Genomic DNA, 111445 nt, shown 5'->3' on the forward strand with positions numbered 1-111445 from the left:
GGTGAAGCTGAAGGTGGGCGCCGACCTCGGCGATGACGTCCGGCGCCTGCGCGTGGCCCGGGAGGCCTGCGGCCCTGGAGTGAAGATCGCGGTCGATGCCAACCAGCGCTGGGACACCGCCGAGGCGATCGACTGGATCCGGGGCCTGGGCGACGCCGGGCTTGCCTGGGTCGAGGAGCCGACGAGCCCCGATGACATCCTGGCCCACGCCGCTATCGCCCGCGCCATCGCGCCGATTCCGGTCGCGACCGGTGAGCACGTCCAAAACCGGGTTGTCTTCAAGCAGATGCTGCAGGCTGGTTCCCTGGAGGTGCTGCAGCTCGATGCCGCCCGGGTGGCCGGCGTGAACGAAAACATCGCCATCCTGCTCCTGGCCGCGAAGTTCGGCGTCCGGGTCTGTCCGCACGCCGGCGGCGTGGGGTTGTGCGAGGCAGTCCAGCACCTCTCGATGTTCGACTACGTGGCCGTTTCCGGCCAGCTGGAGGGCAGGATGATCGAATTCGTCGACCACCTGCACGAGCACTTCGTCGTCCCCGTGGAGGTCCGCGGCGGCCGCTACTGGCCGCCCGCGGCCCCGGGCGGCGGCAGCGAGATGATCGCGGCCTCACTCGCGGAGTTCGCCTTCCCCTCCGGCCCGGCGTGGGCACGACCGGCCCAGGCTGTGGCAGGCTGAACCGATGGGCACAGCACCGGAACGCATCGCGCTGCACACCCGGCTCAAGGCCGGCCGCGAGGCCGACTATGACCGGATCCACACACGAATTCCCGCGGACCTCGCGGCCGCCATGCGCGGCATCGGGGTCCACAGCTGGCGCATCTGGCGCAGCGGACGCGAGCTGTTCCACGTGGTGGAAGTCGACGACTACGCGAAAATGCGCAAATTCCTCGCCGACCATCCGGCCAACATTCCGTGGCAGGCCGAGATGGCCGAGCTCCTGGAGGTCGAGGACGACTACTCGGGCGAGGACCGCGGCATCCCCCTGGTGTGGGAGCTCGCCCAGCAATGACTGAGCTGTCGCTCGGCCGGCTGGGGTACGGAGCCGCCGCGCTCGGGAATCTCTATTCGCACCTGGGCGACGAGGCGGCGCTGCGGACCCTGGAAGCCGCGTGGCAGGGCGGGGTCCGCTACTTCGACACCGCCCCGCACTACGGGCTTGGCCTCTCTGAGCGCCGCCTCGGCGCCTTCCTCCGGACCCGGCCCCGGGAGGACTACGTCATCTCCACCAAGGTCGGCCGCATGCTGGAACCCAACCCGGGGTACCGGCCCGGAGACCGGGACACCGAAGGCTTCGATGTGCCCGCCCGGAGCATCCGGCGCTGGGACTTCACCGAACGCGGCATCCGGCAGAGCCTCGAGGACTCCCTGGAACGGCTCGGCATCCCCAGCGTCGACATCCTCTTCCTGCACGACCCTGACGCCTACGACATGGACGCCGCCCTGCGGCATGCCCTGCCCGCACTGGAGCGGCTGAAATCCGAGGGCCTGGTCCGGGCCATCGGCGTGGGCTCCAACTCTGCCGGCGCCCTGGACACGCTCGTCGAGCGCGCCGACCTTGATCTGGTGATGCTCGCCGGGCGCTACACCCTGCTGGAGCAGCACGCGGCGGCAGGACTGCTGCCCCGGTGCCTGGAGCGCGGGGTGGGGGTGGTGGCCGCCGGCGTCTTCAACTCCGGCATCCTGGCCCGGCCCCGCGTCCCGGCGACGGCCCACTACAACTACCTTCCGGCGCCTCCGGAACTGCTGTCGCGGGCCCGGCAGCTCGCCGCCGTGTGCGAGGATTTCGGCGTGGAGCTGCCGGACGCGGCAATCCAGTTTCCGCTGCGTCATCCTGCCGTCCGCAACGTCGTCATCGGGGCCCGGGGGGCCCGGCAGATCGATGCGAACATCGCTGCCATGAACCGGCCCCTGCCCCCGGAACTCTGGGAAAAGTTCGAAGCGGAGGGGCTGATTGCACGATGACGGGTTTCGGCATCGTGGACTCGCACCTGCACCTGTGGAGCCTGGGACGCAGCCGCTACGGCTGGCTCGATTCGGTCCCGGCCCTCAAGCGGGATTTCACCGCCGCCGCCGCCCGGGCGGAACTGGACGCGGCCGGCGTCGCGGAGGCCGTCCTGGTCCAGGCCGATGACACAGTCGAGGACACGGAGTTCCTGCTGGAAACCGCAGCCGCGGAACCCTGGGTACTCGGCGTCGTCGGCTGGATCCAGCTCGACCAGCCTGCCCGCGCGGGCGCTCAGCTGGAGCGGTGGCAACAGGCGGAGAAATTCTGCGGTGTCCGGCACCTCGTCCACGACGATCCGCGGGATGATTTCCTCGCCCTGGGGCCGGTGCGCGAATCGCTGCGCCTGCTTGCCGACGCCAGGCTGCCCTTCGACGTCCCGGACGCCTTCCCCCGCCATTTGGGCGCGGCGGCGGACCTTGCCGGGGCGCTCCCCGGGCTCACCGTGGTCATTGACCATCTGGGCAAGCCGCCGCTCGGGCAGCCGGAGGCCATGGGCCGCTGGCGGCGCGAGCTGAGGGCCTGCGCTGCCCGCCCCAACACCGTTGCCAAGCTTTCAGGCCTTCGTATTCCGGGATCGGAATATACAGCCGCTGCCCTGGAACCGGTGTTCAACGACGCCCTGGAGCTGTTCGGTCCCGGGCGCCTCATGTTCGGCGGCGATTGGCCGGTTTCCGTTCCGGGCGGGGGCTACCAGCCGACCTGGCTTACGCTGCAGGAACTGATCGGGACGCTCAGTCCGGCCGAGCAGGACGCGGTACTAGGCGCCACGGCTCGCCGGGTATATACCCCGGACGCAGGGTAGCCTGAACGTTCCCGCCCGGACCCCGGCCGCCCCGGTCTAAAATGACCGTCAGGCGTGTGGATGCCCGACGCACAGAATGGCGCACTTTGATGACAAACCCCCCAGCCGCAGCCGCCGTGGCGGCGAGCGAGGCCTCTCCTGCCAAAATGGTCAAGGACGCGTCGCTGCCCATGTACAAACAGCTTTGCGACCAGCTGATCCGGGAGATCGCGACCCGCAAACTGCCTCCCGGCCACCGCCTCCCCGGCGAGCACGGCATGTGCGAGCTGTACGGCGTGTCCCGGACGGTCGTCCGGCAGGCGCTCGGCCAGTTGGAGCACGACGGCGTCATCGAACGGGTCAAGGGCAAGGGAACGTTCGTCGCGCCACGCAAGGTCTCGGAGAGCCTGGTCCATACCCTCCGCGGCCTCTACGCGGACGTTGAGGCCCGCGGCGGAAGCGTCTACAGCGACGTGCGCCGCCAGGAGCTGGTCCCGGCCGATGAGGCGGTGGCCGAGGCGTTGCGGGTCCCGCCGGGCGAACAGGTCGTGGTGCTGGAGCGGCTCCGCTATGTGGAGGACTCCCCCTGGTCCCTGACCACCACCTACCTCCCCGGGGACATGGCTGACATCGTGCTCGGCGCCGACTTCCGCAACCAGTCCCTCTACGCCCTGCTGGCCAGCAACGGCATCCGGGCCCACCACGGCATCCGCTCCGTCGAGGCGACGGTGGCAACCAAGAGCCAGGCCGAGGCGCTCCGGATCGTCAAGGGTGCCCCGCTCATGCAGCTCAGGAGTATCGTCTACGACGCAGCGGACCACCCGCTGGAGTTCTTCGTGGCGCACCACCGCGGCGACCAGAGCCGCTTCGAGGTCGTCATTGACGCCACGTCGGAGGCCTCGGGCACCGCCGGATTCCACCGCGTCACCACGGGGTAGCGCCCCGGACCGGACCGGTCCCCGTTTCGCAAACGATTCCCTTGGACCCTCCCGGCATGTAACCTGTAATTACAGGTTGCCCGGGAGGGCAACATTCCCAGTTGATTACCAGGAGACATCTGCCGTGAGCGACTTCATCACCCCGCCGGTTCCGCCCATGACCATCCATTTCGATGCCCAGGCGGGAACCCTGACGCCCGAGGGGCCCGTACTTGAGCGGCGGATGTCCGATCTTGAGGGGCTGTTCGCGGACAAGGGAGCCTGGGACGAAGCCGTCGCCAACGGCAATCCGGTCGTGTACTCCGTGGTCTCCACCCCCGTCCCCGAGGTGGACCGGGAGCTGCCGCAGTCGATCACCACGATCGAGCCCGGCACCACCGCCGGTGAATTCTGGATGACCAAGGGCCACCAGCACCCGAACCACCAGGGTGAGATCTACCTGGGCATCTCGGGGCAGGGCGGCCTGCTGATGTTCGACGGCGAGAACACCTCCTGGGTGGACATGGCCCCCGGGGTCATCGGCTACATCCCGCCGGGCTGGGCGCACCGCAGCGTCAACGTGGGCTCCGAACCCTACAAGTTCCTTGCCGTCTACCCCGGAGGTGCGGGCCACGACTACGGCTGGGTCCTGGAGAACGGCATGGGCCAGCGCGTCTACTCCTCGGACGCGGGCCACGAATTCGCGCCCTTCTTCGCGGCGCAGGCCTAGGACGGAAGGACCGGTCCCATGATCATCGCCCACGATCTCGGCACGACGGGAAACAAGGCCTCCCTGCACGAGGCCGACGGCACCTTGCTGAAGGCTGTCACTATCGGTTACGAACCGCATTTTGCCGCCGGCGGCCGCGCCGAGCAGGATCCCGACGTCTGGTGGAATGCGGTGGTCCAGGCGACCCGAAAACTCCTGGCCGAATCCGGCGCGGACCCGGCAGCGGTGCAGGGCCTGGTCGTGGGCGGGCAGATGATGGGCGCCGTCCTCCTCGACGGCGACTACGCTCCGGTCCGGCCTGCCCTGATCTGGGCCGACCACCGCAGCGTCGCCCAGTCCGACGAACTCGCGGCGGCCTTTGACGAGCAGGAGGCCTACGCCATGCTGGGCCACCGCATCAATCCCACGTATTCGCTGAGCAAGGTCATGTGGGTGCGGGACAACGAACCCGAGGTTTTCGGCCGCGTCCGCCACATCTGCCTGGCCAAGGACTACGTCGTGCACCGGCTGACCGGCCGGCTGGCGACCGACCATTCGGATGCCTCGGCGACGAACGCCTACGACCAGGGCACCGGCACGTGGTCGGAGCGGATGCTGGCCGCGGCCCGGATCGACCCGGGGCTGTTTCCGGAAATCCTCAAGTCGACCGACGTCGTCGGCCCCCTCACCCCCGCCGCGGCGGCTGCCACGGGGCTGGGCACGGGGACCTCGGTGGTGATGGGCGGCGGTGACGGCCCCGTTGCAGCCGTGGGCGCCGGCGTCGTCTCCGAGGACGACCAGGCCTACGTGTACCTCGGCTCCTCCTCCTGGGTGCAGATCGTCACCCCGGCCCCGCTGATCGACCCGCTCCGGCGGACCATGACGTTCGACCACGTCATCGACGGGAAATATGTCCCCACCGCGACCATGCAGGCCGGCGGGGCCTCGCTGCAATGGGCCGCCGGGCTGTTCTCCGACCCCGGCGAGAAGGGCCGCTTCGACCGGCTCATCGCCGAAGCATCAACAGCCACCGCCAGCGAGTCCGGCCTGTTCTTCCTCCCGCACCTGCTCGGCGAGCGCTCACCCTACTGGAATCCGCAGGCCGCCGGCGCCTTCGTCGGCCTGGAGATGCACCACGGACGCGCGAGCATGATCCGCTCGGTCCTCGAAGGGGTGGCTTTCAACCTGGGGACCTGCATCAACGCCTTCAACGAGTCCGGGGCGGCGATCAGCCGGATCGACGCGATCGGCGGCGGCGCGGCCAGCGACACCTGGCTGCAGATCATGGCCGACGTCTGGGGCCTGCCGGTCCGGCGCAGGAGCATCGTCGAAGAGGCCAACAGCCTCGGCGCCGCGGTCACCGCAAGCGTGGGGCTCGGCCTCGTGCCCGATTTCGGCACCGCACGGGACCTGTCCCGGGTGACTGCAGAGTTCCAGCCGGACCGTGAAGCCCATGAGCGTTACCGTTCGGCGCACCAGACCTTCCTCGATGCCTACGGGCGGCTGGAACCGTGGTTCCCCGGCCGACGGGGGAACCACTGATGCCGGTCGTCCTCGTCACCTCGCGGTCCTTTTCCTCCGGCGAGCAGGACCTGGTGTCCCGGCTGGAGCGCGGCGGCTATACGATCCGCCGGGGCCCCGCCGACCACTCCCTGGCCGCCATCGGCGCCGACCTTGCCGTGGCGGAAGGCTGGATCGCCGGAACCGGCGAAGTCACCGCCCGCCACCTGGACGCCGCCCCGCGGCTGAAGGTCCTCGCCCGCTACGGCGTCGGCTTCGAGGCCGTGGACGTCCGCGCGGCAGCGGAGCGCGGCGTCGTGGTCACCAACACCCCCGGCGCCAATTCACACGCCGTCGCCGAACATTCGCTGGCCCTCATGCTGGCCGCCCTGCGGACGGTCACGGAAGGCGACCGCCGCGTACGGGCCCGCGACTGGTCCGTCATCCGGGGAAGGGAGCTGGGTTCGCTCGCAGTGGGACTGGTCGGCTTCGGCCGGATCGGGCAGATCGTCGCCCGCCTGCTGGGCGGATTCGGTTCCGCCGTGTACGCCTCCGACCCGTTCCTGAGCCCGGAACAAGTCCGCGCCCTCGGCGCCGAACCGCTGGACCTGGCCGGGATGGCGGCCACGTGCGACGTGATCTCGCTGCACGCCCCGGGCGGCCAGCAACTTATCGACGCCGCCTGGCTCGCCGCTACGGCGAAACCCGTCGTCCTGGTCAACACCGCGCGTCCGGAACTGGTCGATGAGGCCGCCGTCGCCGCTGCCCTGCACACGGGAGACCTCGCGGCCTTCGCGGCGGACACCCTGCGCGGGGACACCAGCGGGCAGGACTCCCCCGTCCTGGACCCGCAGCTCGCGTCCCGGGTGGTCATCACCCCGCACTTCGGCGCGCAGACCGTCCAGGCCGTCGACGGCATGGGCTCCATCGCCGTCGACAACCTGCTCGCCGTCCTGGAAGGGCGGACACCGCCCAACCCCGTCAGCCCGACTCCCCTGAAAGTGAACTAATGGCCGATCTTTCCAAACTCAGGCAAACCCGGGTCCTCGCCGTCGTGCGTGCCCCCGACACTGAAAGCGCCCTGCGCGGTGCCGCGGCACTGCTCGAGGGCGGCGTGAACGGGCTGGAGATCACCTACTCCACCCCGGACGCCCCCGCTGTGATCCGTGCGCTGCGCGCCGAGTACGGCGACGCCGTCTACCTTGGGGCCGGCACGGTCCTCACCCAGCGCCAGGCGGAGGACGCGGTCGATGCCGGTGCGGAGTTCCTGGTCAGCCCGGGTACGGTCGCGGAGACCGTCGCCGCCATGAAGGCGACCGGCTCGCTCGTCATGGCCGGAGCTTTGACGCCGACGGAGGTCCTCACGGCCGTAGGCCTCGGTGCCGATGTGGTGAAGATCTTCCCGGCCTCCCTCGGCGGCCCGTCGTACTTCCGGGCCCTTCGCGGCCCGCTGCCCGACGTGCCCCTCATGCCGACCGGCGGGGTCACCCCCGGCAACATCGCGGACTGGTTCGCGGCGGGCGCAGTCGCCGTCGGCGCCGGCGGCGACCTCTGCTCCACCGCCGATCTGGCGGCCGGGCGCTACGACGTCGTGCGTGAGAACGCCCGCACCTTCAGCGCCGCACTCGAAAGGACCTTTGCATGAGCAGCTACATGGGATTTGTCGGCGTGACCACCTCGGGTTCGTCGATCATGAAGATCTTCCCCGAGTGGGCCCGCATCCTCCACCTGCCCACCGACCGCCTCACCGGCCACGACCTGCCCCTCGGGGCCGGGCGGGACCAATACCGGGAACTGGTCACCCGGATCCGCGACGACGCGAGCCACCGCGGCGCCCTGGTCACCACGCACAAGATGGACCTGTACCAGGCCGCGCACGACCTCTTCGACGAGATTGACGAATTCGGCACGCTCTGCGGGGAAATTTCCAGCATCTCCAAGCGGGACGGCCGGTTGATCGGCCACGCGAAGGACCCCATCACGGCGGGCCTTGCCCTCGAGGAATTCCTGCCGCCGGGACACTTCAAGGAGACCGGCGCGCACGTCGTCTGCCTGGGTGCCGGCGGTGCCGGCACCGCACTGACCTGGTACCTGGCCGGCCATGCCGACGCGCCGGAGAAAATCATCTGCACGGACACCAGCCCTGTCCGGCTCCAGCACCTCGCCGATGTCCATGCCCGGGGCCAGCTGCCCGCCGCGCTCTTTGAGTACCGCCTGATCGAACGCCCGGAGGATACGGCCCGGGTACTGGCCGAGACTCCCGCCGGGAGCCTGGTGGTCAACGCCAGCGGCCTCGGCAAGGACCGGCCCGGTTCCCCCGTCCCCGACGGCGTCGATTTTCCGCGGGAAGCAATCGTCTGGGAGTTCAACTACCGCGGTTCCCTGGAGTTCCTCGCCCAGGCCCGCGCGCAGGAGGCACAGCGCCAGCTCACCGTCGTGGACGGCTGGCGCTACTTCATCCACGGCTGGAGCCAGGTCATCGCCGAGGTGTTCGACGTCGAACTCACCGGCGAGGTGCTGGACCGGCTCGCCGACGCCGCGGCAGGGGCCAGATGAGCTTCGTCCGCACGGTCCTTGGCGACATCGCGCCGGACCGGCTGGGGCCGACCAACTACCACGAGCACCTGTTCCAGGCCTCACCCCTGCTGCCCGGGGACGAGCTGGACAACGAGCTGCTTTCCGGCCGTGAGGCGGCCTTGCTGCGGGGCGCCGGCACCACCGCGATGGTGGAGGCGACCCCGCTCGGCCTCGGCCGGAACCCGGCGGCGACGGCACGCATAGCCGCCGCCGCCGGGCTGCACATCGTTGCCACCACCGGCGCCCACCGCGAAGCGCACTACCCGGAGGGGCACTGGCTCCGCAGCGAACCGGAGGAGCGCCTCGCCCGGCGCTTTACCGCCGAACTCACGGCTGGCTGCGGCGTGCCCGAAGAATCGCCCGCGGCCGCCGGGGAGGCGCCGGTTCGCGCCGGGCTGCTGAAGGCCGGTGTGGGCTACTGGTCCATCACCGCCTTTGAACGCCGGGTGCTCGCCGCCGCGGCGGTCGCCCACTCGGTGACGGGGGCTCCGGTGATGGTGCACCTGGAATTCTGCACGGCGGCCCACGAAGTCCTGGACCTGCTGTCCGCAGGGGGTGTCCGGGAGTCCCGGGTGATCCTGGCCCACGCCGACCGCAATCCCGACGCCGGACTGCACCTGGAGCTGGCCTCCCGGGGCGCCTACCTCGGCTACGACGGCATGGCCCGCCCCAAGGGCCGCTCCGACGCCGAACTCATCGATCTCACCGAGCAGGTCCTTGCCGGGGGCGGCGGCCACAGGCTGCTCCTCGGCGGCGACGTCGCGCGCCGCACCCGGTACATCTCCTACGGCGGCATGCCCGGCCTGGCGTACCTGGCCGAACGCTTCCTGCCGCGCCTCGAGGCCCGCGTCGGCGCCGACGCCGTCGACCGCATCCTGCGCGGGAACGCCGCGGCGGTGCTGCAGTGGACCGGGAGCGAGCAACCCCGGTAAGAGCCCGCCTGCCGTGCTCCCTGGGCCGGCGCATCCGCCACCGGACGCGGAAATGCCCCGGACGCGGAGAGGCCCCGGACCGCTGAATTGCGGTCCGGGGCCTCTTTGCGTGCTGGCAGTGGCGCCCTTTACTGGTAGAGCACCGCGGCGATCTTGGCGTCGTCCATGTTGTTCTTGTCGTACCAGTAGAACGGGGTGTCGGTGACCTTCTCCAGGGGCTTGCCCTTGGAAGCGTCGATCGCCGCCTGGACGGTGGCCGCGCCCATGCCGATCGGGTCCTGCGTGATGGCGCCGGCCATCAGGCCGCTGCGGATCGCATCGAGCTGGGCCTTGCCGGAGTCGAAGCCGATGACGGTGAGCTTGCCGGGCTTAAGGCCAAGCTCGGTGACGGCATTGACGATGCCGACGGCCGAGCCTTCGTTGGTGCCATAGAGGCCCTTGAGGTTCGGGTGCCCCTGGATCATGGCCTTGGCGATGTCGGCGGACTTCAGGTGGTCGCCGTCGCCGTACTGGACGTCAACGACCTTGATGTCCGGGTACTTGGCCTTGATCTCGTTGAGGAATCCATCGCGGCGCTCCACGCCGGTGCTGTTGATCTGGCTGTGGCCGACGACGGCGATTTCCCCGCTCTTGCCGATCAGCTCGGCCATGTGGTCGGCCGCCATGGCGCCGGCATCCATGCTGTTCGTCTTGGACAGGTTGACCGGGTAGTCGCTCTTGCAGCCGGCGTCGAACTGGACCACGGGGATGTTGGCGGCCTTGGCCTGCTCAAGGGCCGGAACACAGGCCTCCGGGTCCAGGGCGGCGTAGGCGATGGCCGTCGGCTTCTTGTCGATGGCCGCCTGGAGCATCTGCAGCTGCGAGTCGATCTCGGTTTCTGCGGCCGGGCCCTCGAAGGTGATCTTGACCCCGAGCTCCTTGGCCTTGTCCTCGGCGCCCTTCTTCACGGCCTGCCAGAACTGGTGCTGGAAGCCCTTGGAAATCATGGCCACGTACGGCGTGCCGCCGTCGCTGCCGCCGCTGGGAGCTGCCGAGCCGGAGCCGCCGCAGGCGGTCAAGGAAAGAGCTGCAGCGAGAGCACCCGCCGCGAGGGCCTTTTTACCGAGTTTCATGTAAATCTCCATCCAGTGAGCGGGCCGGCAACATTGCGGGCCCTAGATCATTGTTGTTGCTTTACTGCGTTAAGTACAGGTAGATACAAGTTATTTTTTGAGCAATCTTTTTCCGCCCGCCCGGCGCCGCGGGGCGCCGGGCGGGCGGGGCTGCCTACGCCTCCCGGCGGCGGCGCAGCGAGTCGGTGAAGACGGCGACCAGGATCACGATGCCGACCACGACGGTCTGCCATTCGGTCTGCACCGACATGATGCGCAGGCCGTTGATCAGCACGCTCATAATGAGGGCGCCGATCAGGGTGCCGAGGACCGATCCCCGGCCTCCCAGCAGGGACGTGCCGCCGATGATGACGGCGGCAATCGCCTGCAGCTCGTAGCCGGATCCCAGCTGTGGCTGCGCGGAGTCGAGCCGGGCGGCAATGACGACGCCCGCGACGCCGGTGAAGATGCCTGCGACCGTGTAGACAAGAATCTTCCACTTGCCGGTGTTGACGCCGGAGATCTTGGTGGCTTCCTCGTTGCTGCCGATCGCAAAGATGTAGCGGCCCAGCAGGGTCTTGCCGAGCACCAGGTACGCCGCGACGCCGGTCAGGAGCAGAATCAGCACGGCGTTGGGCAGCCCGGGGATGAGCTGGCCCAGGGCAATGTCCTTGAAGCCCTTGACCTTGCTGAAGTAGATGGGACGCACGCCGGAGAGGACAAGGGCCAGCCCCTGCGCGATCAGCATCATGGCGAGGGTGGCGATGAACGGCGGGAGCTTCAGGACGGAGACGTTCAGTCCGTTGATCAGCCCCATCAGCGCCCCGGTGGCGATGCCGCCCAGCACACCGATGTACAACGGCAACTGGAAGTTCACCAGCAGCAGGCCCGTCACCACCGCACACAGGGTCATGCCGGTGCCAATGGACAGGTCGATTCCGGAGGTGATGATGACCAGCGTGGTGCCGAATGCCAGGATGCCGATCACGGCGGTGGAGAGCAGGATCCCGGAGATGTTCGTCCAGGTAAAGAAGTTAGTGCTGGCGAGGGAGAAGAACACCAGCAGGACGATCAAGGTTCCGAAGGCCAACGACTGCTGCAGCCGCTGGCGCAAGAATGATCCCCTGGGCGCCTCGCGCGTCGCGGCACCCGCCGGCGCCTGCGTGCGCGGTTCAGACTTTACTTCGCTCATTTTTCCGCTCCCTGCTGCTCCACCCGTGTGGCGTAGTCCATGATTGTTGCTTGATCAGCACCGTCGCTGTCGATTTCCCCGGTGATACGGCCTCCGGCCATCACCATGATCCGGTGGGACAACCGGAGGACCTCCGGCAGTTCCGAGGAGATCATGATGATCGACTTGCCCCGCGCCACCAGGTCGTTGAGCAAGCGGTAAATTTCTTCCTTGGCTCCGATGTCGATGCCGCGGGTCGGCTCGTCGAAGATGAGAATGTCGCAGTCGCGGGCCAGCCATTTGGCAATGACGACTTTTTGCTGGTTGCCGCCCGACAGGTTTTTCGTCGTCGCGTACATCGACGGGGTCTTGATACGCAGCGAGTCAATGTATTTCTGCGACGTTCCCTTGCCCGGCGCTGACTTCATGAAGCCGACCGGGTTGGTGTAGTTGGCCAGTGAGGACAGCAGGATGTTCGTGTTCACGTCCCGGTCCAGCAGCAGCCCCAGGGCCTTGCGGTCCTCGGAGAGGTAACCGATCCCGTGCTTGACGGCGTCCGCCGGCTGCCCGATCCGGACCTCCTTGCCGTTGACGAAGATCTGGCCCGCGGACATCCGGTCCGCGCCGATGATGGCCCGCGCAAGCTCCGTCCGCCCCGCGCCCATCAGGCCGGAGAACCCGAGAATCTCCCCGCGCCGCAATTCGAAACTGACGTCCTTGAGCAGTTTGCGCGTGCTCAGGTTCTGCACCCGCAGGACCACATCGTCGACGTTGTCCCGGCGCACATTCTCCGGCCGGGCATTTTCGTCGATTTCCCGACCGACCATCAGCTTGATCACCTCGTGCTGGCTCGCCGTGTCGGTGTCCATCGTGGCGATGTACTTCCCGTCGCGGAGGATGGTGATGCGGTCGGTGATCCGCCGCAACTCCTCCATGCGGTGCGAAATGTAGATCACCCCGACGCCGCGGTCGCGCAGGTCGTTGATCAGGCGGAACAGGGTCTCCGTTTCCGAAGTCGTCAGCGCCGACGTCGGCTCATCCATGATGACGACCTTGGCGTCAAAGGACAGCGCCTTGGCGATCTCCACCATCTGCTGCTTCGCGACCGTCAGGTTCTCGATCAGGTCCGTCGGCGCGAACTCCTTGATTCCAAGCCGGTCGAGCAGTTCGGCGGTTTGCCGGTTCAGCTTTTTTTCGTCCAGCAGGAGTCCACCCAGGCGCCGCGGCTCCCGGCCGATGTAGATGTTCTGGGCGACCGTAAGGTGCGGCATCAGGTTCATCTCCTGATGGACGATGATGATGCCCAGCTCCTGTGCATGCCGCGGACCGTCGATCTGCACGGGCACACCCTCAAGGTAGATCGTGCCCGCATCCTTCTCGTAGATGCCGGACAGGATCTTCATCAGGCTGGACTTGCCCGCCCCGTTTTCGCCCACCAGCGCGATAACCTCGCCCTTGTGGACGTCAAAGTGGACGTCGCTCAGGGCCTGGACGCCGGGAAAGCTCTTGCTGATCCCTTCGACCTTCAGTAGTGGTTCACCCACTGTCTCACCTACTTCTTCGGAGATAACGCTGATGCCTCGCGGCCGGTACTCGTTGGGCGGCGGCACTGCCCGGAGCCAACTTGTATCTTGATGTATCTATCCTTGGCCCATAACTAGAGTAAGGTCAAATATGACCTAAAACACACCCTTTGGTCGGATGTTTAGAAATCGTTACGGGAGAAACATATGATGATTGGCTGCCACAGCCTGGTCTGGAACGGCTCGCTGGACCCGGTTTCCTTCGCCGCCTCGGCCCGCGCGACGTCCGAGGCCGGGTTCGATTTGCTCGAAATCCCGCTCATGGATCCCTGGTCCTTCGATCCTGGACAGGCGTCCCGGGCCCTGCGGGAGCACGGCCTGGCCGCGACCGCATCCCTCGGCCTGACCGCCGGGACTGACCTCAGCAGCGAGGACGCCTCCGTGGTGGCCAGGGGCGAGGAGACCCTCAACAAGTGCCTCGAACTCGTCCACGACCTGGAGGCCGACTACCTGTGCGGCGTGCTCTACAGCGCCATGCAGAAGTACGACCGGCCACCCACCGCGGCCGGCCGCCGCAACAGCGCCGCCGCCCTGCACCGACTCGCGGACCGCGCCGCGACGCTTGGTATCAAGCTGGGCCTGGAGGTGGTGAACCGCTACGAGAGCAACCTGCTGAACACCGGCAGGCAGGCCCTTGCCTTCATGGACGAAATCGACCATGACAACGTCTTCCTGCATCTCGACACCTACCACATGAACATCGAGGAACCGGACCTGTTGAGCCCGGTGCTCGCGGCGGGAGCCAGGCTGGGTTACGTCCACATCGGCGAAAGCCACCGCGGCTATCTCGGCTCCGGAAGCGTGGATTTCGGCGCCTTTTTCCGCGGCCTGGCGCTGGTCGGCTACGACGGGCCGGTGGTCTTTGAGTCGTTCTCCTCCGCCGTTGTGGATGACAACCTGAGCAACACCCTGGGCGTATGGCGCAACCTCTGGGAGGACTCGGCGGACCTGGGCGCCCATGCCAACGCTTTCATCCGCGGCCAGCTGGCGGCGGTTTCCTCCATCGCCAAGCACTAAACATCCGATCTATAGGGGCTAACATATGACTACCACCAGCGAAAACGGGCGCGAGGGCGTCGTTATCGTAGGAAGTATCACTGCCGACGTCACAACTTTTTCAAAACGACTGCCCCAGAGAGGCGAAACGATCCTCGGGGAGGAGTTCACCCTGCTGCTCGGAGGCAAGGGAGCGAACCAGGCCGTCGCCAGCGGGCTGGCGGGCGCTCCGTCCTTCATGGTGGGGTGCGTCGGCAATGACCTGTTCAGGCCTCTGGTCACCGACGGGCTGGAGGCGCACGGAGTGGACACCAGCGAACTGCGGGTGGTCGAGGCCCCCACCGGGATCGCCCACATCCGGGTGGACGATTCCGGGGAAAACGACATTGTGATGGTGCCGCTCGCCAACGACCACCTGACTCCCGGCCAGATTTCCGACGCGGTCTCCCGCCTCGCGCCGCGGGCGTCGGTCCTGCTCACCCAGCTGGAAATCCCCCGCGAGGCCGCCGCCCACGCGGTCCGGGCCGCCCGGACCGCCGGGTTGACGGTTATCCTCGACCCCGCGCCGGCTGCCGCCCTCGACCGGGAGACCTGGGCCAGCGTGGATTTTGTCACGCCCAACGAGACCGAAGCGAGCCTGATTACCGGCATTCCGGTCACGGACGCGGCGAGCGCGGTCCGCGCCGGGGAATGGTTCCTGGCGCAGGGTACCGGGGGCGCCATCATCACCCTCGCCTCAGCCGGGGCGGTCCTGGTCACGGCCGACCGGCAGACGGTCTTCGATTCCTACCCCGTGACCGCCGTCGACACCACCGCCGCCGGCGACGCCTTTTCCGGTTACCTGGGCGCCTCGCTCGCCGCAGGCTTGTCCATTGACGAGGCCATCCGGCGCGCGATGGCCGCGGGAGCTCTGGCCGTCACCAAGAAGGGCGCTTCCCCCAGCCTGCCCGCCGCCGACGATGTCGATCTTTTCCTTTCCGCCCATGTCCCAAGCCGCTAGGAGCGCAGCATGAGAAAAACCCACGGAATCCTCAACCCCCAGCTCTCGCGGGTGGTGTCCGAAACCGGCCACACGGACACGCTCGTGGTGACCGACGCCGGCCTGCCGATCCCGCCGGCGGTCGAACGCGTCGACCTTGCCTACTTCCCGTCCGAACCGCCGTTCCTGGCGGTCCTGGACGCGGTCCTCGCCGAAGTGGTGATCGAAGGCGCCACCCTGGCTGAGGAGATCCGCGAGGCCAGCCCCGCGATGCTCAGCCGCATCCTCGAGCGGCTCAATGCGGCCGGGGTGGTTCCGGACTTCGTCCCGCACACCGAGTTCAAGGCCCGCACGGCCTCGGCCCGCGCCGCCGTTCGGTCCGGCGAGTTCACTCCCTACGCCAACATCATCCTTCATGCCGGCGTCGCCTACGGCCCGGACGAGACCTAGGAGCTTTCGTGCATTTTTATCTGGACACGGCGGACCGGGCTCAAGCCGAGCCGCTGCTGCGCAGCGGGCTTTTCGCGGGCCTGACCACCAACCCGAGCATCCTCGCTGGCGCCGGGGTGCTGAACCGCAGCATCCCGGAGCTGGTCGACTGGGCGTCCGCGGCCGGCGCGGGCACGGTCTTCGTCCAGTCGTGGGGCTCAAGCAAGGCCGAACTGGAGGACCGGGGGGCGTGGATCCAGTCCCTGGGCAGCAATGTCGTGGTGAAGGTCCCCGCCACGGCGGCGGGCATCGCCGCCAGCCGGACCCTCACCTCGGGGGGCGCCCGGGTCCTGGTCACGGCGGTCTATGCACGGGAACAGGCGCTGCCGGCGATGGCCGCGGGTGCCGAGTTCCTGGCCCCGTACCTGGGTCGGATGCACGACGCCGGCCGCGACGGAACCGCCGAAATCGCGGCCATCCAGCAGTTCATCACTGCCGGCGGCTCGCCGCTTAAGCTCCTTGTCGCCAGCCTCCGGGAGACAGCCCAGATAGCCTCCCTGGCCGGGCTGGGCGTCTCTCATTTCACCCTGGCTCCGGGGACGTGGCAGAAGTTCTTCGCCGATCCGCTCACCGCTGCCGCCGTCGAGGTCTTCGAAGCCGAATCCGCGCGGATGGAGGGCGCCGCCTAGCGGGCGGCGCGGTTCTCCTTACCCGGCAGGGACCGCTTGAGCCAGTGTTCGACGCCGCTGACATGGACGATGGTCAGGGCCCGGGCCAATTCCGCGTCGCCGTTCGCCAGCGCGTCCGCGATCGCCCGGTGCTCCGCGAGCGTGCGGGCCACGGCGTCTTCCTGGGTCAGGGCCCGCCAGACCCGGGCCCGCACCGTGCGGCTGTTCAGGCCGGACAGCAGACTGGCCAGATACGAGTTGCCCGAGGCCTCGGCGATCAGTGCATGGAAGTTCAGGTCGTGTTCCACCAGGTTTTCCGCGGAGTCGACGTCGACATCGTCGATTTCCTTGTGCAGCAGCGCCAACTGCTCCGGGGAGATCGCCTGGGCCGCGAGCGAGGCCGCCGAGGCCTCCAGGATCCGCCGCACCGCCAGCAGTTCGAGGACCGATGAGTCACGGCTCAGGTCCACCATGAAGGCCACGGATTCCTTCAGCAGCGCCGGCTCCAGGCTCGTGACGTATGTGCCGTCGCCCCGCCTGACGTCGAGCACCCTGATGGTCTCAAGGGCCTTCACAGCCTCCCGCAGCGAACTGCGGGAGAGCCCGAGCTTCTCGCTCAGTTCGTTTTCCGGGGGGAGTTTGTCTCCAGGCGACAATTCGCCGGTAAGGATCATGTCCTTGATCCTGGCAATCGCATCATCCGTTAGGGCCATTGGCCCAGCATAGTTCACCGCCGGGACGGCCCGGCGGCCGCGGGCGCACCGCGGCAGGGAGGAGCGGCGTGACCACCATCCACCGCCGGCAGACCCGGCTCGAGGCAGTCCTGTGGGACCTGGACGGCACTTTGGTGGACACCGAACACCATTGGCGGGCCGTGCAGGCCGGCCTGGTCGGGAGCTTCGGGGGCAGCTGGACCGAAAGCCAGGCCCAGTCGATCATGGGCCGGTCCCAGGCGGACTCCGTCCGGGTCCTGCAGCGCGCCGGGGTCCGGCTCCCGGTCGAGGAGATAGCGCAGCGTGTCACGGCCGGCGTACGGGACCGGCTCCGCGGCGGGGTGCTGTGGCGGCCTGGAGCCGCGGAGCTGCTGGCGGACCTCCGGGCGCACGGCATCCCCTGCGTCCTTGTCACCATGTCGCACCGGCACATCGTCGATGACATCCTGAGGCATTTTCCGGCCGGCAGCTTCGAGCAGACCGTCACCGGGGACATGGTCAGCAACGGCAAGCCGCATCCGGAGGCGTACGAGATGGCGTTCGCGCTGCTCGCCGGGACCCGCCCCGGGCTGTCCCGCCGGAACGTACTGGCCATTGAGGATTCGCTGCCGGGAACGACGGCGGCCCGGTCTGCCGGGCTGCCGACCCTGGGAGTTCCCCATCTGGAGCCGCTGGCCGCTGCAGACGGCCTGACAATCTGGCCCACCCTGGCCGGGCGCAGCGTCCGGGATCTTCAGGCCGCCGCGGCCGCGGCCCGGACGGCGACGGCGGCTGGCGGGAAGGCGCCCGGGACACCGCGCCCTAGGTGCACTAGGCCGGGGAGTGCTGCGGCGCAGTCCCGGCCGCGGGGGCCAGCCAGCTGAGCTGTGAGCCGTCTTCCTCGATGAGCCCGCCCAGCTCGGCGTTGAACGCCTTGCTGTGCTCAGCCGTGATGTGGGCCTGGAACGCCGCCTCATCCCGGTAAATCTCGTACACGAAGTACGCCCTGGGGTTGTCCCTGCGGGTATGTGGGTCAAACACCACGTTCCCGGGCTCCGCGCGGACCCGCTCGGTCAGTTCCGCCATCATGTCGGCTACCCGGTCCTCCGTCCCGGGCTTCGCGGTGAATTCGGCGTACAAGGCAAGAGGCACGGTCTCTCCTTCGGTCGGTGGACCCGACTCTAGCGTCCGCCGGGTCCGGACCGGAAGCGCCGCGGAGCGCTAGTTCACGGCGCGCACCACCGGGATCGACGCCGTCGGCGGTCCGTCGGGGAACACCGTCGGCTCCGGGCTCATCACGGCGTGCAGCGGCAGGGCCAGCGTTTCGGCGCCGACCGTGGCGCGGTGGCCGCGGACGTCGACCTCGAGCGGGGCCCCTTCCCGGACCGTCAGCCGCAGCGTAGTGTGGTCCAGCTCCACGTGCAGCAGCCCGCCGCGGAGCTTCAGGTGGAAGGACAGCGAGTCCCACTCGGTGGGCAGCCGCGGGTCGAAGTACGGTACCTCGCCCTGGTCGCGCAGGCCGGCGAAGCCGCTGACCAGCGAGCTCCACACCCCGCCGGTGGAGGCGATGTGGACGCCGTCGATCGTGTTGCCGTGCGTGTCGTCGAGGTCGATGTAGAGCGCGTGGATGAAGTGGTCCAGCGCGGCTTTGCCGTAGCCGACCTCGGCCGCCATGATCCCCTGCACGCAGGCGGACAGGGTGGAGTCGCCGGTGGTGATCGGGTCGTAGAAGTCGAACGCCCGGCGCTTCTCCTCCGGCGTGAAGTCCTGCCACTGCAGGAACATCGCCAGGACCGTGTCGGCCTGCTTGAGCACCTGGTGCCGGTAGATCACCAGGGGGTGGAAATTGAGCAGCAGCGGATATTTGGACCGCGGCGTGCTCCAGTCCCAGGGCTCCAGGGTCATGAAGTCGTTGTCCTGCGAGTAGACCTGGAGGTCCTCGTCGAAGGGCAGCTGCATCCGGTTGGCGGCCTGCTCCCAGAGCTCCCGCTCGGCGTCGTCGATGCCCGGGTGGTCCAGGGCCGCGGCCGCCCTGAGGTTAAAGCGGGCCATGACGTTGGTGTAGAGGTTGTCATTGACGACGGCGGTGTACTCGTCGGGCCCGGTGACGCCGTGGATGTGGAATAGCCCGTCCTTGCCGAAGAAGCCCAGCGAGGCCCACATCCGCGCCGTCTCGATCAGCAGGTCGGCGCCCAGGGTCTGCTTGAACTCCGTGTCGCCGCTGGCCCAGGCGTAGCGGTTCGTGGCGAAGGCGACGGCGGCCGCGATGTGGAACTGCGCGGTGCCGGCGGCGTAGTAGGCGCTGGCTTCGAGGCCGTTGATGGTCCGCCACGGGAACAGCGCCCCCTCGACGCTGAGCTCCTTGGCGCGCACCCTGGCCTCGGGCAGCAGGTCATGGCGGAACTCAAGCACCTGCCGGGCGTTGCCCGGGCTGGTGTACGTCAGGTACGGCAGCAGGTACACCTCCTGGTCCCAGAAGTAGTGCCCGTCGTAGCCGGAACCGGAGACGCCCTTGGCCGGGATGCCGGCCACGTCGGCGCAGGCGGTGGCCTGGGCCAACTGGAAGAGGTTCCAGCGGATGGCCTGCTGCAGTTCGGGCTGGCCGCCCACCACGATGTCGCTGGTGGTCCAGTAGTCGCGGTAGTGCGCCTCGCTCTGGGCGAAGATCTCGCCCACCGGCAGCAGCCCGCGCTCGGCGGTGTCGACCGGGTCCTCGTCCGCGCTGCGGGCCACGGCGTAGCTGACGCTCTTCTCCAGCACGAACGGCGTGTCAGCGCCCACGGCAAGGACATAGCGGACGCTGCTGTCGTCCTGGTCCACCTGGGTGTCGAATGGCTGCACCCCGGCGGAGGTCCAGTGGTCCACGGCCATGCCCAGCAGCTGCCGGGATTCGGCGGCCGCCCAGGACAGGCGGAGCGAGCCGTCACCGCCGTCGAGCCGGACCGGCAGCAGCACGCGGCCGGCGTGGCGGCCGGCGCGGCGCGGGTCATGGGACGAGTGGTCCTCCACCGGCTGGTCCTGCCGGTTCACCACGGCCGAGGTCACGTCCGCCGAGATGTCCCGGTCCGCGGAGACCTCCAGCGAAATGCCGAGTGTTCCACGGGCCTGGTAGCCCACGGCGCGGCGCTCAGTGGTGGTCACGGTGGCACCGGAACGGCACTGCCAGACGATCCGGCATTCGTAGATGCCGGTGGCGAAATCAACGCTCCGCCGGTAATCCAGGACGGTGGACTCCTCCAGCGTCAGCATCTCGCCGTCAATGATCACGACGAAGTTGTTGGCATCCGGGATGTAGAGGATGCGCTGGCCGGTGCGGGCGAAGCCGTAGGCGTTCTCCGCGTGCTTGATGTCCCACGTCTCGTGGAAGCCGTTGATGAAACTGCCCGGAAGCTCGGCGTCGGCGGCGGCCCAGTGGGCGCCCCGGATGCCGAGGTGGCCGTTGCCGACGCTGAAGAGCGTCTCCAGCGTTCCGGCGTTGCCGGGCAGGTGGACGGTTTCCACGAGCTTCCAGGGGTCGTTGGGAAACCTGGCGCGGTCCGAGGTGATGAGGGCCATGGGTGCGTTCCTTCAGGCGGTGTGGGGTGGGAGGGCGGTGGCGGTGGCTAGAGCAGCTCGGCGAGGTCGTTGACCACGATCGTGGCCCCGGCGTCGAGCAGGGTTTTCCGGCCCGCGCCGCGGTCGACGCCGATGACCGAGTGGAAGTTCCCCGCACTTCCTGCCTGGACACCGGAGACGGCGTCCTCGACGACGACGCACTGCACGCTGGGCCACCCCAGCAGCCGCGCGGCGTACTCGTAGGTGGCCGGGCTGGGCTTGCCCGGCAGTCCCTCGGAGAGGGCCACGACGCCGTCCACCACCACCGGGAAGTAGTCCGACAGTCCCGCGGCCTTGAGCACCGGAACGGCGTTGCGGGAGGAAGAGACGACGGCGAGTTTGAGTCCGCGCTGCAGTGCGGCTTCGATGAAGCGGACCGACCCCTCGAACGGCTCGACCCCGCCGGCGGCGACGATGTCGTTGAAGACCTTGTTCTTGCGGTTGCCCAGGCCGTGCACGGTGTCGTGCGACGGGTCGTCGTCCGCCGGCCCCTCGGGCAGCACGATGTTCCGCGAGGCGAGGAAGTCGCGGACGCCGTCGAACCGGGGCTTGCCGTCAATGTGGTCGAAGTAGTCGCTTTCGCGGTACGCCGCGGCCTCCGGGACGCTTTGGAGGAAACCGTCGAAGAGCTCCTGCCAGGCACGCTCGTGCACCACCGCGGTGGGCGTCAGCACGCCGTCGAGGTCGAAGAGGATGGCGGAGGCGCCGGCGAGCACGTCGGCCGGGACCGGGGTGCCGGTGGAGGTCTCGGTCATGGGGAAAGTCCTTTCAAACGGGGACGGGGGACGTCGTTCAGGTGGGGATCCCGCGGGCGGCGCGGCGGCAGCCGGGCGGTGCGGGATGGAACCGGCATCAGCGCCGGCGGCCGGTACTCCTGCGCTCCACCAGCTTGGTTTCCAGCAGGTGGGCGGCGGGTGGATGGGCAGATCCCGGGCGGTGCAGCCGTTCGGCCAGCAGGGTGGCGGCGAAGGCGCCCTGGTCTGCGACGGGCTGGGCAATCGTGGTCAGCCCGAGGAACCAGCTCATTTGGTGGTCGTCTATTCCAATGATGGAGACGTTCCCGGGCGCTGACAAACCGAGGTCCCGCAGTGCCATCAACGCTCCGAAGGCCGTCTCGTCGCATCCGGCGAAAACCGCCGACGGCATCCGGCGGTTCTCGACCAGTTCCGTCATGGCCCGGCGGCCACCCTCGATGCTGGAACCTGCCTTGACCACCAAATCCGGGTCGACGGTCAGGTCGTGGTCGGCCAGGGCCTGTTCGAAGCCGCGGCGCCGGGCGTCCGCTGTGACCACGGTGCGTCCGGGCGGCTCCGTTCCGGCCAGCATGGCCAGGTCCCAGTGGCCCAGCCCGAGCAGGTGTCCGGTGGCCTGCCGGGCCGCCTCCTCGTCGTCGATGCCGACGTTGTCCCAGGGGACGCCGTGCATTCCGACGCTCGCGACGGCTAGGCCGGACGCTTCGAGGGCGGCCGTTTCCGCGCCGTCGAGCGCGACGTTCAACAGCAGCACCCCGTCCACGCGCTGGGCCAGGCCGGCGAGGTCGGCGAAGAGTTTGCGCTGCACCCCGGGCCGGTTCCGCAGGCTGATCAGGACGGTGTCGAAGCCGCTGTCCGCGAAGATTTCCTCGGCGGCCTCGACGGCCTGGGCGAAGAACCACGCGGTCGCGGTGGGGACGATGATGGCCACGGCGCCGGTGGTTCCGCCGGCCAGCCGGGCGGCGGCGGAGGAGGCTTTGTAGCCGAGCTTGGCGGCGGCGTCGCTGACTTTGGCCTGGGCCTTCGCGGAAACGTTGGGGAGGTGCCGTAACGCCCGGGAAACGGTGCAAATGGAGAGCCCGGAAAGGGCTGCGACGTCCTGGATGGTCACGCGTGGAGCCTTAGCCATGCGACACGGGCCTGGACCTTTCTTCCCCCTGCAGTAGTGGGCCGATCAAGTTGGCCAACGTCGAGTGTAAACGCTTATAAATTCGGCACGCAAGTGGCCCCGGCGTTCCAGCGAATGGACTTTCGTCCCTGCGGGCCGGAACGGTTCAGCGCAGCACGTAGTGGCGCAGGAAGGCGCCGACGTCCACGAGCTCGGCCGGGGAGATCGCATGGCCCATGCCGGGGTAGCTGCGGGCGGTGAGCTGGGTGTGCCGGTGCAGCCATTCCTCGGTGTGCGCGGTGGCGGCCTCGTTGATCACGGGATCCTCCTTGTCCCGGCCCCAAAAGAACGGCGGCCGCTCGCTGAACGACTCGCTCATGGCCAGCAGTTCGTTGTCCAGAACAAATCCGGACAGCCCGACGACGGCGCGGAACGCTTCGGGCCGCAGCCGCAGCAGGGTGCTCGCCATGGCCATGCCCTGCGAGTAGCCGAGCAGGCTGACGCTGCTGTGGTTGTCCCTGACGGCGTCGATCCAGCCGAAGACCGAGTTGGCGGCGGTGACCACGTCGGCGAAATCGTGGGTGAGGAAGTAGTCCAGCAGGAACCAGCCGTAGTCGTCGCCGATCACCTTCGGACCGCGCGGGGCGGCGCAGGTGAACTCGGGCGGGAGGCGCGCGAAGAGGTCCGCCATCCGGGTCTCATCGGTGCCGTAGCCGTGCAGCATCACCAGCAGCGGCGTGCCGGCGCGCTCATGCTCCGGCCTGGACCATACGACAGTGTTCATGGGCACAGCCTAGCCAGCCACCGGCGGCGGGGCGGTCCGGGGGTGGGCCTGGCGGGCGGAGCGGGCCGGACCGGCCGGCTGGGCGTCGGGCGCAGCGAAAGGCATCGACGCTCGGCGGGCGGGCGGTGGGCGCTAGGCCGGGGCGCGCGACCCACGGCTGGGCGGCACCTCGGTGGGCACGACGCCGGGCGGCACCTCGGTTCTCGATTTCCGCTGCGGTACCGGACAGCCGCGCCCCGGATGGACTGGCGCTGTCCAACCGGACGGCCGCGCCCCGGGCCCGCGGCGCCCTGGACCGGGAAGCCCGCCCCCGTCCGGAACCGCCGCGAAAAAGGCCTCCGTCCCTCCCCCGCGAGGCCATCTGCGGCAATAATTCCCGGCGGGGCGGGCAGCCTGATCGTTGAAAGGACACCTACCGGGCTGTAGCGTGACGCTGGACAGCATGCTTAGCACTACCTATCGGTCCCACCGGACAACAAGGAGCAAGTCATGAGAATCGGTTCCTCCATCTTCCTTATCGCCATCGGCGCCATCCTGGCCTGGGCCATCGCACCGGGCCTGATCCCCAACGTGGACCAGACCATGATCGGCTACATCCTCATGGTGGTCGGCGTCATCGGGCTCATCGCTTCCCTGATCCTGGCCTCCCCCGGTCGCGGCCGCACGCGCCGGGTGAGCGAGACGCGCTCCGTCGTCGACCCCAACACCGGCGAAACCATCACCCGCAACGAGAGCCGCGACGCCGGCATCTGAGCCCCGGGCGGATCACCGCCTCAGTAGCACCCGCGACGCCGGGCCCGACCAGCAAGGTCAGGCCCGGCGTCCGCTCTTTAACAGCCGTCCGCCGACGCCGCCGACGCCGCCACGACTGGACACGCCCGTCCGCGCGACGAACCCGGGACCGAGCATGCCCATCCGAAGACTCGGACGCTGGGCATAACCCATCCTGCTCAGCCCTTGGCCCGAAAATTGGGCATGTCCGTCCGCCACGGGAGAACCTGCACAACGGGCATGCCCGTTGCCGGAGCCGGCCAGTGGACATAACCTAGCCTGCCCAGTCCCGGGCGCTATGGATGGGCATGTCCGTCACCGCGGGACGCCCTCCCCCACACCCGGACCTCATCCCGGCGCTTCGCCACACTATTCCCGGCCGCCCCGGGCCGGGCACAACCACAGACCCAGTTCTGCGTTCGTGTGGTTTTTCATTGACAAAGCCACATGAACGCAGATAAAGTCAACTAATTCCACTTCATGTGATGGGGGTCACCGGAGCCGCTGGAAGCCGCAACACCAAACGCAGCAACACCGAATCAACCGTCGCGATGGAGGGCACGTGTTCGCCGAGGAACGTCAACAACTGATCGTCGAACTGGTCGCTGCCAGCGGGCGGGCCAGCGTCACCGACCTTGCCGAGCGGTTCAGTATCACGACGGAAACGGTCCGCCGCGACCTCGCCGCCCTCGAACTCGCCGGCACCGTCCGCCGGGTCCACGGCGGCGCCGTCTCGCCCGAGCGGGTCAGCACCACCGAGGAGAGCATCCTTGAGCGCACCGTGCAGCGGAAGTCCGAAAAGGTCAGGATCGCCGAGGCCGCACTCACCCTCATCCCGCAGGACCGCTCCGGCAGCATCCTGATCGACGCCGGATCCACCACCGAGGCCCTCGCGGAACTGCTCGCCGCCCGGCCGGCCGGCCCGGCGGCAGCCGCCGACGCGGAACTCGTCGTCATCACGCACGCGCTGCCCATCGCGGCCAGGCTCTCCGGCGAACCCGCCATCGCCCTGCACCTGCTCGGCGGCAGGGTCCGCGGCCTCACCCAGGCCGCCGTCGGCCAGTCCACCGTGGAAGCCGCCCGGCGGATCCGGCCGGACATCGCCTTCATCGGCACGAACGGCATCTCCGCCACGTTCGGCCTCAGCACCCCCGACCCCGAGGAGGCCGCCGTCAAGGCAGCCTTCGTCCAGTCGGCCCGCCGCATCGTGGTGCTGGCCGACTCCGCCAAGCTGGACGCGGAAACGCTGGTCCAGTTCGCCTCCCTGAAAGATCTGGACACCGTGATCACTGACAAGCAACCCGGCCCGGCCCTCGCCGAGGCCCTCGCGGACGCCGGCGTGGAGGTGGTGGTGGCATGATCGTCACCCTCACCGCCAACCCCAGCCTGGACCGCACCGTGGCACTGCCCGGCCCGCTGCTCCGCGGCGAGGTCCAGCGCGCCGTGTCCGTCCGGCAGGAGTCCGGCGGCAAGGGCGTCAACGTCTCCCGCGCCCTCGTGGCCTCCGGCCTCAAAACCGTCGCGGTGCTCCCCGGCGCCGAAGCGGACCCGGTGCTCGCCGGGCTCCGGGAGAACGAGGTGCCGTTCGCGGCGCTGCCCATCGGCGAACCGCTGCGCAGCAACGTGGCGCTCACCGAACCGGGCGGCATCACCACCAAGATCAACGAACCCGGCCCGGCGCTGAGCGGCGAGCAGCAGGAGGCCCTGATCGGCCTGCTGCTGGACTCCGCCCGCGGCGCCGGCTGGGTCGTGCTGGCCGGCTCCCTGCCGCCCGGGGTCCCGGCCGACTTCTATGCCACCGTCACCCGGCGGCTGCGTTCGGCGCACGACGGCGCCGAGGCACCCCTCATTGCCGTCGACTCTTCCGGCGAACCGCTCGCCGCTGCGATCTCCGGCGATGCACTGGGGAAACCGGACCTGATCAAGCCCAACGCCGAGGAACTGGCGGAACTGGCGGCCGCGGCGGGATTCCCCACCGACCGCTCCGCCGAGGAACTGGAGGCCGACCCGGCCGCCGCCGCGGCGGCAGCGGCCGCCGTCGTCCGGTCCGGGGTGGGCGCCGTCCTCGCCACCCTCGGCTCCAAGGGCGCGGTCCTCGTCACGGCCGACGGCGCGTGGCTGGCCACGCACCCGCCGGTCAAAGCCGTCAGCACGGTCGGCGCCGGGGATTCCTCGCTCGCCGGCTACCTGCTCGCTTCAAGCCAGGGCGCCGCCCCGGTCGATTGTCTGCGCCAGGCGGTGGCCCACGGGGCCGCCGCTGCCTCCCTGCCCGGCTCCACCGTCCCGGCAGTGCACCAAACAACCCCCGCAGCCGTAACCATCACGGCCCTGAAGAAGGATTGACAGTGACCCAGCTCATTACCACCGAACTGGTCGAGCTCGACCAGAATCTGGGCAATACGCCCGAGGACGTGATCCGGCACCTCGCGGGCCGGGTTGCCGCCAACGGACGCGCCACCGAAGTCGAAGGGCTCTTCACCGACGCCTTCGCCCGGGAATCCAAAACCGCCACCGGCGTCCCCGGCGGCATCGCGATCCCGCACTGCCGTTCGACCGCGGTGACCGAAGCAACGCTGGCGATGGCGCGGCTGTCCCAGCCCGTGGACTTCGGCGCCAAGGACGGCCCGGCAGACCTGATCTTCTTCATCGCCGCCCCGGAAGGCGCGGACCAGGATCACCTCAAGCTGCTGTCCAAGCTGGCCCGGTCCCTGATCAAGAAGGACTTCACCGGCGCGCTGCGTTCCGCCGGCACGCAGGCAGAGGTTGTGGAACTGGTCGAGGGCGCCCTCGCGGACAAGCCGGCCAGCCACGCCGCCGCCCCCGCCGCGACGGCGGGAGCACCGACGGCGGATGCCACGGCGGCGGGAACCGCCTCCGCCGGCGCCGCTCCGGCCGCCGAGGCACCGCGTGCGAAGCGGCTTGTCGCCGTCACGGCCTGCCCCACCGGCATCGCCCACACCTACATGGCCGCGGACTCGCTCGTCGCGGCCGCCAAGGACGTGGGCGTGGACCTCCAGGTCGAAACCCAGGGCTCCTCCGGAGCCAAGGCCCTGGATCCGGCCGTGATCGCCGCCGCCGACGCCGTGATCTTCGCCGTCGACGTCGACGTCCGCGGCAAGGAGCGCTTCGCCGGCAAGCCCGTCATCAACGCCCCGGTCAAGCGCGGCATCGACGAGCCGGACAAGATGGTCCAGGAAGCCCTGGCCGCGGCGGACAATCCCAACGCCCGGCGAGTGCCGCACTTCGGCGCCGAGGAGCAGGCCCAGCAGGAGGCCGAGGAAAAGGGCGAGCACATCGGCCAGAAGCTGAAGAAGGCCCTGCTGACCGGCGTCAGCTACATGATCCCGTTCGTCGCGGGCGGCGGCCTGCTGATCGCCCTGGGCTTCCTCATGGGCGGCTACCTGATCACGAATTTCGCCGACGACATCGTGGTCAAGAACAGCCTCTTCAACCTCCCCACCGAGTACCCGGACAACGCATGGGGACCGCTGGGCGCCTACCTCGGGGCAGTGCTGTTCAAGATCGGCGCGCTCTCGCTGGGCTTCCTGGTCCCGGCCCTGGCCGGCTACATCGCCTACGCCATCGCCGACCGGCCCGGCATCGCCCCGGGCTTCGTCGCCGGTGCGGTGGCAGGGTTCATGGGCGCCGGGTTCCTCGGCGGCATCGTCGGCGGCCTGCTCGCCGGGTACATCGCCCTCGTGATCGGTCGCCTGCAGGTGGCCCGCTGGCTGCGCGGCCTGATGCCCGTCGTGATCATTCCGCTGCTGGCCTCCATCGTCGCCTCCGGCCTGATGTTCCTGATCCTGGGCGGTCCGATCGTGGCCATCACCAACGGCCTGAACACCTGGCTGTCCGGCCTGACCGGCGCGGGCGCCATCGCCCTCGGCGTCATCCTGGGCCTCATGATGTGCTTCGACCTCGGCGGACCCGTGAACAAGGTCGCCTACTCGTTCGCCGTCGCCGGCCTCGGCGCCGCCTCGCTCGACAACCAGGCGCCGTGGCAGATCATGGCCGCGGTAATGGCGTCCGGCATGGTGCCTCCGCTGGCAATGGCCCTCGCCTCCACCGTGCTGAACAAGAAGCTCTTCAGCCTCGCCGAGCAGGAAAACGGCAAGGCGGCCTGGCTGCTCGGGGCTTCCTTCATCTCAGAAGGCGCCATTCCGTTCGCCGCTGCCGACCCGCTGCGCGTCATCCCCGCCAGCATGGTGGGCGGCGCTGTCACCGGCGCCATCTCGATGGCCGCGGGCGTCGGTTCCAAGGCCCCGCACGGCGGGATCTTCGTCTTCTTCGCGATCGACAACTTCCTGATGTTCGTCGTCTCCATCGCCGTCGGCACCGTCGTCACCGCCCTTTCCGTGATCGCCCTCAAGCGCTGGGCAGTCAAGAAGAGCGTTGATACGGTGGAACCGGTTCCCGCCACCGTCTGAGCCGGTCCGCAACAGACCACCCAAGCTGAACACCCACGCAGAACCCAAGGAGTAAAAATGACCGAACGCAACGCCACCATTGCCAGCCGTGTAGGGCTGCATGCCCGCCCGGCAGCCATCTTCGCCGAGGCAGCTGGCGAGTTCGATCTGGAGATCACCATCGCCCGGCTCGGCGAACCGGAAGACGAGGCCATGGACGCTGCCAGCATCCTTTCGCTGATGAGCCTGGGGGCTTCGCACGGCGAGGTTGTGGTGCTGCGCGCCGAGGGCGACGGCGCCGACGCTGCGCTCGAGCGCCTGGTCCAGATTCTCGAGACGGACCACGACGCCGAATAACGGCTTTACGCACGACGGCCCGGCGCCCCCACGGGGGTGCCGGGCCCTCGTCGTTCTGCGGGTGCCGGGCCGCTTTACTTGGCGGGCAGCGCCGAGGGGCTGCCCGGCTCAGGCGGAGACCGTGTGGGCGTCCCGGACGGCGGGTGGCGTCTGGCCCTGCAGCACCCAGCGGTTCCCGTCCGGGTCGCTGAAGTGGGCGAACTGCACGCCGCCGAGGTCCTGGATCTCGCTGATGTCTGCCCCGCGCCCCAGCAGGTCGCGGCGGAGCGCCGCCAGGTCCGGAACGACCAGTTGCAGCCCCTCCAGGCTGCCCGGCCGCATCCCGGTCATGCCGGTGCCGATCACAATCGAGGCGGCGGATCCCGGCGGCGTCAACTGAACGACGCGCATCCCGGGGATGTGTTCGACGTCGTGGTCCAGGACGAAGCCCAGCGTCCGGGTGTAGAAAACCTTGGATTGGTCCACGTCGGATACCGGGACTTGGACAACTTCGAGCCGCATCTCCATGCCCCCAGACTAGCCGGGAGGGTGCTTGTCTTGGCCTCGGGGCATGGATAGTTTGGGAACCGTGGCTGCCGAACCGGCTGGCCGCGCCCACCGACGAAGGGAACCGGGAACCATGCCCACGAAAAAAGGTGCGCCACAGGGTTCCGAGAACCCCAGCATCAAGGACCCGGAACTGTACGAGTCGCTGCTCGAAGACGGCGCCTCCAAGCAGAAGGCTGCCCGGATCTCCAACGCCGCGGCCAGTAGGGGCCGTTCGGCGGTGGGTCGAAAGGGCGGAAAGTCCGGCGACTACGAGGACTGGACGGTGCCCCAGCTCAGGGAGCGCGCCAAGGAGATCGGCCTTACCGGCTACTCGAAGCAGAAGAAAAGCGAACTGATCTCCGCGCTCCGGAACTCGTAGCCGATGCCGACGGTGGCGCGGGCTTGCGCCGCGGCCTCAGGCGCCCTTGCGCGCCGCCGCCCTGCCGCCCCCGGCCGCAGCAGTCTTGGCGCCGGCGCTCTTGGCCGCAGCAGTCTTGGCGGCGGTGGTCTTGGCCCCTGCAGTTTTGGCGGCGGTCGTCTTGGCCGCGGGCTTGGAGGCCTCCTTGGACGCGGCACTCTTGGCCGTCGTGCTCTTCCTGGCGCCGCTGGTCTTGGCGGCGGACTTCCCGGAGCCGGCGGAGGACGCCTTGGCTGCGGACCCGGCCTCGGCCTTCGGAGCCGCCTTGGCCCGGCTGGTGGTGGACTTCGCCGGAGCCGCCTTGCCGGTTTCGCCGGTCTCCCCGTTACCGTCCGCGCCGCCGGCCGCCCCCCGCTTGCGCTCGATGCTGCGCTTGAGGGCATCCATCAGGTCGATCACCTCGCCGCTTCCGGCCTCGGCCGCCGGTGCACCGAACGTCTCTTCGGTGTCCAGCGCCTCGCCCTGTTCGATCTTGGCGTCGATCAGCTGCCGCAGCTGGACCTGGTAGTCATCGGTGAACTGGTCCGGTTCGAAGTCGGCCGCCATCGAATCCACCAGGGCCGCGGACATCTCCCGTTCCTGGGCCGAGATCCGCACGCTGGTCTCGAGCGCCGGGAAGGCCGCCTCGCGCACCTCGTCGGCCCACAGCAGGCCCTGCAGCACCAGGACGTCGCCGCGGACCCGCAGCGCCCCCAGCCGGCTCTTTTCCCGCAGCGCGAATTGCACGACGGCGACCCGGTCGGTGTCCTCCAGCGCCCGGCGCAGCAGCACGTAGGCCTTCGGGGACTTGGCGTCGGGTTCGAGGTAGTAGCTCTTCTCGAACATCATCGGGTCCAGCTGTTCGGCGGGAACAAACTGCACGACTTCGATCTCGTGGCTGTTCTCCGCGGGAATCGACTTCAGTTCCTCCCGGCTGAGCACCACCGTGCGGCCGTCCTCCTCGAAGGCCTTGTCGATGTCCTCATAGTCGATGATCTTGCTGCAGACCTCGCACCGGCGCTGGTAGCGGATCCTGCCGCCGTCGGCGTTATGGACCTGATGCAGGCTGATGTCGTGGTCCTCGGTCGCGCTGTAGACCTTGACCGGAACGTTGACCAGGCCGAACGCGATCGCGCCTTTCCAGATGGCTCTCATGGCTCAAGTGAACACCAGAGCCGAACGGAGGTGAAGTCTTTTGGCTGACAGCAAGGAACGCGTCCGCGTCGACGGCCGGGAACTGGTGCTGACCAACCTGGACAAGGTCATGTACCCGGAGACCGGGACCACCAAGGCCGACGTCCTGGCCTACTACGCCGCCGTGGCGCCCGTGCTGATCGCGGCGGCAGCCAACCGGCCGGCCACCCGCAAACGCTGGGTCCACGGCGTCGGGACGGCCGGGGCGCCAGGTGAGATGTTCTTCCAGAAGAACCTGGACCACTCGACGCCGGGCTGGGTGCCCCGTGCCGCCATCACGCACAAACAGCGCACCATCCAGTACCCGCTGGTCAACGACGCCGCCACCCTCACCTGGCTGGCCCAGATCGCCGCGCTGGAGATCCATGTGCCGCAGTGGCGCGTGGACCCGCACGGCAACGCGCTGCCGCCGGACCGCCTGGTGCTCGACCTCGACCCCGGCGAGGGCGCCGGCCTGGCCGAATGCGTGGAAGTCGCCAAGCTGGCCCGCGGCATCCTGCAGGACGTCGGCCTGGAGCCCGTGCCGGTCACCAGCGGCAGCAAAGGCATCCACCTCTACGCCGCGCTGGATGGGACGCAGAGCTCGGACCAGGTCTCGGAGTTCGCGCACGAACTGGCCCGGGCCCTGGAGGCCGACCACCCGGAGCTAGCGGTCAGCGACATGAAGAAGACCCTGCGCACGGGCAAGGTGCTGGTGGACTGGAGCCAGAACAACGCGGCAAAGACCACCATCGTGCCCTATTCGCTGCGCGGCAGGCTCCGGCCCACCGTCGCGGCGCCGCGCACCTGGCGTGAACTCGGCTCCGCCTCCCTGCACCAGCTCGATTACCGGGAGGTGATGAAGCGGGTGAAAGCCGGCAAGGATCCGTTTGCGGCCATTTCCGGCGGCGCTGACGGCGCGGCGCCGGCCGGCCGGGGTTCCGGTTCCGGTGGGTCGGCCGGGGGCTCCGGCGACGGCGGCCACGGCGACCCGCGGCTGGAGAAGTACCGCACCATGCGGGACCAGGGCGCCACACCGGAACCCTTCACGGCGGAGCAGCACCAAAGCCGGAACGACGCCGGCACGCTGCAGGAAAGCTTCGTGATCCAGGAACACCACGCCAGCCGGTTGCATTACGACTTCCGGCTCGAACGCGACGGCGTGCTCGTGTCCTGGGCCCTGCCCAAGGGGGTTCCCACCAGCAAAGCCAAGAACCACCTCGCCGTCCAGACTGAAGACCACCCGATGGACTATGCCGACTTCGAGGGCACGATCCCCAAGGGGCAGTATGGCGCGGGCACCGTCAGCATCTGGGACCGCGGGCACTACGAGTGCGAAAAGTGGATCGCCGGCAAGGAGGTCATTGCTACCCTCACCGGCGGCAAGGACGGCGGGCTGGGCGGCACCCGCCGGTTTGCCCTGATCCACACCGGGCGCGCCGATGACCAGTGGCTGATCCACCTCATGGACCCGCCCGCCGGTCAGGCGGCGGCGGAGCCCGCGGCGTCCTCCGCGGCGCGCACCGGTCCGTCGCCGCGCGGGAAGGCTTCCCGGTCCGGCGCGGCATCCTCCCCCGCGCCGGCCCCCGACCCGGCGGACCTGTCGCCGATGCTGGCCAGTGCCGGCACCCGGGCGGACCTGGCGGACAAGGACTGGCAGTTCGAACTCAAATGGGACGGAGTCCGCGCCCTGGTCCTCGGTGACGAAAAGCGGATCCGGCTGATCAGCCGCAACAGCAACGATATGTCCGCCAGCTACCCCGAGCTCACGGACCGGGCCTGCTGGCCGCCGCAGGACTTCGCCGCCGACGGCGAGATCATCGCCACCGGCCCCTCCGGGCGCCCCGATTTCGGCCTGCTGCAGGGACGCATGAAACTCAGCAAGGCCGCCGACGTCGCCAAGGCGCAGGCAGCCACCCCGGTGCGCCTGATGCTCTTCGACCTGCTCACCGAGGGCGGCGAGGACCTCCGCCGCCGCCCGCTCAGTGAACGGCGGACGCGCCTGGAGGGTTTCCTCGCCGGGCTGCCCGCCGGCCCGTGCCCGCTGGGACTCTCCGAGGTGATCGACGCCGACGTCGGCCACCTGCTGGAAAGCGCGGAGGAACTGGGCCTGGAGGGGATCATGGCCAAGCGCAGCGACGGGCGCTACGTCGGGCAACGGAGCAGGTCGTGGCTGAAGCTGAAGTTCGAGAAGACCCAGGAAGTCGTGGTCGGCGGCTGGCGGCCCGGCAACGGCGGACGGCGGGATTCGGTCGGTTCGCTGTTGCTGGGCATACCGGACGGGGCCAAGCTGCGCTACGTGGGCCGGGTGGGCAGCGGTTTCAGCAGCCGGGAACTCCAGGAACTGAGGCAGCGGCTGGACGCACTGCCGCGCAAGACGTCCCCGTTCACCGACGTCCCGGCCGAGGACGCCGCCGACGCACGGTGGGTCTCGGCCCGGCTGGTGGGCGAGGTGACGTTCGGGGAATGGACCGGCAGCGGCAAGCTCCGCCACCCGGTCTGGCGCGGCTGGCGCCTGGACAAGGCGCCAGCCGACGTCGTCGTCGAATAACCCGGGCTCCCGGTGCACGGGGCACCGCGCCGGAGATCCTAGTCGTGGTGCGGGATCTGGGGGCGGCTTTGCCGGTGCGTCGCCGCGTCCGCCACCTGCTGCGCCTGCTGCCCGCGGACCACATCGCGGTCCTTCGGATGGCGGTGTTTCCCGCTGCCGTCCGGCCACTCATGGCCGTCGGCGGGCGACGGGGGCGGAGGGCGCTTGCCCTCGGGGCCGGGGACCTCGTCCATGGACGCCGCGAGGTGGCTGGCGACCTCCGGGGCGATGTCGTCCTTGGAATGATGATCGGCCATGACTCTTCCTTTCTGCGATGAACCAAATCTGCGATGAAATGAAGCGTCCCCCCATGGTAGGTCCGACCCGGTGAGATGTCTCTAGGCTGGGGGGCATGGACTACACCCTCCGCCGGGCGACCGCCGACGACGCCGCCGCCCTGGTCCGCATGCACACCGCGGTCCATGAGGAGTGCTACGCCGGGCTCCTCTCGCCGTCGTTCTTTGCCGCCCGGCGCGCCAGCCTCGCCGAGCGGACCGAGCGGCGCCGCCCCTACCTCCGGGAGGCCACCGACCCCCGGATCATCGCCGTGGACGAGGGCGGGGAGATCGTGGGATTCGCCGACGCCGGCCCCGGGCGGGATGCGGACCGGCCGCAGGAGCGGGAGTTGTTCTCGCTGTACACCCTGCGCCGCACGTACGGCAGCGGGCTCGGCGCCGCGCTGCTCGAGGCGGCCCTCGGCGACTCGCCCGCCTACCTGTGGGTGCTCGAAGACAACCCGCGGGCCAGGGCGTTCTACGCCAGACACGGGTTCGTACCCGACGGGGTCCGGAAACTGCTGCCGGCCGAGTGGGAGGAACTGCCCGAAATCCGCCTGGTCCGGACTGCCGCCGAGGGCCTCCGGGAGGGCCTCCGGCAGGGCTAAACCGGGCCTGAAACGGGGGCACAAAGGCTCCAAACGGGCCGACGGCGAAAAAAGTTTCCAAAAAGATAAGCGAACTGCCTACTTTCCAAGAACCACGCGGATATATCGCGGGTGCCCGCGGCCCGATCCAGGCCCTTCGGACGCCGAAATCGGCTGATCATACGGCACCGGAATCGGAAAAGCCATGGAAGTCGCGTAAAATTGAAGGCCTGCCCGGAGCGGGGCAGCTACAAGTCGCAAGCAAATGACCTCCCCAGGAGTGCACCAAATGCCCAATGACCGAAGCACGACCGACTCTTCAGCAGGCGTTCTGAACGCCAGCGGAACCAACCAGGGCGCCCCCAAGGGCGCCAAGAAACCAAAGCTTCGCCGCCGTCGACTCCGCGAGTCCGACGTCAACGTCGTCGACCAGCCGATGCTCAAGAAGGCGCTGAACGGCACCATCGTGGGTAACACCATGGAGTGGTACGACGTCGGCGTGTTCGGCTACCTGATCACCACCATGGGCCCGGTCTTCCTGCCCGAGGCGGACAAGACGGTCCAGACCCTCTTCCTGCTCGGCACCTTTGCCGCCACCTTCATCGCCCGCCCCCTCGGCGGCGTGGTGTTCGGCTGGCTCGGCGACAAGATCGGCCGGCAGAAGGTCCTGGCCGCGACCCTGATGATCATGGCCGCCAGCACCTTCGCCGTCGGCCTGCTGCCCGGCTACGCCCAGATCGGCATCTGGGCAGCCGTCCTGCTGGTTCTGTTCAAGGTCATCCAGGGCTTCTCCACCGGTGGCGAGTACGCCGGCGCCACGACCTTCGTCAGCGAATATGCGCCGGACAAGCGGCGCGGTTTCTTCGCGAGCTTCCTGGACATGGGCAGCTACCTCGGCTTCGCGGCCGGCGCAGCCCTCGTCTCCGGGCTGCAGCTGACGCTCGGCCAGGACACCATGGAGGACTGGGGCTGGCGCATCCCGTTCCTGGTGGCCGGTCCGCTGGGCCTGATCGCCGTGTACTTCCGGAGCAAGATCGAGGAATCCCCCCAGTTCCAGGCCACCCTGGACGCCCAGGAAAACCTTGCCAAGGATGCCAGCGCCGCCGACCCGGCCGCCTCCAAGGGGCCGGTGGGCATTGTGAAGGCCTACTGGCGCTCGATCATCGTCGCCATGATCCTGGTGGCCGCGGCCAACACCGCAGGCTACGCCCTGACGTCCTACATGCCGACCTACCTGACCGAGTCCAAGGGCTACGACGAGCTGCACGGTACCCTGCTGACCATCCCCGTGCTGGTCATCATGAGCCTGTGCATCCCGCTGACCGGTAAGCTGTCCGACCGGATCGGGCGCCGCCCGGTGCTCTGGATCGGTGCCGTGAGCACCGTGGTCCTGGCCACCCCGGCGTTCCTGCTGATCGGCGTCGGCGAGATCTGGTCCACGCTGCTGGGCCTCGGCATGATCGCCTTCCCGGTGACGTTCTACGTGGCCAACCTGGCGTCGGCGCTGCCGGCCCAGTTCCCGACGGCCAGCCGCTACGGCGCCATGGGTATCGCGTACAACTTCTCCGTTGCCATCTTCGGCGGCACCACCCCGTTCATCGTCGCGGCACTGATCTCGGCCACCGGCAACGACATGATGCCGGCCTACTACCTGATGGCCACCTCGGCTATCGGCGCGGTCGCCATCTACTTCCTCAAGGAATCCGCCCAGATGCCGCTGCCCGGCTCCATGCCGAGCGTGGACACCGAGGACGAGGCCCGCGAGCTGGTCGCGACGCAGGATGAGAACCCGCTGATCGACCTCGAGCACATGGACATGCCGCTCACCGCCGCCGGTTCGAACGACGGCGAGGCCGGCAGGGTCCCGACCCCGGCCTAACCAGCCCGTCCCGGCAGTCCGGGGCCGTCCACCGGACGGCGCCGCCTGCCGGGCGCCGCAGCCAGCGCCCCGCCCGTAGAGGCCTGTCCCGCGCGCTTTCCATTGGGGGAAGCACTCGGGGCAGGCCTCTGGCGCGCCGCGGGCCGTCCCTCCCCTTTCCCCGCCATCCCAGGAGGACCCGCATGCAGTCGCTGCTCCCGCATCTGCGCGTGCTGCACCGCCTCGGCCCGGCGGACCGGGACCGGGTCTCCGCGCTGCGCGTCGCCGTGAGCGTCGCGGTTCCCTCCCTGTGCCTGCTCGCAGCCGGGCACCCAGAACTCATCATCTACGCCGTGTTCGGCGCCCTTACCGGCATGTACGGCCGCTCCGAACCGCACCAGCTCCGGCTTCGGCACCAGCTCCAGGCAGCGCTGGTCCTGGTCGGCGGACTGGGCGTCGGCGTCCTGCTGTCCGTGACCGGCCTGCACTCCTGGTGGCTGGTGGCCGTGGAATCGGTCCTGGCCGCCGCGGGGTCCTTGTACGCGGACCGGGTCGGGCTCAAACCCAACGGTCCCTTCTTCGGCATCCTGGCCCTCGGCGCCTGCGCCTCGATCCCGACCCCCGCGCCCTGGCCCGTGCCGCTGCTGGTTGGTGCCGCGTCCGCCGCCTTCTCGATCGCTGTCGGCTTCGGCGGCTGGATCCGGGGCCGGGCCTGGGAACCGGGCGCGAACCGCGGGATGCCGCCGCTGCGGGGACTGCGCCGCCGTGCGGCCGGGCTGCACGCGGCGCGTTACCTGGCGGCAGTGGCGGCGGCCGGCAGCATCGGCGTCGTCAGCGGTTCCGGACACCCGCACTGGGCGATGGCCGCGGCAGCGGTGCCGCTGGCCGGCGCCGACCTGCCCAGCAGCGTCTACCGCGGGCTGCACCGGATTGTCGGCACCCTGCTGGGCCTCGGTGTCGTGGCGGCGGTGCTGCTCCCCTGGGCCTGGTCACCGCTTCGGATCTTCCCCGGGCACGGGACCGCGGTCCTGGCCGTGCTGGTGATTGTCCTGCAGTTCACCACCGAGCTGTTCATGGCCCGGCACTACGGGCTCGCCATGGTGTCCTTCACACCGGTCATCCTGCTGATGACCCAGTTGGCTTTCCCGGCCGACCCGCACCTGCTGGTGGCCGAACGCGCCATCGAAACCCTGGTCGGCGCCTGTGTCGGCATCGCCGTCGTCGTCTTGGTCCGGCAACGCGGACAAGCGGCTTAGCCCGCGGGGGCCTGCTTCGCCCGCCGGGGCGGGCCGGCGACGAGCCTGGCGGGCAGCACCCGCGTCGCCGCCGTGAGCAGCTTGTAGCGCCGGCTCGGGATGGACACGGCTTTGCCTTTGGCGTTGTCGGCCAGTCCCTCGCGGACGACCTGCCCGGCCTGCAGCCACATCCAGCGGGGCGCGACTGACTTGTCCATGCCCATGCGGTCGTGGAATTCGGTGTGGGTGAAGCCGGGACAGACGGCCGTGACCTTCACCCCGCGGGCGGCATAGGCGAGGTTGGCCCAGCGGCTGAAGCTCAGCAGCCAGGCCTTGGCGGCGGAATACGTGCCGCGGGGCAGGAAGGCCGCCACGGACGCCACATTGATGATCCGGCCCGACTGCCGGGCGAGCATGCCCTGCAGCGCCGCGTGGGTCAGCTCCAGCGCCGTCTCCACGTGCAGCTTCAGGTGCCGTTTCTCGTCGGCCACGGTGTTGTCCGCGAACTCGTGCAGCAGCCCGATGCCCGCGTTGTTGACCAGAAGGTCGACCGGACGCGCCGGGTCCTGCAACCGATCGACGACGGCGGCCACGCCGGCGTCGTCAGCCAGGTCGGCGGCAAGGGTCTCCGCGTGGATGCCGTAGCGGTTTTCCAGCTCCGCCGCGCAGGCGCGCAGGCGGGCCCCGTCGCGGGCCACCAGGATGAGGTCGTGGCCCTCCCGGGCGAGCTGCCGGGCGAACTCCGCACCGAGGCCGGCGGTGGCGCCGGTGATCAGGGCGGTTCCGGCCGGAGAGGGGTGCTGTGCGTCCGCTGTGTTCATAGCCACAGCCTAGCGGCGCCGGTCCCAGAGGTCAGGCGAGGGCGGGCCCGGAAGCCAGTTCGCCATCCGAGGGCCCCTCGTGGGCGGCGGCAAGGTCCACGGCTGCCGGCGCGGCGCCAGGGAGGTCCCCGGCTGCATCGGGAGCACCGGAGTCCGCGGCGCGGTAGCGCTGCTGCAGTTCCTCGGCGGCGAGCTCGTACCAGGTGTGCGCGCCGAAGGACGGCTGGGGGTTGTCGAGGTGGCGGTACAGCGCGTCCGCCAGCTCTCCGAGCGCCGAGTCGGACAGTGCCCGGACGGTGGCTACCGGGTCGAGGGACCCTTCGAAGTAGGCGGACAGTTCCAGCCCATCAATCAGGTCCGGGCCGGCAGCCGGCGCCTGGCCCTCCGGGGCATCGTTCAGCGGTTCGCCGTCGTCGGGCAGCAGCCGGCCCTTAGCGCCGGGGACCATGCCGTCCAGGTCGGCCAGGACCTCGCCGTCGGATCCGACATGGAGCAGGCAGAGGGGCAGGTCCGCCGGTTCCCGGAGGATCAGCTGGTATCCCTCGGCGCGGAAGGACGCGTCGCCGGTCGGGCAGGGGACCGCGTCCGCTTCCTGGCCGCCCGCGAGTTGCCGCAGGCAGAGCAGGATCTCGGGGTCGAGGTGGGAGGCGCCGTGCAGGTCGATGCAGACGTCGGAGCCGGCGGAAAGGCGGCTGGCACGGCGCATGATGTGCAGCAGGGCGGGGTAGTTTGCCTGAGTCAGGCATCCTGAAACTTCGAGGATTACGTGTCCGGGATCGATGTCAACACGGACAAGCACACGCAGTTTGTGGTTCACGGGGTTCTCCAAATGACACGTCCTTGAGCCAACTGCATAACTCAAGCTAAACCATACGAGGTTGTAGCCCCGCCCACAAGCGGCTAGGCGCCGGCCGGCGCCTGTTCCGGCCAGTCGACGCACTGGTTGTAGGCGTCGTGCTTCCGCAGGTAGCGGTAGATGTAGGGGCAGTGCGGGATGATCCGCTTGCCGGCGGCCACCACGTCATCGAGGGCGAAGTGGGCGAGGACCCCGGCCAGCCCCCGCCCGGCGAACTGCTCGGCGGTTTCGGTGTGGATGAAGTCCACGTGGCCCGGCCTGTCGATGTAGCGGACCTGGACCGCGAGGGCCCCGCCGACCCGCAGCTCGTAGCGGTGCAGGGCGTCGTTGCGGACGGTGGTGACGTCCGGGCTGAACGTGTCTTCCGTGGCTGCCGCTTCCTCCGTCATGGTTCGAGATTGGCACGTATCGGCGGACGTGGCAACGGCGGTCCGGATCCCGCAGCGCTTCCCCGGCCGGGCTCCCGTGCCGGCACCCGGCCCAGCAGCAGCACCGCAAGCGCGAAGCACGCCGCACCGCCGCCGAGCAGGCCCGGCGTAAGCCCGTTAAGCGCCGCGTCGCCGACCGGGAGGAAGACGACGACGGCGGCTGTCACCACCGCGGCGGCGGGCCGCGGCCGCGGGTTTCCCGAAACGGTCGGACGCTCCTCGAGCCTTCCGAACAGCGCCAGCACCGGCGCCAGCAGGGCCAGCACGCCGAGCAGCACGAGCGGCCGGCCCCACCACCATGCCGCGGTTCCGCCGGCGGGCTGGGGCAGGTCGGTCAGCAGCAGGAGCCCGGACATGGCGGCCAGCAGCGGCAGGTGCCACAGGTACACCGTCATGGAACGCCGACCCGCGAAGAACAGCAGCCTGCGGATCGGACCCAGCGCGGCGACCCGGATCAGCAGGGGCCTGGACAGTTGCAGCGCCGCCGCCTGTGAGACGGCCAACAGGAAGAGGGTGAGGTTGGGCGGGTTGAGGTTGACCAGCATGTTGCCGGAGTAGAGCCGCAGCACCACCAGGGCGCCGAGCACGAGGTTGCTGGCCGCCACGACGGCGAGCAACCCTGCGGGGCCCGGGGTCCGGGGCACGCCGTCGGCCAGCACGAAGCCGAGCTGTTGGACGGCGCACCACAGGAACACCATGTTGGCGTACGCCAGTGCGGGGAGGGCACCGCGGAGGCAATCGACGGCCACCACCAGGCACACCAGGCCCGCCAGCGTCAGCCAGGGGGCCCGGTCGTGCAGCGCGGCGAGCCATGGCAGGTTCAACTGCGCCGCCAGGTAGGCGGCCAGGAACCAGAGCGGCATCCCGGCGCCGCTGGCCAGCAACTGGACCACCTGGGGGTCCACGCCGGCTAGCCGTGCCGCCCAGAGCCCGGTAAACATGATGGCCAGCAGTACCGCCGACGGGCGGACCAGGCGGAGCAGCCTGCCCTGCGCGAATTCAAGGGCGCTGCCGCCCCGGGACCGCAGTCGCCGCCAGGAGTGCAGGCCGGTCACTCCGCCGGCGACGAAGAACAGCGGCATGACCTGCAGCACCCAGACCACCGGTTCGAACCAGCGCTGGTTGCCGAGCGTGTTCTCCGAGGTGACGGTTCCGTCCGAGTGGAGCACCGGGCTCACCATCATGGTGTGCCCGACGACGACGAGCGCGAGGCAGAACAACCTCGCCAGGTCGATGGCGCGGTCCCGCGCCGGCTCGGCCGCCGGCGCGCCTTCCCCGGACTGCTGCATGGCACTCCTTACCGCGGCGGCAGGGCCAGCGGGCCGCCGTCCCTCCATTGTCGGCCGCGGCGCGGGGAACGCAAGAGGCCGGGACCCGAGGGTCCCGGCCTCTTGCAGCCGCGCTTGCCGGTATCCGGACGGGTCCGGTACGGCGGGCGGCTATGCGAGGGAGAGGAAGAGCTTTTCCAGTTCGGCCCGGTCCAGGCTCGGGTCCTCCTGCTGCATGCACTGCTGCAGGCCGGTGGCGATGATGGAGAATCCGGCCTTATCCAGGGCGCTGGAGACGGCGGCAAGCTGCGTCACGACGCTCTTGCAGTCCCGGCCCTCTTCGATCATGCGGGTCACGGCGGCAAGCTGGCCCTGGGCGCGGCGAAGGCGGTTGATGACGGACTTCATGTCCGAGGGATCGAGTTCCATGGGTGTCCTCCCGGAAGTAGATGGATTCCCCTCTATGATATACCCCCCTTGGTATCGGCGCACGACGGCGTCGCGCGGTTCAGCGAAACCGGCCGGGTAGGGCATAAAGGACCTAGCGCCGCCGGCGGGCTGCGGCGTATTTCTGGGGTGTGAATGCGGCCAGCTTCGTCAACCCGGCGATGGCCCGCAAAGGCGCCACAAGCGCCGGCACGGGCCCTTGGCAGCGCTACGTCGCCCTGGGGGATTCATTCACCGCCGGCCTCGGCGACCCCGAACCCCTCAGCCCCGGCGGGATGCGGGGATGGGCAGACCGGATCGCCGAGGAGTTCGGCACCGCCCGCGCCGACTTCTCCTACGCCAACCTCGCCGTCAACGGCTTGGTCCTGCAACAGATCGTGGACCGGCAGCTCGGACCGGCCATCGCCTTCAAGCCTGACCTCGTCACCCTGTCCGCAGGAGGCAACGACCTCGTCTTCCACCGGCGCGACCCGGACCGGCTGGCCGCGGCCCTGGACGACGCCGTCGCCGCGCTCTCCGCCACCGGCGCCACCGTTGTGCTGTTCACCGGTCCGGACTGGGGCGACACCCCCGTCTTCGGCCATATCCGCGGCAAGGTGGCCGTCTTCAACGAAAACATCCGCACCATCGCCGCCCGGCACCACGGGGTCATCGCAGACTTGTGGACGCTGCGGCAACTGAGCGACTCGCGGATGTGGGACCCGGACCGACTGCACTTCTCCCCGCTCGGCCACCACACGATCGCCGCCATGGTGCTCGACGCCCTGCAGGTGCCGCACGGCCTGGTCCCCTTGCATCCCAAGCCGCTGCCCGCGGTGAACTGGCGCGAGACCCGGGCCAGCGACCTCGCGTGGGCCGCGCATTACCTGCTCCCGTGGGTGGTCCGGCGGATCCGGCCGCGGGACGAGACCGTGCCGCCGGGTCCCAAGCGGCCCGTACCGGGACCGGTCTTCGGCGTGCCCGGCCAGCCGGCGCACCCCTAGTTACCCCGGACCGGTTCGGCTACTCTGCAGGGACCGCCCCGGCCGCCGGCCGGAGACTGACGATCATGAGGAGCGAAGTTGTCTAATCACACCTACAGCATTTCGGAAATTGTCGGAACTTCGAACGAAGGCGTTGACGCAGCCGTCCGCAACGGCATTGCCGAAGCCGCCAAGACGCTGCGGAACCTGGACTGGTTCGAGGTCAAGGAAATCCGCGGACACCTGGAAAACGGCCAGGTAGCCGACTGGCAGGTGACCATCAAGCTCGGTTTCCGTCTGGAACGTTAAGGCACCCTCGGGGTCCAAGACGCCGCCGCATCCCGGCAAATATGGGGATTTTTCAAAGTTCTGCCCGCCCCGAGTGGCATTTTGATAGTAAGCATGATTAGTATTTAGGCAGAAGGATGAAGCGCACCCGGCAACCCGGGTGTCTCCTCAATGAAAGAGAAGGGCCAATAAAATGGGTTTTTTCGCATTTCTGATTCTGGGTCTCATTGCCGGAGCAATTGCTAAGGCTATCCTGCCGGGCCGTCAGGGTGGTGGCTGGATCATCACGCTGGTACTCGGCGTTGTGGGTGCCATCCTCGGTGGCCTCATCGGTGGCGCAATTTTCGGCACCGGACTGCAGGAATTCTTCTCGCTTACGACGTGGCTGCTCGCCATCGGCGGTTCGATCATCGTTCTGCTGATTTACGGCATGATCACCAAGCGCTCGCACCGCTAATACGGTGTGACCGGAAGACCGGTCCCGGGATTCATTCCTGGGGCCGGTTTTTTGGTACCGGGCACCGTTCGACAACGATTTTCCAAGAGATCAGGAGCACTCCATGAAGTCCAAACTTCTTTTCGGCACCGGCCTCGCGGCAGGCTACGTCCTCGGATCCCGTTCGGGGCGTGCCGCCTACGAAAAACTTAAGTCACAGGCTGCCAGTTTCTGGCAGAGCAAGCCGGTCCAGGACAAGGTAGCGGCGGCATCCGAGGCCGTGAAGGAAAAAGCGCCTGAGGTCTCCAGCCAGCTCACCGAGGCCGCCCGCCGCGCGGGCACCGTCATCAGTTCCGCCGTACAGCGCGGCGGCAGCCACTCCTCCGCGGATACTCCGTCCGACGAGAGCGGTTCGGCCATTCCGGCCCACAGCACCCACCCTGGCACCGCCAACCTCGGGACCACCGGCGGCGCCCACGCCGCCACCGTCGACGTCGATTCGGACCCTGCGCTGAACGACGCGACCGGGCGGGACTGGTCGGATGAGGGCGGCGCCACGCCGTCCGGCCCGGCCACCAACGTCGACCCGGACAAGCGCTGACCTGACGGGGCCGGCGCTCAGCCGCCGGCCCCGGCCGCCCCGGCGCCAGCCCCGTCGGGCCCGGCGGCGCTGTCACCAAGCACGGCGGCGGCATCACGCTTCCGCGACGTGAAGACCCGCGTGCCGAGCCCCTGCGCGGCCAGAATCGCCGCCGTCTGCGGCGCCTGCCGACGGCTCGTCTCCAGCAACAGGGCCCCGCCCGGCGCCAGCCAGTCCCGCACTCCGGCGGCCACCCGCCGCTGGAGCGCCAGCCCGTCGGGTCCGCCGTCGAGTGAGACCAGCGGCTCATGCAGGCGCGCCTCCGGCGGCATCATGCCGATCTGCCCCGTCGGCACATAGGGGGCGTTCACCACCACCAGATCCACCCTGCCCCGCAACCGGCCCGGCAGCGGCGCGTAGAGGTCGCCCTCATGGACCGCACCTCCCAGCGGCGCTAAGTTGCGGCGCGCGCAGGCTGCGGCGGCGGGGTCGACGTCGGCCGCATGCAGCTCCAACGGACCGGCGAGCGCCGCAAGCGCCGCGCCCACCGCCCCCGTTCCGCAACAAAGGTCGACGACAACCGGGCGTTCGTGCGCGCGGGAGCGCAACAGCCGCGCGGCCCGCCGGACGAGGTACTCCGTGCGGCGGCGGGGCACGAAGACGCGGCGGTCAATGAGGATGCGGAGACCGCAAAACTCGGCCCAGCCCAGGACCTGCTCCAGCGGCAGCCCGGAGAGACGCTGCCGGACCAGTTCCTCCAGGCCCGCTGTCGTGGCCGCCTCGGCCGCAAGCAGGGCAGCCTCCTCTTCGGCGAAGACACAGCCCGCGGCTCGAAGCCGCCCAATCACATCCGGCTGCCGGTCCTGCATCGGCTCACGCACCCCCTTCAGCGCGGACCGGTCCGCCCCTGCGGACGCCGGGCCCCGGTCCGAGGCCATGCTATCCACGACCGCCTGCGCCCCTGCCACCCCTAACCATGATTTTGCTGGAAAAACCGTGTGCAAGCGCTTACAATTGTGACTTGGCTCTCAGTAGCCTCCCGACCGCATCCACCCTTCGTCGAGGCAACGTCGCTCACCCGGAAGGTCTCCATCGTGTTCACCCGCAGCTCCGTCCTGCCCGGACCGCCCCGTCGGAGGGGCGGCGCAGGACGCCCCAGCACCATCCGCGCCGGCATCGCCCTGGTGGCAGCGCTGGCCGCCACCGCCGCCGGCGTCCTTCCCGCCCAGGCCGCCCCGGACCCCCGCGGGCCCGGCGCCCCGCCGGCGTCGCATTCGCTGCGCGGGCCGGTGACCGACGAGCGGTTCTACTTTGTGATGGCGGACCGCTTCAACAACGGCAGCGCCGCCAACGACGACGGCGGGCTGGGTTCCGACCCGATGGTCTCCGGCTTCGACCCGACGCGGAAGGGTTTCTATAACGGCGGGGACCTCAAGGGCCTGCGGGAGAAGATCGACTACATCCAGGGTCTCGGCACCACCTCGATCTGGCTGACGCCGAGCTTCAAGAACAAGGCCGTCCAGCCGGAGGACCAGTCCGCCGGGTACCACGGCTACTGGGTTACCGACTTCACCCAGATCGATCCGCACCTGGGCACCAACGCGGAGCTGAAGACCCTCATCGATGAGGCGCACTCCCGCGGCATGAAGGTCTACTTCGACATCATCACCAACCACACCGCGGACGTGATCGGCTACGAAGAGGGCGACCGCACGGCGTACAAATCCAAGGACGCCGCCCCGTACCTGACCGCTGCCGGGGAGCCCTTCGATGACCGGGACTACGCCGGCACGGCAACCTTCCCGAAGCTGGATGCGGCCACGTCGTTCCCGTACAAGCCGAAGCTGGCACCCGGGGAGGAGAACCTCAAGGTGCCGGCCTGGCTCAACGACCCGACGCTCTACCACAACCGTGGCGACACCACCTTCGAGGGCGAGAACTCCTCCTACGGCGACTTCTTCGGCCTCGACGACCTGTTCACCGAGCACCCCAGGGTGGTCAACGGCATGATCGACATCTACGAGAAGTGGATCGGCGACTTCGGCGTCGACGGCTTCCGGATCGACACCATGAAGCACGTCAACGACGAGTTCTGGCAGCAGTTCGGCCCCCGGGTCCTCGCCTACGCCAAGGCGCACGGCAAGGACGAGTTCTTCATGTTCGGCGAGGTCTTCGACACCTCCAAGAGCTTCACCTCCCAGTTCACCACCCGCAACAAGATGCAGGCCGTGCTGGACTTCCCGTTCCAGGAGGCGGCGCGGAACTTCGCCTCGCGCGGCCAGGGCGCCAAGGACCTGGAGACATTCTTCGCCGGCGACGACTGGTACACCGACGCCGATTCCAACGTCTACGAGCTCCCCACCTTCCTGGGCAACCACGACATGGGCAGGATCGGCAGCTTCATCACCGCGGACAACCCGGGAGCGGATGATACCGAGCGCGTCGCCCGGGACCGACTGGCCCACGAGCTGATGTACTTCTCCCGCGGCAACCCGGTGGTCTACTACGGCGACGAGCAGGGCTTCACCGGCCCCGGCGGGGACCAGGATGCCCGCCAGACGATGTTTGCCAGCAAGGTCCCGGACTACCTGGACGATGACCTACTGGGCACCGACGCCACGCACGCGGCCGACAACTTCAACACCGCGCACCCGCTGTACCGCGACATCAGCGGACTCGCAGCCCTGACCACCGAGCACCCGGCGCTGCGCAACGGCGCCCACCAGAACCGCTATGCCTCCGACGGCCCGGGCATTTACGCCTTCTCCCGGACCGACGCCAAGGACCAGCGCGAGTACGTGGTCTCGATCAACAACAGCAAGCAGGCGCAGACGGCAGCGGTCCCCACCTACGTGGCCAAGCGCGCCTTCACCCGGATCTACGGTGAGGCGGCCGCCGAGGTCAAGACCGCAGCCGACGGGAAGCTGACGGTCACCGTTCCGCCACTTTCCGCCGTCGTCTACGAGTCCGCCGGCCGCATCCCGCACTCCAAGGCGGCGCCCGCGGTGAGCCTGCAGGCCCCGGTAACGTCCGCCGCGGACAACAGCCGGATCCGGGTGGGAGCCGACGTCGACGGCACCTCGTTCTACGAGGTCACGTTCCAGGCCCGCACGCCGGGCGGCGCCTGGGCCTCGATCGGCACCGATGACACGGCGCCGTACCAGGTCTTCCACGACGTCTCAGCCCTGGCGGCCGGCACCGCGGTGGAGTACCGCGCCGTCGTCCTGGACAACGGGGCGCACACCGCCGTGAGCCAGCCCCGCAGCGGCACCGTCCCGTCCCCGGTCCTCAGCATCGTGGACCCGAAGGAGGGCAGCAGCGTCCGCGGCAAGGTCGAGGTCAGCGCCGTTGCCAGCCCGGACAAGGCCGACTACGTGGTCAGGTTCGAACGCAGCATCGACGGCGGAACGTGGATGAAGTTCGGCGAGGACAGCTCCTCCCCCGCCTACACCGCGGTGGATGACCTGGCGGAGCTGACGGTGCCGGATGGCACCGAGCTGCGGTACCGCGCGGTCCTGAGCGCACCGGGCGCCGCCGACGTCGTCAGCGGTATCCGCACCGTGGTGGCCGGGGACCTCCCCCAGCCGGATTCGGTCACCATTGCGGGCAGCCTGAACTCGGAGATGGGCTGCCCCGGCGACTGGCAGCCGGACTGCGCGGCAGCCTTCCTGAAGCTCGACCCGGCGGACAAGATCTGGCGCCTGACCGTTCCGAACCTGCCGGCCGGGAGCTACGAGTTCAAGGCCGCCATCAACGGCTCCTGGGACGAGAACTACGGCGCGGGGGGTGGCGCCAACGGCAGCAACATCGTCCTGAACCACCCCGGCGGTGCCGTGACCTTCCGCTACGACCACAGCACGCACGTCATGAGCGCCGTCTACGCCTCCCAGCAACCGACGGCCGTGGCCGTGGCCGGCGACCTCGACTCGGAGCTCGGCTGCGCCGGTGACTGGATGCCGGACTGCCCGCAGGCCCAGCTCGCCCTGGACCCGTCGGACCTCGTGTGGAAGCTGAGGGTCCCGGACCTGCCTGCCGGAAGTTACTCCTTCAAGGCCGCGCTCAACCGTTCATGGGCGGAGAACTACGGCGCAGGCGGCGCTCCGGGCGGAGCGAACGTGGCCTACGTGCACGACGGCGGACCGGTCACCTTCCGGTATGACCATGTCACCCACCTGATCAGCGCCGGCTAACCCGGGGGCCGTCCCTACGGACGAGAAAGGCCGGTATGCACTCCTGGAAACAACGCAGGGTGCATGCCGGCCTTCCGCATAGCTCGGCCCGGGCGGCGCCTCAGCCGACCAGCCGGAGCGGCGGCAGCGGGCGGGCCAGCCTGGCTGCGAGCTTGCGGGCCGCGGCCGCCGTGGGCCGGGCGGCGGGATCCATGGCCGTCATCGCGCTGAGCAGGGAGACCCAGCCGGCGCCCAGACCCGGGGGAATCTCCGGGCTCCGCAGGGTGCGGGCCACGAGCGATTCGACCGGCGTCCCCGGATACGCCTTGACCCCGGTGAGGCACTCCAGCAGCACGAGGCCCAGCGCGTAAATATCGGTGGCGGCGTGGAGCGGCCGGTCGGCGGCCTGCTCGGGGCTCATGTAATGCACGGTCCCGGAGGATTCCCCCGGCTCCGGTGCGGTGCCTGCCGGCGTGGCGATCCCGAAGTCGGCGATACGTACCGAACACCTCCGGAGCGCGCTGAGCAGGATGTTGGCAGGCTTGATGTCCCGGTGAACGAGCCCGCGGGCGTGCACGTGGTCCAGGCCGGACAGCGCGGCGGCGGCCCAGCCGGCCACCTCCTCCGCGGCGGACGCCCCGCCCCGGATCCGCTCGGCCAGGCTGCCGCCGAAGGCGAACTCCTCCACCAGGAACGGCCGGCCCGCCCACTGATCGCCGTCCGGGACTGTGCCGGCGGCGACGAAGCTGACGATTGCCGGGTGGTCGAGACCCGCCAGAACCTCCGCTTCGGCGTGGATCCGCCGGGCGTGCTTCTCGCCGGGGCCTTCGGCGACCTTGATGGCCACGGTCCGGTCCGTGGCGAGGTCCGTGCCGCGGAAGACAGTGGCGGTCGCGCCGCGGCCCAGGAGTTCATGGACCAGGAAGCGCCCCTCGCGAGCCTCCGGCAGGGGCAGGATCCGGGCGTCGAGCCCGGCGGCCGGGCCGGGGGCTGCGGCGGGGGCTTCCAACACCGGGGCGGCGCTCATGAAAGCGAAGCCAGCGCGTTGGAGGTATGGACGACGCCGTCGAGCTGGAAGCCGCAGGAGCAGCGCCATACGGGCGGCAGCTCGAGCGCCCCGTCACCGGCACCGAACGTATGGGCGGACATGGGGTCGAGCGCCGGGGCAGCCCACGTCATCGGGGTGCCGCAATGGCTGGGGGCCTTGCTGGCCGGATTGAGCGGCGGGACTCCGGCCCCTGCTGCCGGGGAGTAGGGCACACCCAGCGGGGCGGCTCCGGCCCCCGGGGTCCCGGTGATCGTCAACAACTCAGTCACGACTCCTCCAAAGCAAACGAATAACTGACACAGGTAGTAAGCATACATATCACTAGTCGAACTAGCTAGTTACCTGGTCAGAAAGTTTGCCGAGGAGCGGCCGCGGCTTTAGTGGCCCTCGCTGTACTCCCGGAGCGCCTGGGTCATGCCGCGGAGGAACGACACGATGACGCGGCTCTCCTCCGGGCTGAGGGTTTCGGCGACCGCCAGCATCTTGCGGTGCATCTGGCCGAGCGTGGCGCGCACTTCGGCGTCCGTCTCGGCGGTCGGGACGATCACCAGGGCCCGCCGGTCGGTCGGATGGGGTTCGCGCCGGACATGCCCGCTCGCGACGAGGCGGTCGATCAGGGAAGTGGTGGACGCGGTCGTGATGCCGAGCAGGCGGCTGAGATCCTTGGGGCCCATGCGTCCCCCGGCCGCTTCCGCCCGGAGCAGGTACCGCAGTGCGAGGAGGTCCGTCTCCCCCATGCCCATGGAGTCCCGGGTGGACCGCCGGGACTCCACCTCGGCCGCGCGGTAGCCGCGCAGGGCCTGCAGCACCGCTGTGGGGGGATCGACGCGCTCGTCGGGTGCGTACCAGTACCCGGAGCCGGCCGGGGTTTCCGTGTCCATGCCGTAATCCTAGCCGAGCTGACTACTAGGCAGGCTTGCCGTGTTAGCAGAGGGCAAGCACCGGGGCCGGATGCAAAAAATCCCCGGCTTCCTGTCGCCAGGATGCCGGGGTTTTTCCACTCTTCGCTAAAAGAGTGGGCCCTGTGGGGATCGAACCCACGACCCACGGATTAAAAGTCCGATGCTCTACCAACTGAGCTAAAGGCCCCAGCCGACAGCCGCGGCGGCGGAAAACTCCGCCGTTCAACGGCACGTCGGCCCAGTCCATTTCTGGACGTTAACACTGTACCCCAGACCCGGGCGCGCTTTTCACCCGTCCCGCGCGGCGCCGTCGGGCCCGGTTCCCGGGCCGCACGGGGCCAGGGGCCTCGCTCGATTCCCGGAATGCACAGGAGTAGCGTGGTGCCATGAGCGAGCAATCAGGAGCCGGCAGCCCCGGACCGCACCGTCACCACAAGCCGAAGCCGTTCGCGCCGATCGATTTCGAGCCGTTTGCCGGCGGAGCGGACCCCGCACGCGTCTCCGAGGCCGCGCATCTTGCGGCACAGGCCCTGGTCCGCCGCGGACGGGACAGTGACGATCCGAAGGTGACCCGACGGCTGGTCAAGCTCGCCGACGAACAAGGGCTGGACGCGATCGCCGAGATGTGGGCCGAGAGCCCTGCCCGGTCGCTGCCCGGCGCCCTCTGGCGCCTGTATGCCCTCCGCGCCGCCACGATCCGGGACCCGGAGCGGATCTCGGTCTACTTCAGGGCCGGCAAGGACACCGCGCAGGTCTCCCACGTCGTCGCCGGTGCGGCCGAGCCGCCGGGCGCCGATGAAATGAAATCCATGGCGGATGCCATCCTTTCCGGCGCGTTCGACGGCGAATTCGACGTCGCGCTGGAGCGCTCGGCGGCGTTCTGCAGGGTGGTGGCACTGGGCCAGGCGACGCTCGCGGACGGGGCGGAGCACAGCAACGCGAACCACGCCAGCAAGCTCACCCGGAATTCACACCTTCTGGTCAAAACCGCGGAGGACCTTGAACACGCCGCCAACGCCTGGCGGCTGGGCGAACTCGACTGAGGCCCGTTCTGTCAATGTTGACTTGGTCCTGCCGACGTAGAAAACTAAAGGCGGTGCCGAACCGCGAAACCCCCGGGCTTCAACAATTAGCCGCCTAGAGCGGCCTACCGCCGAGAGGCGTATCCGGTTCGGCACCATTTTCATGCCCGCACGCGGCAGCCGTGCCCCGGTCCGGGCCCGGCAGGCCCCGGTCCCGGCGCCGCCGGCCCGGACGGTAAAGTAATGCCCATGCGCGGGTCATCGTCACGTACCAGGGCCGGCAGAGACCATCCGTGTAAGCCTCGTCCGGAAACCGGTAACCCCACGTGAAGCTGCGCCTTTTCCCCCAGGAGCCCGCCGGGCTGAACCTGCTGTCCCAGATGGCCCGCCAGATCGCCATGGCCACCGGGACGCTCTCGGAGATCCTCGGCGCCCCGGCCAGCGAGCACCAGCGCCTCGTCGAGGACATGCACGACCACGAGGCCAAGGCGGCGGAACTGCACTTCGCGCTCCTGACCCACATGCGCACCAGCTTCCTGAACCCGCTGCCCCGCGAAGACATGTATGCGCTCTCGCGCTACCTGAACGAGGCGATGGAAAAGCTCGACGCGGCCGCCGACCTCGTCTTCCTGTACAAGCTGGAGCGGCTGCCCCGGCGCGCGGCGGACCAGCTCGAAATCATCAGCCGGCAGGCGGAGCTCACCGTCGACGCCATGCGGCAGCTGGACAACCTCGATGACCTCGAGGACTACTGGATCGAGGTGCTCCGCCTCACCAAGCGCGCCGAGCGCACCCACCGCGTATGGGTGGCGGACATGCTCAAGGACATGAAGTCGGCCCAGTACGCCCGCAACCGGGACATCGCGGACCAGCTGGTGGAGGTCACCAAGGACATGCGCCGGATCGCAACCCAGGTGGGCAGCATCATCGTCAAGGAATCCTGAGGTGTCGGTCGTTTTCTTTGCCCTGGTGGTGGTTTCCGCCGGGGCATTCGCCTTCCTCAACGGCTTCCGCGACGCGTCGTCCTCGGTAGCCCTCGCCGTCCGGACGCGGGCGCTCACCCCCACCGTGGCGGTGCTGCTGGCCGGGCTGTTCAACTTTGTCGGCGCCGCCCTGAGCGCGGCGATGGCCCTGGAGGTCAGCAGGGCCTGGGTGGTGCTGCCGGCCGGAGGCAACGGCCTGAGCATCCTGACCGCCGGGCTGCTGAGCGCGGTGCTGTGGGGCATCTACACCTGGTGGCGGGGCATCCCCTCGTCCTCGACGCACGCGCTGGTCGGCGGCCTGGCCGGAGCCGGCGTCGCCAGCGTCGCCGTCGGCGGGCATTCGGTCCTGGGCGTTGACCAGTCCCTGCTGTCCCAGGTCGTCCTTCCCCTGCTGCTGTCGCCGGTGATCGCCTTCGCCGGAGCCTACCTGCTGGTCTGGCCCGCCACCTGGGCCGCCCGCTACACGCCGCCCAGCGTGGTGAACAGCAGGTCCCGCCGCGCCCAGGCCATCGCCGCGGGCGCGGTCGCGTTCGGTCACGGCCTGCAGGACGGCCAGCGCACCGGCGCGGTGCTGGTGCTGGCGATGCTGGCCGCAGGCATCCCCGCCGGCGGATCGATCCCGGCCTGGGTGGCGCTGCTGACGGCCGGCATGCTCACCGCGGGCACCCTGGCGGGCGGCTGGCGGATCTCCTACACGATCGGTTACCGGATGATCCGGACCGATCCGCTGCGCGGATCCGTCGCGCAGCTCTTCAGCAGCGCCATCCTGCTGGTGGGCGCGATCGGGCTGCACTGGCCGGTCTCCACCACCCACACGGTGACCTCGGCCGTGCTGGGCGCGGGCTCCAACCAGCGTTATGCCGGGACGGACCGGCGGCTGGTGCTGCGGATCCTGGTCTTCTGGGTCCTGGCCCCCCTGGCCACCGCCGCGGCCGCGTTCGTGCTCGAACTCGCGCTCTCACCGCTGGCCGGGCTCTAGGACCCCCCGGCCGGCGGCCTATCCGAAGCGGCCGGAGACGTAGTCCTCGGTGGCCTTCACGGTCGGGTTGCTGAAGATGGTGTGCGTGTCACCGTACTCGATCAGCTTGCCCGGCTTGCCCGTGCCGGCAATGTTGAAGAACGCCGTCTTGTCGGAGACGCGGGCGGCCTGCTGCATGTTGTGGGTGACGATCACCACGGTGTATTCGTCCTTGAGCTCGTTGATGAGGTCCTCAATGGCGAGCGTGGAGATCGGGTCCAGCGCGGAGCAGGGCTCGTCCATCAGGATCACCTGCGGTTCCACGGCGATGGCGCGGGCGATGCAGAGGCGCTGCTGCTGTCCGCCGGAGAGGCCCGAGCCGGGCTTGGCCAGGCGGTCCTTGACCTCGTTCCAGAGATTGGCGCCGCGCAGCGAACGCTCCACCAGGGAATCCGCCTCGCCCTTGGAGATTTTCTTGTTGTTCAGCTTCACGCCGGCCAGCACGTTGTCGCGGATGGACATGGTGGGGAACGGGTTGGGCCGCTGGAAGACCATGCCGATCTGCGAGCGCACCGTCACCGGATCCACTCCGGGGCCGTAGAGGTTATCGCCGTCCAGCAGCACCTCGCCCTCCACCCGGGCGCCCGGGATCACTTCGTGCATCCGGTTCAGGGTGCGCAGGAAGGTGGACTTGCCGCAGCCGGAGGGACCGATGAAGGCGGTCACGGACTTGGCGTCGATGTTGATGTTAACGTCCTCGACGGCCAGGAATTTGCCGTAGTAGACGTTCAGGTCTTTGACGTCGATGCGCTTAGACATGCTGTTCCTTCACTTGGGGAGATAGGGACCGAATGCCGGCGGCCTAGCGGCCGGCCTTCGGTGCGAAGATGCGGGCGACCAGGCGGGCAGCCAGGTTGAGAAGCATCACGAGGATGATCAGCACCAGGGCCGCGCCCCAGGCACGCTGGTCGGAGGGGCCCGGGTTGGACGGCGAGGTCGGATTCAGGATCTGGGTGTAGATGAACGTCGGCAGCGACGCCATCCAGCCGCCGAAGACGTTGTTGTTGATGGATGTCGCGAATCCGGCGGTGACCAGGATGGGGGCGGTCTCGCCGATCACCCGGGCGATGGCGAGGGTGACACCCGAGGCGATGCCGGAGATCGCCGTCGGAATGACCACGCGCAGGATGGTCCGCCATTTGCGGACGCCCAGGGCGTAGGCGGCTTCGCGGAGTTCGTTCGGGACGATCTTGAGCATTTCCTCGCTGGACCGGACCACGACCGGGATCATCAGCACGGACAGCGCGACGGCGGCCACGGCCCCGGTTTTAGTGCCCGGGCCGACGACGGCGAAGAAGAACGCCGCAGCGAACAGGCCGGCCACGATCGAGGGAATGCCGGTCATCACGTCGACGAAGAAGGTGATGGCCCGGGCCAGCGCCTTGCCTTCGCCGTATTCGACGAGGTAGATCGAGGTCAGCAGTCCCACCGGGACCGAGATGACGGTGGCGAGCAGGGTGATCTGCACGGTGCCGAGCAGGGCGTGGTAGATGCCGCCGACGACGGGGGCGCCCTCCTCGGCGCTCTTGTTGTCGAACGCCCCGGTGACGCCGTTCATCGAGGTGTTCAGGAAGCCCGGGTCCAGCAGGCCGGGCAGGCCCTTGACCAGCACGGTCCAGATCACCGAGATCAGCGGCAGCAGGGCCACCAGGAACGCGCCGACGACCAGGCAGGTGGCCAGCTTGTCCTTGGCCTTGCGGGCGCCCTCGACGGCGGCGCTCCAGCCGACCAGGCCGGCGGCGAACAGCACGGCGGAGACGAGGCCCCAGCCGAAGGCGTTGAAGCCGACCAGCGCCAGGATGGCAGCGCCGACGACCAGCGCGAGGGCGAGCACGATGTAGGGGGCGGCCTTGGGCAGCTGGCCCTTGGTCAGCGCCGAGCGCTTCCGGACCGGTGTCAGGGTGGAGGTCATTTAGTTGGCTCCCGAGAATTCTTTGTGCCGGGTGATGATCCACCGGGCAATCATGTTCACACCGAGGGTGATAACGAAGAGCACCAGGCCTGCGGCGATCAGCGTGCTGACCTTAAGCCCGCTGGCCTCCGGGAAGTTCAGCGCGATTTCGGCGGCGATGGTCTGGTTGCCGGACTGGATCAGGCTGGCGGTGAGGGCGCCGGAGGAGAGCACCAGGGCCACGGCCATGGTCTCGCCGAGGGCGCGGCCGAGGCCCAGCATCACGGCGCTGACGATGCCGGGGCGGCCGAACGGCAGCACCGCCATGCGGATCATTTCCCAGCGCGTGGCGCCGAGGGCGAGGGCGGCTTCCTCGTGCAGCTTGGGGGTCTGCAGGAAGATTTCGCGCGAGAGCGAGGTGATGATCGGCAGCACCATGACCGCCAGGACAATGCCAGCCGTCAGGATGGTCTTGCCGGTGGCCGAGGCCGGTCCCTGGAAGATGGGCAGCCAGCCCATGTTCTTCGCCAGCCAGTCGTAGGCGGGGGCGATTTCCTTAGCCAGGAACGCCGCGCCCCAGGCGCCGTAGACCACCGAGGGGATGGCGGCCAGCAGGTCCACCACGTAGCCGAGGCCGGACGCGAGCCCGCGCGGGGCGTAGTGGGAGATGAAGAGCGCGACGCCGATCGCGACGGGGGTGGCTATGACCAGCGCGATCACTGCGGCGATCAGGGTGCCCACCACGATTGGCCAGATGTAGGCGAGGAAGCCCTCGCCGCCCTGGATGTCCTCAGCCGGTGCGGTGAACGCCGGCAGCGACTGGATGACGAGGAAGAGCGCGACGCCAAACAGCACGGCCAGGATCAGGCAACCTGCTGCCAGGGTGGCACCTGAGAAGACTTTGTCCCCGGCGCGGCCCGCGCCCTGGGATTTGGTCAGGGAGGTGGAGGTCATTCCTGGCCCTTCGGTGGTGATGGTGCGGACGTAGTGAACGTTACCGGCCCGCACTTGTCGGAAACTATGGAAACTTCGGAAAACACCGCTAAGTTCCCCGTCCCCCCAGGCGGCGGGGCGGGGAACTTAGCGGAAAGGTCAAAGCCTAGGACTTGACCTTGATGGACTCGATGGCCTTGGCGGCTTTCTCCGACAGGGTCGAGGAGAGCGGAGCCGACTTGGCGGACTCGGCAGCAGCCTTCTGGCCCTCCTCGGAGAGCACGTACTTCTCGAAGCTCTTGACCAGGTCAACGGTCTCCTGCTTGTCGTAGGTGCTGCAGAGGATGTGGTACGAGACGAGGACCAGCGGGTAGGCGCCGGCTTCCGTGGTGGTCCGGTCCAGCTTCATGGCCAGGTCGTTGGCACCGCGGCCTTCGACCGGCTTGCCCAGGTCCACGGCCTTGGCGGCCGCTTCCGGGGAGATCTTGACGAAGTCGGAGCCGACCTTGATCTGGACGGTGCCCAGCTTGCCGCTGACCGCGGAGTCGTCGGCGTAGGTGACCGCACCGGCAGTGTCGGTGACCGTCTTGACGACGCCGGAGGTGCCCTTGGCGTTCTCGCCCTTGAGCGAAGACGGCCAGATGCCGTCAGCCTTGTCCTTCCAGACGGCCGGGGCCGCGGCGGCGAGGTACTCGGTGAAGTTCTTGGTGGTACCGGAATCGTCGGAGCGGTTGACCGGGGTGACCTTGAGGTCAGGCAGCTTGGCGTCCGGGTTCAGCGCCGTGATGGCCGGGTCGTTCCACTTGGCGATCTCGCCGCGGAAGATCTTGGCCGCGGTGGAGGCGTCCAGCTTCAGGTCGGTCACGCCGGGGACGTTGAAGGCGATGGCGATCGGCGAGATGTAGACCGGAACCTCGATGGCGCCCTCGGGACCGCACTGGTCCTTGGCCTTGGCGGCCTCTTCGTCCTTGAGGTACGCATCCGAGCCGGCGAACTGGGCCGAACCGTCCAGGATGGCCTTGCGACCGGCGCCGGAGCCGTCCGGGGAGTACTGGATGTTGGCGCCCTGGTTGGCGGAGGCGAAGTTGGTCTTCCACACATCCATGGCCGCACCCTGCGCGGAGGACCCGATGCCGGTCAGCGTGCCGGTGACCTTCGGGCCGCCGGCGGCCTGGGTGCCTGCGGAGGTGTTGGTTGCGTTATCCGAACCGCAAGCGGTAAGCGCCAAAGCGCCGGCTGCGAGAACAGCGATGGCCGCGTTACGGCCGAAGCGTGATGCCTTCACTAGATGTACCCCTTCCAGGGTTATTCAGATGCGTGCCGGACCGGAGACGTCCAGGCAGGAAAGACGGTGGATACGGTTTGTACCTTCATCGAAGTTAGGGCCCGCAGGTGAAGAGAATTGGGGCCCAAGGTGAACGGCAGGTTAACGACGCCGGGCGATTGGCTAACATCTGACGGGTCGCCATTGCGTTCTCCCCCGGCGGAGCCTAGGGCCGCGGCGCCGGCCCCGGGGGCCGATGCCAGCAAATAGACTGGAGGGCATGGCCCCCGCTCCTGGATTCACCGCAAGCGCACGATTCCTGCGCGGCCGGGCGCGCACCGGGCTGGTCCGGAGCCGCAAATCCCTGCTGCCGGCCCTGCAGATGACCGCCTGCGCCGTCGGCGCCTACGCTTTCGCCGAGTACGTGCTCGGCCACACCGGTCCCTTGTTCGCCGCCACCTCCTCCCTGATCGCCCTGGGCTTCTCCCGGGAACCGCGGCTGCGCCGGGTCGTGGAGGTGGGCCTGGGCTGCACCATCGGCATTGTGGTGGGCGACCTGCTCCTGCACTGGCTGGGCGCGGGAATCTGGCAGGCCGCCGTCGTGCTTCTCTTCTCGATTCTACTGGCCCGGTTCCTGGACAGCGGGACCATTTTCACCACCCAGCTGGGCCTGCAGTCGCTCCTGGTGGTGCTGCTGCCGGCGCCCGCCGGCGGACCGTTCACCCGCAGCATCGACGCCGTCGTGGGCGGGGTATTCGCCCTCGCCGTGACCTTCCTGATTCCCAAGGACCCGCGGCGCGAGCCCCGCAACGACGTCAAGAAACTCCTGCACGAACTGGCCGAGGTGCTGCGCGGCTGCGCCTCGGCGCTGGCCAAGAGCGATTCCACCCAGGCCTGGCACGCGCTGGTCCGCGCCCGGAACTGTCAGCCGCTGGTCGACGCGATGCGCCAGACCCTGCGGTCCTCCGGCGAGGTCGCCGCCCTGGCGCCGGCATACCGGCGGTACCGGGACGAACTGGACAGGTTGGCGCAGTCGGTGGACTTCATCGACCTGGCCCTGCGCAACAGCCGCGTCTTCGCCCGCCGGCTCACCAGCGCCATCAACCACGCCGCGCTTTCCGACGAGGCCACGGAGAACATCGCCGAGGTGCTGGAGGAGACCGCCGCCGCGGTGGATGAGCTGGGGCTGGGACTGGCCGAAGTGCACGACGGCGTCCGGCGCGCGCACCTGCGCACGGCCAGGGCAGCGCTGGGTGAAACCGCCGGAAGGCTGCACCCGCGCCTGCTGGACGTCCAGCGGCTCGAAGGCGAGACCGTGGTGATGCTCTTCCGGCCGCTCATGGTCGACCTGCTGGAGGCCGCCGGCATGGATCCGGACGAAGCCCGGGACGTCCTGCCCGCGCTGTAACCTGCGCCCAGGCCCCGCCCGGCAATGTCGCTGCCCCCGGCTAGGGTGGAGCAATGGCTACAAAGACGTCCCGGGCCGCCAAGGCACCGGGCTATAAGTGCGCGGAGTGCGGCTGGACGACGGCCAAATGGGTTGGCCGGTGCGGCGAATGCCAGGCCTGGGGCACCGTGGAGGAAACCGGCGCCGCCGTGGCCCGGACCACGGCGGCTACCGCCGTCCTGGAACCGGCGCGGCGGATCGCCGACGTCGACGCGACAACGGCGGCGTTCCTGCCCACGGGCGTGGACGAACTGGACCGTGTGCTCGGCGGCGGCCTGGTGCCCGGTGCGGTGATCCTGCTCGCCGGCGAGCCCGGTGTCGGTAAGTCCACGCTGTTGCTGGACGTCGCGGCAAAGTTCGCCCGCACCGCCCAGGACGTCCTGTACGTCACCGGGGAGGAGTCGGCAGCGCAGGTGAAGCTGCGCGCGGACCGGATCGACGCCGTCGCCGAATCGCTGTACCTGTCCGCGGAGACGGACCTCGGCCAGGCTTTGGGCCAGGTGGAGAAACTTGAACCGAGGCTGCTGGTGGTGGATTCGGTCCAGACGCTCAGCAGCGCCGACGTCGAGGGCAGCGCCGGCGGGGTGTCCCAGGTCCGCGAGGTCACGGCCTCCCTGATCGCCGCGGCCAAGCGCCGCAACATGACCACCCTGCTGGTGGGGCACGTGACGAAGGACGGCTCGATCGCGGGTCCCCGGCTGCTCGAACACCTGGTGGATGTGGTGTGCCAGTTTGAGGGCGAGCGGCACTCCCGGCTGCGGCTGCTGCGCGCCGTGAAAAACCGCTACGGGCCCACCGACGATGTCGGCTGCTTCGACCTGAACGAGGACGGCATCGCGGGCCTGGCCGATCCCAGCGGCCTCTTCGTCTCGCGGACCAAGGACCCTGTGTCCGGCACCTGCATCACGGTCACGCTGGAGGGCCGCCGGCCGCTGCTGGCCGAGGTGCAGTCCCTGCTCGCTGAAAGCGCCAATACGCAGCCCCGCCGGGCCACCAGCGGCCTGGACAGCTCCCGGGTGGCGATGCTGCTGGCAGTGCTGCAACAGCGCGCCGGCTGCCTGCTGCACAAGGACGACTCCTACGTGGCGACCGTGGGCGGGGTCAAGCTCAGCGAACCGGCCACGGATCTTGCCGTGGCCCTGGCCGTCGCCTCGGCCAAAGCCCGGAAGCCGCTCCCCCAGCGGTTGATCGCCTTCGGCGAGGTGGGCCTGGCCGGCGAGGTCCGGCCGGTCCCGGGCATCAACCAGCGCATCCAGGAGGCGCACCGGCTGGGGTTCACGCACGCCGTGGTGCCCGCGAGCCCGAACGGCCCGGGGCCGGTACCGGCCGGCTTTTCGGTCCGGGAGGTCGGCCATTTGACCGAGGCCCTGTCCCTGCTGGTGGGCTGACCGGCCGGGAACGACGTAGGACCCTAGCGTGACGGCCCTCCGCGGGCACACTATGGAAGCGGAAGCGTCCAAAGGCGGAGGGACCGGCCATGATGTGGGGTTACGGGCAAAACATGTGGTGGGTGTGGCTGTGGGGCATGCTGCTGCTGATCGGAATCGCGGTGCTGGTCCTGCTCGCCGTGCGGGTGTTCGGCGGCCGCGGCCCGCAGCCGGGGCATCCCGGACCGTACGCCGGGCATTACCCCGGGCCGGGCGCACCCGGGCCGGGAACAACCGGGCAGGGCGCCGGAGCGCCCGGCGGCCGGAGCCAGGCCCGGCGCATCCTCGACGAACGGTTCGCCAAGGGCGAGCTGACCGCCGAGCAGTACCGCGAGTACGTAAAGGAACTCGGCGAGGGCACCTAATGCCGCCGCTCAGCCGCCGCAACGCCCTGCTGCTGGGCGGTCTCGGCCTGGCCGGAACGGCCGCCGGCGGGGCCGGACTGTGGTGGTCGCTCCGCACGGACCAGTCGCCGGTCACCGGGGAGCCCCTGCGGCAGCCGGAAACCCTGGGCAGCTCGGGCGGCAGGCTCGAGGCCAGCCTGGAGGCTGCGCCGGGCCGGTTTGCCCTGGGCGGGCGCCTGGCCGGAGCGCTGGGCTATAACGGCGGCACCCCGGGGCCAACGCTCGTGCTCAGCCCCGGGGATGTGCTGAAGCTGCGGCTGGGCAACAAGCTCGCAGACCCCAGCAACTTGCACCTGCACGGGCTCCACGTCTCCCCCTTGGGCAACGGCGACAACGTGTTCCTGACCGTGAATCCGGGCCGGAGCCTGGATTACGAATACCGGCTCCCGCCGGACCACCCGCCAGGCCTGTACTGGTACCACCCGCACCACCACGGCGGGGTCGCCGACCAGGTCTTTGCCGGCCTGTTCGGCGCGATCATCGTCCGGGACCGCGGTCCCGCGCCGGCAGGCACCGACCGGGTCCTGCTGGTTTCCGATACCACGCTGGACGGCGCCGGGAACGTGGCGGGAACCTCCACGGCGGACCGGATGGCAGGGCGCGAAGGAAACCTGCTGCTGGTCAACGGCCAGGCCAATCCGCGGCTGACGGCCCGCCCCGGGGAACGGGAACGCTGGCGAATCGTCAACTGCTGCGTGGCGCGGTATCTGCGGCTGAGGCTGGACGGCCAGAAACTGCAGCTCCTCGGCATGGACTCCGGGCGGTACGGCCGGCCCCCGGATGTCCAGGAAGTGCTGCTCGCCCCGGGCAACAGGGCCGAGCTGTTGGTCACGGCGGCCCTCGGGCGGTCCGTGCTGCGGGCCCTGCCCTACGACCGCGGCACCATGACGATGATGGCCGGACGCGGCTCCGCTGCGCAGGATGCCGGCGACCCCTCCGGCACCGCCCTGGCCACCCTGGACGTGGAGGGCGGCCGTGCCTCGCCCGCGCCCGTTGTGGCCGCGGCCGGCGCGGCGCCGCCCGACCTGCGTTCCGCCGTCGTCGCTGCACGCCGCCAGCTGGTGCTCGGCACGCCGATGGGGAGCGGGATGGGCGGCGGTCCCGGCCCGGGGATGGGCATGGCCGGCTTCACCATCAACGGCCTGCGGTTTGACGAGCTGCGGACGGACACGGTCGTAGCCGCCGGAACGGTGGAGGAGTGGGTCCTGGTCAACCGCAGCTTCATGGACCATCCGTTCCATCTGCACATCTGGCCGATGCAGCTGATCGCAGAGAACGACCGGCCGGTGGAGGGAACCATCCTGCGCGACGTGGTCAACGTCCCGGCCAACGGGCAATGTACGGTGCGCATCGCTTTCCGTGATTTCTCCGGCCGCTCGGTCTACCACTGCCACATCCTGGACCACGAGGACCTGGGCATGATGGGCGTGATCGAGGTGCGCTGAGCGTCCCCCGGCACCCCTTGCCACATATACCCCCTAGGGGTATGTTGGATGGCGTTCGATAACCGATGAATCTTCCGGGAGTGCATCATGGAACACCGGCACGGCAGCCAGACCCTTCAGGGCGGAATGCCAGAGCACCATAACCACGGCAGCGCGCACGGGCCGGACGAGGACCATGTGGTCCACGGCCACGGGCAGCACGCCGGCCACAGCGTCGCGATGTTCAAGAACAGGTTCTGGCTGACGCTGGCGCTGGCCGTTCCCGTCGTCCTGTTCAGCCCCATGTTCGGCCACCTGCTGGGCTATGAACCTCCGTCCTTCCCCGGTTCGGGGTGGATTCCGCCCGTGCTGGGCACCGTCATCTTCCTGTACGGCGGCCAGCCCTTCCTCAAGGGCGGCCTGGGCGAGCTCAAAGCCCGCAAACCAGGCATGATGCTGCTGATCGCGATGGCCATCACGGTCGCCTTCGCGGCGTCCTGGGCCACCAGCCTGGGCCTGGGCGGCTTCGACCTGGACTTCTGGTGGGAGTTGGCGCTCCTGGTGGCGATCATGCTGCTGGGGCACTGGATCGAAATGCGGGCGCTGGGTTCCGCGCAGGGGGCACTGGATGCGCTGGCCGCGCTGCTGCCCGACGAGGCCGAGCGGATCACCGGGGCCGGGACGGAGACGGTCAGGGTGGCCGACCTCGTCCCCGGCGACGCGATCCTGGTCCGCCCCGGGGGCCGGATGCCGGCGGACGGCACGGTCACCGAGGGCCAGGCGGAGTTCGACGAATCCATGATCACCGGCGAATCCAAGACGGTCCTCCGCTCGCCCGGGGACGCCGTGGTCGCCGGCACCGTCGCGACGGACAACAGCGTCCGGGTCAAGGTCTCGGCCATCGGTGACGACACCGCCCTCGCCGGCATCCAGCGGCTCGTCGCCGAGGCCCAGGCCTCGTCCTCCCGCGCCCAGGCCCTGGCGGACAGGGCCGCGGCGTTCCTGTTTTACTTTGCCGCCGGCGCCGGCGTCGTGACCTTCGTGGCGTGGACCCTGCTCGGCAGCGTCGCGGACGCCGTCGAACGCACCGTCACGGTGCTCGTCATCGCCTGCCCGCATGCCCTGGGGCTGGCCATCCCGCTGGTGATCGCGCTTTCCACCGAGCGGGCCGCGCGCGCCGGGGTGCTGATCAAGAACAGGATGGCGCTCGAGCGCATGCGGACGGTCGACGTCGTCCTGTTCGACAAGACCGGAACCCTCACCCAGGGCGCTCCCGAGGTGCGCGCCGTTGCTGCCGCTGACGGCGCCGGCCAAGACGAGGTCCTGGCCCTGGCCGCCGCGGTCGAGTCGGACAGCGAACATCCTGTGGCCCGGGCGATCGTGCGCGCCGCCCGCGAGCGCGGCCTGCAGGTACCCACCGCGGGGGGGTTCACGTCCCTGACCGGGCGCGGCGTCCGCGCCGGCGTCGCCGGGAGGCAGCTGCACGTCGGCGGTCCGGCGCTGCTGAAGGAGCTCGGCGCCGTGGAACCGCCGGAGCTGGCCGAAACCACCTCTGCCTGGGCGGGACGCGGCGCGGCCGTGCTGCACCTGATCGAGGGCAGCCGCGTCCTGGGCGCCCTCAGCCTGGAAGACGCGGTGCGGCCGGAATCCCGCCAGGCCGTCGCGGCCCTGCAGCAGCGCGGCATCCGGGTTGCCATGATCACCGGGGACGCCCGGCAGGTAGCAGAATCGGTCGCGGCGGACCTGAATATCGATGAGGTCTTCGCCGAAGTCCTCCCCGCGGACAAGGACAAGAAGGTGGCCGAGCTGCAGGCTCGTGGCCTGAAGGTGGCAATGGTCGGCGACGGCGTCAACGACTCACCCGCCCTGGCCCGGGCCGAAGTGGGCATCGCCATCGGCGGGGGCACCGACGTCGCCGTCGAGTCCGCCGGGGTGGTCCTGGCCGGGAACGACCCGCGCGCGGTCCTGTCCATGGTCGACCTTTCCCGGGCGAGCTACCGCAAGATGTGGCAGAACCTCATCTGGGCCACCGGCTACAACATCATCGCCGTTCCGCTCGCCGCGGGCGCCCTGGCCTTCGCCGGGGTGGTCCTCTCCCCCGCTGCCGGGGCCGTGCTGATGTCCGCGTCAACGATCGTGGTGGCACTGAACGCCCAGTTGCTGCGGCGCCTGCAGCTCAACCCCGCCCAGGCCCGCTGACAGCGGCCGGCATGGAAGGGAAACCCATGGAAACCGGCGGTCCCGCCCCATCCTTCGGACGTTCCTACGCCCGGATGGGTCCGCGGATGGACGCCCGCGGGGCCGCCGCACACCGGCAGCGACTGGTGCAGTCCGCGCACGGGTCCGTGCTGGAAATCGGGGCCGGCTACGGGGCAACCTTCGCGTTCTATCCGCCGGCGGTGTCCGGGGTACTGGCCCTCGAACCCGACCCGACGCTGCGTGCCCTGGCGCTCAGCGCTGCGGGAGCGGCCGCGGTGCCCGTCACGGTCCGGGCGGGAACCGCCGAATCACTGCCGGCACCGGACGCCACGATCGACGCGGTCGTCTCCAGCCTGGTGCTGTGCAGCGTCGCCGACCCCCGCGCCGTCCTGGCCGAGACGGTCCGCGTGCTCAAACCGGGCGGGCTGCTGCTGTTTTACGAACACGTCCGCTCGGAACACCGCGTGCTGGCCGCGGCGGAGGACCTGCTGACGCCGCTGTGGAGCCGGATCGCCGGCGGCTGCCACCCGAACCGGGACACCGCCGCCGCCATCGAACGGGCGGGCCTGGCCGTCCGGACGCTGGAGCGGTTCGGTTTTTCCGCCCTGCCGGGCAACCCCCGCATCGCCCATGTGCTCGGGGTGGCGGTCAAGGCCTGAGGACGCCCGGAAGGATGCCCTGCCGTCCCGGGGGCGGCAGGCTAGAGCGCGGCGGCGTCGAGGACCGACACGGCGCGGACCTGAGGCAGCTCCTCGAAGGCCGGCTTGCCGAACCAGTACCCCTGGAACAGGCGGATTCCGGATGCCCTCAGGGCCAGGAACTCCGCCTCGGTCTCGATGCCTTCGGCGAGCAGGGTGATGCCGAGCTCCGCGGCGATGCCAACAACGCCGGCAACCACGGCCTGCCGGGCCGGGCTGGTGTCGATGTCCCGGATCAGCAGCATGTCGATCTTCATCAGGTCCGGCTGGAAATCGACCAGCAGCCCCAGTCCCGCGTGGCCGGCGCCGAAGTCGTCGATCGCAGTGGTGAATCCGTGCTTGCGGTATTCGGTGATGATGTTCGTCAGGTGGGCGGTGTCCAGCACCTCTTCGTTCTCCGTGAACTCGAACATTATCGAGGACGTCGGGAAGTTGCACCGCGCGGCGGCCTGGAGGGTCGCCCGCAGGCAGGCGGCGGGTTCGTACACCGCGTTCGGCATGAAGTTGATCGAGAGCATCAGCTCCTCGCCGGCCGGGAACAGGCGCGCGGCGAGCTCGATGGCCTTGACCCGGCAGGCCTGGTCGAAGCGGTACTTCTGCTCCGGCGAGACCTGCGACAGGACCTGGTAGGCCCCCTCGCCGGACAGGCCCCTGACCAGGGCTTCGTAGCCCCAGACCCGGCCGGCCACGGCGTCGTAGATCGGCTGGAAAGCCATGCTGAAATCGAAGTCGAGCCTGGGGGAAGTCGTGCAGCCGTCACATGCCAATGCAGGGGTCCTCTCGGTGAATAGCTCCACTGTAGGGCACCCCGGCGCGCGAAAGCCGCCCGAAGGGGCCGGCGGCCTAGGCCTTTTTGGGCGGGAGGGCCAGCTTGAAGATCTTGCCCCAGGTGGAGCCGACCTGCTTCAGCAACGGTCCCGTGGTGTAGGGCAGCCCGTAGCGCCGGCAGATGTCCTGCACCTTGGGAGCCACCTCCGCGTAGCGGTTGGAAGGCAGGTCCGGGAAGAGGTGGTGCTCGATCTGGTGTGAGAGGTTGCCGGTCATCAGGTGCATGAACTTGGAACCGGAGATGTTGGCCGAGCCGATCATCTGGCGCACGTACCAGTCGCCGCGGGTTTCGCCGTCGACCATTTCCTCGGTGAAGGTGTCCGTGCCGTCCGGGAAGTGCCCGCAGAAGATCACCGCGTGCGCCCAGACGTTGCGGATCGCGTTGGCGGTCAGCGTTCCGTAGAGCGCCTGCTTGCCGGAGCCGGTGAGCATGGCGACGGCGGGGGTCGCGGCGTAGTCCTTGGTGAACTGCTTCAGGGCCTTGCGGCCGAGCGCCTTGAGGTCCTTGACCAGGGCTTCCTTGCTCTTCTTGCCCTCCCGGTATTCCACGAGCTCGAGGTCGTAGACCGCGATGCCCCACTCAAACACCGGCGCCAGCAGCGCGTTGTAGAGCGGGTTGCCGAGGTTGAAGGGCTTCCACTCCTGCTGCGGGTCCATGCGCAGGAGGTTGTACCCGATGTCGTTGTCCTTGCCCACGACATTGGTCCAGCGGTGGTGCAGGTCGTTGTGGGTGTGCTGCCAGGACCGTGCCGGGGTGACGAAGTCCCACTCCCAGGTGGTGGAGTGGATGTCCGGGTCGCGCATCCAGTCCCACTGGCCGTGCAGGATGTTGTGCCCGAGCTCCATGTTTTCCAGGATCTTGGCAAGGCTCAGCAGGGAGGTGCCCGTGACCCATGCGGCCTTGTTCTTGCTGACCAGCAGCGCGGCGCGGCCGGAAATTTCCAGGCCGCGCTGGATCTTGATCATCCGGCGGATGTAGGCGGCATCGTCGGCGCCGCGCTTGGCGAGGATTTCGTCCTTGATGGCATCGAGCTCGCGGCCGAGCTCGGCGACCTGTTCGTCGGACAGGTGCGCCGCGGCGGGCGGGCGCAGCAGCGGGCTGCCCGTCTCGGCGAGGGCTCCCGGCCGCTTCTTTACGGCGGTTTGCGGCTTGTCGGCAAGGGTGGTCATAGGGCGGTTCTCCTCAGAGGTCGAGGTTAACGGGTCCGGCGGCTGCCGAGACACACGTTTGGATCAGTTGGCCGGGCTCGCCGTGGACTTCGCCAGTGCGCAGGTCCCGGACCTGCCCGGCCCGGAGCGGGGTGAGACAGCTGTGGCAGATGCCCATGCGGCAACCGCTGGGCATCAGCACGCCGGCGTCCTCGCCGACGTCAAGCAGGGTCGTGGCGCCGTCGGCCTCGACTTCGCGGTCGGAGGCTTCGAAGGTGACCAGGCCGCCGTCGTGCCCCTCGCCGCCGGCGAGGCTGGTGCTGAAGCGTTCGATTGTCAACGTTGCGGCGGGGACCGTGCTTTCCAGCGCCGTCCGGGAGGGATCGGCGGCGGCCTCGGATTCCCAAAGCGCCTCTGCGTCGTCGAGGAAACCCGCGGGACCGCAGGCGTAGGCGGCGCGGTCACGCCAGTCCGGGCAGAGCAGGTCAAGTTCGGCTGCGCTGCCGAAGTCCAGCCTGCCGCGTTCCCCGCTAAACCAGTGGGTGACCTTGAAATTGGGGAACTGGTCCGCGAGTTCGGCCAGTTCCTCGCGGAAGATGGCGTCCGCGGGGGTGCGTGCGGTGTGGATCAGGACGACGTCGGCGTCCGGACGCCGCGGCACGAGCGTGCGGATCATCGACATCACCGGAGTGATGCCGCTGCCCGCGGTGAGCATGAGCAGCGGGCGGGGGTGCTCCGGCAGGACGAAGTCGCCCTGCGGCGGGGCGAGGAAAAGTACGTCGCCCGGCTTGGTGGTGCGGACCAGGGTTGCGGAGACGGCACCCATGTCCGTGACGGTGATGGCGGGGTCCTCGCCGGCGGGAGCGCTGAGCGAATAGGACCGCCAGTGGCGCACGCCGTTGAGTTCGACGCCAATGCGGGCCCACTGGCCTGCACGGTGTGCTTGCCAGCCTCGGCCGGGACGGAAGAAAATGGTGGCGGAATCGGCCGTTTCTGGAACCACCCGGGTAACCACGCCGCGCAACTGGCGGGCAGAGAACACGGGGTTGAACAGCGACAGAATGTCTTCTGGAGCTAGTGGGGTGGTCAGTAGAGATGCGGCGCGCGCCAGCTTACGGAGCCGGATCATCTATCCAGCGTATGTCAGATTGCGTCATAATTCTTCACCCAGGACATACGATCGACGTAAAGAAACTGTCTCCACGAAACAAACTTTGGATACCCGTCATGGATGCTTCCCCCGCCGGCCACCCCGGCTACCCTGCCTACGACCCGCCGTGGCTGGCGTTGCCAAAGGAAGTCAGCGACATGCTCCGGCCGCAGGTTCCGGGCATTGTTGAAGCCATCATCGACGCCGTGCCCCAGCTGGTTCCCGCCTATGCCCGGCCGATCGAGGGCCGCTTCGGCCGGGGGCTGCGACGGGGCGTGGCGACGGCCCTGGACCGTTTCCTGCAGCTTCCGGGCACCGCGCTGCCCGCGCTTTCCGAGGAGAGCCGGCAACTGGTGGCGGGCCTGGGCAGCGGCGAGTTCCGGCAAGGCAGGAGCATGGATGCCCTGCTCAGCGCGTACCGAATGGGCGCCCGGGTGACGTTCCGCGAGATGTCGAAGGTCTCGGTGGAACACCACCTGGGCCAGAACGTGGTGGTTGACCTCGGCGAATCAATCCTGGCCTACATCGACGAGCTCTCCGCGGTCAGCGCGGAGGCCTATGCCTTTGAGCAGTCCGAACGCGCAGGAGCGGTGGACCGGCGCCGCACCGAACTGCTGGACCTGCTGCTGCTGGGGCAGGCCGACGAGGCTGCACTGCGGCAGACGGCGGCGATGGCTGACTGGGCACTGCCCCAACGCATGTCCGTCGTGACGTTGCCTTTGGACCGGGCCGCCGGGCTGCGGCTGCGGTTGGGCCCGGGAACCCTGGTGATCGAACGCGAGACCGACGCCGTGGCGCTGGTCCCGGCCCGCAAGTCCAAGTCCGCGCGCAAGGAGCTGGACCTCGCGCTGCGGGGCCGCGGCGCGTCCGTGGGCCCGGCCGGCGGCTGGGAGAAGGTCCCCGAGTCATTGCGCCTGGCAGTGCTGGCGGCATCGGTCCTGCCGCACCGTGATGGCCCGGACGACCCGCCGATCTGGGCCGACGAGCATCTCGCGGCCGTGGTCCTCGGCGCGGAGCCCTCCGCCATCGCCGAGCTGGCCCACCGCCGGCTGGCACCGCTTGAGGGGCTCCGGCCGGCACAGCGCGAACGGCTCGCCGAAACCTTGCTGTCCTGGCTACGCCACTGGGGCCAGCGCGCCCCGGTGGCCGCGGAGCTGGGCATCCACCCGCAAACCGTGGGCTACCGGGCGGCCCAGTTGCGTGAGCTGTTTGGGGACGAACTGGAGGACCCGGTGGCCCGGTTTGAGCTGCAGCTCGCGTTGCACGCCGGCAGGCGCTAGCCGGCGATCGCTTCGCGGCCCTGCAACCGCATCTCAAGGTCGTTCATGACAATCGCGGCCAGGTCCTCGAGCGTGCGGGTGTCCTCCGCGGTGAACTGTCGCGGCTCCCGGTCCAGGATGCAGAAGGTGCCGAGGTTGAAGCCGTCCGGGGTGCGCAGCGGAACCCCGGCATAGAACTGCAGCCCGAACTCGCCCGCAACCAGAGGATTGGAAAGCGTGCGGGCGTCCCTCACGGCGTCCTCGACAATCCAGGGCCCGTCCTGCAGGATCGCCGAGGCGCAAAGCCCCGGATCCCTGCCGATTTGGGTGACCTCGGTGCCGTGGTGGGCCTTGAACCAGATCCGGTCGTGGTCCACGACGCTGACGATCGCTACCGGCACAGAAAACACCCGTGCCGCGAGCGCCGCGATCCGGTCGAAGGCGCCATCCTCCGGGGTGTCCAGGATCCGGTACCGCTGGACGGCGCGCATCCGGCCGTCTTCGTCGTTCACCGCCGAGTGGTGTTGCCGGTGCCGGGCGGCACCGTTGATGACCTCCTGGCGGAGGGCAAGGGAGACCTCGCGGGCGTGCGGCCGGGCCTCCGGGTCCCGGGACAGCATGGAGGATAGGAGCGCCACCCACTTCGGGGCCAGCTCCTCCGGGATTTGCGGATCGTGGAGCAGCCGGGCGACAGCGGACTGGATCGGCGCCCCGGGGTACGCCATCCTGCCGGTCAGCCCCTCGAGCAGCACGAGTCCAAGCGAGTAGATGTCGCTCGCCGGACCTGCCGGTTCACCGCTGGCCTGCTCGGGGCTCAGGTACGCCGGCGTCCCCGAGGTGCCGCCGTCGTCATCCGCGCGGTTGTGCCCCAGGATGGCGGCGACGCCGAAATCGGTCAGCTTGGCCCGCGGCCGGCGGTCGTCGTTGCTGTAGTCCACCAGGAGGATGTTCGCCGGTTTGATGTCGCGGTGCACGATCCCGTGGTGGTGGATGTAAGAGAGCCCATCCGCCAGGTCATAGCCGATGTGCGCCATGTGCGCTGCAGAGAGCGGGCCCTGCAGCGACCGGTGGCGCAGGTCCTGTCCGCGGACGAGTTCCATCACGAGGTAGGTAAGCCGGGAGTCCGGATTGCTGAGATCAGCCCCGGCGTCAAACAGCGTCACCAGGGCGTGGTGGCTCATTCCCGCCAGGATCCGCACCTCCTGGCCCTGCCGTTTGGTGTTCTCCGGGTCGTCCGCGTCGTTGCGGAAGAGTTTGACCGCCACCTCGCGCTGCAGCAACTCGTCGTGCGCGCGGTAGACAGATGACTGGCTTCCCCTGCCAATGAGGGCTTCAATCCGGTACCGCCCGCTGAGCAGGAGGCCGGGTTCCATCGTTGTTGTCAAAGAGTTTTGTTGTTCCCTCGATACGGGTCCGCACGTGGAATCGGACAGAGCAGTCCTAGCAGCCGGCCAGATCGGCAGGCGCCCGCAAAATTAGCAAGGTTACTTATGGTAGCGCGGAACGCGGATTCAGGAAGTCCTGCGGGCGGAAATTTTTCGGGCCCCGGCCGGCTCCCGGCGGAGCCGGGCGCAGCAGCTATTTGGCCGGGTTGTGCGTCCCGATCGGCACCAGCGTGAGGTCCGGGAGGTTCTTTTCGATCCGGCGCAGCGCCCAGATGTCGTTGAACAGCGCGAGGTACTCGCCGTCCGAGCGCAGCAGCACCTCGGCGCCGGGCACGTTGGCGAGCGCCGGCATGGCGTCCGCCGTCGTGATCCGCGCCAGCGAGTAGGGCAGCCGCTCCAGCCGCATCGGGGCGCTGAAGTCGTGCGCCATCCGGTCCTCGACCACCTCGAACTGCATGGGGCCGACGGCGGCCAGGACGGGCGCCTGGTCGCCGCGGATGTCGGAGCGCAACACCTGGATCACGCCCTCGTGCTCAAGCTGTTCGATGCCGCGGCGGAACTGCTTGAAGCGGCTGGGATCCTTGGACCGCGCCACCTGGAAGTGTTCGGGGGCGAACAGCGGAATAGCCGGGAACTCCACCGGCTTCTCCAGGAACAGGCTGTCGCCCACCCGCAGCGAGGACGCGTTCACCAGGCCCACGACGTCGCCGGGGAACGCCTCGTCGATCACCTCGCGTTCGCGGCCGAAGACCTGCTGGGCGTACTTGGTGGCGAAGGACTTCCCGGTCCGGCCCTGGGTGACCACCATGCCGCGTTCGAAGACGCCGGAGCAGACCCGGATGAAGGCGACGTGGTCGCGGTGGGCCTTGTTCATGCCGGCCTGGACCTTGAAGACGAAGCCCGCGAACGGGGCGTCCACCGGACGCGGCGCGCCGTCGACGTCGGGCCGCGGCGCTGCCGGCGGGGCGAAGTCCACCAGAGCGTCGAGGATCTCCTTCACGCCGAAATTCAGTGCGGCGGAGCTGAACAGGATCGGCGTCGCCTTGCCGGCGTGGAAGGCATCGACGTCGAAGGCAAGGTTGGATTCGATCACCAGCCCGGCCTCGTCCACAGCATTGGACCAGTCCCCGCCCTGGCTGGCGGCGGCCTCCTCGGGGGTGAAGTACTCCGTGAGGGCGATGTTGGCTCCGGCGTTGTTGCGCTGGAAGCGGGCGAACCGGTCGTTGCGCAGGTCCCAGACGCCGCGGAAATCGCCGGAAATCCCCACCGCCCAGGTCAGCGGCATGGGCTGCAGGCCGGTGCGCTCGGTGATCTCGTCCATCAGCGCCAGCGCGTCCAGGCCGGGCCGGTCCCACTTGTTGATCACGGTGATGATGGGCAGGTTCCGCTGCTTGCAGACCTCGAACAGCTTCATGGTCTGGGTTTCCAGGCCCTTGGCCGCGTCGACGAGCATGACGGCGCAGTCCACGGCTGCCAGCACCCGGTAGGTGTCCTCGGAGAAGTCCGCGTGGCCCGGCGTGTCCAGCAGGTTGATGACAGTGTCCCGATAGGCGAACTGCAGCGCCGCGGAGCTGATCGAGATGCCGCGGTCCTTCTCCATCTGCATCCAGTCGGAGACGGTTTCCTTGCGGTTGGCCTTGCCACTGGACGCACCGGCGGTGCCGATCACCTTCGCGTGCAGGGCCAGCGCCTCGGTCAGAGTGGACTTGCCGGCGTCCGGGTGGGAGATCACTGCGAAGGTCCGGCGCCGGGCTGCCTGCTTGTGAATCTCCTGGACTCGGGCGGGGCTGTGGACTTCTTGGGACACGGTGCTACTTTCGCTGCGGCTGTGGACGGGTCAGGGCGCGGAGAGCCCGCGGCACACCCAGGCTTCCAAGTTTATCGCAGGCCGCGGCCGGGCCCTGCTGGGGCGGGGAAATGCGGCCCGGCCGAACCGGGGGCACCGGCATCCGGCGGGCACTTCCTGCGGGGCGGAAACGGGGCACTTTGAGGCTTGTCCGTGCGGAATGTGGCCGGGCTTACCCCTATGATGGTGGATACGGGAAACCGGGCACTTTTGATCTTGCCGGCCGACGATGGAAAATCGACAAAAGCCGGCGTACCCGCGGACGGCGTTCCGCACCTTTGAAGGGAAAACCTATGGCTCGGAGTCCCGAGGATGCACTCAAGGCGACCCTGGCCCGGGTGGCCCCGGGGACGGCACTGCGGGACGGACTGGAACGCATCCTGCGCGGGCGCACCGGCGCGCTGATCGTGCTGGGCATGGACCGGACCATCGAATCCATCTGCTCGGGCGGCTTCGAAATCGGGATTGATTTCTCTCCCACGCGCCTGCGCGAACTGGCGAAAATGGACGGCGCTATTGTCTGCGACAAGGATGCCAGCAACATCCTGCGCGCCGGCGTCCAGCTGGTGCCCGATTCCAGCATCGAAACCCAGGAAACGGGCACCCGGCACCGGACCGCCGAGCGCGTGGCAATCCAAACCGGGGTGCCGGTCATTTCCGTGAGCCAGTCGATGCAGATCATCGCGCTCTACGTCAACGGCCTGCGCCACGTCCTGGAGGGCTCGGAGAAGGTCCTGGCCCGGGCCAACCAGGCCCTTGCCACGCTGGAGCGGTACCGCTCCCGGCTGGACCAGGTGACCAGTTCGCTTTCGGCCCTGGAAATCGAGGCCATGGTCACGGTCCGCGACGTCGCGGTGACGCTGCAGCGCCAGGAAATGGTGCGGCGCATCTCCGAGGAGATCTCGCAGTACGTGCTGGAACTGGGCGAGGACGGCCGGCTGCTGTCCCTGCAACTGGACGAACTGACCGTGGGCCGCGGCCCGGGCAGCGACGTGATCATCCGCGACTACTCGGGCCCGAATGCCTCCGCGGCGGACATCGACAACGCCGTGAAGGCGCTCGTGAACCTGGGCCCGACCGAGCTGATCGACCTGGGCCGGATTTCCGGGATCGTGGGCTTCGCCGGCGGCGAGGCCAACCTCGACGCCGTCGTCCAGCCGCGCGGGTACCGCCTGCTCTCCGGCCTCAAGGCCGTGCCGAAGGCCGTGGCTGACCGCCTGGTGGACCACTTCGGCGGCCTGCAGTTCCTGATGGCGGCGACCATCGATGACCTGATGACCGTCGACGGCATCGGCGACCAGCGCGCCCGCACCGTCCGCGAGGGCCTGAGCCGGATGGCCGAGGCCAGCCTGCTGGACCGTTTCCTCTGACCGTCCCGCCGGGGCCTAGCTGAGCTGGAACACGGCCTTGGGGCTGGTCTTGTTGCCCAGCCGGGCGGTGAAGACGTAGTAGGCGCCGCCGCCGCCGGGTTCGGCGTCAACGACCTTGCACCCCTGGGTGGACCGCTTCCGGTTCCACGGGAAGTTGGCGGTCTCGCTCCGGCCCGGCGCGATGGTCTTGACCAGTTCGGTGCTTTCGGCCTGGCAGTCCAGCGACGAGAAGATCCGGTCGGAGCCGCTGGTGACCAGGTACTCCATCTGCGAGGTCCCGAGGTTGACCTCGCAGGGCACCTCGTTGTTGTTGGTGACCTTCAGGCTCAGCAGCGGGTTCTCGCCGGCGGCGTAGACCCGCTTGTCCGTCGCGGCGGTGACGGTCAGGAGTTTCTGGTCGCATCCCGTGCCGGCTGTCGGGGTCGCGGTGGCGGACGCCGCCGGGCCGGTCGTGGCAGGCGCGGCCTCCCGGCCGGCCGGGGTGGTGGCCGGGGCAGCTGCGGGGCCGCCGCTAAGAGCGCTGGTCAGGGCCGTGAAGCCCGCGACGGCGAGGCCGGCGACCAGCAGCAGGACCGCGGCGGCGAAGATCCGGCGGCGGCGGTAGACGGCTTTGCCGGGCGTGCCGGCCGGGCGCTTGCCGGTCCGGGCTCCGGGGGACGCCTCCGGTCCCGCACCGCGCGCTCCTGGGTTGCCTTGCCTGACCATTCTTCTAGGCTAGAGAATCCCGCCCGCGATCTTGTCCCACCACGCCGCCGGCCGCACTATGGCCCGCATCTCTATTAAGCTGGTCCGATCAAAGCTTCAGCCGATTCCCCCGCCATGGCAGTCCCCGCAGCCCCTGCCGCGCCGTGCCCGCCGGCCAACCCCGAGTCGGGGCCCGCCGCGGCCGCCGGGCTGCACGCTGCCCTCTCCGACTGGTTCGAGGAAACGGCCCGGGACCTCCCGTGGCGCTCCTCCGGCTGCTCGGCCTGGGGCGTGCTGGTCAGCGAAGTCATGCTGCAGCAGACCCCCGTGGTGCGGGTGCTGCCCGTGTGGGAGGAATGGCTCCGGCGCTGGCCCGCCCCGGCCGACCTGGCAAGGGAGAGCCCCGGCGAGGCGGTCAGGTCCTGGGGGCGGCTGGGCTATCCGCGGCGGGCGCTGCGGCTGCACGCGGCCGCCGTCGCCGTCGTCGAACGCCACGCCGGCGCCGTCCCCGGCAATTACGCAGAGCTGATTGAGCTGCCCGGCGTGGGCAGCTACACGGCGGCCGCGGTGGCGGCCTTCGCGTTCGGCCGGCGCGAAACGGTGGTTGACACCAATATCCGCCGGGTCCACGCCCGGCTCGTCACCGGCGCGGCGCTGCCGGCGCCGGCCCTGACCGCCGCGGAGATGCGCCTGGCCGCGCAGTTGCTGCCGGAGGACGACGCCGGCTCCGTGCGTTGGAACGCCGCGGTGATGGAGCTGGGCGCGCTGGTCTGCACGGCCCGGGCGCCCAGGTGCGGCGACTGCCCGGTCCGGGACGCCTGCGCCTGGCGGGAAGCCGGCGAACCCCCGCCGACCTACACCCCGAAGGGGCAGGCCTGGCATGGCACGGACCGGCAGGTGCGCGGCGCGGTGCTGGCGGTCCTGCGCCTGGCGGAGTCGCCGGTGCCTGTTGAGCTGCTGGAGCGCGCCCCCGCGGACCTGGGCCTCGAACCCGGCCCCGGCCCCGGACCGGAGGGAATCTCCGTCCCGCTCGCGGCGCTGCACCGGCTGGATCCCGGGCCGGAACAGCTCGCCCGGGCGGTGTCCGGGCTGCTGGCCGACGGCCTGGTCGAAGAGCATGCCGGCGGGCTGCGTCTGCCTGCCTGATCCCGGTGCTAGGGCTCGCCGAAGCCGGACTGGATCAGGGTCCCCAGATAGTCCACCGCTTTGGCCGCGTCCGGCCCGCTGGCCTCGACCCGCAGCACGGTGCCCTTGGTGGCGCCGAGCATCATGAGTTCGGTCATGGACGCGCCGTCGACGCCGTTGATGGTGACCTCCGCGTCCATTCCCGCCAGGCCGCCGGCGATCTTGGCTGCCGGCCGGGCGTGCATGCCGGCCTGGTTGACCATTTCGAAGTCGCCCTGCGCATCGGGCGGCTGCCGGTGTTCGTGCCCGGCCTCGTGCAGGTGGACCGGCGGGCGGTAGACCGCCTCGGCGGCGTCCTTGACAGTTTCCGCGTCCGCACCGGTCTGGGCCGAGACCGCTGCGGCGACGAGCCCTTCGATCAGGGGCGCGTCGGCGAGGTGGATCGATGCCGGGTCCGCGGCGAACTCGACCGCGGATTCGGCGGTCATGACAGCGGAGCCGAGGTCGGTGAGCACCACGACGCCGCTCTCCCCGGCGGCCTGCTCCAGCGCGGCCATGACCTTCTCCAGGCTGGTGCCGATCCGGTCGTCGTCGGTGCCGCCGGCGGGCACGATGGTCACGTCGGGCGCCATTTGCGCGGCAAGTTCCGCGGCGCCGTCGGCGATTTTGGCGCTGTGGGAGACGACGACCAGGCCTACTACCGTCATTCGGAGGCCCCGACGGCGGCGCGCAGGATCAGTGCGCTCGAGACCGCCCCGGGGTCCCGGTGGCCGATGCTGCGCTCCCCCAGGTAGCTGGCCCGGCCCTTGCGCGCCAGCATCGGGTCGGTGGACACGGCACCGGCTTCAGCCGCTTCCGCCGCCGCGGCGAGTACCTTGCGGACGTCCCCTTCACCTGCGGCCGCGGCGGAGGCGTCGACGGCCGGAGTCCACGCATCGACCATGGTCTTGTCACCGGATTCGGCCTTCCCGCGGGCGACGATGCCGTCCCGGGCGGCGGCCAGCGCGGCGGCGAGGGCGGCCGCGTCGATGTCCGTGGCGTCGCCAAAGGATGTCGCGGCGCGCAGGAACGCCGTGCCGTACAGCGGCCCGGCGGCGCCGCCGACCTTCGACATCAGGGTCATGGCCGTGAGCTTGAGCGCGGCGCCGGCCGTTTCCGGCGGGGATTCGGCCAGCTTGTCCATCACGGCCTTGAAGCCGCGGTCCATGTTCTCGCCGTGGTCCGAGTCGCCGATGGGGCGGTCCAGTTCGATGAGTTCAACCCTGTGCTCGGCCATGGCCTCGGCGGACAGGGTCAGCCACCGAACCGCCCAGTTGACGTCCAGCCCCATGCTCAGGCGCCCCAGCGGAGGGCCGGCGTGTGGACGGGCGCGTCCCAGAGCCCGGTCATTTCGTCGTCCAGGCGGAGCACCGTGATGGAGCAGCCCTGCATCTCGAGGGAGGTGATGTAGTTGCCCACCAGCGAGCGCTCCACGGTGATGCCCTGCTCGGCCAGCCGCTGCGCGGCCCGGCGGTAGACGATGTAGAGCTCGCTCTGCGGCGTGCCGCCCATGCCGTTGACGAACAGGAGGACCTTGTCTCCGGCGGCCAGGCCCAGGTCGCTGACGACGGGGTCCAGCAGGCGGTCAGCGATGCCGTCAGCGGGCTCCAGCGGAATCTTGTGCCGGCCGGGCTCGCCGTGGATGCCGATGCCGATTTCGATCTCGTTGTCCTCAAGCTCGAAGCTGGGGACCCCGGCGTGCGGGACGGTGCACGCGGTCAGGGCCACGCCCATGCTGCGGACGTTCTGGTTGACCCGGTCGCCGATGGCCGCGACGGCGTCGAGGCTGTCGCCGCGTTCGGCCGCCGCCCCCGCGATCTTCTCGACCAGGACGGTGCCGCCGACGCCGCGGCGCCCGGCGGTGTAGAGCGAGTCCTGCACGGCGACGTCGTCGTTGACCAGCACGGTGCGGACCTCGACCCCCTCCGCCTGTGCCAGTTCCGCCGCGGTTTCGAAGTTCAGCACGTCGCCGGTGTAGTTCTTCACGATATGCACGACGCCGGCGCCGGAGTTCACGGCCAGCGTGGCCGGCAGGATCTGGTCGGGGGTGGGCGAGGTGAACACGGCGCCGGGGACTGCGGCGTCGAGCATGCCCATGCCGACGTAGCCGCCGTGCAGCGGCTCGTGGCCGCTGCCGCCGCCGGAGACGAGGCCGACTTTCCCGGATACCGGCGCGTCTTTGCGCACGATGTACTTCGGGTCGGGAAAGACGGTCACGAGGTCCGCGTGCGCGAGCCCGAACCCCTCCACTGACTCGTCGACCACTGCTTTGGGATCATTGATGAGTTTCTTCATGGCTGTGCTCCCTGGATGGTGTCCTGGCTGCTTGCTTAGACCCTACTACCGGGGCCCGGCCAGCGGTAGGCTCCCGGATGCGGCCACTTTCCCGACAATCGGAGCGGGCTCAGGGTCCTGCCGGCGCCGCCGCGAAGCCCGGCCAGGCGTCCGGACCGAGGTCGGGCTGCGGCCTGCGCGCGGCGGGAGCTGCTCCCCTGGCGGAGCCCCTACCCGCGCCCCTACCCGACCCGCCGTCGGCTGCTGGCGGTTCCGAGGGCATCGGCGCGGCATCGACCGTCATCTGGAATGCGGAGAAATCTGGAAAAATCACGCGATTCTGCAATTTCTGCCTCCGAAAGTGGCGGCCCTCCCCATCGGGCCGGAATCAGTTTATCCACCAAGTAGATTTAGCGGAAGGGCCCGCGTTGACTCATGGGAAAGGTCCGCGGAGGCCGATACGTTGCCTCATCTGAAAAGGTCCGGTTAGTTGCTGGCGCGGACATCCTTGAGGGATGGGACTGACGATGGGCCAGCGGAAGGCTGTCACGCTGATCAAGGCCCGGGCGTATGCCCGGGAGGGGCGTGCCGGGAAGGCGCGGATCCTGGATGAGCTGGTGGAGCTCACGGGTTGGAACCGGGATTATGCGCGGCGGGCGCTGAGGCAGGCGCTGGAGCTGCGGCCGGTGCGTCCGCTTCCGGCTCGGGACCCGTTATACGGGCCGGCGGTCATCGACGCGCTCATCGTTTGCTGGGCCGTTCTCAGAGCGCCGGCGGGCAAGCGTCTGGCGCGGATGTTGCCGGTGCTGGTGCCATTGCTGCGGCGCGACGGCGAACTGGTCCTCACCGATGAGGACGCGGCGTTGCTGATGCGGATGAGCGCGGCCACGATTGACCGGCGGCTCGCCCCGGAGCGGGCGAAGCTGGTGGTGCGGGGCCGGTCCCATACCAAGCCGGGGTCCTTGCTGAAGTCCCAGATCCCGGTCCGAACCTGGGCGGACTGGGACGACGCGGTGCCAGGGTTCGTGGAAATCGATCTCGTCGGCCACGAAGGCGGCACCGCGTCCGGGGAGTACTGCTTCACGCTGACCGTCACGGATATCGCCACCGGTTGGACGGTGAACCGTTCCGTGCCGAACAAGGCCCAGAAGTGGGTGCTCGCGGCGCTGCAGCACGCGCTGGGCCGGTTCCCCTTCCCGGTTCTCGGGATCGACTCGGACAACGGGACCGAGTTCATCAACGCGGACCTGCTGGCCTACTGCCACGCCCGGCAGATCACGTTCACCCGGTCCCGGCCCGGGAACAAGAACGACGGGGCCCACGTGGAGCAAAAGAACTGGTCCCGGGTCCGGGAGCTCGTGGGTTACTACGGTTACGACACCGGCGCGGAACTCGAGAAACTCAATGCCATCTGGGACCTCGACGCGCTCTTCACGAATTACCTGCTGCCCCAGCAGAAGTTGGTCTCGAAGGAACGCCGCGGAGCGAAAGTCATCAAGAAGCACGACGCGGCCCTCACGCCCCACCAGCGCGCCGCGATTGACTCCGGAATCCGCAAACGTCCCGTGATCGCCATGAACGCCCAGTTCAAACGCCTCCAGCCCGCGGCCCTGTCCCGGCAGATCCTGGCCCTGACCGGGGAGCTGGAAGTCCTCGCCCAGGCCAAAGCCGCACCCCGGCTCCGCCGGATCAACACCTCGTTCAACCCAGCCCCAAAACGGACCTTTTCAGCTGAGGCAACGACTCACCACTCCCGGACCTATTGACGTGAGGCAACAGGGGGCCTGTTCCGGGCCGGTTCGGAGCTGCTACAGCGTGCGGATCATCCGGGTGTTGCCGAGGGTGTTGGGCTTGACGCGGGCCAGGTCGAGGAATTCGGCGACGCCCTCATCGTGGGAGCGGAGGAGCTCGGAGTAAACCACCGGGTCCACCGCCGTCTGGTCGGCCATCACCTCGAAACCGTGCTTTTTGAAGAAGTCCACCTCGAAGGTCAGGCAGAAGACGCGCACGACGCCGAGCTCCCGCGCGTCCTCCAGCAGCTGCTCGAGCAGCAGGTGGCCAACGCCCCGGCCGCGCCAGGCGTCGGAGGTGGCCAGGGTGCGTACCTCGGCCAGGTCCTCCCACATCACGTGCAGCGCCCCGCAGCCGATCACCTCGCCGTCGGCAGCCTCGGCGATCCGGAACTCCTGCAGGCTCTCGTAGTAGGCGACGGTCTCTTTCGCCATGAGGATCCGCTCCTCGGCCAGGGGTGCCACCAGGGTCTTGATGGCGGCGACGTCGCCGGTGCGGGCAGGGCGGATGCGGATCGTCTCAGTCACAGCCCCATCCTACGACCCGGCCCGCACGCCGTCCGGCCCCGCAGGGCGGCCGGGCCGGACGGCGTGGACGGTTGGGACGGGTCAGAGGCCCAGCCCGTCCGGAACGGGGAGGTCCTTGTCCAGCAGGTTCCTGGCCAGGAAGTGCTCGACGACGCCGTACCAGACCTTGGCGTGCTGCGGCTGCAGGATCCAGTGGTTCTCGTCCGGGAAGTAGAGGAAGCGGTGCTCCGTCTCGCCGTTCTCGTCGGCGGCGAGCTGGGACTTGGAGAGCAGCTCGTACCAGAGGCGCAGCCCTTCCCCGATCGGGACGCGGTAGTCCTTGTCGCCGTGCACGACCAGCATGGGGGTCCGGATGTTCTGCACGTGCAGGTGCGGGGAGTTCTCCGCCGCCATCTCCGCCGTCATCTCCTTGAGCCAGTACTGCGCGGCGTCCGTGGTCGGCCCGAACTGGTCCAGGGCCCAGAGGCTGGCATGGGTGACGATCGCCTTGAACCGGTCCGTGTGCCCGGCGACCCAGTTCGCCATGTAGCCGCCGAAGGACCCTCCCATGGCTGCGGTGCGCGTCTCGTCGATGTCGGGCCGGCGCTCGACGGCGTCGGTCAGGTCCATCAGGTCCTGGAACGGGGCCTTGCCCCACTCACCCCAGCCGCGCTGGATGTGGTCCTGGCCGTAGCCGGTGGACAGGGCCGGGTCCGGGAGCAGCACCGCGTAGCCGCGGGCCACGAGCAGCCACGGGTTCCAGCGCCAGGTCCAGGCGTTCCAGGAGCCCAGCGGGCCGCCGTGGATCCAGAGCAGCAGCGGGGCGGGGTTCGCCGGCGAAGCGTCCTCGGGCAGGGCCAGGTAGCCCGGGACCCGGTCGCCGCCGGCGGAGGTGGTCTCCACGCGTTCGAGCCGGCCGCGGAAGGCGGGCCGCTCCGCGGGCGCCGGGAGCCGGGTGGTCCCGCCGCCGGCCAGGTCGATGCTGACGGCTTCGGGCGGGAATTCGTATGAGCTGCGCAGCGCGTAGGCGCGGCGGCCGTCCGGGGCTACGACGACGTCGGTGTAGGCGGCGGCGTCGGCCGTCAGCCGCACCACCTCTGCGTCGCCGCCGGCGGCGGGCACACTGATCCGGAACACCGGCGAGGCTCCGTCCTCGTCCGCCGTCACCAGCAGCGCGGAGCCGTCCGGCAGCCAGGCGGCCGGGTGCGGCCAGCGGTCCCAGTCGTGCGCGAGCGGCGTCAGCGCCTCCCCGCCGTCGGAGCCGGCAGCCTCACCCGCGGCGAGGTCCAGCAGGTGCAGCTTCACCTGCGGCGCCTGCTGCGGTGTGGTCTCGGTTTCGGTCAGGACCACCAGGGTGCGGCCGTCGGGGCTGACCGGGCCGGGGAAATAGTTCATGCCTTCGCTGTCGAGCAGGACCCGGCGGGTGCCGGAGGCGACGTCGACCGCCACGAGGACGGTGCGGGAGTCGGCGCCGGCGAGCGGCTTGGCGAAGCTGCTGTAGAGCGTCTTTCCATCCGGGCTGACGACGGTCTCGGCCTCCCGGAGCCCGTTCCCGGCGTCGGGGGTAAGGTTGCGCAGTTTCACCGGCGCGGCGGCGTCGACCGTGGCCGGCTTGCCGGGCTCCGGGTCCGCCCCCGGCTCGACGGCGAACAGCCGCGGCTGCTCGGGCCCGAGGTCCGCGTCCCAGTAGCGCACCGGGTAGCCGCTGTGCAGGATCGCGGCGACCTTGTTCTCCTTGCGGGCCTTGCGCCGCTCCCCGTCATTGTCCTCGTCGGTGGAGCCGGCCAGGACGGCTGCCGAGACGAAGAGCGCATCGGCGTTCCTGGCGGCGAGCAGGCCGCTCACGCCGCCGGCGCGGGAGAGCGCGACGCGTGCCTCGCCGCCGTCGGCCGGCAGCACCCAGAGCGCGTTGACCGGGTCCGCCTCGGGGCTCTCCGGGTCCGGACGCGCCGAGGTGAAGTAGAGGCTGCCGTCCGCGGCGAACACCGCCCCGGCTTCACCCTTGGCGCTGCGGGTGATCCTCCGGGCCCGCCGCTTGCCTGCAGGGTCCAGTTCCCACAGCGCGGTGCGGTACTCGGTGCCCTTGTCGTTGAGGGTGGCCACGGTGGTGACCAGCCGCGAACCGTCCGGGCTGAGGGCCAGGCCGCCCACCCTCGGGATCGCGAGGTAGTGGTCCAGGTCGTGGAACGGGGTTTCGGGCTGTTCGCCCGGGGTCTGTGTGTCGGTGGAAGCCATGCCCCCGATTCAACACCCGTTGTGCGGCGGATCACAGCCGCGTTCACTGAGAGTGAAACAGTACTTTCAGATCGCCGTCGGGGAATCGCAGGGCATTTTCAGGGACGGTTGGCACAATGGCCCCATGAACCCAGACCAGACCCTGCCCAGACGCTCCCTCCTGCTTGGCGCCGGCGCCCTTGGTGGCGGCGCCCTGGCCCTGTCCGCCTGCAGCGCCGAGCCTTCGGGGAGTTCCGCGTCCTCGGCGGCCGGGCCTTCCGTCCCGCCCGGCACCCCGGTGAAGGTCGGCAAGCTCAGCGAGGTGGCGGTGCGCGGCACCGCCACCGGAAAGGTCGGGGGCCGGACGGTGGTGATCTTCCGGCCGGATGAGAAGACCGTCCTGGCCTACGACGCCGCCTGCACCCACGCCGGCTGCCCGGTGGCGCCGGCCGGCGAGGACTTTGACTGCCCCTGCCACGGCTCCTCGTTTAAGGGCTCGGACGGCAGCGTGATCAGCGGCCCGGCCCAGGCTCCGCTGGGGAAACTGAAGGCCGCCATCGACGGCGAGTGGATCACGGTCACCGCCTGAGCCGCCCGCCCGGCGTCGTGTGCTGGGCGGTACACAGAGAAAGGCCCCGGCGCCTCCCGTGAGGGAGGGGCCGGGGCCTTGTCGTCGGGCGTTACCCTCTTGGCGCCTAGACGCTCGGGGCGATTTCCGGGATCCGCGGCTTGGCGTTGCCGGCGAAGGTGAACTTCGCGTCGTCGCCTTCGCCTTCGACGTCCACCACGACGATGTCGCCGGAGTGCAGTTCGCCGAAGAGGATCTTCTCGGAGAGCTGGTCCTCGATCTCGCGCTGGATGGTGCGGCGCAGCGGCCGGGCGCCCATCGCGGGATCGTAACCGCGGGTGGCCAGCAGGACCTTGGCCGCGGGCGTGAGCTCGATGCCCATGTCCTTGTCCTTGAGGCGCTTCTCCAGCCGGGTGACGAACAGGTCCACGATCTCGATGATCTCGTCCTGGGTCAGCTGCGGGAACACGACCACGTCGTCGACACGGTTCAGGAACTCGGGGCGGAAGTGCTGCTTGAGCTCCTCCGTGACCCGGGCGCGCATCCGGTTGTAGCCGGTCTGCGTGTCCGTGCCCGACTGGAAGCCGGTGGCGACGCTCTTGGAAATGTCCCGGGTGCCGAGGTTCGTGGTCATGATGATCACGGTGTTCTTGAAGTCCACCACGCGGCCCTGGGAGTCGGTCAGGCGGCCGTCTTCCAGGATCTGCAGCAGCGAGTTGAAGAGGTCGGCGTGCGCCTTCTCCACTTCGTCGAACAGCACGACGGAGAACGGACGGCGGCGGACCTTCTCGGTCAGCTGGCCGCCTTCTTCGTAGCCAACGTAGCCCGGAGGGGCACCGAAGAGCCGCGAGACGGTGTGCTTCTCCGAGTACTCGGACATGTCGAGGGTGATCAGCGCGTCTTCCTCGCCGAAGAGGAACTCCGCGAGGGCCTTGGCCAGCTCGGTCTTGCCGACGCCGGTGGGGCCGGCGAAGATGAACGAGCCGCCGGGCCGCTTCGGGTCCTTCAGGCCAGCACGGGTGCGGCGTATCGCCTGGGACAGGGCCTTGATGGCCTCATCCTGGCCGACGACGCGCTTGTGCAGTTCGTCTTCCATCTTCAGCAGGCGCGAGGACTCTTCCTCGGTCAGCTTGAAGACCGGGATGCCGGTGGAGTTCGCCAGCACCTCGGCGATGAGATCCTCATCCACCTCGGAGATGTCGTCCATGCCGCCGGTCTTCCACTGGCGTTCCTTTTCGGCGCGCTCGGCAATGAGCTTCTGCTCCTTGTCGCGCAGCGACGCGGCGCCTTCGAAGTCCTGCGCGTCGATCGCGGATTCCTTCTCCAGCTTCATGGCCGAGATCTTCTCGTCCATGACCTTGAGCTCCGGCGGGGCGGTCATCCGGCGGATGCGCAGGCGCGCACCGGCCTCGTCGATCAGGTCGATGGCCTTGTCCGGCAGGAAGCGGTCCGAGATGTAGCGTTCGGAGAGGCTGGCGGCCGAGGCGAGGGCGCCGTCGGTGATGGTGACCCGGTGGTGCGCCTCGTAGCGGTCACGCAGGCCCTTGAGGATCTCGATCGCGTCGGCGACGGAGGGTTCCTTGACCTGGATCGGCTGGAAGCGGCGCTCCAGGGCGGCGTCCTTCTCGATGTGCTTGCGGTACTCGTCCAGCGTGGTGGCACCGATGGTCTGCAGCTCGCCGCGGGCCAGCATGGGCTTCAGGATCGAGGCCGCATCGATGGCGCCTTCGGCGGCACCGGCACCGACGAGGGTGTGGATCTCGTCGATGAAGAGGATGATGTCGCCGCGGGTGCGGATCTCCTTGAGCACCTTCTTCAGGCGCTCTTCGAAGTCACCGCGGTAGCGGGAGCCGGCCACCAGGGACCCGAGGTCCAGGGTGTACAGCTGCTTGTCCTTGATGGTTTCCGGTACGTCGCCGCGGACGATCGCCTGGGCCAGGCCCTCGACGACGGCGGTCTTACCGACGCCGGGCTCACCGATCAGGACCGGGTTGTTCTTGGTGCGGCGGGAAAGGACCTGCATGACGCGTTCCATTTCCTGCTCGCGGCCGATCACGGGATCGAGCTTATTTTCCCGGGCGGCCTGGGTCAGGTTGCGGCCGAACTGGTCCAGGACCACGGATCCGGCAGGGGTGCCTTCGGCCTGTCCGGGGCCGACCCCGGCGCCGGTGGTTTCCTTGCCCTGGTAGCCGGAAAGCAGCTGGATGACCTGCTGGCGGACACGGTTCAGGTCCGCGCCGAGCTTGACCAGCACCTGCGCCGCCACGCCTTCACCCTCGCGGATGAGGCCGAGCAGGATGTGCTCGGTGCCGATGTAGTTGTGGCCCAGCTGCAGGGCTTCGCGCAGCGAGAGCTCCAGCACCTTCTTGGCGCGCGGCGTGAAGGGGATGTGGCCGGACGGGGCCTGCTGGCCCTGGCCGATGATCTCCTGCACCTGCTCGCGGACTCCGTCGAGCGAGATGCTCAGGGACTCGAGGGCTTTGGCGGCAACACCTTCACCCTCATGGATCAGGCCCAAGAGGATGTGTTCGGTACCGATGTAATTGTGGTTCAGCATGCGTGCCTCTTCTTGGGCAAGCACAACTACGCGACGGGCACGGTCCGTAAATCGCTCAAACATTTCGCCACACTCCTAGCTACGACGTACTTTGATGCTACGTGGCGGCGTTCCAGATTTGGGGCTTGTTCGCCACGGGGGAAACCTGACCGGTTGCAGGGCCCGGGTCGGTGTGCCCGGCGGGGGCGGACGCTCCCTCCCGGTTACCTGCTCCCAGGCCCCCGGAATGCGCCGCAGCCACGGCGCGGCGGGAGCGTTCCCGGGAAGTAACCGGGGAGGAACGCACGGGCCCGTTCCACGACAAAGCCCCCGCCGGACGGCAGGGGCTTTGTCTGACGCTATTACTCCGGCGCAGAACTGGCCGGGAGCGGGGTCAAACCTAGGAATTGGCCTTCTGGTAGGCTTCCTGAATTTCCGCCTGGATGCGGCCCCGGCTGTTTACCGCGTAGCCGTTATCCCGCGCCCATTGACGGATTTGTGCCGAGTCCTGATTGCGGCCGCCCGATGCCTTGGCGCGGGTCGACCGGCCGGCCGACGTCTTTCGCCCATGGGCCACATACCGCTCGAGGGCCGAGCGAAGTTCCGACGCGTTGCCGGTGGAGAGGTCGATTTCATAACTGACGCCGTCCAGGCCAAACCGGACAGTTTCGTCCGCGGATCCCCCATCCAGATCATCCACGAGGATGATTTTAACTTTCTGTGCCATAAAAACTCTCTTTCCAAAAGGATGAGTATTTTAGAAAAGCAGGATGTATCTGTAAAAAGTATCCATCTTTTTATGGCCGCGCGTCAAAGCGGAATAGCCCTGCCAAAGAAAATCCTCAGCGGGAATAAGGGCCTTTAGCGCTGTTCGGGGGAATGCCCATTCCCCGGGGCGGGTGACTGCCCCGGTTCGCGGGCCGCCGCTTCCGCCTGCGCCCGGGCCTCGGCCTGGCGCTCGGATTTGTCGGCGTTAAAAATCGCCTTCATGGCAAACCAGAAGATCAGCCCGACCACCAGTGACGGAAGCAGGACGGCAACGTATTCCATGATCAGTGACCTTCGGGCTTGAGCAGCGGGAACAGAATGGTTTCGCGGATGCCGGCGCCGGTGAAGAGCATGACCAGCCGGTCGATGCCGAGCCCGATGCCGCCCATCGGCGGTGCGCCGTATTCCAGGGCGCGGAGGAAGTCCTCGTCCAGCTGCATGGCCTCGACGTCGCCGGCGGCCGAGCGGCGTGACTGCTCGGTCAGGCGTTCGCGCTGGATGACCGGGTCGATCAGCTCGGAGAACGCGGTGCCGCGCTCCATGCCGCCGATGATCAGGTCCCACGCCTCGATCAGCCGGTCATCCTCGCGGTGGTGGCGGGCCAGCGGCTGCGCGGAGGGCGGGTAGTCGTAGACAAAGGTGGGGTTGAGGAGGGTCGGTTCGACCAGTTCGCCGAACAGCTCCACCACGAGCTTCTCGGCGTCCCAGCCGGCGTCGACCTTCACCTCGTGCTTCGCGGCGATCTCCAGCAGCTCCGCAACCGGGGTCTCCGGGGTGATGTCCTGGCCGACGAAATCGGACAGGCCCGGGTACACGGCCATCCAGGCCCAGTCGCCGTCGAGGTTAATCTCGCCGGCCTCGGTCTGCAGCACCCGGCCCACGCCGGCGGCGTCGGCGGCGTCGAGGATGATCTCCTTGATCCGGTCCGCCATGACGAACTGGTCCGCCCAGGCCTCGTAGCTCTCCAGGGTGGTGAATTCGGGGCTGTGCGTGGAGTCGACACCCTCGTTGCGGAAGACCCGGCCCATGTCGTAGACCCGGTCGATCCCGCCGACGACGGTGCGCTTGAGGTACAGCTCGGTGGCGATGCGCAGCGTCATCTTCTGGTCGAAGGCGTTCATGTGCGTCTCGAACGGGCGGGCCGCGGCGCCGCCGTGCACCAGCTGCAGCATCGGGGTTTCCACCTCGACGTAGCCCTGGCGGTGCAGGGTCTCGCGGATGGAACGGGTGATGGCGGCCCGGGTGTAAACCATCTCGCGGGCCTCGTCGCGGACGATCAGGTCAACGTAGCGCTGGCGGACACGGGTTTCCTCGTTCAGCTCCGCGTGCAGCACGGGCAGCGGGCGCAGCGCCTTCGACGCCATGGTCCAGGATTCGGCCATGACCGAGAGCTCGCCGCGGCGCGAGGAGATGACCTCGCCCTTGATGAAGACATGGTCGCCGAGATCGACGAGGGCCTTCCAGTCCGCGAGCGCCTCCTCGCCGATGTTGGCCAGGCTGAGCATGACCTGCAGCCGGACGGCCTTGCCGTCGAGGCCGCCCTCCTGGAGGGTGGCGAAGCAGAGCTTGCCGGTGTTCCGGATGAACACGATGCGGCCGGTGACCCCGACGACGTCGCCGGTGGTCTCGTCGGCCAACAGGTGGGCGTACTTCTCGCGGATCTCCGTCAGCGAGTGGGTGCGCTCGACTCCCACCGGGTACGCCTCGATGCCGCGCTCGATCAGCTTGGCACGCTTCTCCATGCGGACCAGCGTCTGCTCGCTGGCCTCGGAATGCTCGGCGGCGGTGTGCGGGGCGGGGGTGTTTTGGGAAGTCACAATCCCCAAGTTTACCGGGCATTCGGCCGCCGCCGGTGCGCCGGGGGCGGGAACGGACCGGGAATAGACTTCCAACCATGGAGACGTGGACGATTCGGACCGACGACGGCGGCGGGCACCTGGAGCTGCACAGCTTCCGGGAACCGGCGCAGCCGCTGGCTCCGGGCCGTTTACGCACCGGCCGGGGCCGCGTCCCGGGGCCGACTGCGGCACGCCCGGCGGCGGGCACGGAACCGGCGGCCGGCGTCGTGCTGGTGCACGGGACCCTGGTGACCGATGCGCTGTACCGGCCGTTCGCCCGGAACCTGAGCCGGCTCCTGGGCCGCCCGGTGCATTGCTACAACCGTCGGGGCCGCGCCGGTTCCTCCCCGCAGCCGGCGGAATATTCGGCGGCGACGGAGGTGGCCGATCTGGCCGCGGTACTCCGGCAGACCGGCTCCACGGACGTGTTCGCGCACAGTTACGGCGGCTTCGTCGCCCTGCAGGCCGCGCGGAGCGTTCCGATCCGCCGGCTGGTGACCTACGACGCCGCCGTGTCCCTGGCCGGGAGCCTGACCAGCCGGTGGCGGCCGGAACTGGAGCGGTCGGTGGCGGCGGGGGAACTGGACCAGGCCTGGGCCCTGCTGGTGCAGGGGCTGGAAACGGCGGGACCGGTATCGAAGCTGCCGCTGGGCGCCCTGCGGATGCTCAGCATCCTCTCCGCCCGGACCCCGCTGGGCGGGCAGATGCGGGAGCTGCTGCCGACTGCGGTGGCAGAGATGCGCGCCGTGCTGGCCGCCGACGCGGAACTGGCCGACTTTGCCGGCGTCACCACGCCGGCGCTGCTGCTGACCGGGGGCTGGTCTCCGGGCTACTTCGCCGAGACGGGGCGCCAGCTGGCGGCAGCGGTCCCGGCGATGGAGTTCGGCGTGGTGCCCGGCCAGCTGCACGAAGGGCCGCTGCGCCCCGCGAACCGCCGGCTCGCCCTGGTGGCGGCGCGGTTCCTGATGGACGGCGCCAGCCGGCCGGCGCGCACCGGCCTGCATCGGCGGCTGCGGCCGGCCCGCTGACATCTGGCACTAGAATCGGGGGCGACCTCCCTCGAAAGGACCCCCTTGGCCAAGCTCTACTTCCGCTACGGCGCGATGAACTCCGGCAAGTCGACGGGCCTGCTGCAGGCCGCGTTCAATTACGAGGAGCGCGGGCAGAGGGTACTGCTGGCCAAGCCGGACATCGACACCAAGGGTGACGCCGACGTCGTGTCCCGGCTGGGCATGACCCGCTCGGTGGATTTCCTGATCCCGGCCGGCGCCTCCGCCCGGGACCTGTTCCAGGCCCAGGCCCACGGCGACGACCCGGACGCGCTGCTGCAGCACGTGGACACTCCCCCGGTGGCGTGCCTGCTGGTGGACGAGGCCCAGTTCCTAGAGCCGGATCAGGTGGATGACCTGTTCCGCATTGCCGTGCTGGACAACGTCCCGGTCCTTGCCTACGGCATCCGCACCGATTTCCGCACCCGGGCCTTCCCGGGCTCGCTCCGACTGCTGGAAATCGCCCACACCCTCGAAGAGCTCAAGACCATCTGCCGCTGCGGCCGGAAGGCGATCTTCAACACCCGGCGGATCGGCGATGAGGTGGTCTTCAACGGCGACCAGGTGGCCATCGACGGGCAGGACGCCTGGTACGAATCGCTCTGCGGCTCCTGCTACCTGGAAATCTCCGGGGGCCGGCTGGGCGGGTAACCTCCGCGCGGCGCAGGCGGCCGCCGCCCGTTTACTGGGCAGTACCGGGTGCCTCGGCTAGGCTCGAAGCATGACCCGCGAGAATATCAGAACCCCCGATGGCGGGACCCTTGAGCTTTTCAGCACGGGCGCGGAGCTGGCGGCGGCAGGTTCCGGCGTCGTCGTCGTCCCGGCGTCGATGGTGACGGCCGCGGACTACACCCGTTTCGCCCAGAAGCTCAGTGCGTCGCTGGGGCGTCCGGTGCACACCTTCAACCGGCGCGGCCGCGGCTCCTCGTCGCCGCAGCCGGAGGACTACACGCTGGACGTGGACATCCGGGACCTGGACGTCGTGATGAAGCACACCGCCAGTACCGACGTGTTCGGGCACAGCTTCGGCGGCGCGGTGGCGCTGCATGCGGCGCGCACCCTGCCGGTGGAACGGCTGGCTGTCTATGACCCCGCGGTGTCTGTCAACCACAGCGTCACGGCCGACTGGACCGACGAGTACGAGCGCCTGACCGCCGCGGGCGATGACGACCGCGCCCTCGCCGTCCTGGTCCGCGGCCTGGAAACCGGCAGCGCCCTGTCCCGGATGCCGTTGTCCATGCTGACCCTGGCGAACAAGCTCACCGCCGGCACCCCTGTGGGTAAGCAGCTGCGCGAGCTCATGAAGACCGGCGTGCGGGAGATCAAGGCGATCATCGCCGCCGACATGCCGGCGGAACCGTTCCTGGAGCTGCCGCTCGAGACGTTGATCATTGTGGGCGAGAAGAGCCCGGCCTACTTCGGCGTCGCCTGCGGCCAGATCCATGACGTGCTTTCCGGTTCCAGCTACACGATCCTGCCCGGCATGGGCCACGACGGCGTGAACAAGGCGCCGGAAAAGCTGATCAGCGAGCTCAGCGAGTTCTTCGCCGGCTGAAGCGCGAACGTACACTTGAGGCCCTCCGCGGAGGGCCTCAAGTGTACGTTCGCGCAAGTTGCCCGCGATAGAGGCTGCCCGCTGCTTAGTGGCCGCCGGGGGATGCCGCGCCGTCGGTCTTGCGCATCAGCACGGACAGGACGACGGCGGCCAGCGCTATCCCGGCCGCGGCGAGGAACGCCGCGTGCATCCCGGCGACGAGCCCGGCGGCCGCGGAGACGGCGGCGAAAATCGAGACCAGCAGTGCAGTCCCGGCCGCGCCCGCGACCTGCTGCAGGGTGCTCATGATGGCCGAACCGTGCGAGTACAGGTGCGGCGGCAGCGGGTTCAGCCCGGTGGTGAAGGCCGGGGTGAACAGCAGGGCCAGGCCCAGGCTCAGCGCCACATGCAGCCCAATGATCCAGCCGACCGGCGTCCCGGCGTCCAGCCGGGAGAACTGCCAGAGCGCCAGCACCATCAGTGTTGAGCCGGTGACGGTCAGCGGCAGCGGTCCCACCCGGTCGAAAAGCCGTCCGATGACCGGGCCGAGCAGGCCCATCGCGAGTCCGCCGGGAAGCAGGACCAGGCCGGTTTCGAGGGACTTCAGGCCTCGAATCTCCTGCAGGTACAGGGGCAGCAGGATCACGGCGCCGAACAGGGCGATCATGGCGACCACCAGCAGCAGGATGGAGACCGTGAACATCCGGAAGCGGAAGGCGCGCAGGTCCAGCAGCGGCGCCTCCCTTTTCTGCAGCCGCAGCTGCCGCAGCACGAACGCCAGCAGTGCCACGATGCCGATGCCCAGCGCCACCACCGCGGGCGCCGCCGCGCCGCCCTTGCCGCCGATCTGGCTCAGCCCGTAGACGACGCCGCCGAAGGCCGGGACGGTGAGGACGACGGAGAGGGCATCAAGCCGGGTCTTTTCGTTCTCGCCGATGTTCCGCAGGAATTTCGCGCCGATGGCGAAGGCGAGCAGCGCGATCGGCAGCACGAACACGAACATGAACCGCCAGGAGAAGTGCTGCAGGATCAGCCCGGACACGGTCGGGCCCATGGCCGGCGCCACGGAGATGGCGATGGAGACGTTGCCCATCACCGCGCCGCGGCGCGAGACCGGAACGAGGGTCAGGATGGTGGTCATCAGCAGCGGAAGCATGATCGCGGTTCCGCCGGCCTGCACAATCCTGGCCAGCAGCAGCACCTCGAAGCCGGGGGCGAGGGCCGCCAGCAGCGTCCCGGCGGAGAACAGCCCCATCGCCAGCATGAAGACCGCCCGGGTGGAGAGCCGCTGCAGGATGAACCCGGTGGTCGGGATCACCACGGCCATGGTCAGCATGAAGCCGGTCGACAGCCACTGCACCGTGGGGGCGTCCACCCGCAGGTCGGCCATCAGCCGCTGCAGGGCGACGTTCATGATCGTCTCGTTGAGGATCACCACAAAGGTGGCGACCAGCAGCGTCGTGATGACGGTGACCGACTGCCGGGAGAGCTTTTCCGGGCCGGCCGACGGGGCCGTTTCGTGGACGGCGGGCGCGGACCCGGCGGGGCTGTCCTGGACGGCGGAACGGGCATCTGCTGGCATGGGGGTTCCCTTGGGAAAGGTGGCGTGGGGTGGGCGCGGAAGCAGCCGCTACGGTTTGCAACCCGGCGCCGGCGGCGCTCATTCCCGGCGGCGCGGAAAAGTTCCGGCGGCGGGAAAAGTGGCCGCGGGCGCGGCGGGCGCGGCGGCGAGACCCGCCGAGGAACGCGGCCGGGGTCTTTCTTCCCTACCGGCCAGGCCGCGGGTGCCGTTGGCTGGACGAGGGCCGGGCTTCCGGAACGTCGTCCGGCCGGCTGCCTCCCCCCGACCGCTGCGAAAGGACCTCCCATGGGCCGCATCAAGCTTGATACCCAGATCGACGCGCCGCTCGAGCGCGTCACCGAGATCGCCGTCGACCCCTACCACTGGGCAGCGTGGTGGGTGAACCTGAGCGAGCCGAAGAAGGTCGAAGGCGACGGACGGGCCGGCACCGTCGTCGAGCACAGCTACCTGATGGCCGGGGTGCCGTTCCCGGTGACCACGCGGGTCCTCGAAAACGAGCCGACGGGCTCCGGCGGCCGGCACGTGCGGCTTGAATTCGACGGCCCGCTCAAGGGCTGGCAGACCTGGGACTATGAGCCGTCCGGGGACGGCACGCGGGTGACCGCCGAAATCGAGTACAACGTCCCCGGGGCCGCGGTCGGCAAGTTCGCCGACCGGGTGCTGGTGGAACGGATGCAGGAGCGGGCCCGGGAACAGACCCTGGCGAACCTCAAGATGATGGCCGAGGCCGCTGCCGGCTAGGAGTCCAGCGGCACGTTATCGATCAGCCGCACCGGCCCAACCCGGGCGGCGATGAGCGCCAGGCCTTCGCCGCGGAACGGGGTCTCGCGGCAGTTTTCGGCGAGCGGTTCCAGCGTGCGCGGGTCGACGACGTCGAAGTAGTCCAGTTCCACGAGCGGCTGGGACTCCACGAGAGCCCGGGCGGAGTCCAGGTCCAGTGGTTCGTGGGCGTTGGCGCGGTCCTCGACCAGCCGGAGGGCGCGGAACAGCACCAGGGCGGCCTCGCGTTCCTCGGGTGAGAGGAAGCGGTTGCGGCTGGAGAGGGCGAGCCCGTCCGCGGAGCGTACGATCGGCACCGGCACGATCTCCACCGGGAAGTTCAGGTCCGCGACCATCCGCTGGACCAGGGCCAGCTGCTGGGCGTCCTTCTGGCCGAAATAGGCCCGGTAGGCGGCCTCGCCGAGGGCGGGCTGCCCGTAGTGCAGCAGCTTCGCCACCACGGTCAGGGCGCCGTCGAAGTGGCCGGGACGGGACGCACCCTCCCACTTGTCCGCCAGCGCCCCCGAGGTGATCCGCACCATCGGCTCCCCGCCGGGATAGACCTCCTCCACCGCGGGGGCGAAGGCAAGGTCCACGCCCTCGGCCTCGAGCAGCGCCAGGTCCGCGTCCAGGGTCCGCGGGTAACGCTCCAGGTCCACGGCCTCGCCGAACTGCAGCGGGTTCACGAAGATGCTGGCCACCACGACGTCGTTCTGGGCGACGGCGGTGCGCGCCAGGCTGGCGTGCCCCTCGTGCAGGGCGCCCATGGTGGGTACGAGGCCCTGGGAGGTTCCGCGCTTTTCGGTGAGCAGGCGGGCGCTCTCGGCGCGCAGCTCGGCAGCCGTGGTCACCAGCTGGATTGCCATGTCAGGGTCCTTCCTCGGGCAGCGGCCCATCGGTGTCGGGGCTGCCCAGCGCCCGGCCGATGTCCTCGACCTGGCCCGGCTTCAGCTGCCCGCGGTGTCCTGCCCGCCGGGCCGTGGCCCGGGCCATGGCCAGGTAGGCCTCCAGAATATCGCCGCCCGAGCCGCCGTCGAGTTCGCGCAGCGCCGCCGAGTGCGCGGCGACGGTGCCGGCGTCGCCGCGCGCAACCGGGCCGGTCAGCGCCGACTCACCGGAAGCGAGTGCGTTTTCCAGGCTGGCGCGCAGGAGCGGGCCCAGCATGCGGTCCGGTGCCTCGACGCCCACGGCGCGCAGCAGTTCCGAGGCCTGCGCCACCAGGGTCACGAGGTGGTTGGAGCCGTGGGCCAGGGCCGCGTGGTAGAGCGGGCGGTCCCCCTCGGCGATCGGCACCGGTTCGGCGCCCATTTCCACCACGAGGGCCTGCGCGATCGGCAGCATGGCGGGATCGGCCGTGACGCCGAAGCTGCAGTCCAGCAGCCGGGTCAGGTCCAGGCTCATGCCGGTAAAGGTCATCGCGGGATGCAGCGCCAGCGGGATCGCGCCGGCCGCGCGCACCGGGTGCAGGATGCCGACGCCGAAGCGCCCCGAGGTGTGCGCCACGAGCTGGCCGGGCTGCCAGGCGCCCAGTTTCGCGAGGCCGGCCACCAGCGGGCCGAGGGCGTCGTCCGGGACCGCCAGCAGGACCAGTTCAGCCCGTTCCACGATGTCCTGCACCTCCAGCACCGGAACGCCCGGCAGCAGGGTTTCGGCGCGTTCCCGGCTGGCGTCGGACACGGCGGAAACACCGACGACGGCGTGCTCGGCGGCGCGCAGGGCGGCGCCCAGGACGGCCCCGACCTTTCCGGCACCGATGATTCCGACGCCGAGGCGTCCTGGCTTAGCCATACTGCGGCCCTTCCTGTGGTTCTGGGTGGGGGGAGGCGGGTTGCCGGGAGGCGGGGGCGAGCCAGTGTTCGCTCGTCTGCCGTTTCCGGGCCGACCGGGCGCGGGCGGCCTGTGCGTCCAGCAGGGCCCGGCCTTCGTCCAGTCCCGCCTGCACCAGACGCGGCGCGACCGGCCCGGCCGTGGTGTGCAGGACCAGGTCCGCCACCCGGAACCGGCGGGCGATCGGCCCCTGCTGCAGCGCGAGGGACTGGGTCCGCTGGTGCGGGACCAGGACCAGGTGGCGCCACCAGCGGCCGGAGCGGATCAGCAGGGCGGTGTCCGTGGCAGTGAAGCCGTTGCGCCGCCAGCCCAGCGGGGCGAGCAGCCGCGCCCGCCGCGGGGTGGTGACGAAACCGCCGTCGTCGGCTGCGGCCGCACCGGGAGGGCCGCCGGGGCCCGATGCCAGCCCGGTCAGCCCGGCGGTGAAGACGCGGACGGGGTCCGGCGTGCCCGGGTCGGGCAGGACCGCGGCCAGCATGGTGAACACGTCCGCCAGGGTCCCGACGGGCAGCAGGGTGGTGCGGGCGGCGCCGTCGGCGTTGCCGCCGCCGGTCCCGTAGCCGGCCACGTTGACCTGCATCCGGTACCAGCCGAAAATCCGCCACAGCGGCGGCTGGCTGATCCGCAGGGCCTGGATCCGGCCCGGCGGCAGGGTCTGGGCCTGGGTGTCCAACAGGCCGTAGCGGAGCCGGAGGCCGTCGCGGGAGGCGGCGGCGGTGAAGTTGTAGCCCTTGGTAAAGGAGTTCCAGTACGCCGCGGCCATGCCCAGGCCGGCCGGGATCAGGTAGAAGAAAAAGCCGCGGTTCTCCGTCAGGGCGGACAGCAGCACCGAGGCGGCGGCGCCGAGGACGATCACCACGCTTTGCTCGCTCAGCACGAGCGACCCGACCAGCCGGGCCGGCGGCACGCTGAGGAGCCCGCGTTCCGGAGCCTCCACCGGGGCCCGGAGCGGCCCGGCCGCGGCGTGCACCGGCACACCGGGGCCGGGCTGGTCGGGACCGGGCTGGTCAGAACCCGGCACTGGCGGGGCGGGCGTCGCGGCCGGTCCGCCGGCGGCGCTGGCGAGGATGGCGGCGCGCAGCCTGCGGGCCTCCTCCACCGGCAGGTACGCCAGGTGCACGGCCGACTGGCCGGCGTCGGCGACTTCGAACCGAAGCTCCGCGAGGCCGAAGATCCGGGCCAGCAGCGGCTGCACGACGTCGATCGCCTGGACCCGGTCCAGCCGCGCCTGGCGCTGCTGTTTGAACAGAAACCCGGTGTTGACGCGCACGTACCCGTCGGCCACCCGGTAGCGGGTGAAATACCAGGTCAGCACGAAGCCGGCCACGGTCAGCAGCAGCACTGCCCCGCCGCCGAGCAGCAGCCATGGCGCGCGCCCGGCGAACCGGTCGTCGACGACGGGCCGGCCCTGCAGCAGCCGTTCAAATGCGTCGCGGCCGAAGAAGACGGACATCGCCGCCAGCGCCACCCAGCCCCGGATGAACGGTGAGGCCGGGTGCACGCGCTGCCAGCCGTCCTGCGCGGCCGTCATGAAGCCACCGTCACAGCGCCGCCGTCACAGCCCGGCCAGTCGGGCCTCGCCGCGGGCGGACAACTGCTCGCGCAGCCGCGCCCCTTCGCCGGCGGGCAGTCCCGGAATTTCGGCGCCGGTGCCTGCCGAGGCGGTGTGAAGTTTGAGCGTGCACAGGCCCAGTCCCCGTTCCACCGGGCCGGCGCCGATGTCCACGTACTGCATGCGGCCGTACGGCACGACGAGCACGCGCTGGAAGAAGATCCCGCGCCGGATCAGCAGGTCATCCTCGCGTTCGGCGTAGCCGATCGCGCGTACCTGGCGCGGGATGAGCACCAGCCGCCAGAGTGCCACGAGCAGGGCCGCGGCCGGCAGCGCCGCGGCGGCCCACAGCGGGGGCCAGCTCCACACCCCGTTCAGCACCAGCAGCAGCGGCACCGACAGGACGGCGACGGCGACCACGTTCCCGAGCGCCCAGCCCGCCACCCGGACAGTCACGTAGCGCGGGGAAACCCGCAGCCAGGCGACCCCGGGCGGATCAATCGCCTCGGTACGCATATTCGCCCTCGGCCTTGGGCTTGCCGCGTTTGCCGGGCATGCCGGTGGTCCCGTCGGCGTCGCCGTCCTCGGGGGGAATCCGGCAGAACCGCTCAACCACCAGGCCCACCACCATCATCGCGAGTCCGCCGCCGGCCATGGACAGCGTCTCCCACGTGATGGGCTGTCCGCTGCGCACCGGCCACAGCCGCAACTGGTCCAGGAAGATCCCGGCGTGCCAGCCCAGCAGGACCGTCCCGGTGTACGCGCAGGCCTGGGCGAGGACCAAGGTCCAGGCGGCCAGGATCGGGTTGAGCAGCTGCTTTTTCTTGCCGTTGCGCCAGCGCAGCACCCGGATGCCGAGGATCAGGGTCAGCACCACGATCACGCCCATAGTGATCAGGCCGGTGAGCGGCAACACCGGGGTATCCAGGCCGTAACGGCCGGCAACCAGTGCGGCGAGCCAGCCGAGGCCGGCCAGCACGGCACCGATGAGCAGCAGCAGGAGCGGGTTGATCAGCTTCACGGAGCCTCCACCGCTCCGGCGGCACCCTTAAGGTCTTCGAAGCCGTCAAACGGGGCGAGGTCCGGGAAATCGGCGGCCCGGACCGCCAGCTCACCGACCCGCTCGCCGTTGAGTTCCGCCGCCGGATCGATCAGGGACCACGGGTACAGCACGAACGCCCGTTCCGCGGCGCGCGGGTGCGGCAGCGTCAGGTCGGGGTCAGCACTGACCAGGTCGCCGTAGGTGATGATGTCGACGTCGAGGGTCCGCGGGCCCCAGTGGACCTCGCGGACGCGGAAGTGCTTCTGCTCCACCGCGTGGCAGTGCCGCAGCAGTTCACGCGGGGACAGCGACGTTTCGACGGCGATCACCATGTTCAGGAAGTCAGGCTGGCCGGGCGGGCCGCCCACGGCCTTGGTCTGCACGATCGGCGAAATGGCCAGCAGCCGGACCTCAGGCGGGTCAACGAAGTCGGCGACGGCGGCGGAGAGCGTGTCGTTGCGTTCCCCGAGGTTACTGCCGAGCGCGATCACGGCGCGGGTGAAGGGCGCGGAGGGGGTCATGGCCGTTCCCGGTGCACGCTGACGGACACGTCGCCGAAGTCGACGTCGATCGGGGCCTGGGGTTTGTGCACGGTGACGTCCACCGCCGCGAGCGGGAAGCGCCGCAGCAGGTCCTCGGCAATCCGCACGGCCAGGGCCTCGATCAGGTTCAGCGGCGTCCCGGTGATCCAGCCGCGGATGCACTCGGCGACCTCGCCGTAATGCGCGGTGTCCCGCACGTCGTCGGACGCGGCCGCCGGGCCGAAATCCAGATGCAGCACCGCGTCGACGACGAACGGCTGGCCGTCCCGGCGTTCGAAGTCGAACACCCCGTGGTGTCCGACGGCAGTGACGCCGCTAAGCGTGATCCGGTCCATTCCCGCGGCCTCAGCTGTGGCCGGCGGCCGGCGCCGCGGGGCGGGGAACCGGCGCGATACGGGCGGCGACCTTGACGGCGTCGAGGCTGGAGGAGACGTCGTGCACCCGGACCGCCCAGGCGCCGCGGAGGGCGCTGATGGCGGTCACGGCCGCGGTGGCAGCGTCGCGCTCGGCGGGGGCCGCCGCCTTGCCGGCGACGGTCAGGAGGCTGCCGAGGAAGCGCTTCCGGGAGGCCGCGACCAGGACGCGGTGGCCCATGGCCTGGAGCACGTCGATGTTCTGCAGGAGTTCCCAGTTCTGCGCCTCGTTCTTGGCAAAGCCCAGGCCGGGGTCGAGGATGATCTGCTCCGGCGTGGCCCCGGCGGCGTACAGCTTGTCCCGGACGCCGGCGAGCTCTGCGGCGACCTCCCCCGCGACGTCGGTGTAGTCGGCGAGCGAGTCCATGGTGCTGGCGTCGCCGCGGCGGTGGGTGAGGATGTACGGCGCCTTGCTGCGCGCCACCAGCTCCACCATGTCCGGTTCGATCGTGAGGCCGGAGACGTCGTTGATGATGGCGGCACCGGCGGCCAGCGCGGCCTCTGCGGTGGCGGCGTGGGTGGTGTCGATGCTCACCAGGGCGCCGGCCTTGACCAGCGCCTCGATCACGGGCAGCACCCGCTGCTGTTCCTCCGCGACGCTGACCTCGGCGGCGCCGGGCCGGGTGGACTCCCCGCCGACGTCGATGATGTCGGCGCCGGCGTAGTACATCCGCAGGCCGGCGGCGACGGCGGAATCCGCGGTCGCGTGCCGGCCGCCGTCGCTGAACGAATCCGGGGTGACGTTGAGGATCCCCATCACCAGCGTCCGGTCCGTGGGCAGGTCCTTGAAGGCGGCCGCCGGGCGCGGCTTGCGCAGCACGGGCAGCGGCGAGGTGGCGGGTCCGGTTCCGGGTGCTGCGGCGAGGGAATCCATTGTGTGTCTTTCTTACCTTCCGAGGATGAGGCTCATGGCTTCGGCGCGGGTGGCCGGGTCATGCAGCTGCCCGCGGACCGCGCTGGTCACGGTCTTCGCGCCGGGCTTGCGGATGCCGCGCATCGACATGCAAAGGTGTTCGCATTCGACGACGACGATCGCGCCGCGCGGCTTCAGGTGGGTCACCAGGGCTTCGACGATCTGGGTCGTCAGCCGTTCCTGGACCTGCGGGCGACGGGCGTACATGTCCACCAGCCGGGCCAGCTTGCTCAGCCCGGTCACCTTGCCGTCATGGGAGGGGATGTAGCCGACGTGCGCCACGCCGTGGAATGGGACCAGGTGGTGTTCGCAGGTCGAGTAGAACGGGATGTCCTTGACCAGGACGAGTTCCTCGTGGTCCAGGTCGAAGGTGGTGGCGAGGATCTCGGCGGCGTCGTGGTGCAGCCCGGCAAACATTTCCGCGTAGGCGTTGGCCACCCTTTTCGGGGTGTCCTGCAGCCCGCCCCGGTCCGGGTCTTCGCCGATGGCGAGCAGGATCTCGCGCACCGCCGCCCGGATCCGCGGGCGGTCCACCTTGCTGGAATGCTGGCCGGCCGCCCCCGCCGCCTCGGCGGAGAAGGCGCCGGCGGTGGCGGGAACGTCGTCGTCGTCGAAGAAGGAAGTCACAGCAAAAGCCTAGCCGGGATGGACGTCAGGCCCGATATCCGTAACGCCCTCCTGGAAGGACTCCTGTCCGGGCACGCCCTGGGCGTGCGGCGGGCGGGCGTCCAGCGGCTCCTCGAGCCGGGCTTCCTTGGCTTCCTCCTGGGCCTCGCGTTCGGCCTTCTCGCGGCGGGATTCCACCGGGCCGACGCCGAGGATGGGGCGGCTTTCCTTCGACAGCCAGATCTCGCGGAAATCGCGCTTGCGGATATCCGAGAAGACCTGCGCGATCTCGTTCTGGTTCAGCGTCTCGCGTTCGAGCAGTTCCACTGCGAGGCGGTCCAGGACGTCGCGGTTCTCGGTCAAGATCGCGTACGCCTCGTCGTGGGCGTTCTCGATCAGGCGGCGCACTTCCTCGTCCACGACGTAGGCGATCTGGTCCGAGTAGTTGCGCTCGTGGCCGGCGTCGCGGCCCAGGAACGGCTCGCCGCCGCCCTGGCCGAGCCGGACGGCGCCCACGCGCTCACTCATGCCGAACTCGGTGACCATCTTGCGGGCGATGCCGGTGGCCTTCTCGATGTCGTTGGAGGCACCGGTGGACGGGTCGTGGAAGACGAGTTCCTCGGCGACCCGGCCGCCCATGGCGTAGGCCATCTGGTCCAGCAGTTCGTTGCGGGTCACGGAGTACTTGTCGTTCTCCGGGACCACCATCGTGTAGCCGAGGGCGCGGCCGCGCGGCAGGATGGTGATCTTGGTGACCGGCGCGGAGTTGCGCAGCGCCGCGGCGACCAGGGCGTGGCCGCCCTCGTGGTAGGCGGTGACCTTGCGCTCGTGTTCCTTCATGACCCGGCTGCGCTTTTGCGGGCCGGCCATGACGCGGTCGATTGCCTCGTCCAGCGCCCGGTCATCGATCAGGTTCGCGTTGGAGCGGGCGGTGAGCAGCGCGGCCTCGTTCAGGACGTTGGCCAGGTCCGCGCCGGTGTAGCCGGGGGTCTTCTTTGCCACGGCCTTGAGGTCGACGCCGGGAGCCATCGGCTTGCCCTTGGCGTGGACCTTGAGGATCTGGTCGCGGCCGATCAAATCCGGGGCTTCGACCGAGATCTGGCGGTCGAAGCGGCCGGGGCGGAGCAGTGCCGGGTCGAGCACGTCCGGGCGGTTCGTCGCCGCGATCAGGATGACGTTGGTCTTCACGTCGAAGCCGTCCATCTCGACCAGCAGCTGGTTGAGGGTCTGCTCGCGCTCGTCGTTGCCGCCGCCGATGCCGGCGCCGCGGTGGCGGCCGACGGCGTCGATCTCATCGACGAAGATGATGGCCGGCGAGTTCGCCTTGGCCTGTTCGAAGAGGTCGCGGACGCGGGAGGCGCCGACGCCGACGAACATTTCCACGAAGTCGGAGCCGGAGATGGAGAAGAACGGGACTCCGGCTTCGCCGGCGACGGCGCGGGCCAGCAGCGTCTTGCCGGTGCCGGGAGGGCCGTAGAGCAGCACGCCCTTGGGGATCTTGGCCCCGACGGCCTGGAATTTGGCGGGTTCCTGGAGGAATTCCTTGATTTCCTGGAGTTCCTCGACGGCCTCGTCGGCGCCGGCGACGTCGCTGAAGGTCACCTGCGGCATGTCCTTGTTGACCATCTTGGCCCTGGACTTGCCGAACTGCATGACCTTGGAGCCGCCGCCCTGCATCCGGGAGAGCAGGAACCAGAAGAGGACGCCCAGCAGGAGCACGGGAACCAGCAGGGAGAACAGGCCGGAGAACCAGTTGCTCTCGACCGGCTGGTCGGTGAAGCCGCTCGGCGGCTTCGCAGCGGTGACGGCCTTGACGACGTCCTCCGCGCGGGCGTTGACGAAGTAGAACTGGACGTTTTTGCCCTTGTTCTGGCCGTCCATCTGGTAGTCGTCCTTCAGGACCAGGTCCACGCGGTTCTCGGCGTCGAAAATCTTGGCCTGTTCGACCTTGCCGGAGGACAGCTGCGCGAGGCCGGCATCAGTGTCGATCCGCACCGAGCCGCCCGGGGCGAGCGTGGCAAAGGCCAGCAGGAGCATGCCGATGACAACGACAATCCAGATGCCCGGGCCCTTGAAGAAACTCTTAGCTTTCATCTGATCGGGGGCTGGCCCCGTCCCTCCTGGTAGTGCTGCACGGCGACCGTTCTGCGCGCGTGTGGTGCTGCGTCAGGTTATAGCTATACACCGTCGCACAGACTCACGCACGGTCAGGGGCAAAAGTTCCCTGAGGGCGTAGCCGGGCGCCGTGCGGCGCGGAACGGGCCGGGTTCCGACGCCGGCGGGAGGGGCCGCCGGGGCGGCCGGGCTCCGGTCTACTCGTAGACGTGCGGGGCCAGGGTGCCCACGAAGTCCAGGTTGCGGTACTTCTCGGCGTAGTCCAGGCCGTAGCCGACCACGAACTCGTTCGGGATGTCGTAGCCGACGTACTTAACGTCGATCTGGACCTTGGCGGCGGTGGGCTTGCGGAAAGCGGTGCAGATTTCCACGGAGGCCGGGCCGCGGGACTCCAGGTTGGTCTTGAGCCAGGACAGCGTCAGGCCGGAGTCGATGATGTCCTCGACAATCAGGACGTGCTTGCCCAGCAGGTCGGTGTCGAGGTCCTTGAGAATCCGCACCACGCCGGAGGACTGCGTGCCGGAGCCGTAGGAGGAGACGGCCATCCAGTCCATCGAGACGTGGCTGTGCAGTGCCCGGGCCAGGTCGGCCATGACCATGACCGCGCCCTTGAGCACGCCGACGATCAGCAGCTCGCGGCCCTCGTAGTCCTTGTCGATCTGGGCAGCCAGCTCGGCGATCCTGGTCTGGATCTGTTCCTTCGAGTACAGAACGTGCTTGAGGTCTGCCTGGACGTCGTTTGAATCCACGAATGGCTCCTGTGTAGATGCGGGTGCGGCTATTCTTGGGGCGGCTTTTGAGGCCGGAATACAAGCTTCCCACAGCGGGCGCCTTCACGGGGAACCCCGGCAGCGCCGGAACGCTCCTCCGCGGACAGCTGGGCGAGCGAGAGCCGGTAGACGCTCACGCCGCCGGGCAGCTCCACCGGCCCCGCCGATCCCTGCCGGCGCAGCAGCGCCTCGGCGGCCAGCAGCCGCTGGTAGCTGGGCTGTTGCCCGCCGATGGCGGCGGCGGCCTTCGCGATCACACGGAACCTGATCGCCGGCGGCAGCTCGCGCAGCCCGGCCTCGGGCAGGCTGAGCTCCGCGCCGAAGCGTTCGCGCAGGCGCAGGTACGTGGCGTTGGCCACATCCTCAAGGTAGTCGGCGTCGAGCTGCAGGATGGCTGCCGTCCTGGCAAGTGACTCCGCGACGCCGGGACCGAGCTTGTCCTCCAGCATGGGCAGCACTTCCACCCGGGTCCGGGACCGGGCGAAGGCGGGGTCCTGGTTGCTCGGGTCGTGCCACGGGTCCAACCCCTCCGCGGCGCAGATGTCCAGGGTTTCGGCCCGGCGCAGTTCCAGGAACGGCCGCATCAGGCGGCCGCGGACCGGCCGCATGCCCGCGAGCGACCGGGTGCCCGAGCCGCGGGCCAGGCCCAGCAGGACCTGTTCGGCCTGGTCGTCCAGGGTGTGGCCGAGCAGGATGGCGTCGGCCCCGGTGTCGTCGGCGGCGGCGTCGAGCGCTGCGTGCCGGGCGTCCCGCGCGGCGGCTTCCGGCCCCATCCCGGTGGGCGCGACGTCGACCGTCCTGACCTGGACCGGGTCGAGGCCAAGGCCGCGGAGCACCTCGGCGGTAGCCGCGGCCACCTCGGCGGAACCGGGCTGCAGCCGGTGGTCCACGACGACGGCGCCGACGGAGACCGGGTGCCCGTCGACGTGGCCGCGGCGGGCGAAGTAGGCGGCGACGGCGGCGAGCGCGAGCGAGTCCGGGCCGCCGCTGCAGGCCACGAGCACCCGTCCGGGGTAGCCGGCGCCGGCGAGCGCGTCCTGCAGCAGCTTCCGCGCCTTGCCGACGACGGGCGCGAGGCGTCCGGGCCGCCGTCGTGCTCCGGACGCTGCCGGGAGGCCGGGACCGGTGGTGTCCGGCACGGGCTAGAGGCCCATCCGCTCGAGCCACAACTTCGGGTCGTGGATCTCGGGCTCGGTGGGCAGGTGGCCGGCTTCCTCCCAGACCCGGTTGAACCCGTCCATCCCGGCGGCGTCGACCACCTGCCGGACGAATTTCGAGCCGTCGCTGTACTGCCGCATCTTCGCGTCGAGGCCCAGCAGGCTGCGGATGAACTTCTCGACCGCCCCGCGGTCCTTGCCGCGGGCGTTGAAGCGCTGCCGGATGGTCTTGACCGAGGGGACGATGCTGGCGTCCACCGCATCCATGACCACATTGGCGTGGCCCTCAAGCAGGCTCATGACCGCAGTGAGGTGCGAGATCGCAGCCTTCTCCTCCGGGTCCTGCAGCAGGTCGAGGATGGCTCCCCGGCCCGGCGCGGACCCTGGCGCGGAACGGTCCTTGAGCGACTTCGCGGCCGCCGCGGCGCGTTCCATGATCGAATCGACGTTGCCGAGCAGGTGTCCGCTGAGGCCCTCGATCTGGTCCAGCATGTGGTGGCGCAGCCACGGGGCGGCGGCGAACTGCACGCGGTGGGTCTGTTCGTGCAGGCACACCCACAGCCGGAAGTCCTCGGGCGCGACGTTGAGCTCGCGTTCCACCGAGATGATGTTGGGGGCCACCAGCAGCAGCCGGCCGGCGGCGGGGGCGGTGGAGTTCGGGGCCAGCGAGGCGAACGGGTCGTACTGGCCGAGGACCTTGCTGGAGAGGAACGCCAGGATCGCGCCGAGCTGGCTGCCGGTGATCGCACCGCTGACGCTCGCGGTGCCCGGGCCGACCGTCCCGTGCCGGCCCTCAAGCATCTTTTCAATCGCGGGCTGGAGCATCACGGCGAAGCTCTGCGTGTTCGCCTTCGCCCACGACGCCCGATCCACCACCAGGACGGAGGAGTCGCGCAGGTCGCGGGCCGCCTCGAGCCGGGTGATGTCGTGCACGTGCGGCACGGAGATGTCCGCCATAAGGCGCAGGTTGTCGACGGCGGCGCCGATCTCCCCGGCGCTGAGCACCGGGCCGGGCGGGGTGAGCCGCGCGGCCGTGGACGCGGCGAGCTCCCAGTTGATCAGGGCTTGGGCCCGGGTTTTCGACTCTGCTGACGTCTCGCGCGAAGAGAACTCCATAACCCCCATCAGATCACAGCGGGCCGGGATTGCGCCTTAATCCCTGGGACGGTCCGTTGGGCGGTCCTAGCGGCAGCCGCAGCCGGCGAGGATCGAGGCCGCCCGGTCCAGGGCCACCTTGTTGCCGGCGGCGCCGGGGGTGAGGCCGTTGCCGATGAAGGAGAAGACCAGCAGGCGGCCGTCGGCGTCGACGACGTAACCACTGAGTGCGATCACGGTGTTCAGGGTGCCGGTCTTGGCCCGGACCAGGCCGGCGCCGCCGGCGGTGCTGGAGTCCGTGTACCGGCTATCCAGCGTCCCGGTCAGCCCGGCCACCGGGAACCCGGCCAGCGCGGACCGGAGGCGGGTGTCCGGGCCGCTCGTCATGGCGCGGACGACGGCGGACAGCTGCCGCGCCGAGACCTTGTTGGCGAGCGTCAGCCCGGCCAGGTCGGCCGCCCGGAGCGTGGCCGCGGGAACTTTCAGCTCCTCCAGCTGCTGCAGCACGGCGGCGACGGCACCGTCATTGCTGGCCGGCTTCCCCTCCGCGGCCGCCACCATCCGGCCCAGCACCTCGGCGAGGTAGTTGTCCGAGGTGCGCAGCATCAGGTCCACCTGCTGGCCGACGGTGGCGGACTGGACCTCGGCCAGGACCGCGCCCGCCTGCCAGCCGCTTGCTCCGCCGGACTCAGTGTCGGGCTTTGCAGGCGCCGGGGACGGCGTCGGCAGCGCCGGTGCGCGGTTCACGCCGGCCGCCACGGTGACCCCGGCGGCGGAAAGCCGGTCCGCAAAGGCCTGCGCGGCGGTCAGGGCCGCATCCCGCGGTCGCGGGCCGGCGGTGACGTCCGGGTCATAGCGTGCCGAGTTCAGGGCCAGCGGGAACAACGGCGCGACTTCCCCGGCCGCCACGTCTTCCGGGCTCCAGGCCGGGTTGAGGGCTGGCCCGCTGAAAAGCGAATCGTCCAGCAGCACCTTGACCTTCGTGGTGGCACCGGCCTGCTGCAGCGCCCGGGCGGTGGACCGCGCCAGGGTGGCAAGGCCGGCGTGGCCCAGCACGGCGTTCGGTTCGGAGTCGCCCGCGCCCAGCAGCACGTCTCCCCCGCCGGTCAGGACGACGCTGCCCGGGGCGGGGCCGGCCACGACCCTGGTGCTGAACCGCGTCTCCGGGCCCAGCGTGCGGAGCGCGGCGGCGGCGGTGAGCAGCTTGATGTTGGAGGCGGGGGCACGCAGTTCGTCGCCGGACCGGTCGAAAAGCACCTTGCCCGTGACGGCGTCCTGCACCACGCCGCTGAAGGAGCCGGCGCCGTCGGCCTTGAGCGTTGCCGTGAGTTTGGCGGCGAGGACAGCGGCGCCGGGCATCGGGGCCGTGCCGGTGAGCGGCTGCAGGGCGGCCGGGTGTCCGGCGGCTCCGGCGGAGCTGAGGGTCTCCGGGACCTGCTGCCACGGGCCGGCGGCGACGGGTTCCGGGGGCGCCGGCGGGCCGAGGAATCCGGGGCTGAGGGCCGCGCCGGCGGGAACGGCGAGCGCGGCAATCAGGAGGGCCGGGAGCAGCATCGGGAGGATCCGCCCGAGGCTTCCGGGCTCCTGGGCCGTGCCCCCGCGGCCCTCACTGCGTTTCATGCTGCTGCTGGTCCTTAGTTCCGAAATGTCCCCGCTAGTTCCTGAAACCAGGGCCTGTCGCTATATCCTCAATAATAGTCGGCGGCACCGTCACCACTTTTTCCGGACGCCACGTGTGCCGCGCACCCCCTGAATCCGTCGAGGAGCATTCCATGAAGCATGACGTGACCATCGAGATCCCCAAGGGATCACGCGTCAAGTACGAAGTCGACCACGAGACCGGCCGCGTCCGCCTGGACCGCGTCCTGTTCACCTCCATGCAGTACCCCACGCACTACGGCTTCTTCGAGAACACCCTGGGCGAGGACGGCGACCCGCTGGACGCCCTGGTGCTCCTGCAGGACTTCGACCTCTACCCCGGCGTGATCGTCGAGGCCCGCCCGATCGGCGTGTTCAACATGACCGACGACGGCGGCGGGGACGCCAAGGTCCTCTGCGTGCCGGCCGACGCCCGTTTCGACCACATCAACGAGATCAGCGACGTCAACGAGTTCCTGATCAAGGAGATCGAGCACTTCTTCACCCGCTACAAGGACCTGGAGCCCGGCAAGTGGGTCAAGGCCGAGGGCTGGGGCGACCGCGCCGCCGCCGAAGCCGAGCTCGAAGCCTCGATCAAGCGCTTCGTCCCCGGCGCCGGACACTAGTCCCCCTAGCGCGAACGTACACTTGAGGCCCTGGAATCCGCTGATTTCGGGGCCTCAAGTGTACGTTCGCGCTTTGCCAGCCGCGGGTCAGGAAAATGTGAAATCGTTGATCCGTGAATCCCGAACCAAGTTTTAGCCCGCCCTGCGGCCCGGTCACCGGATGGCGGGACGGCGACGTCGTGCGGGCCACCGGGATCCCGTACGCCACCGCCGCGAGGTTTCGGCCGCCGGCCCCGGCGCCAGACCGGACCGAGACCCTCGCAGCCACGTCACTTGCCCCCGCCTGCCCGCAGGCGCCGGTGCCGTTCCTCGACGACATCCTGGGCACCCGCTACGGGGAGCTTCCGGGCAGCGAGGACTGCCAGCGGCTCTCCATCACCCTGCCGGCGGGCCTGCGCGCGGACGAACGCGTCCCGGTCATGGTGTGGCTGCACGGCGGCTCCTACACCTCCGGTTCCGGCGACCTGGCGATCTTCGACCCCAAGGCCCTGGTGAGCGAAAACCGCGTCATCGTGGTGTCCGTGACCTACCGGCTGGGCCTGTTCGGCTACCTGTCCACGGCCTCCGGCCGCCCGGCCAACCTTGGCCTGCTGGACCAGCTCGAGGCGTTCCGCTGGGTGCAGCGCAACATCGGCGCCTTCGGCGGCGACCCGGGACGGGTCACCGCGTTCGGGCAGTCCGCAGGCGGCGACGCCGTCGCCCACCTGATGGCGACGCCGGAGGCGCCCGCCCTGTTCCAACGGGCCATCATCCAGAGCGCACCTCTCGGCATCACCCGCGGCCGGGAGAAGATGAGCCGCGCCATGGGCGCCGCGGCGGAAGCCGTCACCGAGGACACCCCGGCGATGGAAGTGGTCGACGCCGAGGAGCGGGTCTCCCAGGCGGCCCGGAAGTTCGGCCTGATCGCGGCCATGCCGTTCGGCATCCAGTACGGGCATGCGCCCCTGCCGCCGGAGTCCGGCATTGATGACGCCTGGGACGCCACCGCCCCCGGGATCGAGGTGCTGATCGGGCACACCTCGGAGGAGGCCCGGATGTTCCTGCCCCGCAACCGCGTCCTGAGCCGTGTGGCCGCGGTCCCGGTCCTCGGACCCGCCGTCGTCAGTGCCGTCAGCCGGGCGGTGACCGAGGCAGTGTACGGCCGGGCGGCCAGGCAGTTCGCGCGGCGCCACGTGAAGGCCGGCGGCCGGGCCCACAGCTACGTGCTCTCCTGGGCTGCGCCGGGAAACAGGTACGGCGCCGCGCACACCGTGGACCTGCCCCTGCTCTTCGGAGACGAGCGGACCTGGGCCGGGGCGGGGCTGCTGGACGGGGCCAGCTGGGAGGACATCAACGTCCCCGGCAAGGCACTGCGCGCCCTCTGGGCCCGTTTCGCGTCCGGCGAGGGCCTCGACGACGACGGCGGGATCCCCGGCGCGCTCCGCTACCGCGGGGTCTGAGCATGCGGACCCTCGGGGTGGACCTGGCCGCGGCCACGAAGAAGACCGCGACCGCCGTCGTCGAATGGGACAACGGATCCGCCCGCCTGGCGCAGCTGGAGCTCGGCGTCGACGACGCCGGGATCGTGCGCCTCTTCGGCAGCTGCGAGATGACCGGGATCGACTGCGCCGTGGGCTGGCCGGACGCGTTCCTGCCCTTCATCGCCGGCCACCTCGCCGGGGACGCGCACCCTGTGCTGGAGTACGACGGCCTCGAGGGCCGAAGGCTGCTCGCCTACCGGGACACCGACCGGTTCGTCACGGCCCGGACCGGGCTGATTCCGCTGAGCGTCTCGGCCGACCGGCTGGCCCACCCGGCCATGCGGTGCGCCGTCATCCAGGCCAAGATCGCCGCGGACTTCGGACCCCAGGCCAGGGACGGCAGCGGCCGGCTGGCGGAGGTCTACCCGGCGGCGTCGCTGAAGTCCTGGGGCCTGCCGGCCCGCGGCTACAAGGGCCGCGGCGGGACGGAAGCGCAGCGGCTGGGCGACCTCGTGGGCGCACTGCAGCAGGCGGCGCCCTGGCTGGACCTGGCCGGCCACGAGGACCGGCTGGCCGGAAGCGATGACCTGTTCGACGCCCTCATCGCGTCCCTGACCGCCCGCGCGGTGGCCCTTGGCCGGACCCTGCGCCCGGACGCGGGCCACGCCCGGGCCGCCCGCTCGGAGGGCTGGATCCACCTGCCCCTCGGCGGGCTGGCCGCACTTCCCGGCCGCTGACCCCGCTGCCGCGAATCAGAACAGCTAGCCGGCTCCGAGGGTCCAGCCGCTGATTTCCTTCGCGTCCTCGCCGTACTCCCGGGTGTGGTTGTGCGCCCGGATTCGGCGGTCCTGCAGCGACTGGCGCAGCAGGGAGTGCCGCTCAGCCAGCCCCGGCACGCGGTCGATCGCGTCGATGGCGAGCTGGAACCGGTCGATCCCGTTGAGCATCGCCATGTCGAACGGCGTCGTGGTGGTGCCCTCTTCCTTGTAGCCGCGCACGTGCAGGCCCTCCTGGTTGGTACGGCGGTAGGCCAGCCGGTGGATCAGCGACGGGTAGCCGTGGTAGGCGAAAATGATCGGTTTGTCGGCAGTGAAGATGCCGTCGAAGTCACGGGACGACAGGCCGTGCGGGTGTTCGGCCGCGTCCTGCAGCCGCATCAGGTCCACCACGTTCACCACCCGGATCTTCAGCCCGGGCGCCCCTTCCCTGAGCAGTTCGGCCGCCGCCACGGTCTCCACCGTGGGCACGTCGCCCGCGCACGCCAGGACGACGTCGGGCTCCTCGCCGGGGACCTCGGAGCCGGCGAATTCCCAGATCCCCAGGCCCCGCCGGCAGTGGTGCGCCGCCTCCGCCGGTCCCAGCCAGGTGGGCGAGGGCTGTTTACCGCTGACGACGATGTTGACGTAGTCCCGGGAGCCCAGGCAGTGCTCCATGACCGAGAGCAGGGTGTTCGCATCCGGCGGCAGGTAGACCCGGATGACCTCGGCCTTCTTGTTCACGGCATGGTCGATGAAGCCTGGGTCCTGGTGCGAGAAGCCGTTGTGGTCCTGCTGCCAGACGTGCGAGGAGAGCACGTAGTTCAGCGACGCGACAGGCTGGCGCCACGGCAGTTCGCGGTGCACCTTGAGCCACTTGGCGTGCTGGTTGAACATCGAATCGACGATGTGGATGAAGGCTTCGTAGCAGCTGAAAACCCCGTGCCGGCCGGTCAGCAGGTAGCCCTCCAGCCAGCCCTGACAGAGGTGTTCGCTGAGCACTTCCATGACGCGGCCGGCGCGGGCGAGGTGCTCGTCGACCTGCTCGATCCGGTACTGCCAGACCTTGTCGGTGACCTCGTAAACGTCCTGCAGCCGGTTCGACGCCGTCTCGTCCGGGCCGAAAAGGCGGAAAGTCTCGGGGTTGAGCGCTATCACGTCCCGCAGCCAGCCGCCGAGGGTGACCATGGCGCTGACCCGTTCCCGGCCGGGTTCGGCGACGGCGACGGCGTGGTCGGCGTAGCGCGGGAGCCGCAGGTCGCGCAGCAGGACGCCGCCGTTGGCGTGCGGGGTGGCGCTCATCCGCAGGTCCCCGTCGGGGGCGTTGGCGGCGACGTCGGACCGGAGCCGGCCGCTGTCGTCGAAGAGCTCAGCCGGGCGGTAGGACTCAAGCCAGCGGCCCAGTTGCGCCAGGTGCTCGGGGTTGGTCCGCACCTCCGCGAGGGGCACCTGGTGGCTGCGCCAGGTGCCTTCGACCTGCAGGCCGTCGACGGTCTGCGGACCCGTCCAGCCCTTCGGCGAACGGAGCACGATCATCGGCCACGCCGCGGCGGGCGCGTCCCCGTCGGTCCCGTCACCGGCTGGCGTGGCGGCCCGGTGGGCCGCCTGGATGGCGCGGATGTCCGCCAGGCACTGGTCGAGGACGGCGGCGAAGTCCCGGTGGGCCGCCGCGGTGTCTTCCGGGTCGGCGACGGTCACGAAGTACGGCGTGTGCCCGTAGCCGCGCAGCAGCTGCTCCAGCTGGGCTTCGGGCATGCGCGCCAGGATGGTGGGGTTGGCGATCTTGTAGCCGTTCAGGTGCAGGATCGGCAGCACGGCGCCGTCCGCGGCGGGATCTAGGAAGTTGTGCGAGTGCCAGCTCGCCGCCAGCGGTCCGGTCTCCGCTTCGCCGTCGCCGATGACGACGGCGGTGACCAGCTGCGGGTTGTCGAACACGGTGCCGTAGGCGTGCGCCAGCGAGTAGCCGAGTTCACCGCCCTCGTTGATGGACCCCGGGGTCTCGGGGGCGGCATGGCTGGGGATGCCGCCGGGGTAGGAGAACTGGCGGAACAACGCGGAAAGGCCGTCGGCGTCAGGGCCGACGTTGCTGTAGATCTCCGAATAGGTTCCCTCGAGCCAGGCGTTGGCCACCACCGCGGGACCGCCGTGGCCGGGGCCGGCGACGAACAGCATCTCCTGCGAATCCCGGCGGATCACCCGGTTCAGGTGGGAGTAGATGAAGTTCAGCCCCGGCGTGGTGCCCCAGTGGCCCAGCAGCCGGGACTTGGTGTCCTCGGCCCGTAGCGGTTCGCGCAGCAGCGGGTTGTCGCGGAGGTAGATCTG

The 111445-nt window shown here is 69.6% G+C and carries 108 protein-coding genes and 1 tRNA gene (2 of these 109 cut by a window edge); 52 read left to right on the forward strand and 57 right to left on the reverse strand.

All coding sequences use genetic code 11. The features are described from left to right. The 11 genes from ASG71_RS01560 to ASG71_RS01610 form a co-directional block, all read left to right on the forward strand. A protein-coding gene (locus ASG71_RS01560; RefSeq protein WP_056736398.1) for an enolase C-terminal domain-like protein crosses the window boundary here: on the forward strand, positions 1 to 673 show its 3' portion. The gene continues 647 nt to the left of window position 1, outside the view; only the last 673 of its 1320 coding nucleotides appear in the window; the start codon falls outside the window, past its left edge; the stop codon is at positions 671 to 673. 4 nt (positions 674 to 677) lie between these two features. Then, entirely contained in the window at positions 678 to 1007 is a 330-nt protein-coding gene (locus ASG71_RS01565) for an L-rhamnose mutarotase (RefSeq protein WP_056736400.1), read from the forward strand. Then, the gene (locus ASG71_RS01570; protein WP_056736402.1) at positions 1004 to 1960 is read left to right on the forward strand and encodes an aldo/keto reductase; all 957 of its coding nucleotides are present in this window, start codon (positions 1004 to 1006) and stop codon (positions 1958 to 1960) included. Before ASG71_RS01565 ends, ASG71_RS01570 begins: the two co-directional genes overlap by 4 nt. After that, positions 1957 to 2805 (forward strand): amidohydrolase family protein, encoded by an 849-nt coding sequence (locus ASG71_RS01575; RefSeq protein WP_056736404.1) that lies wholly within the window; start codon positions 1957 to 1959, stop codon positions 2803 to 2805. The genes ASG71_RS01570 and ASG71_RS01575 overlap by 4 nt, the downstream gene beginning before the upstream one ends. Before the next feature lie 89 nt (positions 2806 to 2894). Beyond that, positions 2895 to 3722, forward strand: coding sequence for a GntR family transcriptional regulator (locus ASG71_RS01580; RefSeq protein ID WP_056736407.1), 828 nt, complete (start codon positions 2895 to 2897; stop codon positions 3720 to 3722). A gap of 124 nt (positions 3723 to 3846) precedes the next feature. Beyond that, positions 3847 to 4431, forward strand: coding sequence for a glucose-6-phosphate isomerase family protein (locus tag ASG71_RS01585; protein WP_056736409.1), 585 nt, complete (start codon positions 3847 to 3849; stop codon positions 4429 to 4431). Positions 4432 to 4449: 18 nt separating this feature from the next. Beyond that, entirely contained in the window at positions 4450 to 5952 is a 1503-nt protein-coding gene (gene xylB / locus ASG71_RS01590; RefSeq protein WP_056736411.1) for a xylulokinase, read from the forward strand. Further along, positions 5952 to 6920, forward strand: coding sequence for a 2-hydroxyacid dehydrogenase (locus ASG71_RS01595; RefSeq protein WP_056736412.1), 969 nt, complete (start codon positions 5952 to 5954; stop codon positions 6918 to 6920). Before xylB ends, ASG71_RS01595 begins: the two co-directional genes overlap by 1 nt. Further along, a complete protein-coding gene (locus ASG71_RS01600) occupies positions 6920 to 7555 on the forward strand; it encodes a bifunctional 4-hydroxy-2-oxoglutarate aldolase/2-dehydro-3-deoxy-phosphogluconate aldolase (protein WP_056736414.1) in 636 nt (211 codons plus the stop codon). The genes ASG71_RS01595 and ASG71_RS01600 overlap by 1 nt, the downstream gene beginning before the upstream one ends. Then, on the forward strand, positions 7552 to 8466 hold the full coding sequence (locus ASG71_RS01605; protein ID WP_056736416.1) for a shikimate dehydrogenase family protein: 915 nt from the start codon (positions 7552 to 7554) through the stop codon (positions 8464 to 8466). The genes ASG71_RS01600 and ASG71_RS01605 overlap by 4 nt, the downstream gene beginning before the upstream one ends. Next, positions 8463 to 9419: a phosphotriesterase gene (locus ASG71_RS01610; RefSeq protein ID WP_056736418.1), complete on the forward strand. Its 957-nt coding sequence runs from the start codon at positions 8463 to 8465 to the stop codon at positions 9417 to 9419. The genes ASG71_RS01605 and ASG71_RS01610 overlap by 4 nt, the downstream gene beginning before the upstream one ends. Before the next feature lie 128 nt (positions 9420 to 9547). Here the strand turns inward: ASG71_RS01610 and ASG71_RS01615 are convergent, their stop codons facing one another. The 3 genes from ASG71_RS01615 to ASG71_RS01625 form a co-directional block, all read right to left on the reverse strand. Continuing rightward, positions 9548 to 10531, reverse strand: a complete 984-nt coding sequence (locus ASG71_RS01615) for an ABC transporter substrate-binding protein (RefSeq protein WP_056737189.1) — start codon at positions 10529 to 10531, stop codon at positions 9548 to 9550. A gap of 154 nt (positions 10532 to 10685) precedes the next feature. Further along, complete coding sequence (locus ASG71_RS01620; protein ID WP_082574742.1) at positions 10686 to 11702, reverse strand: ABC transporter permease; 1017 nt, start codon at positions 11700 to 11702, stop codon at positions 10686 to 10688. Beyond that, positions 11699 to 13225, reverse strand: a complete 1527-nt coding sequence (locus tag ASG71_RS01625) for a sugar ABC transporter ATP-binding protein (protein ID WP_056736423.1) — start codon at positions 13223 to 13225, stop codon at positions 11699 to 11701. Before ASG71_RS01625 ends, ASG71_RS01620 begins: the two co-directional genes overlap by 4 nt. Positions 13226 to 13411: 186 nt before the next feature. Here ASG71_RS01625 and ASG71_RS01630 point away from each other — a divergent pair, with 186 nt between their 5' ends. The 4 genes from ASG71_RS01630 to ASG71_RS01645 are packed head-to-tail and all read left to right on the forward strand — an operon-like array spanning position 13412 to position 16357. Continuing rightward, entirely contained in the window at positions 13412 to 14281 is an 870-nt protein-coding gene (locus ASG71_RS01630; RefSeq protein ID WP_056736424.1) for a sugar phosphate isomerase/epimerase family protein, read from the forward strand. A 25-nt stretch (positions 14282 to 14306) separates the two neighbouring features. Beyond that, positions 14307 to 15260: a ribokinase gene (locus tag ASG71_RS01635; protein ID WP_056736426.1), complete on the forward strand. Its 954-nt coding sequence runs from the start codon at positions 14307 to 14309 to the stop codon at positions 15258 to 15260. A 9-nt stretch (positions 15261 to 15269) separates the two neighbouring features. Continuing rightward, positions 15270 to 15689, forward strand: coding sequence for a D-ribose pyranase (gene rbsD / locus ASG71_RS01640; protein WP_056736428.1), 420 nt, complete (start codon positions 15270 to 15272; stop codon positions 15687 to 15689). 8 nt (positions 15690 to 15697) lie between these two features. Beyond that, entirely contained in the window at positions 15698 to 16357 is a 660-nt protein-coding gene (locus ASG71_RS01645; protein WP_056736429.1) for a transaldolase family protein, read from the forward strand. Here ASG71_RS01645 and ASG71_RS01650 read toward each other — a convergent pair. Beyond that, positions 16354 to 17049, reverse strand: coding sequence for a FadR/GntR family transcriptional regulator (locus ASG71_RS01650; protein WP_056736432.1), 696 nt, complete (start codon positions 17047 to 17049; stop codon positions 16354 to 16356). The genes ASG71_RS01645 and ASG71_RS01650 overlap by 4 nt on opposite strands. A gap of 68 nt (positions 17050 to 17117) precedes the next feature. Between ASG71_RS01650 and ASG71_RS01655 the strand changes: the two genes are divergently transcribed. After that, positions 17118 to 17912 (forward strand): HAD family hydrolase, encoded by a 795-nt coding sequence (locus ASG71_RS01655; protein WP_200947916.1) that lies wholly within the window; start codon positions 17118 to 17120, stop codon positions 17910 to 17912. Here the strand turns inward: ASG71_RS01655 and ASG71_RS01660 are convergent. From ASG71_RS01660 to ASG71_RS01680, 5 genes are all read right to left on the reverse strand, one after another. Further along, positions 17860 to 18180 (reverse strand): putative quinol monooxygenase, encoded by a 321-nt coding sequence (locus ASG71_RS01660; protein ID WP_056736433.1) that lies wholly within the window; start codon positions 18178 to 18180, stop codon positions 17860 to 17862. The two genes, ASG71_RS01655 and ASG71_RS01660, sit on opposite strands and share 53 nt — an antisense overlap. 69 nt (positions 18181 to 18249) lie before the next feature. Next, positions 18250 to 20583, reverse strand: coding sequence for a glycoside hydrolase family 65 protein (locus ASG71_RS01665; RefSeq protein WP_056736436.1), 2334 nt, complete (start codon positions 20581 to 20583; stop codon positions 18250 to 18252). A gap of 47 nt (positions 20584 to 20630) precedes the next feature. Next, positions 20631 to 21377 carry an HAD family hydrolase gene (locus tag ASG71_RS01670; RefSeq protein ID WP_056736438.1) on the reverse strand — a complete coding sequence of 249 codons (747 nt, stop codon included), beginning with the start codon at positions 21375 to 21377 and terminating at the stop codon, positions 20631 to 20633. Positions 21378 to 21474: 97 nt separating this feature from the next. Next, entirely contained in the window at positions 21475 to 22485 is a 1011-nt protein-coding gene (locus tag ASG71_RS01675; protein WP_235563901.1) for a LacI family DNA-binding transcriptional regulator, read from the reverse strand. Positions 22486 to 22648: 163 nt separating this feature from the next. After that, positions 22649 to 23266 carry an alpha/beta hydrolase gene (locus ASG71_RS01680; RefSeq protein ID WP_056736443.1) on the reverse strand — a complete coding sequence of 206 codons (618 nt, stop codon included), beginning with the start codon at positions 23264 to 23266 and terminating at the stop codon, positions 22649 to 22651. 489 nt (positions 23267 to 23755) lie between these two features. Between ASG71_RS01680 and ASG71_RS01685 the strand changes: the two genes are divergently transcribed. The 5 genes from ASG71_RS01685 to ASG71_RS01705 all read left to right on the forward strand — a co-directional run bounded on the left by ASG71_RS01685 (position 23756) and on the right by ASG71_RS01705 (position 28800). Then, complete coding sequence (locus ASG71_RS01685) at positions 23756 to 24019, forward strand: DUF6458 family protein (protein WP_056736445.1); 264 nt, start codon at positions 23756 to 23758, stop codon at positions 24017 to 24019. 580 nt (positions 24020 to 24599) lie between these two features. Continuing rightward, positions 24600 to 25397 carry a DeoR/GlpR family DNA-binding transcription regulator gene (locus tag ASG71_RS01690; RefSeq protein ID WP_056736447.1) on the forward strand — a complete coding sequence of 266 codons (798 nt, stop codon included), beginning with the start codon at positions 24600 to 24602 and terminating at the stop codon, positions 25395 to 25397. Then, positions 25394 to 26380: a 1-phosphofructokinase family hexose kinase gene (locus ASG71_RS01695; RefSeq protein ID WP_056736449.1), complete on the forward strand. Its 987-nt coding sequence runs from the start codon at positions 25394 to 25396 to the stop codon at positions 26378 to 26380. Before ASG71_RS01690 ends, ASG71_RS01695 begins: the two co-directional genes overlap by 4 nt. 2 nt (positions 26381 to 26382) lie before the next feature. Further along, positions 26383 to 28464, forward strand: coding sequence for a fructose-specific PTS transporter subunit EIIC (locus ASG71_RS01700; protein ID WP_056736452.1), 2082 nt, complete (start codon positions 26383 to 26385; stop codon positions 28462 to 28464). Between the two features lie 57 nt (positions 28465 to 28521). Beyond that, positions 28522 to 28800, forward strand: coding sequence for an HPr family phosphocarrier protein (locus tag ASG71_RS01705; protein WP_056736454.1), 279 nt, complete (start codon positions 28522 to 28524; stop codon positions 28798 to 28800). Between the two features lie 108 nt (positions 28801 to 28908). On the opposite strand, the gene ASG71_RS01710 is transcribed toward ASG71_RS01705, so the two are convergent. After that, a complete protein-coding gene (locus tag ASG71_RS01710) occupies positions 28909 to 29307 on the reverse strand; it encodes a VOC family protein (RefSeq protein ID WP_056736456.1) in 399 nt (132 codons plus the stop codon). Between the two features lie 112 nt (positions 29308 to 29419). Here ASG71_RS01710 and ASG71_RS01715 point away from each other — a divergent pair, with 112 nt between their 5' ends. Continuing rightward, complete coding sequence (locus tag ASG71_RS01715; RefSeq protein WP_056736458.1) at positions 29420 to 29707, forward strand: Rho termination factor N-terminal domain-containing protein; 288 nt, start codon at positions 29420 to 29422, stop codon at positions 29705 to 29707. A gap of 36 nt (positions 29708 to 29743) precedes the next feature. Here ASG71_RS01715 and ASG71_RS01720 read toward each other — a convergent pair whose 3' ends face one another. Beyond that, positions 29744 to 30880: a Ku protein gene (locus tag ASG71_RS01720; RefSeq protein ID WP_056736461.1), complete on the reverse strand. Its 1137-nt coding sequence runs from the start codon at positions 30878 to 30880 to the stop codon at positions 29744 to 29746. A 40-nt stretch (positions 30881 to 30920) separates the two neighbouring features. Between ASG71_RS01720 and ASG71_RS01725 the strand changes: the two genes are divergently transcribed. Then, positions 30921 to 33449: an ATP-dependent DNA ligase gene (locus tag ASG71_RS01725; protein WP_056736463.1), complete on the forward strand. Its 2529-nt coding sequence runs from the start codon at positions 30921 to 30923 to the stop codon at positions 33447 to 33449. Positions 33450 to 33487: 38 nt separating this feature from the next. Here the strand turns inward: ASG71_RS01725 and ASG71_RS01730 are convergent, their stop codons facing one another. Beyond that, positions 33488 to 33745 carry a hypothetical protein gene (locus ASG71_RS01730; protein WP_056736465.1) on the reverse strand — a complete coding sequence of 86 codons (258 nt, stop codon included), beginning with the start codon at positions 33743 to 33745 and terminating at the stop codon, positions 33488 to 33490. Between the two features lie 95 nt (positions 33746 to 33840). Here ASG71_RS01730 and ASG71_RS01735 point away from each other — a divergent pair, with 95 nt between their 5' ends. From ASG71_RS01735 to ASG71_RS01745, 3 genes are all read left to right on the forward strand, one after another. Next, on the forward strand, positions 33841 to 34371 hold the full coding sequence (locus tag ASG71_RS01735; protein ID WP_056736468.1) for a GNAT family N-acetyltransferase: 531 nt from the start codon (positions 33841 to 33843) through the stop codon (positions 34369 to 34371). Positions 34372 to 34639: 268 nt separating this feature from the next. Then, complete coding sequence (locus tag ASG71_RS01740) at positions 34640 to 36229, forward strand: MFS transporter (protein WP_056736470.1); 1590 nt, start codon at positions 34640 to 34642, stop codon at positions 36227 to 36229. A gap of 182 nt (positions 36230 to 36411) precedes the next feature. After that, the gene (locus ASG71_RS01745; RefSeq protein ID WP_056736472.1) at positions 36412 to 37464 is read left to right on the forward strand and encodes an FUSC family protein; all 1053 of its coding nucleotides are present in this window, start codon (positions 36412 to 36414) and stop codon (positions 37462 to 37464) included. Here the strand turns inward: ASG71_RS01745 and ASG71_RS01750 are convergent. The 5 genes from ASG71_RS01750 to ASG71_RS01770 all read right to left on the reverse strand — a co-directional run bounded on the left by ASG71_RS01750 (position 37461) and on the right by ASG71_RS01770 (position 41245). Then, positions 37461 to 38264: an SDR family NAD(P)-dependent oxidoreductase gene (locus ASG71_RS01750; RefSeq protein ID WP_056736474.1), complete on the reverse strand. Its 804-nt coding sequence runs from the start codon at positions 38262 to 38264 to the stop codon at positions 37461 to 37463. The two genes, ASG71_RS01745 and ASG71_RS01750, sit on opposite strands and share 4 nt — an antisense overlap. A gap of 31 nt (positions 38265 to 38295) precedes the next feature. Continuing rightward, on the reverse strand, positions 38296 to 39081 hold the full coding sequence (locus ASG71_RS16795; RefSeq protein ID WP_200947917.1) for a hypothetical protein: 786 nt from the start codon (positions 39079 to 39081) through the stop codon (positions 38296 to 38298). An 83-nt stretch (positions 39082 to 39164) separates the two neighbouring features. Beyond that, on the reverse strand, positions 39165 to 39509 hold the full coding sequence (locus tag ASG71_RS01760) for a GNAT family N-acetyltransferase (protein ID WP_056736476.1): 345 nt from the start codon (positions 39507 to 39509) through the stop codon (positions 39165 to 39167). Next, on the reverse strand, positions 39506 to 40837 hold the full coding sequence (locus ASG71_RS01765; RefSeq protein WP_056736478.1) for an acyltransferase family protein: 1332 nt from the start codon (positions 40835 to 40837) through the stop codon (positions 39506 to 39508). Before ASG71_RS01765 ends, ASG71_RS01760 begins: the two co-directional genes overlap by 4 nt. 150 nt (positions 40838 to 40987) lie before the next feature. Beyond that, the gene (locus ASG71_RS01770; protein ID WP_056736480.1) at positions 40988 to 41245 is read right to left on the reverse strand and encodes a metal-sensitive transcriptional regulator; all 258 of its coding nucleotides are present in this window, start codon (positions 41243 to 41245) and stop codon (positions 40988 to 40990) included. 179 nt (positions 41246 to 41424) lie between these two features. On the opposite strand from ASG71_RS01770, the gene ASG71_RS01775 reads away from it, so the two are divergent. The 4 genes from ASG71_RS01775 to ASG71_RS01790 all read left to right on the forward strand — a co-directional run bounded on the left by ASG71_RS01775 (position 41425) and on the right by ASG71_RS01790 (position 43550). Then, positions 41425 to 42246 carry an SGNH/GDSL hydrolase family protein gene (locus tag ASG71_RS01775; RefSeq protein ID WP_056737190.1) on the forward strand — a complete coding sequence of 274 codons (822 nt, stop codon included), beginning with the start codon at positions 41425 to 41427 and terminating at the stop codon, positions 42244 to 42246. A 78-nt stretch (positions 42247 to 42324) separates the two neighbouring features. After that, complete coding sequence (locus ASG71_RS01780; protein ID WP_011690139.1) at positions 42325 to 42534, forward strand: dodecin; 210 nt, start codon at positions 42325 to 42327, stop codon at positions 42532 to 42534. A 172-nt stretch (positions 42535 to 42706) separates the two neighbouring features. Continuing rightward, positions 42707 to 42970 (forward strand): GlsB/YeaQ/YmgE family stress response membrane protein, encoded by a 264-nt coding sequence (locus tag ASG71_RS01785; protein WP_056736482.1) that lies wholly within the window; start codon positions 42707 to 42709, stop codon positions 42968 to 42970. A 103-nt stretch (positions 42971 to 43073) separates the two neighbouring features. Next, complete coding sequence (locus tag ASG71_RS01790; protein ID WP_056736484.1) at positions 43074 to 43550, forward strand: hypothetical protein; 477 nt, start codon at positions 43074 to 43076, stop codon at positions 43548 to 43550. A 17-nt stretch (positions 43551 to 43567) separates the two neighbouring features. Here ASG71_RS01790 and ASG71_RS01795 read toward each other — a convergent pair whose 3' ends face one another. Beyond that, positions 43568 to 44467 carry a putative protein N(5)-glutamine methyltransferase gene (locus ASG71_RS01795; protein ID WP_414826638.1) on the reverse strand — a complete coding sequence of 300 codons (900 nt, stop codon included), beginning with the start codon at positions 44465 to 44467 and terminating at the stop codon, positions 43568 to 43570. Between the two features lie 243 nt (positions 44468 to 44710). Here ASG71_RS01795 and ASG71_RS01800 point away from each other — a divergent pair, with 243 nt between their 5' ends. Then, a complete protein-coding gene (locus ASG71_RS01800; RefSeq protein WP_157366184.1) occupies positions 44711 to 47719 on the forward strand; it encodes an alpha-amylase family glycosyl hydrolase in 3009 nt (1002 codons plus the stop codon). A 100-nt stretch (positions 47720 to 47819) separates the two neighbouring features. Here ASG71_RS01800 and ASG71_RS01805 read toward each other — a convergent pair whose 3' ends face one another. From ASG71_RS01805 to ASG71_RS01820, 4 genes are all read right to left on the reverse strand, one after another. After that, positions 47820 to 48725, reverse strand: coding sequence for a serine/threonine-protein kinase (locus tag ASG71_RS01805; RefSeq protein WP_082574746.1), 906 nt, complete (start codon positions 48723 to 48725; stop codon positions 47820 to 47822). After that, a complete protein-coding gene (locus tag ASG71_RS01810) occupies positions 48722 to 49015 on the reverse strand; it encodes a hypothetical protein (RefSeq protein WP_056736486.1) in 294 nt (97 codons plus the stop codon). Before ASG71_RS01810 ends, ASG71_RS01805 begins: the two co-directional genes overlap by 4 nt. Before the next feature lie 108 nt (positions 49016 to 49123). Further along, the gene (locus ASG71_RS01815) at positions 49124 to 49627 is read right to left on the reverse strand and encodes a MarR family winged helix-turn-helix transcriptional regulator (protein WP_056736489.1); all 504 of its coding nucleotides are present in this window, start codon (positions 49625 to 49627) and stop codon (positions 49124 to 49126) included. A 135-nt stretch (positions 49628 to 49762) separates the two neighbouring features. Beyond that, positions 49763 to 49835, reverse strand: a tRNA-Lys gene (locus ASG71_RS01820). A gap of 199 nt (positions 49836 to 50034) precedes the next feature. Between ASG71_RS01820 and ASG71_RS01825 the strand changes: the two genes are divergently transcribed. From ASG71_RS01825 to ASG71_RS01835, 3 genes are all read left to right on the forward strand, one after another. Further along, on the forward strand, positions 50035 to 50691 hold the full coding sequence (locus ASG71_RS01825; RefSeq protein WP_056736492.1) for a hypothetical protein: 657 nt from the start codon (positions 50035 to 50037) through the stop codon (positions 50689 to 50691). A gap of 305 nt (positions 50692 to 50996) precedes the next feature. Next, a complete protein-coding gene (locus tag ASG71_RS01830) occupies positions 50997 to 51614 on the forward strand; it encodes a DUF47 domain-containing protein (RefSeq protein WP_056736494.1) in 618 nt (205 codons plus the stop codon). 1 nt (position 51615) lies between these two features. After that, positions 51616 to 52632, forward strand: a complete 1017-nt coding sequence (locus ASG71_RS01835) for an inorganic phosphate transporter (RefSeq protein ID WP_056736496.1) — start codon at positions 51616 to 51618, stop codon at positions 52630 to 52632. Between the two features lie 18 nt (positions 52633 to 52650). Here the strand turns inward: ASG71_RS01835 and pstB are convergent, their stop codons facing one another. From pstB to pstS, 4 genes are all read right to left on the reverse strand, one after another. Continuing rightward, positions 52651 to 53430 carry a phosphate ABC transporter ATP-binding protein PstB gene (gene pstB, locus ASG71_RS01840; protein ID WP_056736498.1) on the reverse strand — a complete coding sequence of 260 codons (780 nt, stop codon included), beginning with the start codon at positions 53428 to 53430 and terminating at the stop codon, positions 52651 to 52653. Positions 53431 to 53473: 43 nt separating this feature from the next. Then, the gene (gene pstA / locus ASG71_RS01845; protein ID WP_056736500.1) at positions 53474 to 54583 is read right to left on the reverse strand and encodes a phosphate ABC transporter permease PstA; all 1110 of its coding nucleotides are present in this window, start codon (positions 54581 to 54583) and stop codon (positions 53474 to 53476) included. Beyond that, positions 54584 to 55516 (reverse strand): phosphate ABC transporter permease subunit PstC, encoded by a 933-nt coding sequence (gene pstC / locus ASG71_RS01850; protein WP_056736502.1) that lies wholly within the window; start codon positions 55514 to 55516, stop codon positions 54584 to 54586. A 145-nt stretch (positions 55517 to 55661) separates the two neighbouring features. Then, on the reverse strand, positions 55662 to 56780 hold the full coding sequence (pstS, locus tag ASG71_RS01855) for a phosphate ABC transporter substrate-binding protein PstS (RefSeq protein WP_056736504.1): 1119 nt from the start codon (positions 56778 to 56780) through the stop codon (positions 55662 to 55664). 259 nt (positions 56781 to 57039) lie between these two features. On the opposite strand from pstS, the gene ASG71_RS01860 reads away from it, so the two are divergent. From ASG71_RS01860 to ASG71_RS01885, 6 genes are all read left to right on the forward strand, one after another. Further along, entirely contained in the window at positions 57040 to 58167 is a 1128-nt protein-coding gene (locus ASG71_RS01860; protein WP_056736506.1) for an FUSC family protein, read from the forward strand. A 53-nt stretch (positions 58168 to 58220) separates the two neighbouring features. Continuing rightward, entirely contained in the window at positions 58221 to 59594 is a 1374-nt protein-coding gene (gene radA / locus ASG71_RS01865; RefSeq protein WP_056736507.1) for a DNA repair protein RadA, read from the forward strand. An 89-nt stretch (positions 59595 to 59683) separates the two neighbouring features. Next, positions 59684 to 59998: an SHOCT domain-containing protein gene (locus tag ASG71_RS01870; RefSeq protein ID WP_056736508.1), complete on the forward strand. Its 315-nt coding sequence runs from the start codon at positions 59684 to 59686 to the stop codon at positions 59996 to 59998. Then, positions 59998 to 61482, forward strand: a complete 1485-nt coding sequence (locus ASG71_RS01875; RefSeq protein ID WP_056736509.1) for a multicopper oxidase family protein — start codon at positions 59998 to 60000, stop codon at positions 61480 to 61482. Before ASG71_RS01870 ends, ASG71_RS01875 begins: the two co-directional genes overlap by 1 nt. Before the next feature lie 126 nt (positions 61483 to 61608). After that, positions 61609 to 63660, forward strand: a complete 2052-nt coding sequence (locus tag ASG71_RS01880) for a heavy metal translocating P-type ATPase (RefSeq protein WP_235563902.1) — start codon at positions 61609 to 61611, stop codon at positions 63658 to 63660. A 26-nt stretch (positions 63661 to 63686) separates the two neighbouring features. Then, positions 63687 to 64319: a class I SAM-dependent methyltransferase gene (locus ASG71_RS01885; protein ID WP_056736512.1), complete on the forward strand. Its 633-nt coding sequence runs from the start codon at positions 63687 to 63689 to the stop codon at positions 64317 to 64319. A 41-nt stretch (positions 64320 to 64360) separates the two neighbouring features. On the opposite strand, the gene ASG71_RS01890 is transcribed toward ASG71_RS01885, so the two are convergent. From ASG71_RS01890 to ASG71_RS01900, 3 genes are all read right to left on the reverse strand, one after another. Beyond that, the gene (locus ASG71_RS01890; RefSeq protein ID WP_157366158.1) at positions 64361 to 65074 is read right to left on the reverse strand and encodes an EAL domain-containing protein; all 714 of its coding nucleotides are present in this window, start codon (positions 65072 to 65074) and stop codon (positions 64361 to 64363) included. Positions 65075 to 65201: 127 nt separating this feature from the next. Further along, the gene (locus tag ASG71_RS01895) at positions 65202 to 66356 is read right to left on the reverse strand and encodes a fatty acid desaturase family protein (protein WP_056736515.1); all 1155 of its coding nucleotides are present in this window, start codon (positions 66354 to 66356) and stop codon (positions 65202 to 65204) included. A 13-nt stretch (positions 66357 to 66369) separates the two neighbouring features. Further along, a complete protein-coding gene (locus ASG71_RS01900) occupies positions 66370 to 67464 on the reverse strand; it encodes a ferredoxin reductase (protein ID WP_056736517.1) in 1095 nt (364 codons plus the stop codon). Positions 67465 to 67562: 98 nt separating this feature from the next. On the opposite strand from ASG71_RS01900, the gene ASG71_RS01905 reads away from it, so the two are divergent. Further along, on the forward strand, positions 67563 to 68765 hold the full coding sequence (locus ASG71_RS01905) for a PucR family transcriptional regulator (RefSeq protein ID WP_056736519.1): 1203 nt from the start codon (positions 67563 to 67565) through the stop codon (positions 68763 to 68765). On the opposite strand, the gene ASG71_RS01910 is transcribed toward ASG71_RS01905, so the two are convergent. Together ASG71_RS01910 and ASG71_RS01915 are read right to left on the reverse strand one after the other, a co-directional pair. Beyond that, positions 68762 to 70117 (reverse strand): protein kinase domain-containing protein, encoded by a 1356-nt coding sequence (locus tag ASG71_RS01910; protein ID WP_056736521.1) that lies wholly within the window; start codon positions 70115 to 70117, stop codon positions 68762 to 68764. The genes ASG71_RS01905 and ASG71_RS01910 overlap by 4 nt on opposite strands. A 205-nt stretch (positions 70118 to 70322) precedes the next feature. Then, positions 70323 to 71936, reverse strand: coding sequence for a peptide chain release factor 3 (locus ASG71_RS01915; protein ID WP_056736522.1), 1614 nt, complete (start codon positions 71934 to 71936; stop codon positions 70323 to 70325). Between the two features lie 332 nt (positions 71937 to 72268). Here ASG71_RS01915 and disA point away from each other — a divergent pair, with 332 nt between their 5' ends. Further along, complete coding sequence (gene disA / locus ASG71_RS01920) at positions 72269 to 73345, forward strand: DNA integrity scanning diadenylate cyclase DisA (RefSeq protein WP_056736524.1); 1077 nt, start codon at positions 72269 to 72271, stop codon at positions 73343 to 73345. A gap of 15 nt (positions 73346 to 73360) precedes the next feature. Here the strand turns inward: disA and ASG71_RS01925 are convergent, their stop codons facing one another. Next, entirely contained in the window at positions 73361 to 74050 is a 690-nt protein-coding gene (locus tag ASG71_RS01925) for a hypothetical protein (protein WP_056736527.1), read from the reverse strand. A gap of 114 nt (positions 74051 to 74164) precedes the next feature. On the opposite strand from ASG71_RS01925, the gene ASG71_RS01930 reads away from it, so the two are divergent. Beyond that, positions 74165 to 75175 carry an A/G-specific adenine glycosylase gene (locus ASG71_RS01930; protein ID WP_056736529.1) on the forward strand — a complete coding sequence of 337 codons (1011 nt, stop codon included), beginning with the start codon at positions 74165 to 74167 and terminating at the stop codon, positions 75173 to 75175. Positions 75176 to 75183: 8 nt separating this feature from the next. Here ASG71_RS01930 and dhaM read toward each other — a convergent pair whose 3' ends face one another. Genes dhaM through dhaK form a run of 3 tightly spaced genes read right to left on the reverse strand, consistent with a single transcriptional unit; the run spans position 75184 to position 77488 of the window. Beyond that, a complete protein-coding gene (gene dhaM / locus ASG71_RS01935; RefSeq protein ID WP_056736530.1) occupies positions 75184 to 75861 on the reverse strand; it encodes a dihydroxyacetone kinase phosphoryl donor subunit DhaM in 678 nt (225 codons plus the stop codon). Further along, positions 75858 to 76484: a dihydroxyacetone kinase subunit DhaL gene (gene dhaL, locus ASG71_RS01940; RefSeq protein ID WP_056736532.1), complete on the reverse strand. Its 627-nt coding sequence runs from the start codon at positions 76482 to 76484 to the stop codon at positions 75858 to 75860. Before dhaL ends, dhaM begins: the two co-directional genes overlap by 4 nt. 2 nt (positions 76485 to 76486) lie before the next feature. Next, positions 76487 to 77488, reverse strand: a complete 1002-nt coding sequence (dhaK, locus tag ASG71_RS01945; RefSeq protein ID WP_056736534.1) for a dihydroxyacetone kinase subunit DhaK — start codon at positions 77486 to 77488, stop codon at positions 76487 to 76489. A gap of 494 nt (positions 77489 to 77982) precedes the next feature. Between dhaK and ASG71_RS01950 the strand changes: the two genes are divergently transcribed. Further along, positions 77983 to 79233, forward strand: a complete 1251-nt coding sequence (locus ASG71_RS01950; RefSeq protein ID WP_056736536.1) for an integrase catalytic domain-containing protein — start codon at positions 77983 to 77985, stop codon at positions 79231 to 79233. A 42-nt stretch (positions 79234 to 79275) separates the two neighbouring features. Here the strand turns inward: ASG71_RS01950 and ASG71_RS01955 are convergent, their stop codons facing one another. Together ASG71_RS01955 and ASG71_RS01960 are read right to left on the reverse strand one after the other, a co-directional pair. Next, entirely contained in the window at positions 79276 to 79785 is a 510-nt protein-coding gene (locus tag ASG71_RS01955) for an amino-acid N-acetyltransferase (protein ID WP_056736538.1), read from the reverse strand. A gap of 81 nt (positions 79786 to 79866) precedes the next feature. After that, positions 79867 to 81999 (reverse strand): S9 family peptidase, encoded by a 2133-nt coding sequence (locus tag ASG71_RS01960; RefSeq protein WP_056736540.1) that lies wholly within the window; start codon positions 81997 to 81999, stop codon positions 79867 to 79869. Positions 82000 to 82123: 124 nt separating this feature from the next. Between ASG71_RS01960 and ASG71_RS01965 the strand changes: the two genes are divergently transcribed. Further along, entirely contained in the window at positions 82124 to 82567 is a 444-nt protein-coding gene (locus tag ASG71_RS01965) for a Rieske (2Fe-2S) protein (protein WP_162254038.1), read from the forward strand. Between the two features lie 106 nt (positions 82568 to 82673). On the opposite strand, the gene ASG71_RS01970 is transcribed toward ASG71_RS01965, so the two are convergent. The 4 genes from ASG71_RS01970 to lysS form a co-directional block, all read right to left on the reverse strand. Beyond that, complete coding sequence (locus tag ASG71_RS01970) at positions 82674 to 85166, reverse strand: ATP-dependent Clp protease ATP-binding subunit (RefSeq protein WP_056736544.1); 2493 nt, start codon at positions 85164 to 85166, stop codon at positions 82674 to 82676. Between the two features lie 316 nt (positions 85167 to 85482). Next, positions 85483 to 85809, reverse strand: coding sequence for a histone-like nucleoid-structuring protein Lsr2 (locus ASG71_RS01975; protein WP_056736546.1), 327 nt, complete (start codon positions 85807 to 85809; stop codon positions 85483 to 85485). Positions 85810 to 85943: 134 nt separating this feature from the next. Beyond that, positions 85944 to 86132 carry a hypothetical protein gene (locus ASG71_RS01980; protein WP_056736548.1) on the reverse strand — a complete coding sequence of 63 codons (189 nt, stop codon included), beginning with the start codon at positions 86130 to 86132 and terminating at the stop codon, positions 85944 to 85946. Positions 86133 to 86134: 2 nt separating this feature from the next. Further along, positions 86135 to 87667: a lysine--tRNA ligase gene (lysS, locus tag ASG71_RS01985; RefSeq protein WP_056737200.1), complete on the reverse strand. Its 1533-nt coding sequence runs from the start codon at positions 87665 to 87667 to the stop codon at positions 86135 to 86137. A gap of 77 nt (positions 87668 to 87744) precedes the next feature. Between lysS and ASG71_RS01990 the strand changes: the two genes are divergently transcribed. From ASG71_RS01990 to ASG71_RS02000, 3 genes are all read left to right on the forward strand, one after another. Next, positions 87745 to 88716 carry an alpha/beta fold hydrolase gene (locus ASG71_RS01990; RefSeq protein ID WP_056736551.1) on the forward strand — a complete coding sequence of 324 codons (972 nt, stop codon included), beginning with the start codon at positions 87745 to 87747 and terminating at the stop codon, positions 88714 to 88716. Between the two features lie 45 nt (positions 88717 to 88761). After that, complete coding sequence (locus tag ASG71_RS01995) at positions 88762 to 89388, forward strand: thymidine kinase (protein WP_056736553.1); 627 nt, start codon at positions 88762 to 88764, stop codon at positions 89386 to 89388. Positions 89389 to 89458: 70 nt separating this feature from the next. Further along, positions 89459 to 90292, forward strand: coding sequence for an alpha/beta fold hydrolase (locus tag ASG71_RS02000; RefSeq protein WP_056736555.1), 834 nt, complete (start codon positions 89459 to 89461; stop codon positions 90290 to 90292). 85 nt (positions 90293 to 90377) lie between these two features. Here the strand turns inward: ASG71_RS02000 and ASG71_RS02005 are convergent, their stop codons facing one another. Further along, positions 90378 to 91853, reverse strand: a complete 1476-nt coding sequence (locus tag ASG71_RS02005; protein ID WP_056736558.1) for an MDR family MFS transporter — start codon at positions 91851 to 91853, stop codon at positions 90378 to 90380. Between the two features lie 285 nt (positions 91854 to 92138). On the opposite strand from ASG71_RS02005, the gene ASG71_RS02010 reads away from it, so the two are divergent. Further along, positions 92139 to 92594 (forward strand): SRPBCC family protein, encoded by a 456-nt coding sequence (locus tag ASG71_RS02010; protein WP_056736560.1) that lies wholly within the window; start codon positions 92139 to 92141, stop codon positions 92592 to 92594. On the opposite strand, the gene panC is transcribed toward ASG71_RS02010, so the two are convergent. The 14 genes from panC to dacB all read right to left on the reverse strand — a co-directional run bounded on the left by panC (position 92591) and on the right by dacB (position 106264). Continuing rightward, positions 92591 to 93478 carry a pantoate--beta-alanine ligase gene (gene panC / locus ASG71_RS02015; protein WP_056736563.1) on the reverse strand — a complete coding sequence of 296 codons (888 nt, stop codon included), beginning with the start codon at positions 93476 to 93478 and terminating at the stop codon, positions 92591 to 92593. The two genes, ASG71_RS02010 and panC, sit on opposite strands and share 4 nt — an antisense overlap. Before the next feature lies 1 nt (position 93479). Continuing rightward, complete coding sequence (locus ASG71_RS02020) at positions 93480 to 94400, reverse strand: Rossmann-like and DUF2520 domain-containing protein (protein WP_056736565.1); 921 nt, start codon at positions 94398 to 94400, stop codon at positions 93480 to 93482. After that, positions 94393 to 95970 carry a PH domain-containing protein gene (locus ASG71_RS02025; protein ID WP_056736568.1) on the reverse strand — a complete coding sequence of 526 codons (1578 nt, stop codon included), beginning with the start codon at positions 95968 to 95970 and terminating at the stop codon, positions 94393 to 94395. Before ASG71_RS02025 ends, ASG71_RS02020 begins: the two co-directional genes overlap by 8 nt. A 24-nt stretch (positions 95971 to 95994) precedes the next feature. Next, complete coding sequence (locus tag ASG71_RS02030; protein WP_056736570.1) at positions 95995 to 96507, reverse strand: PH domain-containing protein; 513 nt, start codon at positions 96505 to 96507, stop codon at positions 95995 to 95997. After that, positions 96488 to 97012 (reverse strand): DUF3180 domain-containing protein, encoded by a 525-nt coding sequence (locus tag ASG71_RS02035; protein WP_056736572.1) that lies wholly within the window; start codon positions 97010 to 97012, stop codon positions 96488 to 96490. The genes ASG71_RS02030 and ASG71_RS02035 overlap by 20 nt, the downstream gene beginning before the upstream one ends. After that, positions 97009 to 97554 carry a 2-amino-4-hydroxy-6-hydroxymethyldihydropteridine diphosphokinase gene (folK, locus tag ASG71_RS02040; RefSeq protein WP_056736574.1) on the reverse strand — a complete coding sequence of 182 codons (546 nt, stop codon included), beginning with the start codon at positions 97552 to 97554 and terminating at the stop codon, positions 97009 to 97011. The genes ASG71_RS02035 and folK overlap by 4 nt, the downstream gene beginning before the upstream one ends. Next, positions 97551 to 97910 (reverse strand): dihydroneopterin aldolase, encoded by a 360-nt coding sequence (gene folB, locus ASG71_RS02045; RefSeq protein ID WP_056736576.1) that lies wholly within the window; start codon positions 97908 to 97910, stop codon positions 97551 to 97553. Before folB ends, folK begins: the two co-directional genes overlap by 4 nt. 10 nt (positions 97911 to 97920) lie before the next feature. Next, entirely contained in the window at positions 97921 to 98862 is a 942-nt protein-coding gene (gene folP / locus ASG71_RS02050; RefSeq protein WP_056736578.1) for a dihydropteroate synthase, read from the reverse strand. 12 nt (positions 98863 to 98874) lie between these two features. Further along, complete coding sequence (gene folE, locus ASG71_RS02055) at positions 98875 to 99528, reverse strand: GTP cyclohydrolase I FolE (RefSeq protein WP_056736581.1); 654 nt, start codon at positions 99526 to 99528, stop codon at positions 98875 to 98877. A 9-nt stretch (positions 99529 to 99537) separates the two neighbouring features. Next, positions 99538 to 101601 carry an ATP-dependent zinc metalloprotease FtsH gene (ftsH, locus tag ASG71_RS02060; protein WP_056736583.1) on the reverse strand — a complete coding sequence of 688 codons (2064 nt, stop codon included), beginning with the start codon at positions 101599 to 101601 and terminating at the stop codon, positions 99538 to 99540. Positions 101602 to 101819: 218 nt separating this feature from the next. Beyond that, positions 101820 to 102371 carry a hypoxanthine phosphoribosyltransferase gene (gene hpt, locus ASG71_RS02065; RefSeq protein WP_056736586.1) on the reverse strand — a complete coding sequence of 184 codons (552 nt, stop codon included), beginning with the start codon at positions 102369 to 102371 and terminating at the stop codon, positions 101820 to 101822. A 29-nt stretch (positions 102372 to 102400) separates the two neighbouring features. Beyond that, positions 102401 to 103438, reverse strand: coding sequence for a tRNA lysidine(34) synthetase TilS (gene tilS, locus ASG71_RS02070; protein ID WP_200947927.1), 1038 nt, complete (start codon positions 103436 to 103438; stop codon positions 102401 to 102403). Between the two features lie 96 nt (positions 103439 to 103534). Next, positions 103535 to 104665, reverse strand: a complete 1131-nt coding sequence (locus tag ASG71_RS02075; RefSeq protein ID WP_056736588.1) for a zinc-dependent metalloprotease — start codon at positions 104663 to 104665, stop codon at positions 103535 to 103537. 66 nt (positions 104666 to 104731) lie between these two features. Then, the gene (dacB, locus tag ASG71_RS02080) at positions 104732 to 106264 is read right to left on the reverse strand and encodes a D-alanyl-D-alanine carboxypeptidase/D-alanyl-D-alanine-endopeptidase (RefSeq protein ID WP_056736591.1); all 1533 of its coding nucleotides are present in this window, start codon (positions 106262 to 106264) and stop codon (positions 104732 to 104734) included. Between the two features lie 152 nt (positions 106265 to 106416). On the opposite strand from dacB, the gene ASG71_RS02085 reads away from it, so the two are divergent. From ASG71_RS02085 to ASG71_RS02095, 3 genes are all read left to right on the forward strand, one after another. After that, on the forward strand, positions 106417 to 106908 hold the full coding sequence (locus tag ASG71_RS02085) for an inorganic diphosphatase (RefSeq protein ID WP_056736593.1): 492 nt from the start codon (positions 106417 to 106419) through the stop codon (positions 106906 to 106908). A gap of 113 nt (positions 106909 to 107021) precedes the next feature. After that, positions 107022 to 108347 carry a carboxylesterase family protein gene (locus tag ASG71_RS02090; RefSeq protein ID WP_056736595.1) on the forward strand — a complete coding sequence of 442 codons (1326 nt, stop codon included), beginning with the start codon at positions 107022 to 107024 and terminating at the stop codon, positions 108345 to 108347. A 2-nt stretch (positions 108348 to 108349) separates the two neighbouring features. Next, the gene (locus ASG71_RS02095; RefSeq protein WP_056736597.1) at positions 108350 to 109105 is read left to right on the forward strand and encodes a DUF429 domain-containing protein; all 756 of its coding nucleotides are present in this window, start codon (positions 108350 to 108352) and stop codon (positions 109103 to 109105) included. A gap of 24 nt (positions 109106 to 109129) precedes the next feature. Here ASG71_RS02095 and ASG71_RS02100 read toward each other — a convergent pair whose 3' ends face one another. Next, positions 109130 to 111445: the 3' portion of a phosphoketolase gene (locus ASG71_RS02100; RefSeq protein ID WP_082574827.1), read on the reverse strand. The gene runs 141 nt beyond the window's last position; only the last 2316 of its 2457 coding nucleotides appear in the window; the start codon falls outside the window, past its right edge; its stop codon occupies positions 109130 to 109132.

Source organism: Arthrobacter sp. Soil763 (assembly GCF_001428365.1).
Lineage (GTDB): Bacteria > Actinomycetota > Actinomycetes > Actinomycetales > Micrococcaceae > Arthrobacter.

Bases quoted from the DNA above. Each gene is read 5' to 3' on its own strand.
- ASG71_RS01710 (WP_056736456.1), bottom strand. From the start codon at position 29,307: ATGGAGATGCGGCTCGAAGTTGTCCAAGTCCCGGTATCCGACGTGGAC.
- ASG71_RS01890 (WP_157366158.1), bottom strand. From the start codon at position 65,074: ATGGCTTTCCAGCCGATCTACGACGCCGTGGCCGGCCGGGTCTGGGGC.
- ASG71_RS01715 (WP_056736458.1), top strand. From the start codon at position 29,420: ATGCCCACGAAAAAAGGTGCGCCACAGGGTTCCGAGAACCCCAGCATC.
- pstB (WP_056736498.1), bottom strand. From the start codon at position 53,430: ATGTCTAAGCGCATCGACGTCAAAGACCTGAACGTCTACTACGGCAAA.
- ASG71_RS01930 (WP_056736529.1), top strand. From the start codon at position 74,165: ATGGCAGTCCCCGCAGCCCCTGCCGCGCCGTGCCCGCCGGCCAACCCC.
- ASG71_RS01730 (WP_056736465.1), bottom strand. From the start codon at position 33,745: ATGGCCGATCATCATTCCAAGGACGACATCGCCCCGGAGGTCGCCAGC.
- ASG71_RS02030 (WP_056736570.1), bottom strand. From the start codon at position 96,507: ATGCGTACCGAGGCGATTGATCCGCCCGGGGTCGCCTGGCTGCGGGTT.
- ASG71_RS02025 (WP_056736568.1), bottom strand. From the start codon at position 95,970: ATGACGGCCGCGCAGGACGGCTGGCAGCGCGTGCACCCGGCCTCACCG.
- ASG71_RS01680 (WP_056736443.1), bottom strand. From the start codon at position 23,266: ATGAACACTGTCGTATGGTCCAGGCCGGAGCATGAGCGCGCCGGCACG.
- ASG71_RS01975 (WP_056736546.1), bottom strand. From the start codon at position 85,809: ATGGCACAGAAAGTTAAAATCATCCTCGTGGATGATCTGGATGGGGGA.
- ASG71_RS01900 (WP_056736517.1), bottom strand. From the start codon at position 67,464: ATGATCCGGCTCCGTAAGCTGGCGCGCGCCGCATCTCTACTGACCACC.
- ASG71_RS01595 (WP_056736412.1), top strand. From the start codon at position 5,952: ATGCCGGTCGTCCTCGTCACCTCGCGGTCCTTTTCCTCCGGCGAGCAG.
- ASG71_RS01860 (WP_056736506.1), top strand. From the start codon at position 57,040: ATGGCCCCCGCTCCTGGATTCACCGCAAGCGCACGATTCCTGCGCGGC.
- ASG71_RS02020 (WP_056736565.1), bottom strand. From the start codon at position 94,400: ATGGCTAAGCCAGGACGCCTCGGCGTCGGAATCATCGGTGCCGGAAAG.
- ASG71_RS01950 (WP_056736536.1), top strand. From the start codon at position 77,983: ATGGGACTGACGATGGGCCAGCGGAAGGCTGTCACGCTGATCAAGGCC.
- panC (WP_056736563.1), bottom strand. From the start codon at position 93,478: ATGGCAATCCAGCTGGTGACCACGGCTGCCGAGCTGCGCGCCGAGAGC.
- ASG71_RS01770 (WP_056736480.1), bottom strand. From the start codon at position 41,245: ATGGAACTCGATCCCTCGGACATGAAGTCCGTCATCAACCGCCTTCGC.
- dhaM (WP_056736530.1), bottom strand. From the start codon at position 75,861: ATGACGGTAGTAGGCCTGGTCGTCGTCTCCCACAGCGCCAAAATCGCC.
- ASG71_RS01925 (WP_056736527.1), bottom strand. From the start codon at position 74,050: ATGGTCAGGCAAGGCAACCCAGGAGCGCGCGGTGCGGGACCGGAGGCG.
- ASG71_RS01745 (WP_056736472.1), top strand. From the start codon at position 36,412: ATGCAGTCGCTGCTCCCGCATCTGCGCGTGCTGCACCGCCTCGGCCCG.
- radA (WP_056736507.1), top strand. From the start codon at position 58,221: ATGGCTACAAAGACGTCCCGGGCCGCCAAGGCACCGGGCTATAAGTGC.
- ASG71_RS02075 (WP_056736588.1), bottom strand. From the start codon at position 104,665: ATGGAGTTCTCTTCGCGCGAGACGTCAGCAGAGTCGAAAACCCGGGCC.
- ASG71_RS01670 (WP_056736438.1), bottom strand. From the start codon at position 21,377: ATGACCGAGACCTCCACCGGCACCCCGGTCCCGGCCGACGTGCTCGCC.
- ASG71_RS01880 (WP_235563902.1), top strand. From the start codon at position 61,609: ATGCCAGAGCACCATAACCACGGCAGCGCGCACGGGCCGGACGAGGAC.
- ASG71_RS01565 (WP_056736400.1), top strand. From the start codon at position 678: ATGGGCACAGCACCGGAACGCATCGCGCTGCACACCCGGCTCAAGGCC.
- xylB (WP_056736411.1), top strand. From the start codon at position 4,450: ATGATCATCGCCCACGATCTCGGCACGACGGGAAACAAGGCCTCCCTG.
- ASG71_RS01665 (WP_056736436.1), bottom strand. From the start codon at position 20,583: ATGGCCCTCATCACCTCGGACCGCGCCAGGTTTCCCAACGACCCCTGG.
- ASG71_RS02005 (WP_056736558.1), bottom strand. From the start codon at position 91,853: ATGCCAGCAGATGCCCGTTCCGCCGTCCAGGACAGCCCCGCCGGGTCC.
- ASG71_RS02085 (WP_056736593.1), top strand. From the start codon at position 106,417: ATGAAGCATGACGTGACCATCGAGATCCCCAAGGGATCACGCGTCAAG.
- dacB (WP_056736591.1), bottom strand. From the start codon at position 106,264: ATGAAACGCAGTGAGGGCCGCGGGGGCACGGCCCAGGAGCCCGGAAGC.
- ASG71_RS01895 (WP_056736515.1), bottom strand. From the start codon at position 66,356: ATGACCACCCTTGCCGACAAGCCGCAAACCGCCGTAAAGAAGCGGCCG.
- ftsH (WP_056736583.1), bottom strand. From the start codon at position 101,601: ATGAAAGCTAAGAGTTTCTTCAAGGGCCCGGGCATCTGGATTGTCGTT.
- folB (WP_056736576.1), bottom strand. From the start codon at position 97,910: ATGGACCGGATCACGCTTAGCGGCGTCACTGCCGTCGGACACCACGGG.
- ASG71_RS01740 (WP_056736470.1), top strand. From the start codon at position 34,640: ATGCCCAATGACCGAAGCACGACCGACTCTTCAGCAGGCGTTCTGAAC.
- ASG71_RS01580 (WP_056736407.1), top strand. From the start codon at position 2,895: ATGACAAACCCCCCAGCCGCAGCCGCCGTGGCGGCGAGCGAGGCCTCT.
- disA (WP_056736524.1), top strand. From the start codon at position 72,269: ATGGCTCGGAGTCCCGAGGATGCACTCAAGGCGACCCTGGCCCGGGTG.
- pstC (WP_056736502.1), bottom strand. From the start codon at position 55,516: ATGACCTCCACCTCCCTGACCAAATCCCAGGGCGCGGGCCGCGCCGGG.
- folP (WP_056736578.1), bottom strand. From the start codon at position 98,862: ATGGATTCCCTCGCCGCAGCACCCGGAACCGGACCCGCCACCTCGCCG.
- ASG71_RS01775 (WP_056737190.1), top strand. From the start codon at position 41,425: ATGGCCCGCAAAGGCGCCACAAGCGCCGGCACGGGCCCTTGGCAGCGC.
- ASG71_RS01750 (WP_056736474.1), bottom strand. From the start codon at position 38,264: ATGAACACAGCGGACGCACAGCACCCCTCTCCGGCCGGAACCGCCCTG.
- ASG71_RS01875 (WP_056736509.1), top strand. From the start codon at position 59,998: ATGCCGCCGCTCAGCCGCCGCAACGCCCTGCTGCTGGGCGGTCTCGGC.
- ASG71_RS01870 (WP_056736508.1), top strand. From the start codon at position 59,684: ATGATGTGGGGTTACGGGCAAAACATGTGGTGGGTGTGGCTGTGGGGC.
- ASG71_RS01605 (WP_056736416.1), top strand. From the start codon at position 7,552: ATGAGCAGCTACATGGGATTTGTCGGCGTGACCACCTCGGGTTCGTCG.
- ASG71_RS01620 (WP_082574742.1), bottom strand. From the start codon at position 11,702: ATGAGCGAAGTAAAGTCTGAACCGCGCACGCAGGCGCCGGCGGGTGCC.
- ASG71_RS01785 (WP_056736482.1), top strand. From the start codon at position 42,707: ATGGGTTTTTTCGCATTTCTGATTCTGGGTCTCATTGCCGGAGCAATT.
- ASG71_RS01735 (WP_056736468.1), top strand. From the start codon at position 33,841: ATGGACTACACCCTCCGCCGGGCGACCGCCGACGACGCCGCCGCCCTG.
- ASG71_RS01720 (WP_056736461.1), bottom strand. From the start codon at position 30,880: ATGAGAGCCATCTGGAAAGGCGCGATCGCGTTCGGCCTGGTCAACGTT.
- ASG71_RS01685 (WP_056736445.1), top strand. From the start codon at position 23,756: ATGAGAATCGGTTCCTCCATCTTCCTTATCGCCATCGGCGCCATCCTG.
- ASG71_RS01705 (WP_056736454.1), top strand. From the start codon at position 28,522: ATGACCGAACGCAACGCCACCATTGCCAGCCGTGTAGGGCTGCATGCC.
- ASG71_RS01960 (WP_056736540.1), bottom strand. From the start codon at position 81,999: ATGGCTTCCACCGACACACAGACCCCGGGCGAACAGCCCGAAACCCCG.
- ASG71_RS01805 (WP_082574746.1), bottom strand. From the start codon at position 48,725: ATGAGCGCCGCCCCGGTGTTGGAAGCCCCCGCCGCAGCCCCCGGCCCG.
- ASG71_RS02095 (WP_056736597.1), top strand. From the start codon at position 108,350: ATGCGGACCCTCGGGGTGGACCTGGCCGCGGCCACGAAGAAGACCGCG.
- ASG71_RS01790 (WP_056736484.1), top strand. From the start codon at position 43,074: ATGAAGTCCAAACTTCTTTTCGGCACCGGCCTCGCGGCAGGCTACGTC.
- ASG71_RS01695 (WP_056736449.1), top strand. From the start codon at position 25,394: ATGATCGTCACCCTCACCGCCAACCCCAGCCTGGACCGCACCGTGGCA.
- ASG71_RS02000 (WP_056736555.1), top strand. From the start codon at position 89,459: ATGACCCGCGAGAATATCAGAACCCCCGATGGCGGGACCCTTGAGCTT.
- ASG71_RS01610 (WP_056736418.1), top strand. From the start codon at position 8,463: ATGAGCTTCGTCCGCACGGTCCTTGGCGACATCGCGCCGGACCGGCTG.
- dhaK (WP_056736534.1), bottom strand. From the start codon at position 77,488: ATGAAGAAACTCATCAATGATCCCAAAGCAGTGGTCGACGAGTCAGTG.
- ASG71_RS01570 (WP_056736402.1), top strand. From the start codon at position 1,004: ATGACTGAGCTGTCGCTCGGCCGGCTGGGGTACGGAGCCGCCGCGCTC.
- ASG71_RS01630 (WP_056736424.1), top strand. From the start codon at position 13,412: ATGATGATTGGCTGCCACAGCCTGGTCTGGAACGGCTCGCTGGACCCG.
- ASG71_RS02010 (WP_056736560.1), top strand. From the start codon at position 92,139: ATGGGCCGCATCAAGCTTGATACCCAGATCGACGCGCCGCTCGAGCGC.
- ASG71_RS01760 (WP_056736476.1), bottom strand. From the start codon at position 39,509: ATGACGGAGGAAGCGGCAGCCACGGAAGACACGTTCAGCCCGGACGTC.
- ASG71_RS01815 (WP_056736489.1), bottom strand. From the start codon at position 49,627: ATGGACACGGAAACCCCGGCCGGCTCCGGGTACTGGTACGCACCCGAC.
- ASG71_RS01600 (WP_056736414.1), top strand. From the start codon at position 6,920: ATGGCCGATCTTTCCAAACTCAGGCAAACCCGGGTCCTCGCCGTCGTG.
- ASG71_RS01650 (WP_056736432.1), bottom strand. From the start codon at position 17,049: ATGGCCCTAACGGATGATGCGATTGCCAGGATCAAGGACATGATCCTT.
- ASG71_RS01980 (WP_056736548.1), bottom strand. From the start codon at position 86,132: ATGGAATACGTTGCCGTCCTGCTTCCGTCACTGGTGGTCGGGCTGATC.
- ASG71_RS01575 (WP_056736404.1), top strand. From the start codon at position 1,957: ATGACGGGTTTCGGCATCGTGGACTCGCACCTGCACCTGTGGAGCCTG.
- ASG71_RS01635 (WP_056736426.1), top strand. From the start codon at position 14,307: ATGACTACCACCAGCGAAAACGGGCGCGAGGGCGTCGTTATCGTAGGA.
- ASG71_RS01795 (WP_414826638.1), bottom strand. From the start codon at position 44,467: ATGGCCTCGGACCGGGGCCCGGCGTCCGCAGGGGCGGACCGGTCCGCG.
- rbsD (WP_056736428.1), top strand. From the start codon at position 15,270: ATGAGAAAAACCCACGGAATCCTCAACCCCCAGCTCTCGCGGGTGGTG.
- pstA (WP_056736500.1), bottom strand. From the start codon at position 54,583: ATGACCTCCACCCTGACACCGGTCCGGAAGCGCTCGGCGCTGACCAAG.
- ASG71_RS01990 (WP_056736551.1), top strand. From the start codon at position 87,745: ATGGAGACGTGGACGATTCGGACCGACGACGGCGGCGGGCACCTGGAG.
- ASG71_RS01970 (WP_056736544.1), bottom strand. From the start codon at position 85,166: ATGTTTGAGCGATTTACGGACCGTGCCCGTCGCGTAGTTGTGCTTGCC.
- ASG71_RS01825 (WP_056736492.1), top strand. From the start codon at position 50,035: ATGAGCGAGCAATCAGGAGCCGGCAGCCCCGGACCGCACCGTCACCAC.
- ASG71_RS01905 (WP_056736519.1), top strand. From the start codon at position 67,563: ATGGATGCTTCCCCCGCCGGCCACCCCGGCTACCCTGCCTACGACCCG.
- ASG71_RS01615 (WP_056737189.1), bottom strand. From the start codon at position 10,531: ATGAAACTCGGTAAAAAGGCCCTCGCGGCGGGTGCTCTCGCTGCAGCT.
- ASG71_RS01885 (WP_056736512.1), top strand. From the start codon at position 63,687: ATGGAAACCGGCGGTCCCGCCCCATCCTTCGGACGTTCCTACGCCCGG.
- folK (WP_056736574.1), bottom strand. From the start codon at position 97,554: ATGACCCCCTCCGCGCCCTTCACCCGCGCCGTGATCGCGCTCGGCAGT.
- ASG71_RS01910 (WP_056736521.1), bottom strand. From the start codon at position 70,117: ATGGAACCCGGCCTCCTGCTCAGCGGGCGGTACCGGATTGAAGCCCTC.
- ASG71_RS01965 (WP_162254038.1), top strand. From the start codon at position 82,124: ATGAACCCAGACCAGACCCTGCCCAGACGCTCCCTCCTGCTTGGCGCC.
- dhaL (WP_056736532.1), bottom strand. From the start codon at position 76,484: ATGGGGCTGGACGTCAACTGGGCGGTTCGGTGGCTGACCCTGTCCGCC.
- ASG71_RS01765 (WP_056736478.1), bottom strand. From the start codon at position 40,837: ATGCAGCAGTCCGGGGAAGGCGCGCCGGCGGCCGAGCCGGCGCGGGAC.